The sequence below is a fragment of the Sulfitobacter sp. SH24 genome (genome assembly GCF_965641895.1).
Lineage (GTDB): Bacteria > Pseudomonadota > Alphaproteobacteria > Rhodobacterales > Rhodobacteraceae > Sulfitobacter > Sulfitobacter dubius.
The window spans coordinates 947,309-1,055,030 of the sequence record NZ_OZ282575.1; the positions used below are offsets into that span (position 1 = coordinate 947,309).

At 60.3% G+C, this 107,722-nt stretch carries 120 protein-coding genes, 2 tRNA genes, 2 pseudogenes and 1 riboswitch (1 of these 125 only partly in view); of the genes and pseudogenes, 57 read left to right on the forward strand and 67 right to left on the reverse strand.

The features are described from left to right. Positions 1-340 precede the first annotated feature (340 nt). The 3 genes from ACSQ16_RS07175 (at position 341) to ACSQ16_RS07185 (ending at position 1,651) form a co-directional block, all read left to right on the forward strand. Positions 341-607, forward strand: a complete 267-nt coding sequence (locus ACSQ16_RS07175) for a tryptophan synthase subunit beta (RefSeq protein WP_243261158.1) — start codon at positions 341-343, stop codon at positions 605-607. 40 nt (positions 608-647) lie between these two features. Further along, the gene (locus ACSQ16_RS07180; protein ID WP_093928451.1) at positions 648-914 is read left to right on the forward strand and encodes a tryptophan synthase subunit beta; all 267 of its coding nucleotides are present in this window, start codon (positions 648-650) and stop codon (positions 912-914) included. A 203-nt stretch (positions 915-1,117) separates the two neighbouring features. Then, entirely contained in the window at positions 1,118-1,651 is a 534-nt protein-coding gene (locus ACSQ16_RS07185) for a helix-turn-helix transcriptional regulator (protein WP_243261157.1), read from the forward strand. A gap of 16 nt (positions 1,652-1,667) precedes the next feature. On the opposite strand, the gene ACSQ16_RS07190 is transcribed toward ACSQ16_RS07185, so the two are convergent. The 8 genes from ACSQ16_RS07190 to trpA form a co-directional block, all read right to left on the reverse strand. Beyond that, positions 1,668-2,237 carry a DUF4893 domain-containing protein gene (locus tag ACSQ16_RS07190; RefSeq protein ID WP_243261156.1) on the reverse strand — a complete coding sequence of 190 codons (570 nt, stop codon included), beginning with the start codon at positions 2,235-2,237 and terminating at the stop codon, positions 1,668-1,670. 2 nt (positions 2,238-2,239) lie between these two features. Beyond that, complete coding sequence (locus ACSQ16_RS07195; RefSeq protein WP_243261155.1) at positions 2,240-2,623, reverse strand: DUF2237 family protein; 384 nt, start codon at positions 2,621-2,623, stop codon at positions 2,240-2,242. Between the two features lie 16 nt (positions 2,624-2,639). Next, on the reverse strand, positions 2,640-3,815 hold the full coding sequence (locus ACSQ16_RS07200; protein ID WP_435988718.1) for a serine hydrolase domain-containing protein: 1,176 nt from the start codon (positions 3,813-3,815) through the stop codon (positions 2,640-2,642). 79 nt (positions 3,816-3,894) lie between these two features. Next, the gene (gene pth / locus ACSQ16_RS07205) at positions 3,895-4,593 is read right to left on the reverse strand and encodes an aminoacyl-tRNA hydrolase (RefSeq protein ID WP_259982153.1); all 699 of its coding nucleotides are present in this window, start codon (positions 4,591-4,593) and stop codon (positions 3,895-3,897) included. A gap of 177 nt (positions 4,594-4,770) precedes the next feature. Further along, positions 4,771-5,427: a 50S ribosomal protein L25/general stress protein Ctc gene (locus tag ACSQ16_RS07210; RefSeq protein ID WP_243261152.1), complete on the reverse strand. Its 657-nt coding sequence runs from the start codon at positions 5,425-5,427 to the stop codon at positions 4,771-4,773. Positions 5,428-5,541: 114 nt separating this feature from the next. Further along, the gene (locus ACSQ16_RS07215; protein WP_243261151.1) at positions 5,542-6,162 is read right to left on the reverse strand and encodes a hypothetical protein; all 621 of its coding nucleotides are present in this window, start codon (positions 6,160-6,162) and stop codon (positions 5,542-5,544) included. Continuing rightward, a complete protein-coding gene (locus ACSQ16_RS07220; protein ID WP_243261150.1) occupies positions 6,156-7,346 on the reverse strand; it encodes an alpha-hydroxy acid oxidase in 1,191 nt (396 codons plus the stop codon). The genes ACSQ16_RS07215 and ACSQ16_RS07220 overlap by 7 nt, the downstream gene beginning before the upstream one ends. Positions 7,347-7,482: 136 nt before the next feature. Beyond that, positions 7,483-8,274: a tryptophan synthase subunit alpha gene (gene trpA / locus ACSQ16_RS07225; RefSeq protein ID WP_243261149.1), complete on the reverse strand. Its 792-nt coding sequence runs from the start codon at positions 8,272-8,274 to the stop codon at positions 7,483-7,485. A gap of 154 nt (positions 8,275-8,428) precedes the next feature. Between trpA and ACSQ16_RS07230 the strand changes: the two genes are divergently transcribed. Next, positions 8,429-8,620, forward strand: coding sequence for a hypothetical protein (locus ACSQ16_RS07230; protein ID WP_007117519.1), 192 nt, complete (start codon positions 8,429-8,431; stop codon positions 8,618-8,620). A gap of 59 nt (positions 8,621-8,679) precedes the next feature. Next, positions 8,680-9,777 (forward strand): redox-regulated ATPase YchF, encoded by a 1,098-nt coding sequence (gene ychF, locus ACSQ16_RS07235; RefSeq protein ID WP_243261148.1) that lies wholly within the window; start codon positions 8,680-8,682, stop codon positions 9,775-9,777. A gap of 102 nt (positions 9,778-9,879) precedes the next feature. Here the strand turns inward: ychF and ACSQ16_RS07240 are convergent, their stop codons facing one another. Beyond that, positions 9,880-10,176, reverse strand: a complete 297-nt coding sequence (locus ACSQ16_RS07240) for a hypothetical protein (RefSeq protein WP_243261147.1) — start codon at positions 10,174-10,176, stop codon at positions 9,880-9,882. Between the two features lie 433 nt (positions 10,177-10,609). On the opposite strand from ACSQ16_RS07240, the gene ACSQ16_RS07245 reads away from it, so the two are divergent. After that, a tRNA-Ser gene (locus ACSQ16_RS07245) sits at positions 10,610-10,699 on the forward strand. A gap of 128 nt (positions 10,700-10,827) precedes the next feature. Here ACSQ16_RS07245 and ACSQ16_RS07250 read toward each other — a convergent pair. Together ACSQ16_RS07250 and ACSQ16_RS07255 are read right to left on the reverse strand one after the other, a co-directional pair. Beyond that, positions 10,828-10,989: pseudogene (locus ACSQ16_RS07250) on the reverse strand (transposase); the annotation flags it as partial. Positions 10,990-11,153: 164 nt separating this feature from the next. Next, on the reverse strand, positions 11,154-12,365 hold the full coding sequence (locus ACSQ16_RS07255) for a glycosyltransferase (protein WP_243261145.1): 1,212 nt from the start codon (positions 12,363-12,365) through the stop codon (positions 11,154-11,156). A gap of 791 nt (positions 12,366-13,156) precedes the next feature. On the opposite strand from ACSQ16_RS07255, the gene ACSQ16_RS07260 reads away from it, so the two are divergent. Further along, positions 13,157-14,743: a gamma-glutamyltransferase family protein gene (locus ACSQ16_RS07260; RefSeq protein ID WP_243261144.1), complete on the forward strand. Its 1,587-nt coding sequence runs from the start codon at positions 13,157-13,159 to the stop codon at positions 14,741-14,743. Positions 14,744-14,810: 67 nt separating this feature from the next. Here the strand turns inward: ACSQ16_RS07260 and ACSQ16_RS07265 are convergent, their stop codons facing one another. Next, positions 14,811-15,200 (reverse strand): DoxX family protein, encoded by a 390-nt coding sequence (locus ACSQ16_RS07265; RefSeq protein WP_243261143.1) that lies wholly within the window; start codon positions 15,198-15,200, stop codon positions 14,811-14,813. 277 nt (positions 15,201-15,477) lie between these two features. Between ACSQ16_RS07265 and ACSQ16_RS07270 the strand changes: the two genes are divergently transcribed. Then, positions 15,478-15,552 (forward strand) — tRNA-Asn (locus ACSQ16_RS07270). A 134-nt stretch (positions 15,553-15,686) separates the two neighbouring features. Here ACSQ16_RS07270 and ACSQ16_RS07275 read toward each other — a convergent pair. Continuing rightward, complete coding sequence (locus ACSQ16_RS07275) at positions 15,687-16,940, reverse strand: tetratricopeptide repeat protein (RefSeq protein ID WP_435988719.1); 1,254 nt, start codon at positions 16,938-16,940, stop codon at positions 15,687-15,689. Between the two features lie 453 nt (positions 16,941-17,393). Between ACSQ16_RS07275 and ACSQ16_RS07280 the strand changes: the two are divergent. The 3 genes and pseudogenes from ACSQ16_RS07280 to ACSQ16_RS07290 all read left to right on the forward strand — a co-directional run. Then, positions 17,394-17,726 (forward strand): annotated as a pseudogene (locus tag ACSQ16_RS07280) (hypothetical protein); the annotation flags it as partial. 19 nt (positions 17,727-17,745) lie between these two features. After that, a complete protein-coding gene (locus ACSQ16_RS07285) occupies positions 17,746-18,213 on the forward strand; it encodes a DUF411 domain-containing protein (protein ID WP_243261141.1) in 468 nt (155 codons plus the stop codon). A 39-nt stretch (positions 18,214-18,252) separates the two neighbouring features. Further along, entirely contained in the window at positions 18,253-19,197 is a 945-nt protein-coding gene (locus tag ACSQ16_RS07290) for a cation diffusion facilitator family transporter (protein WP_243261140.1), read from the forward strand. A 148-nt stretch (positions 19,198-19,345) separates the two neighbouring features. On the opposite strand, the gene ACSQ16_RS07295 is transcribed toward ACSQ16_RS07290, so the two are convergent. The 5 genes from ACSQ16_RS07295 to ACSQ16_RS07315 all read right to left on the reverse strand — a co-directional run bounded on the left by ACSQ16_RS07295 (position 19,346) and on the right by ACSQ16_RS07315 (position 23,988). Further along, the gene (locus ACSQ16_RS07295; protein ID WP_243261139.1) at positions 19,346-19,861 is read right to left on the reverse strand and encodes a DedA family protein; all 516 of its coding nucleotides are present in this window, start codon (positions 19,859-19,861) and stop codon (positions 19,346-19,348) included. Positions 19,862-19,900: 39 nt separating this feature from the next. Continuing rightward, positions 19,901-20,929: a metallophosphoesterase family protein gene (locus ACSQ16_RS07300; protein WP_243261138.1), complete on the reverse strand. Its 1,029-nt coding sequence runs from the start codon at positions 20,927-20,929 to the stop codon at positions 19,901-19,903. A 160-nt stretch (positions 20,930-21,089) separates the two neighbouring features. After that, entirely contained in the window at positions 21,090-21,479 is a 390-nt protein-coding gene (locus ACSQ16_RS07305) for a GtrA family protein (RefSeq protein ID WP_243261137.1), read from the reverse strand. Then, positions 21,476-22,471 carry a glycosyltransferase family 2 protein gene (locus ACSQ16_RS07310; RefSeq protein WP_243261136.1) on the reverse strand — a complete coding sequence of 332 codons (996 nt, stop codon included), beginning with the start codon at positions 22,469-22,471 and terminating at the stop codon, positions 21,476-21,478. The genes ACSQ16_RS07305 and ACSQ16_RS07310 overlap by 4 nt, the downstream gene beginning before the upstream one ends. Then, positions 22,468-23,988, reverse strand: a complete 1,521-nt coding sequence (locus ACSQ16_RS07315) for an ArnT family glycosyltransferase (protein WP_243261135.1) — start codon at positions 23,986-23,988, stop codon at positions 22,468-22,470. The genes ACSQ16_RS07310 and ACSQ16_RS07315 overlap by 4 nt, the downstream gene beginning before the upstream one ends. 144 nt (positions 23,989-24,132) lie before the next feature. On the opposite strand from ACSQ16_RS07315, the gene ACSQ16_RS07320 reads away from it, so the two are divergent. Together ACSQ16_RS07320 and ACSQ16_RS07325 are read left to right on the forward strand one after the other, a co-directional pair. After that, on the forward strand, positions 24,133-24,804 hold the full coding sequence (locus ACSQ16_RS07320; RefSeq protein WP_093928483.1) for a response regulator transcription factor: 672 nt from the start codon (positions 24,133-24,135) through the stop codon (positions 24,802-24,804). After that, positions 24,797-26,170 (forward strand): ATP-binding protein, encoded by a 1,374-nt coding sequence (locus tag ACSQ16_RS07325; protein WP_435988720.1) that lies wholly within the window; start codon positions 24,797-24,799, stop codon positions 26,168-26,170. Before ACSQ16_RS07320 ends, ACSQ16_RS07325 begins: the two co-directional genes overlap by 8 nt. 63 nt (positions 26,171-26,233) lie before the next feature. On the opposite strand, the gene ACSQ16_RS07330 is transcribed toward ACSQ16_RS07325, so the two are convergent. Continuing rightward, the gene (locus ACSQ16_RS07330) at positions 26,234-26,554 is read right to left on the reverse strand and encodes a hypothetical protein (protein ID WP_243261133.1); all 321 of its coding nucleotides are present in this window, start codon (positions 26,552-26,554) and stop codon (positions 26,234-26,236) included. A gap of 16 nt (positions 26,555-26,570) precedes the next feature. After that, positions 26,571-27,095: a DUF305 domain-containing protein gene (locus ACSQ16_RS07335; RefSeq protein WP_243261132.1), complete on the reverse strand. Its 525-nt coding sequence runs from the start codon at positions 27,093-27,095 to the stop codon at positions 26,571-26,573. Positions 27,096-27,264: 169 nt separating this feature from the next. Here ACSQ16_RS07335 and ACSQ16_RS07340 point away from each other — a divergent pair, with 169 nt between their 5' ends. The 7 genes from ACSQ16_RS07340 (at position 27,265) to ACSQ16_RS07370 (ending at position 32,627) form a co-directional block, all read left to right on the forward strand. Then, positions 27,265-27,465 (forward strand): metal-sensitive transcriptional regulator, encoded by a 201-nt coding sequence (locus ACSQ16_RS07340; protein ID WP_276521346.1) that lies wholly within the window; start codon positions 27,265-27,267, stop codon positions 27,463-27,465. Positions 27,466-27,644: 179 nt separating this feature from the next. Next, complete coding sequence (locus tag ACSQ16_RS07345) at positions 27,645-28,022, forward strand: hypothetical protein (RefSeq protein WP_243261131.1); 378 nt, start codon at positions 27,645-27,647, stop codon at positions 28,020-28,022. A gap of 82 nt (positions 28,023-28,104) precedes the next feature. Next, positions 28,105-28,395, forward strand: coding sequence for a hypothetical protein (locus tag ACSQ16_RS07350; protein ID WP_243261130.1), 291 nt, complete (start codon positions 28,105-28,107; stop codon positions 28,393-28,395). Then, entirely contained in the window at positions 28,395-29,858 is a 1,464-nt protein-coding gene (locus tag ACSQ16_RS07355) for a TolC family protein (protein WP_243261129.1), read from the forward strand. The genes ACSQ16_RS07350 and ACSQ16_RS07355 overlap by 1 nt, the downstream gene beginning before the upstream one ends. Positions 29,859-29,875: 17 nt before the next feature. Next, positions 29,876-31,255, forward strand: coding sequence for a multicopper oxidase family protein (locus tag ACSQ16_RS07360; protein ID WP_243261128.1), 1,380 nt, complete (start codon positions 29,876-29,878; stop codon positions 31,253-31,255). 24 nt (positions 31,256-31,279) lie between these two features. Next, positions 31,280-32,014 carry a copper-binding protein gene (locus tag ACSQ16_RS07365; RefSeq protein ID WP_243261127.1) on the forward strand — a complete coding sequence of 245 codons (735 nt, stop codon included), beginning with the start codon at positions 31,280-31,282 and terminating at the stop codon, positions 32,012-32,014. Positions 32,015-32,084: 70 nt separating this feature from the next. Beyond that, the gene (locus tag ACSQ16_RS07370; protein WP_243261126.1) at positions 32,085-32,627 is read left to right on the forward strand and encodes a helix-turn-helix transcriptional regulator; all 543 of its coding nucleotides are present in this window, start codon (positions 32,085-32,087) and stop codon (positions 32,625-32,627) included. Between the two features lie 418 nt (positions 32,628-33,045). Here ACSQ16_RS07370 and ACSQ16_RS07375 read toward each other — a convergent pair whose 3' ends face one another. Continuing rightward, positions 33,046-33,165: a proline racemase family protein gene (locus ACSQ16_RS07375; protein WP_243261125.1), complete on the reverse strand. Its 120-nt coding sequence runs from the start codon at positions 33,163-33,165 to the stop codon at positions 33,046-33,048. 28 nt (positions 33,166-33,193) lie between these two features. Between ACSQ16_RS07375 and ACSQ16_RS07380 the strand changes: the two genes are divergently transcribed. Continuing rightward, positions 33,194-33,319 (forward strand): AraC family transcriptional regulator, encoded by a 126-nt coding sequence (locus ACSQ16_RS07380; RefSeq protein ID WP_394805093.1) that lies wholly within the window; start codon positions 33,194-33,196, stop codon positions 33,317-33,319. A gap of 287 nt (positions 33,320-33,606) precedes the next feature. Here ACSQ16_RS07380 and ACSQ16_RS07385 read toward each other — a convergent pair whose 3' ends face one another. Continuing rightward, on the reverse strand, positions 33,607-35,025 hold the full coding sequence (locus tag ACSQ16_RS07385; protein ID WP_243261124.1) for an amidase family protein: 1,419 nt from the start codon (positions 35,023-35,025) through the stop codon (positions 33,607-33,609). 411 nt (positions 35,026-35,436) lie between these two features. On the opposite strand from ACSQ16_RS07385, the gene ACSQ16_RS07390 reads away from it, so the two are divergent. From ACSQ16_RS07390 to ACSQ16_RS07405, 4 genes are read left to right on the forward strand one after another with little or no spacing between them, the layout of a single operon-like run. Beyond that, positions 35,437-36,498 carry an extracellular solute-binding protein gene (locus ACSQ16_RS07390; protein ID WP_243261123.1) on the forward strand — a complete coding sequence of 354 codons (1,062 nt, stop codon included), beginning with the start codon at positions 35,437-35,439 and terminating at the stop codon, positions 36,496-36,498. Positions 36,499-36,558: 60 nt separating this feature from the next. Beyond that, positions 36,559-37,644 (forward strand): ABC transporter ATP-binding protein, encoded by a 1,086-nt coding sequence (locus tag ACSQ16_RS07395; protein WP_093928499.1) that lies wholly within the window; start codon positions 36,559-36,561, stop codon positions 37,642-37,644. Then, positions 37,644-38,501 (forward strand): ABC transporter permease, encoded by an 858-nt coding sequence (locus ACSQ16_RS07400; RefSeq protein ID WP_243261122.1) that lies wholly within the window; start codon positions 37,644-37,646, stop codon positions 38,499-38,501. The genes ACSQ16_RS07395 and ACSQ16_RS07400 overlap by 1 nt, the downstream gene beginning before the upstream one ends. A gap of 4 nt (positions 38,502-38,505) precedes the next feature. Then, positions 38,506-39,357: an ABC transporter permease gene (locus tag ACSQ16_RS07405; RefSeq protein ID WP_243261121.1), complete on the forward strand. Its 852-nt coding sequence runs from the start codon at positions 38,506-38,508 to the stop codon at positions 39,355-39,357. A gap of 38 nt (positions 39,358-39,395) precedes the next feature. Here the strand turns inward: ACSQ16_RS07405 and ACSQ16_RS07410 are convergent, their stop codons facing one another. From ACSQ16_RS07410 to ACSQ16_RS07425, 4 genes are all read right to left on the reverse strand, one after another. Further along, positions 39,396-39,962, reverse strand: a complete 567-nt coding sequence (locus tag ACSQ16_RS07410) for a poly-gamma-glutamate hydrolase family protein (RefSeq protein WP_317405887.1) — start codon at positions 39,960-39,962, stop codon at positions 39,396-39,398. 29 nt (positions 39,963-39,991) lie between these two features. Then, on the reverse strand, positions 39,992-40,927 hold the full coding sequence (locus ACSQ16_RS07415) for a class II glutamine amidotransferase (RefSeq protein WP_243261119.1): 936 nt from the start codon (positions 40,925-40,927) through the stop codon (positions 39,992-39,994). A gap of 161 nt (positions 40,928-41,088) precedes the next feature. Beyond that, a complete protein-coding gene (locus tag ACSQ16_RS07420; RefSeq protein ID WP_093928503.1) occupies positions 41,089-41,376 on the reverse strand; it encodes an SH3 domain-containing protein in 288 nt (95 codons plus the stop codon). Between the two features lie 339 nt (positions 41,377-41,715). After that, positions 41,716-42,864 (reverse strand): alpha-D-ribose 1-methylphosphonate 5-triphosphate diphosphatase, encoded by a 1,149-nt coding sequence (locus ACSQ16_RS07425; RefSeq protein ID WP_243261118.1) that lies wholly within the window; start codon positions 42,862-42,864, stop codon positions 41,716-41,718. Between the two features lie 47 nt (positions 42,865-42,911). On the opposite strand from ACSQ16_RS07425, the gene ACSQ16_RS07430 reads away from it, so the two are divergent. Then, complete coding sequence (locus tag ACSQ16_RS07430; RefSeq protein WP_243261117.1) at positions 42,912-43,589, forward strand: DUF1045 domain-containing protein; 678 nt, start codon at positions 42,912-42,914, stop codon at positions 43,587-43,589. On the opposite strand, the gene phnN is transcribed toward ACSQ16_RS07430, so the two are convergent. From phnN to phnG, 7 genes are all read right to left on the reverse strand, one after another. After that, positions 43,565-44,113: a phosphonate metabolism protein/1,5-bisphosphokinase (PRPP-forming) PhnN gene (gene phnN / locus ACSQ16_RS07435; protein ID WP_243261116.1), complete on the reverse strand. Its 549-nt coding sequence runs from the start codon at positions 44,111-44,113 to the stop codon at positions 43,565-43,567. The two genes, ACSQ16_RS07430 and phnN, sit on opposite strands and share 25 nt — an antisense overlap. After that, positions 44,110-44,793 carry a phosphonate C-P lyase system protein PhnL gene (gene phnL / locus ACSQ16_RS07440; protein ID WP_243261115.1) on the reverse strand — a complete coding sequence of 228 codons (684 nt, stop codon included), beginning with the start codon at positions 44,791-44,793 and terminating at the stop codon, positions 44,110-44,112. Before phnL ends, phnN begins: the two co-directional genes overlap by 4 nt. Positions 44,794-44,864: 71 nt before the next feature. Further along, the gene (phnK, locus tag ACSQ16_RS07445) at positions 44,865-45,635 is read right to left on the reverse strand and encodes a phosphonate C-P lyase system protein PhnK (protein WP_243261114.1); all 771 of its coding nucleotides are present in this window, start codon (positions 45,633-45,635) and stop codon (positions 44,865-44,867) included. After that, positions 45,632-46,501 (reverse strand): alpha-D-ribose 1-methylphosphonate 5-phosphate C-P-lyase PhnJ, encoded by an 870-nt coding sequence (locus ACSQ16_RS07450; RefSeq protein ID WP_243263211.1) that lies wholly within the window; start codon positions 46,499-46,501, stop codon positions 45,632-45,634. Before ACSQ16_RS07450 ends, phnK begins: the two co-directional genes overlap by 4 nt. Before the next feature lie 47 nt (positions 46,502-46,548). Further along, positions 46,549-47,652 carry a carbon-phosphorus lyase complex subunit PhnI gene (locus tag ACSQ16_RS07455; protein ID WP_243261113.1) on the reverse strand — a complete coding sequence of 368 codons (1,104 nt, stop codon included), beginning with the start codon at positions 47,650-47,652 and terminating at the stop codon, positions 46,549-46,551. Further along, on the reverse strand, positions 47,652-48,212 hold the full coding sequence (phnH, locus tag ACSQ16_RS07460) for a phosphonate C-P lyase system protein PhnH (RefSeq protein ID WP_243261112.1): 561 nt from the start codon (positions 48,210-48,212) through the stop codon (positions 47,652-47,654). Before phnH ends, ACSQ16_RS07455 begins: the two co-directional genes overlap by 1 nt. Then, positions 48,212-48,670: a phosphonate C-P lyase system protein PhnG gene (phnG, locus tag ACSQ16_RS07465; protein WP_243261111.1), complete on the reverse strand. Its 459-nt coding sequence runs from the start codon at positions 48,668-48,670 to the stop codon at positions 48,212-48,214. The genes phnH and phnG overlap by 1 nt, the downstream gene beginning before the upstream one ends. A gap of 101 nt (positions 48,671-48,771) precedes the next feature. Here phnG and phnF point away from each other — a divergent pair, with 101 nt between their 5' ends. Next, on the forward strand, positions 48,772-49,485 hold the full coding sequence (phnF, locus tag ACSQ16_RS07470) for a phosphonate metabolism transcriptional regulator PhnF (RefSeq protein ID WP_243261110.1): 714 nt from the start codon (positions 48,772-48,774) through the stop codon (positions 49,483-49,485). On the opposite strand, the gene ACSQ16_RS07475 is transcribed toward phnF, so the two are convergent. From ACSQ16_RS07475 to phnC, 5 genes are all read right to left on the reverse strand, one after another. Then, positions 49,482-50,096: a chloramphenicol acetyltransferase gene (locus tag ACSQ16_RS07475; RefSeq protein ID WP_243261109.1), complete on the reverse strand. Its 615-nt coding sequence runs from the start codon at positions 50,094-50,096 to the stop codon at positions 49,482-49,484. The two genes, phnF and ACSQ16_RS07475, sit on opposite strands and share 4 nt — an antisense overlap. Beyond that, on the reverse strand, positions 50,096-51,331 hold the full coding sequence (phnE, locus tag ACSQ16_RS07480) for a phosphonate ABC transporter, permease protein PhnE (RefSeq protein WP_243263210.1): 1,236 nt from the start codon (positions 51,329-51,331) through the stop codon (positions 50,096-50,098). The genes ACSQ16_RS07475 and phnE (ACSQ16_RS07480) overlap by 1 nt, the downstream gene beginning before the upstream one ends. A 65-nt stretch (positions 51,332-51,396) precedes the next feature. Then, positions 51,397-52,275, reverse strand: a complete 879-nt coding sequence (gene phnE, locus ACSQ16_RS07485; RefSeq protein ID WP_243261108.1) for a phosphonate ABC transporter, permease protein PhnE — start codon at positions 52,273-52,275, stop codon at positions 51,397-51,399. Positions 52,276-52,348: 73 nt separating this feature from the next. Beyond that, entirely contained in the window at positions 52,349-53,257 is a 909-nt protein-coding gene (gene phnD, locus ACSQ16_RS07490; RefSeq protein WP_243261107.1) for a phosphonate ABC transporter substrate-binding protein, read from the reverse strand. 45 nt (positions 53,258-53,302) lie between these two features. Then, a complete protein-coding gene (gene phnC / locus ACSQ16_RS07495) occupies positions 53,303-54,097 on the reverse strand; it encodes a phosphonate ABC transporter ATP-binding protein (protein WP_243261106.1) in 795 nt (264 codons plus the stop codon). Positions 54,098-54,545: 448 nt separating this feature from the next. On the opposite strand from phnC, the gene ACSQ16_RS07500 reads away from it, so the two are divergent. The 6 genes from ACSQ16_RS07500 (at position 54,546) to ACSQ16_RS07525 (ending at position 57,133) form a co-directional block, all read left to right on the forward strand. After that, positions 54,546-54,800, forward strand: coding sequence for a hypothetical protein (locus ACSQ16_RS07500; RefSeq protein ID WP_093928517.1), 255 nt, complete (start codon positions 54,546-54,548; stop codon positions 54,798-54,800). A 182-nt stretch (positions 54,801-54,982) separates the two neighbouring features. Beyond that, positions 54,983-55,732, forward strand: coding sequence for a ChaN family lipoprotein (locus tag ACSQ16_RS07505; RefSeq protein ID WP_243261105.1), 750 nt, complete (start codon positions 54,983-54,985; stop codon positions 55,730-55,732). A gap of 10 nt (positions 55,733-55,742) precedes the next feature. After that, positions 55,743-56,069 carry an antibiotic biosynthesis monooxygenase family protein gene (locus tag ACSQ16_RS07510; protein WP_243261104.1) on the forward strand — a complete coding sequence of 109 codons (327 nt, stop codon included), beginning with the start codon at positions 55,743-55,745 and terminating at the stop codon, positions 56,067-56,069. Positions 56,070-56,231: 162 nt separating this feature from the next. Further along, on the forward strand, positions 56,232-56,408 hold the full coding sequence (locus ACSQ16_RS07515) for a hypothetical protein (protein WP_167360268.1): 177 nt from the start codon (positions 56,232-56,234) through the stop codon (positions 56,406-56,408). A gap of 5 nt (positions 56,409-56,413) precedes the next feature. Then, entirely contained in the window at positions 56,414-56,578 is a 165-nt protein-coding gene (locus ACSQ16_RS07520; protein ID WP_093928631.1) for a hemin uptake protein HemP, read from the forward strand. Between the two features lie 90 nt (positions 56,579-56,668). Continuing rightward, complete coding sequence (locus tag ACSQ16_RS07525; RefSeq protein WP_435988721.1) at positions 56,669-57,133, forward strand: YqaA family protein; 465 nt, start codon at positions 56,669-56,671, stop codon at positions 57,131-57,133. Positions 57,134-57,136: 3 nt separating this feature from the next. On the opposite strand, the gene ACSQ16_RS07530 is transcribed toward ACSQ16_RS07525, so the two are convergent. Further along, positions 57,137-57,658, reverse strand: a complete 522-nt coding sequence (locus ACSQ16_RS07530; RefSeq protein ID WP_243261103.1) for a cell wall hydrolase — start codon at positions 57,656-57,658, stop codon at positions 57,137-57,139. Between the two features lie 183 nt (positions 57,659-57,841). Here ACSQ16_RS07530 and ACSQ16_RS07535 point away from each other — a divergent pair, with 183 nt between their 5' ends. After that, positions 57,842-58,531 (forward strand): UTRA domain-containing protein, encoded by a 690-nt coding sequence (locus ACSQ16_RS07535; protein ID WP_243261102.1) that lies wholly within the window; start codon positions 57,842-57,844, stop codon positions 58,529-58,531. A 31-nt stretch (positions 58,532-58,562) separates the two neighbouring features. On the opposite strand, the gene hutU is transcribed toward ACSQ16_RS07535, so the two are convergent. Genes hutU through hutI form a run of 4 tightly spaced genes read right to left on the reverse strand, consistent with a single transcriptional unit; the run spans position 58,563 to position 63,782 of the window. Then, complete coding sequence (hutU, locus tag ACSQ16_RS07540) at positions 58,563-60,230, reverse strand: urocanate hydratase (RefSeq protein ID WP_243261101.1); 1,668 nt, start codon at positions 60,228-60,230, stop codon at positions 58,563-58,565. After that, complete coding sequence (gene hutG / locus ACSQ16_RS07545) at positions 60,227-61,027, reverse strand: N-formylglutamate deformylase (protein ID WP_243263206.1); 801 nt, start codon at positions 61,025-61,027, stop codon at positions 60,227-60,229. Before hutG ends, hutU begins: the two co-directional genes overlap by 4 nt. A gap of 11 nt (positions 61,028-61,038) precedes the next feature. Then, positions 61,039-62,577 carry a histidine ammonia-lyase gene (gene hutH, locus ACSQ16_RS07550; protein WP_243261100.1) on the reverse strand — a complete coding sequence of 513 codons (1,539 nt, stop codon included), beginning with the start codon at positions 62,575-62,577 and terminating at the stop codon, positions 61,039-61,041. After that, positions 62,574-63,782 (reverse strand): imidazolonepropionase, encoded by a 1,209-nt coding sequence (gene hutI, locus ACSQ16_RS07555; RefSeq protein WP_243261099.1) that lies wholly within the window; start codon positions 63,780-63,782, stop codon positions 62,574-62,576. Before hutI ends, hutH begins: the two co-directional genes overlap by 4 nt. Before the next feature lie 86 nt (positions 63,783-63,868). On the opposite strand from hutI, the gene ACSQ16_RS07560 reads away from it, so the two are divergent. The 4 genes from ACSQ16_RS07560 to ACSQ16_RS07575 all read left to right on the forward strand — a co-directional run bounded on the left by ACSQ16_RS07560 (position 63,869) and on the right by ACSQ16_RS07575 (position 67,996). After that, positions 63,869-65,227 carry a formimidoylglutamate deiminase gene (locus ACSQ16_RS07560; RefSeq protein WP_435988722.1) on the forward strand — a complete coding sequence of 453 codons (1,359 nt, stop codon included), beginning with the start codon at positions 63,869-63,871 and terminating at the stop codon, positions 65,225-65,227. 112 nt (positions 65,228-65,339) lie between these two features. Continuing rightward, positions 65,340-65,558 (forward strand): hypothetical protein, encoded by a 219-nt coding sequence (locus tag ACSQ16_RS07565; protein ID WP_093928528.1) that lies wholly within the window; start codon positions 65,340-65,342, stop codon positions 65,556-65,558. Positions 65,559-65,681: 123 nt separating this feature from the next. Further along, positions 65,682-66,671, forward strand: coding sequence for an ROK family protein (locus tag ACSQ16_RS07570; RefSeq protein WP_243261097.1), 990 nt, complete (start codon positions 65,682-65,684; stop codon positions 66,669-66,671). 47 nt (positions 66,672-66,718) lie between these two features. Continuing rightward, positions 66,719-67,996 (forward strand): glycerate kinase type-2 family protein, encoded by a 1,278-nt coding sequence (locus ACSQ16_RS07575; RefSeq protein ID WP_243261096.1) that lies wholly within the window; start codon positions 66,719-66,721, stop codon positions 67,994-67,996. A 1-nt stretch (position 67,997) separates the two neighbouring features. On the opposite strand, the gene ACSQ16_RS07580 is transcribed toward ACSQ16_RS07575, so the two are convergent. The 6 genes from ACSQ16_RS07580 to ACSQ16_RS07605 all read right to left on the reverse strand — a co-directional run bounded on the left by ACSQ16_RS07580 (position 67,998) and on the right by ACSQ16_RS07605 (position 73,963). Beyond that, entirely contained in the window at positions 67,998-69,089 is a 1,092-nt protein-coding gene (locus ACSQ16_RS07580) for a Zn-dependent alcohol dehydrogenase (protein WP_243261095.1), read from the reverse strand. A 72-nt stretch (positions 69,090-69,161) separates the two neighbouring features. After that, the gene (locus ACSQ16_RS07585; RefSeq protein WP_243261094.1) at positions 69,162-70,382 is read right to left on the reverse strand and encodes a TCR/Tet family MFS transporter; all 1,221 of its coding nucleotides are present in this window, start codon (positions 70,380-70,382) and stop codon (positions 69,162-69,164) included. Positions 70,383-70,541: 159 nt separating this feature from the next. After that, positions 70,542-71,345, reverse strand: coding sequence for a 3-oxoadipate enol-lactonase (gene pcaD / locus ACSQ16_RS07590; protein WP_243261092.1), 804 nt, complete (start codon positions 71,343-71,345; stop codon positions 70,542-70,544). A gap of 142 nt (positions 71,346-71,487) precedes the next feature. Next, complete coding sequence (locus ACSQ16_RS07595; RefSeq protein WP_243261091.1) at positions 71,488-72,459, reverse strand: threonine ammonia-lyase; 972 nt, start codon at positions 72,457-72,459, stop codon at positions 71,488-71,490. Beyond that, positions 72,456-73,277, reverse strand: a complete 822-nt coding sequence (locus tag ACSQ16_RS07600; protein WP_243261090.1) for an alpha/beta fold hydrolase — start codon at positions 73,275-73,277, stop codon at positions 72,456-72,458. Before ACSQ16_RS07600 ends, ACSQ16_RS07595 begins: the two co-directional genes overlap by 4 nt. Then, entirely contained in the window at positions 73,277-73,963 is a 687-nt protein-coding gene (locus tag ACSQ16_RS07605) for a haloacid dehalogenase type II (protein ID WP_243261089.1), read from the reverse strand. Before ACSQ16_RS07605 ends, ACSQ16_RS07600 begins: the two co-directional genes overlap by 1 nt. A 193-nt stretch (positions 73,964-74,156) precedes the next feature. Here ACSQ16_RS07605 and ACSQ16_RS07610 point away from each other — a divergent pair, with 193 nt between their 5' ends. Further along, complete coding sequence (locus ACSQ16_RS07610) at positions 74,157-74,585, forward strand: FKBP-type peptidyl-prolyl cis-trans isomerase (RefSeq protein WP_120350568.1); 429 nt, start codon at positions 74,157-74,159, stop codon at positions 74,583-74,585. Positions 74,586-74,693: 108 nt separating this feature from the next. Continuing rightward, positions 74,694-75,809, forward strand: coding sequence for a THUMP domain-containing class I SAM-dependent RNA methyltransferase (locus ACSQ16_RS07615; protein WP_243261088.1), 1,116 nt, complete (start codon positions 74,694-74,696; stop codon positions 75,807-75,809). Positions 75,810-75,996: 187 nt separating this feature from the next. Here ACSQ16_RS07615 and ACSQ16_RS07620 read toward each other — a convergent pair whose 3' ends face one another. Both ACSQ16_RS07620 and fabB read right to left on the reverse strand, forming a co-directional pair. After that, complete coding sequence (locus tag ACSQ16_RS07620; protein ID WP_243261087.1) at positions 75,997-76,788, reverse strand: enoyl-ACP reductase FabI; 792 nt, start codon at positions 76,786-76,788, stop codon at positions 75,997-75,999. Between the two features lie 9 nt (positions 76,789-76,797). Beyond that, entirely contained in the window at positions 76,798-78,027 is a 1,230-nt protein-coding gene (gene fabB / locus ACSQ16_RS07625) for a beta-ketoacyl-ACP synthase I (RefSeq protein WP_243261086.1), read from the reverse strand. A 164-nt stretch (positions 78,028-78,191) separates the two neighbouring features. Here fabB and ACSQ16_RS07630 point away from each other — a divergent pair, with 164 nt between their 5' ends. Continuing rightward, positions 78,192-79,571, forward strand: coding sequence for an NAD-dependent succinate-semialdehyde dehydrogenase (locus ACSQ16_RS07630; RefSeq protein WP_243261085.1), 1,380 nt, complete (start codon positions 78,192-78,194; stop codon positions 79,569-79,571). Positions 79,572-79,638: 67 nt separating this feature from the next. Then, a complete protein-coding gene (locus ACSQ16_RS07635; RefSeq protein WP_243261084.1) occupies positions 79,639-80,241 on the forward strand; it encodes an SDR family oxidoreductase in 603 nt (200 codons plus the stop codon). A 69-nt stretch (positions 80,242-80,310) separates the two neighbouring features. Here the strand turns inward: ACSQ16_RS07635 and fabA are convergent, their stop codons facing one another. Beyond that, a complete protein-coding gene (gene fabA / locus ACSQ16_RS07640; protein ID WP_067261401.1) occupies positions 80,311-80,820 on the reverse strand; it encodes a bifunctional 3-hydroxydecanoyl-ACP dehydratase/trans-2-decenoyl-ACP isomerase in 510 nt (169 codons plus the stop codon). A gap of 163 nt (positions 80,821-80,983) precedes the next feature. On the opposite strand from fabA, the gene irrA reads away from it, so the two are divergent. Continuing rightward, positions 80,984-81,403, forward strand: coding sequence for an iron response transcriptional regulator IrrA (irrA, locus tag ACSQ16_RS07645; protein ID WP_120350574.1), 420 nt, complete (start codon positions 80,984-80,986; stop codon positions 81,401-81,403). 35 nt (positions 81,404-81,438) lie between these two features. On the opposite strand, the gene ACSQ16_RS07650 is transcribed toward irrA, so the two are convergent. The 4 genes from ACSQ16_RS07650 to ACSQ16_RS07665 all read right to left on the reverse strand — a co-directional run bounded on the left by ACSQ16_RS07650 (position 81,439) and on the right by ACSQ16_RS07665 (position 84,534). Continuing rightward, a complete protein-coding gene (locus ACSQ16_RS07650; protein ID WP_243261083.1) occupies positions 81,439-82,056 on the reverse strand; it encodes a class I SAM-dependent methyltransferase in 618 nt (205 codons plus the stop codon). A gap of 1 nt (position 82,057) precedes the next feature. Continuing rightward, entirely contained in the window at positions 82,058-82,837 is a 780-nt protein-coding gene (gene pssA, locus ACSQ16_RS07655; RefSeq protein WP_243261082.1) for a CDP-diacylglycerol--serine O-phosphatidyltransferase, read from the reverse strand. A 9-nt stretch (positions 82,838-82,846) separates the two neighbouring features. Beyond that, a complete protein-coding gene (locus ACSQ16_RS07660) occupies positions 82,847-83,539 on the reverse strand; it encodes a phosphatidylserine decarboxylase (protein WP_243261081.1) in 693 nt (230 codons plus the stop codon). Between the two features lie 125 nt (positions 83,540-83,664). Then, positions 83,665-84,534: a hypothetical protein gene (locus tag ACSQ16_RS07665; RefSeq protein ID WP_243261080.1), complete on the reverse strand. Its 870-nt coding sequence runs from the start codon at positions 84,532-84,534 to the stop codon at positions 83,665-83,667. Between the two features lie 123 nt (positions 84,535-84,657). On the opposite strand from ACSQ16_RS07665, the gene miaB reads away from it, so the two are divergent. Next, entirely contained in the window at positions 84,658-85,962 is a 1,305-nt protein-coding gene (gene miaB, locus ACSQ16_RS07670) for a tRNA (N6-isopentenyl adenosine(37)-C2)-methylthiotransferase MiaB (protein ID WP_243261079.1), read from the forward strand. Positions 85,963-86,028: 66 nt separating this feature from the next. Here miaB and ACSQ16_RS07675 read toward each other — a convergent pair whose 3' ends face one another. Beyond that, the gene (locus ACSQ16_RS07675) at positions 86,029-86,373 is read right to left on the reverse strand and encodes a hypothetical protein (RefSeq protein WP_093928545.1); all 345 of its coding nucleotides are present in this window, start codon (positions 86,371-86,373) and stop codon (positions 86,029-86,031) included. A 418-nt stretch (positions 86,374-86,791) separates the two neighbouring features. Here ACSQ16_RS07675 and ACSQ16_RS07680 point away from each other — a divergent pair, with 418 nt between their 5' ends. From ACSQ16_RS07680 to metK, 7 genes are all read left to right on the forward strand, one after another. Further along, the gene (locus ACSQ16_RS07680; protein WP_394805070.1) at positions 86,792-87,367 is read left to right on the forward strand and encodes an OmpA family protein; all 576 of its coding nucleotides are present in this window, start codon (positions 86,792-86,794) and stop codon (positions 87,365-87,367) included. Positions 87,368-87,380: 13 nt separating this feature from the next. Next, positions 87,381-87,704 (forward strand): hypothetical protein, encoded by a 324-nt coding sequence (locus ACSQ16_RS07685; RefSeq protein WP_208604098.1) that lies wholly within the window; start codon positions 87,381-87,383, stop codon positions 87,702-87,704. 147 nt (positions 87,705-87,851) lie between these two features. Then, on the forward strand, positions 87,852-88,841 hold the full coding sequence (locus tag ACSQ16_RS07690; protein WP_243263202.1) for a PhoH family protein: 990 nt from the start codon (positions 87,852-87,854) through the stop codon (positions 88,839-88,841). Continuing rightward, positions 88,816-89,361 (forward strand): rRNA maturation RNase YbeY, encoded by a 546-nt coding sequence (gene ybeY / locus ACSQ16_RS07695; RefSeq protein WP_243261078.1) that lies wholly within the window; start codon positions 88,816-88,818, stop codon positions 89,359-89,361. The genes ACSQ16_RS07690 and ybeY overlap by 26 nt, the downstream gene beginning before the upstream one ends. A gap of 27 nt (positions 89,362-89,388) precedes the next feature. After that, positions 89,389-90,291 (forward strand): hemolysin family protein, encoded by a 903-nt coding sequence (locus tag ACSQ16_RS07700; protein WP_243261077.1) that lies wholly within the window; start codon positions 89,389-89,391, stop codon positions 90,289-90,291. Then, the gene (lnt, locus tag ACSQ16_RS07705; protein ID WP_243261076.1) at positions 90,288-91,787 is read left to right on the forward strand and encodes an apolipoprotein N-acyltransferase; all 1,500 of its coding nucleotides are present in this window, start codon (positions 90,288-90,290) and stop codon (positions 91,785-91,787) included. Before ACSQ16_RS07700 ends, lnt begins: the two co-directional genes overlap by 4 nt. A 31-nt stretch (positions 91,788-91,818) precedes the next feature. Beyond that, positions 91,819-91,867, forward strand: a riboswitch (SAM-SAH riboswitch). Between the two features lie 4 nt (positions 91,868-91,871). Then, positions 91,872-93,053 (forward strand): methionine adenosyltransferase, encoded by a 1,182-nt coding sequence (metK, locus tag ACSQ16_RS07710; protein WP_243261075.1) that lies wholly within the window; start codon positions 91,872-91,874, stop codon positions 93,051-93,053. A gap of 198 nt (positions 93,054-93,251) precedes the next feature. On the opposite strand, the gene ACSQ16_RS07715 is transcribed toward metK, so the two are convergent. From ACSQ16_RS07715 to trmB, 5 genes are all read right to left on the reverse strand, one after another. Continuing rightward, on the reverse strand, positions 93,252-93,710 hold the full coding sequence (locus ACSQ16_RS07715; protein ID WP_243261074.1) for a DUF7674 family protein: 459 nt from the start codon (positions 93,708-93,710) through the stop codon (positions 93,252-93,254). A gap of 78 nt (positions 93,711-93,788) precedes the next feature. Then, a complete protein-coding gene (locus ACSQ16_RS07720; protein WP_243261073.1) occupies positions 93,789-94,424 on the reverse strand; it encodes a (d)CMP kinase in 636 nt (211 codons plus the stop codon). Next, on the reverse strand, positions 94,421-94,924 hold the full coding sequence (locus ACSQ16_RS07725) for a hypothetical protein (RefSeq protein ID WP_243261072.1): 504 nt from the start codon (positions 94,922-94,924) through the stop codon (positions 94,421-94,423). Before ACSQ16_RS07725 ends, ACSQ16_RS07720 begins: the two co-directional genes overlap by 4 nt. Then, positions 94,921-96,273 (reverse strand): 3-phosphoshikimate 1-carboxyvinyltransferase, encoded by a 1,353-nt coding sequence (gene aroA, locus ACSQ16_RS07730; RefSeq protein ID WP_243261071.1) that lies wholly within the window; start codon positions 96,271-96,273, stop codon positions 94,921-94,923. Before aroA ends, ACSQ16_RS07725 begins: the two co-directional genes overlap by 4 nt. Before the next feature lie 106 nt (positions 96,274-96,379). Beyond that, entirely contained in the window at positions 96,380-97,081 is a 702-nt protein-coding gene (gene trmB, locus ACSQ16_RS07735; RefSeq protein ID WP_317405917.1) for a tRNA (guanosine(46)-N7)-methyltransferase TrmB, read from the reverse strand. Positions 97,082-97,209: 128 nt separating this feature from the next. Between trmB and ACSQ16_RS07740 the strand changes: the two genes are divergently transcribed. The 5 genes from ACSQ16_RS07740 (at position 97,210) to ACSQ16_RS07760 (ending at position 101,703) form a co-directional block, all read left to right on the forward strand. Continuing rightward, complete coding sequence (locus ACSQ16_RS07740; RefSeq protein ID WP_243261069.1) at positions 97,210-97,971, forward strand: response regulator; 762 nt, start codon at positions 97,210-97,212, stop codon at positions 97,969-97,971. 490 nt (positions 97,972-98,461) lie between these two features. Further along, positions 98,462-100,126, forward strand: coding sequence for a 30S ribosomal protein S1 (gene rpsA, locus ACSQ16_RS07745; protein WP_243263200.1), 1,665 nt, complete (start codon positions 98,462-98,464; stop codon positions 100,124-100,126). 285 nt (positions 100,127-100,411) lie between these two features. Then, positions 100,412-100,696: an integration host factor subunit beta gene (ihfB, locus tag ACSQ16_RS07750; RefSeq protein WP_067626061.1), complete on the forward strand. Its 285-nt coding sequence runs from the start codon at positions 100,412-100,414 to the stop codon at positions 100,694-100,696. After that, positions 100,696-101,046: a lipopolysaccharide assembly protein LapA domain-containing protein gene (locus ACSQ16_RS07755; protein ID WP_093928559.1), complete on the forward strand. Its 351-nt coding sequence runs from the start codon at positions 100,696-100,698 to the stop codon at positions 101,044-101,046. Before ihfB ends, ACSQ16_RS07755 begins: the two co-directional genes overlap by 1 nt. Before the next feature lie 9 nt (positions 101,047-101,055). Then, positions 101,056-101,703, forward strand: coding sequence for a phosphoribosylanthranilate isomerase (locus ACSQ16_RS07760; protein ID WP_243261068.1), 648 nt, complete (start codon positions 101,056-101,058; stop codon positions 101,701-101,703). 78 nt (positions 101,704-101,781) lie between these two features. On the opposite strand, the gene ACSQ16_RS07765 is transcribed toward ACSQ16_RS07760, so the two are convergent. The 5 genes from ACSQ16_RS07765 to ACSQ16_RS07785 form a co-directional block, all read right to left on the reverse strand. Next, positions 101,782-103,278, reverse strand: a complete 1,497-nt coding sequence (locus ACSQ16_RS07765) for a phosphomannomutase/phosphoglucomutase (protein WP_243261067.1) — start codon at positions 103,276-103,278, stop codon at positions 101,782-101,784. 25 nt (positions 103,279-103,303) lie between these two features. After that, positions 103,304-104,137, reverse strand: a complete 834-nt coding sequence (gene kdsA, locus ACSQ16_RS07770; RefSeq protein WP_243261066.1) for a 3-deoxy-8-phosphooctulonate synthase — start codon at positions 104,135-104,137, stop codon at positions 103,304-103,306. Next, entirely contained in the window at positions 104,134-105,858 is a 1,725-nt protein-coding gene (locus tag ACSQ16_RS07775; RefSeq protein WP_317405919.1) for a capsule biosynthesis protein, read from the reverse strand. The genes kdsA and ACSQ16_RS07775 overlap by 4 nt, the downstream gene beginning before the upstream one ends. Then, a complete protein-coding gene (locus ACSQ16_RS07780) occupies positions 105,836-106,495 on the reverse strand; it encodes an ABC transporter ATP-binding protein (protein WP_243261064.1) in 660 nt (219 codons plus the stop codon). The genes ACSQ16_RS07775 and ACSQ16_RS07780 overlap by 23 nt, the downstream gene beginning before the upstream one ends. Positions 106,496-106,716: 221 nt before the next feature. Then, positions 106,717-107,442 (reverse strand): acyl-homoserine-lactone synthase, encoded by a 726-nt coding sequence (locus ACSQ16_RS07785; protein WP_317405921.1) that lies wholly within the window; start codon positions 107,440-107,442, stop codon positions 106,717-106,719. Positions 107,443-107,720: 278 nt separating this feature from the next. Between ACSQ16_RS07785 and ACSQ16_RS07790 the strand changes: the two genes are divergently transcribed. After that, positions 107,721-107,722, forward strand: a 2-nt sliver of a protein-coding gene (locus ACSQ16_RS07790) for a sensor histidine kinase (protein WP_435988723.1). It continues 1,489 nt past the right edge of the window; only 2 of the gene's 1,491 nt are visible here; the start codon is cut by the window's right edge — 2 of its three bases fall inside, at positions 107,721-107,722; its stop codon lies off the right edge, out of view.

Sequence of the window (107,722 nt, forward strand, 5' to 3'; positions counted from 1 at the left end):
ACTTTGGGCAGGGGGCGAGCTTCCTTCAAGGAAAAACCAGAAAAAACTTTCTTATGCGGAAAAGAGCGGCTAGCTTTCGGTTGCAGCCTGCGCGTCTGCCCGCGAAACTTGGTTTCGCCCTTGTGGGCTTGACGCCGCGGCAGCTTCTCACTGTTTATCGCGCTGCTTTCGTCTCGTAAACCAAAGTTTATGACACTCTTTCATGGGTTTAGATCGGACGATTTAAACCCAAGGCAGATAGCCAATTCCCCCTCGAATGCCCTTTTCCCTGTCATCCCGACGACGCCGCGTCACTGAAGAGCGGCTCGCAATACAACCCGGGTATGAAAAGGAACACGATATGAAAACCGCATTCGCAACCGCCGCACTTATCCTTGCTACAGCAGGTTCTGCCGCTTTCGCTCAGGGCATGGAAGGCCAGCGCATTGGCTACAACGATCAAACCAATAACGGCGTTTCCTACTCCAGCCGCAGCGAAGCCGTGGATGAAAGCAAACTTGAGAACTTCAAAAGCGGCAACCTGCGCGCCGAAGACCTGTCTGATGTGACAATCACCGTCTTCCCAACCGCTCAGAGCGACGCTTCCGTGAACCGTTTCCCGCGCTAATTGCGGGCACCATTCACTTACTTCCCCAAAAGGACACGACATGAAAAAGACACTCGCAACAACCGCCCTCATCCTTGCTACAGCAGGTTCTGCCGCTTTCGCTCAGGGCATGGAAGGCCAGCGCATTGGTTACAACGATCAAACCAATGACGGCGTTTCCTACTCCAGCCGCAGCGAAGCCGTGGATGAAAGCAAACTTGAAAATTTCAAAAGCGGCAACCTGCGCGCCGAAGACCTGTCTGATGTGACAATCACCGTCTTCCCAACTGCTCAGAGCGCCGCTTCCGTGGACCGATTCCCACACTAAACCTGGCCTGCTGGCTGATAAGGCACTGCGTTACAACACTCTTTCGGCCAGAGAACTGGCCCCAGAGCTGGCTTTGAGACCCTGCACCTGCCCTTCGGGGCGGGTGCCAAATCACTAAGGGTTGATCACGGCGCATGGCCGCCATCCCTTGTACTTCGGTGGGCCGCGGTTAAATACGGCGGATACCAAGGCAAGGCTTCACCATGAATAATAAGAAAAAGATCGCTCTGTGGGTCATCGCCGCTTTGCAGTTTAACGCGACCGTCTATTTCGTTCTGGTGTTTGCGCTGGAAGGTCGGGGCGTGACGCTTTTTGGCATACCGCTTGCGGATATTGGCCCCAACAAAGGCGTTCAGGTTTTGGGACTGATCCTTGGCGTTGTGCTGGGGTGGATGGCGCTGCGCATGAGCATTCAGCGTGCCGAGCGGGCGGAAACGGCCCTGCGCCATTGTGCGGTGGAATTCGCCGATGTGCTCGAAGAACATTTTCGCGAATGGCACCTCACCCCGGCCGAACGGGATGTGGCGATCTTTCTGACCAAGGGTTTGAATACACGCGATATTGCAGAGATGCGCGGCACCTCTGAAGGCACCGTAAAGGCGCAGACCAATGCGATTTATCGCAAGGCTGGCGTCACCGGGCGAACCCAACTTTTGAGCACTTTCATCGAAGACCTGATGGACGATTCTCTGATGCCCCGGCCCAAGTCCAAGCTACAGCTTTGCCACGCGGCCTGACAGCGGCGTGGCGCCTTTAGCGCGTCAATTCCAGAATATCGAAATCGCTTTCCACAGCCGGTGACGGAAACAGCAGCCGGGCCCGTGTCGGGCTGATCCGCTGGAACACCGCGACATCGCTCTGCACCTTACCACCCGATGTGAAATCTTCGGGCAGGTCGGCATAGTCGGGCGCTGTTTCACCATTCACATAGCCCACGCCAGCATAAATCGCGCGGCCATCGCGCAGGGTAATCTCCCCGCGGGTCAGCTGCGATCCCGTCAACTTTTCAAAGGCGAAACCGCGGTCGGTCGCCGTAAAGCGGCATTTAAACGGAGAATAGGCGACAAGTGGGCTGATCCCGCCGAGCTTGATCGTTCGGCAAGACCAATCGCCCTGCAGATCGGCAGAGAAAGCGACCTGCGGTTCGCCCGACAGCGCGCGCGTCAATGCGGTTACATCCCCAGCCTCGCCCGCGGCAAGCGCCTGCATCACGGCATTTCCAAAGGCTGCATCGAGGTTATCCAGCCGCGCGCTGTCGGCAGGGCGCAGTGTTGTTTCGGCCCAAGAGGTGGCCGGGAGAAGCAGCAGGAGGCGCAGGCGCATGGTTACCCCTCGTTCTGGTCGATGGCATGGTCGCGCAGTACCTCAAGCGGCACGATATCGAGCGCGCGTAGATGTGTGGCGGCCAAGTGAACCCGTGGTGCGCAGCCCTCGTCCGCGGCCTGCAAAAACCGCGCAGCACAGAGGCACCAAGGATCGCCCGGTTTCAACCCGGCAAAGCCAAACTCGGGGCGCGGGGTGCTCAGGTCGTTGCCGACATATTTAGAATAGGCCAGAAACTCGGCCGTCATCACCGCGCAGACCGTGTGGCTGCCCTGATCCTGCGCGCAGGTGTTGCAATGTCCATCACGGAAGAACCCCGTCACCGGGTCCGTCCCGCAGATCACAAGCGGCTGGTTCAGGACGTTGATGCTGCTGTCAGGTGTCATATCTTGCCTTTCTGCCTTAGGTCCCGCCAGAGACGGAGGCCGCGATCTCGCGGAAGATCTCAATGTTCTGCTCCGCCACCCCGGCCTCACGGAATTTACGGTCGGCGGCGTTGGTGGCGATGACCACATCGCGGGCGGTGTCGACATAGATGTACTGCCCATAGATGCCGCGCGCCATATATTCCCCTTCTGCTGCGCCCACGGGGATCCACCATTGGTAGCCGTATCCGATCTGCCCCTCCGCAGTGGGGGCGGTGGGGCTGGTTGATGCTGTCACCCAGTCTGCGGGCACGACCTGCTTGCCGTTCCATTGGCCACCTTGGGCAAACATCTGGCCAAAGCGGGCATAGTCGCGTGTGGTCATGTTCAGCCCGCCCAAGACAAAGGCGGTGCCTGAACCATCAACAATGTAATAGGGCGCATGTTCCAGCCCCAAGGGCGCAATGACCTTTTCGCTCAGCAACTCCGGCACGCCGCGCCCGGTGGCTCCGCGCACCACCATGCCGATCACATGGGTATCGATCGAGACATATTGCCATTGGCTGCCGGGTTCCGCGAAAGTCTCGGTCAGTTCGGCAGTGAAGTCATCCAGCCTGCCGCCCAAGGCCACGACCCGGCCCATGCGGTTGATGTCTGAATCGTAGTCGAGATAGTCTTCGTCGAAGGTGACGCCGCTGGCCATATGCAGCACATTGCGTAGGCTTGCCCCGTCATAGGCGCTGCCCTCGAGATTGGGCGCATATTTCGTGACCGGATCGTCAAGGGATGCGATCTTGCCTTCGTCCAGCAGGATGCCCACCAAGGCGGAGAGATAGCTTTTCGCCACCGACCAGCTTATCCGGCGATCTTCGGGGCCGGTGCCGTTAAAATAATTCTCATAGACGATGGCGCCGTCTTTCAGCACCACCAGCGCGGTCACATCGCGGGCGGCGATCCAGTCATCGACCGTTTCGGGCAATTCGGTCTCGGGGCCGTAGGGCAGCTCGCTCGTCAATCCATCCCCGCGCGAGACGGGGACCGAGAGGAAGGCACCATCCATATGGCTGAAGTTGTGCACGATCTTTTCTTCCGAGAACAATGAGTTCACGGCGAGCAGGCGCGCAATCTCTTCGCGCCTCCAAAGCCCGATGACGACCGCCGCCACCAAAAGCGCCAGCAAGACCCGGCCAAGCCATTTTCCGAATGTACGCATGATGTCCCCTCAATATTGACCTGAGTGAACCACGCGGCGCGGGCGGGGACCAGCCCGACATTGCGTCAGGCGGAATTGCTCAGCGGAAGCGATCCATCAACTTTTGCAGCGGCGACTGGGGCTCGGCCTCCGGCTCGGGCTTGCTGGAGGCGGGCTTTGGCGAGGCTTCTGCGGGTTTCTGTGGGCCTTTGCTTCCGGTTCCCGAACGGGGCGGGGTCACGCGTAGGGCCACGGCATTCATAAACCGCCCCGTATCGCCTCGCGCCAGATCGGCAGCGCCGTCTGAAATCCCGCGCAGCACATCGTCCAGCCAGCCTTCGTCAGCCTTGGGAAAATCGCGTAGCACATAGCCCGCCACCGCGTCCTTATGGCCGGGGTGGCCAATGCCGAGACGCACGCGGTCATAGTCAGCGCCGATATGCGCATGGATCGAGCGCAGGCCGTTGTGGCCCGCATGGCCGCCGCCGGTCTTGCATTTGACCTTGCCGGGGGCAAGGTCGAGCTCATCGTGAAAGACGATCACATCGCCCGCGTCGATCTTGTAGAACTTCATCGCCGCCTGCACCGATTGGCCGGAGTTATTCATAAATGTCTCAGGCTTAAGCAGCACCGCCCGGTCAGAGCCAAAGCGCCCCTCGCTGACACTGCCCTGAAACTTGCCCTTCCACGGGGCAAAGCCGTGATCGTCGGCAATGCGGTCCAGCGCCATGAAGCCGATGTTGTGGCGATTTCGGGCGTATTTACCGCCCGGATTGCCAAGGCCGACGATGAGTTTCATGGGCTTTCTCCTGTGGTTCGGTGGAGTTTAACAAGAGGGGCAGGGGGATGGAATGGCCTGCTGTGTGCCGGAATTTTTTGAAAATCCCGCAGTGATTTCTTTTAAAGAGATCACTCCCAAACGCAAAACGGGGCCGCGTGATGCGACCCCGTTCCAGCATTGCCTTGCGGCTGATGCTTATTCTTCACCGTCGGGCGGACCCATTTCGGTTGTCGGTACTTCGTCCGCTGCAGTCTCGTCTTCGTCGTCATCCGACGCGGACAGACCGGCAGGAGCCGAAACCGTAGCGACAACGAAGTCGCGGTCGATCGTGGGCTTGGCACCTTCGGGCAGATCAACACGGCTGATGGTCGCGCTGTCGCCGATCTCAAGACCAGTGACGTCGACGGTCACGAACTCAGGGATGTCCGCAGCAGTCACGACCAGTTCAACTTCCGGACGGACCAGAGTGAGCACGCCACCCTTTTTCAGGCCGGGGCATTCTTCTTCGCCTTTGACTTCGACGTTGATGAACAGGTTGATCTTGGTGGTCCGCTTCAGGCGCATCAAGTCGATGTGTGTGGGCAGGTCTTTGACAACGTGGCGCTGAACGTCGCGGCAGATCACACGAACGTCGTCGTGGCCTTCAACCTTGAGGTTGAACAGAGTCGCCTTAAAGCGGCCCTGACGCAGACGGGTCAGCAGCTTGTTGAATGGGATGTTGATCGGCAGCGGCTCTTTGTCGCCACCAAATACAATACCAGGAACCATGCCGTCACGACGTGCTTGGCGAGCGGCGCCCTTGCCTGTCCCCGCGCGTACCTGGGCTTCAAGATCAGGAATCTCTCCGGCCATTTTAGTCTCCAAATTTGTTAGGGCGGGAATCCTCCAAGGCTGTATTCCCGCGTGAAGCCGCGCGTATAGACCGGTTTTGCCCGGCTGGAAAGGGCAAAAGGGCCGGGAAGCCCGCTATTCCTGTGGCGTATGCAGGTAGCCATCCGCGGCCATCAGCCGGTCATAGAGGGCGAACTCCTTGGCTCGTGCAGCGCGCAATTGGGATTCGACGTTCCCTGACAGTGGCGCGGGCAGATCAGGCGAGACGTTCTTCGGCTTCAGTTTGATCTCACGCCCCAACCGCTCGGCCAGGAAGTCGCGGAAGGCGGGCTGACGTTCGTAGGCAAAAAGGTGCTGCACCAGCAGGTCGTCCTGGTCGGATGTCAGAAAGGAAAATTGGCTGCCGATCTGCGCGCGGGGCGGGGGCGTGTCTGAGATAACCTCAAGGGCGAATTCCTCGAATGTCAGGCCCTTGGTGCTCAGCTTTTTGCCATCAAGCCGGGGCTGGCTGCGATAACGATACCAACTGCGGATTTGCTCTACAGGATCGCGCATCACGGCCAGTGGTTCGGGCGAGGCCGAGAAGGTCTCTTGCAGGAAGGGCAGCACGCGCCGCTGATAGCGCAGCGCGGTGAGATGCTTGCGGCTGCGCGAAAAGACAATCTCGGCTTCGGGTTTCAGCGCCATTTCCACGGCGGTGGTCCCGGTTTTCGGCGTGGCGAGAAAGGTCAGTTCGCGGCTGAGAAAGATCAGCATTTGGCGGGATCACGCGGCCATTCCTGCCAATCGCCGCTAAAGTTACGTGGGATCAACAGGTTATGGCGTCCAAGGTTGGCGACCTGTGTCTCGCCGCAAAGCGCCATGGTCAGGTCCAGTTCGCGGTGGATCACCTCCAACGCGCGGGTCACGCCTTGCTGGCCCATCGCGCCCAAGCCATAGATGAATGCGCGCCCGATGTAGGTGCCTTTGGCGCCCATCGCCATGGCCTTCAGCACGTCCTGACCCGACCGGATACCACCATCAAGGTGCACTTCGATCTGGTCGCCGACCGCGTCGAGGATCTCTGGCAGCATGCGGATCGAACTTAGCGCCCCGTCCAACTGTCGCCCGCCGTGGTTGGAGACGATAATCGCATCCGCCCCGACCTTCAGCGCCATCCGCGCATCCTCGGCATCCAAGATGCCCTTGAGGATCACCTTGCCGCCCCATTGCTCTTTGATCTTGGCGATCTTGTCCCAATCAAGGGAGGGGTCGAACTGTTCTGCCGTCCATGCGCCAAGGTCGGCATTGTCGGTCACCCCATGCACATGGCCGACGATATTGCCGAAATGCCGCCGCTTGGCGCCCAGCATCTCGATCCCCCAGCCCCATTTGGTGGCAAGGTTGGCGAGTGTTTTGGCCGTGAGTTTGGGCGGGGCCGACAGGCCGTTTTTCAGGTCTTTATGCCGCTGTCCGAGGATTTGCAGGTCCAGCGTGATGACAAGCGCGGAGCATTTCGCGTCTTTGGCCCGTTGGATCAGGCGGCTGACGTAGTCCTGATCGCGCATGGTATAGAGTTGAAACCAAAAGGGTTTTGTTGTCGCTTCAGCCACGTCTTCGATGGAGTTGATTGACATGGTCGACAGGGTGAAAGGCACGCCAAAGGCTTCTGCTGCCCGAGCGGTCTTGATCTCCCCATCCGCGCATTGCATGCCCGTCAGACCCACGGGGGCGAGCGCCACGGGCATGGCGACATCTTCACCGATCATCCGCGTTGCTGTGCTGCGGCCCGACATATCCACCGCCACGCGCTGGCGCAGGCGAATTTGGTCAAAGTCACTGCAATTCTCGCGAAAGGTCTGCTCCGTCCAGCTGCCCGATTCCGCATAATCGTAGAACATCCGTGGCACGCGCCGTTGGTAGATACGCTTGAGGTCGTCGATATTGGTGATGACGGGCATGGGCCACCTATGTTGCATGGGTCAACTTTGGGTAGCAAGTGGCGGGGGACTTGGCAATTGTGAAGGGCGTGGAAGCGACAAAGCCCGCGCGGCCAATAGGGCAGCGCGGGCTTTAGTTCGTCTCTTTAAAATAGGCTTACGCTGAATGCGCCCCGTCGGCGAGGGTTTTGACGAAGGCCAAAACATCCTCAGGGCTGTCGCCATTGGCGATACGGTTCACGATGGCCGAGCCGATCACCACGCCGTCTGCCACTTCGGCGATGGCGCGGGCTTTTTCAGGGGTGTTCACGCCAAAGCCCACGATCACCGGCAGGCCGCTGGCCTTTTGGATGCGCTTAACTTCAGGGGAAACATCAGCGGCATTTGCCTCTGCCGAGCCGGTGATACCGGTGATCGAGACGTAATAGACAAAGCCAGAGGTGTTTTGCACCACGCGCGGCAGGCGTTTGTCATCGGTGGTCGGCGTGGCAAGGCGGATGAAGTTCAGGCCGGCATCTTGGGCGGGCAGGCACAGTTCGATGTCTTCTTCGGGTGGCAGGTCAACCACGATCAACCCGTCGATCCCGGCATCTTTGGCTTCGGTTAAGAACTTCTCAACACCCATGGAATAGATCGGGTTGTAATAGCCCATCAGCACGATCGGTGTCGTGTCGTCATTCTCGCGAAAGGCGCGGACCATTTCGAGCGTGCGCTTCAGCGTCATGCCCCCTTCTAGGGCGCGTTGACCGGCAAGCTGGATCGTGGGGCCGTCGGCCATTGGATCGGTGAAGGGCAGGCCAAGTTCGATGATATCCACCCCGGCGGCTGGCAGGCCGCGCACGATCTCAAGGGAGCGATCGAAATCCGGGTCCCCGGCCATCACATAGGAGACAAACGCCTTTTTGCCGCGGGCGCGGAGGTCTTCGAATTTGGCGTCGATACGGGTCATGTGGCTTGCCTCATTTGGTGCTTTCCTCGGCAATGCCGAATGTGGCGGCGAAAATCAATCCACCGCGGGGCAGGGGGCGGCAAAATTCCCTGATCAAGGCCGTTTCGCGCGTTGCGCCCTTCCATTTGGCGCAAAGCCTCCTATCTCATGGCGCATGAATTATGTACTCGCCCTTTTCCTGCCGCCGCTGTCGATCCTGCTGATCGGACGGCCAATCCTGTCTATCGTGGTGTTCCTGATCTGGGTCCCTGCGATCATCTTCTCAGGCGGGCTGACCCATCCGATGTTCATCCTGCTGGCGTGGATCTTGATCTATCAGGCGCATCAGGACCGGCGCGCGCGCTGAGCCTTGCGCTTTGCCCCGGCTACCCCTAACACACGCGCAGCTTTTATAGGGGTATCGTCATGGGTTTCAAAATGGGCATCGTCGGTCTGCCGAACGTCGGCAAATCGACCCTTTTCAACGCGCTGACCCGCACCGCAGCGGCACAGGCAGCGAATTTTCCGTTCTGTACCATCGAGCCCAATGTCGGCGAAGTCGCTGTGCCCGACGCGCGGCTCGACACATTGGCGGAGATCGCGAAGTCGAAAAGCATCATCCCCACGCGCATGACCTTTGTCGATATCGCCGGTTTGGTGAAAGGCGCGTCGAAAGGCGAGGGCTTGGGCAATCAGTTTCTCGCCAACATCCGCGAAGTCGACGCTATCGCCCATGTGCTACGTTGCTTTGAAGACGGGGATGTCACCCACGTCGAAGGCCGCGTGGACCCGGTGGCCGACGCTGAAACCATCGACACCGAGCTGATGCTAGCGGATATTGAAAGCATCGAGAAACGCCTCCAGAACATCGTGCGCAAGGTGCGTGGCGGTGACAAAGAGGCAGTGCAGCAGGAACGCCTAATGCGTATGGCGCTCGAAGCGCTTGAAGCGGGCAACCCCGCGCGCGTGGTTGAGGTGGACGAAGATGACGCCAAAGCCTGGCGGATGCTGCAACTGCTGACCACGAAACCGGTGCTCTACGTCTGTAACGTGGGCGAGGCGGAAGCCGCCGAAGGCAACGCACATTCCGCGAAAGTTGCCGAAATGGCTGCTGCGCAGGGCAATTCACATGTCGTAATTTCGGCCCAAATCGAAGAAGAGATCAGCCAGCTGGAGGCCGAAGAGGCCGAGATGTTCCTCGAAGAGATGGGGCTGAAAGAGGCCGGTCTCGACCGTCTGATCCGCGCTGGCTATGAGCTTTTGCATCTTGAGACCTACTTCACCGTCGGCCCCAAGGAAGCGCGCGCTTGGACGATCAAATCCGGCACCTCTGCTCCGAAAGCCGCTGGTGTGATTCACGGCGATTTCGAAAAGGGATTCATCCGGGCCGAAACCATCGCCTATGATGATTTTGTAAGCCTTGGCGGCGAAGGCCCAGCCAAAGAGGCGGGCAAGATGCGTGCTGAAGGTAAGAGCTATATCGTCAAGGATGGCGACGTGCTGCACTTCCTTTTCAACACCTAACGATTGATCTGCAGCGTGGCTTGATCGCGCCGTTCAGTTGACTGGAAAACAAAAAACCCGACAGCTTGCGCTGCCGGGTTTTTCAATTGGAACGTCTTCAGCTTATTTGCTGTCGTTGCCCGGACCGAACCCGCCATAGGGGTAGCCTTCGCCGGGGCTGCTCATTGCATTACGGCTGCTCATAACGGTGTCACCGTTTTTCGCGTTGTCGGCGGTGTTCAGCATGATGTCGTTTGCTTTGGTCGACTCGTCTGCATCTTGCATGCGGTCGCTGTTGCCATACACTTCGCCCGCGTCATTTGAGGTGTTCAGAAAGATGTCGTTGTAGCGAGTGGAGTTATCCGCAACGGCTGCGGTGGAGATCAAAGCGGCGGCGGCTGTTGTTAAGATAAGTTTCATAATGTGTTCCTTCGGGTTTCTCTAAGATCGCGTCATTGCGATGTCATTGTTTGTGGTGAAGTAACGGCACAGGGAGCGAGAAAGTTTCGGCACTGCGGCAAGGATGCCGACGTTCGAGGGAAATTGCTGCGGGTGAACGGTAGGGGGTATCGGATTTATCGTTTTATAACAGTGCTTTATTGTCGAGCTCTCATGGTTTCACAAGTCATTCACGCTCCCGTGTGAGATGCTACAGAGGGTGCTAAGAAGGAGAATAAACGGTGATTTGATGGAGGGACAATCGCGTTCCCTCTTTGGTGCAACGCTCGAGTTTCTAGGGATAGGCGTTCGAAAGCCACGACCCACTGGCCAGATGAAATTAGATGCAGAAAATGCAAATTTTCTGGCCAATTTCGCCTTGTCACTCGGACGGGACCTGTCTAAACGGGTCGACGGAGACGTGGCCGAGTGGTCGAAGGCGCTCCCCTGCTAAGGGAGTAGGCCCGGAAGGGTCTCGAGGGTTCGAATCCCTTCGTCTCCGCCACTGCGCCTTGCTTTTTTAATAAAATTTAGAATAGTTACGCGCTTTATCCGCCCAAAAAGCCCGCAAACCGTGTGATGGTGATTGTCTGCGTTAGATTGAGCCTCATGGCGATGACACCCATTCACCAGCTTCGCATCCGACACCGTCATGCCGCCGAATTTGGCCTTCCAGTTGTAGAAGGCGGCTTCCCACATACCATGCTTGCGGCACAGGTCAGCGCACTTCGCGCTTGCCTCGTGCTCCGTCAGAATGCCGATGATCTGTTCGTAAGTAAATCTTGCTCGCTTCATTGTCCGTCCTCAAATTGGGGCGGACTCTAATCGGCGGTGGAGCAAAAATCCCGTGGCGGGTCATCCGGGGTGTTGCAGCTTTCCCATCCCTTTAAAGGTCAAGAATGCTTTTCAGCAAAGTGTATCGCATCCTTAGATCATTGTTACCACGGCTTCTCTACAACTCATAGATACCGACGAATAAGCTCACAGCGGTGCTCAAAAACCGTTTCTTCGTCATAGGTTGATCCAGCCACCGCCGCTTCTCGGGCCAACTGGGCTAGTTTCTGTCGATCATTATCAAGGGTCATTATATTCCGGGCTAACTCCGCTGTATCCCCCATGCCAGACAACAAGCCACCGCCCTCTGCTGAGATAAGATCGCGTGCAAAAGCTCCCTCATAGCCGACAATTGGCGCGGCTGAGGCGAGTGCCTCGATCAAGCTGCGGGGTGATTCAGGAGTTTTGTGGCAGAACATAACGATATGAGCATCTCGTAAGCATTTTAGCACTTCGGAACGATCGTCTGTGAAGCCGGGCAGTTTGACGCGATCCTGCAAGCCCGCTTCGGTCACCTGAGCACGCATCTCTTGCAGATCGGGGCCATCACCAAGCCAGCTTGCCTGAAAATCCATGTCCGCAGCGGCGAGGTTTTTTATGACTGTGATCCAGTCCAGCGACCCTTTCATGGCATCGGCCCGGCCGACATAAGCGATCTTGAGAGGGCCTTTCACTAAAGATGCGAGCTTTTCATCTAGTGCTTGGGCATCAATGTGATCAGATTTTGGTATATGAATGTCGTGAACAATCTGCGGGTTGCGGCAATAGGGCGCATAGGTGTCATAGGTCTCCTTGCCATGGAACAGCCCTAACGAAGATCGCCTAATCAGATGTTTTTCCAAGGCGAACATCGGACGGTGGGTTGCGCGCGCACGCAACCGCTGGCGCCAGTTTCCAACATGAGCCGTGCGGCGGACAACTTCCGATTCCACCCGGTCCGTCCAGATGGCATATGGCTTGCCCATCTTATGGGCGAGGTGACATGACACCGATCCCCAATCCCCGAATAGCCCCCCGATGGAGAATGAAAGATAATCTGCCTTTTTGATCTGCTCTTGGATAAGGCGCGCCGTGGATGGAAGATGTTGGAAAAACCTATCGGGTCGATAGGCGGTGGGTAGGGGAATAACGTTAATACGCTCTAAACTCGGACCAACCGTGCTTATAGGGCGCCAACTGGGGGGGGGCATCCCGGTTAGCACGGGCATCATGACCGATACGGTCTCAAAATTTTCGGCCCATAATCGCAGGCCGTTACAAGCTTGATTTTCCTGAAGGAAACCTTGGGAGGAGGCGTAGAGGGGAACCGGTGCATAAATAAGCAGGTTCTCTGGCATAGGCTGCTTTTATCCTTTGTCGTTAAATAGGGTCGTGGAAGGGCGGGCCTTAAAAAGCCTGATGACCTAAAAATGTGGGGGCGAAAAGAGCTCCGATATTTTTGCATCATCGACTAACGCTGTCGAGAGAGCACAGCATTGTTTGGTGTCAGCCAAATGGCAAGCTCTTGCCTTGGAGATAACCTTTTCTGTGCTTGCCATGAAGAATCTGTCGGCGCTGCCAGACAGCCGAGGTCGTTTACCCACCGTACGGTCGTATCGCAAAGATTACACAAACGCGCGGCATGGTTTTGGTCATCCTCCGCTGTATTCTCGGCAGAATTTTTGACGAGGACCAACCCATTCGGGGGGCAAATCCTGGCAGTAGGGGCATGTGAATGCCCGACGCCATGCGAAAGGGAGGTTCTGAATGTTGGTTAACGTTAGAGATTGGTCTCGTATCCTTCATAACTGCATCTTTTCGGATGCCGATCAGTCGCTTTGTGCAAGGGCATGGCAGTACAGAGAGGAAAGCCGCCTCTGGGCTATCTGGGTGATGGTTTTCACCCCCTCTCATTGCGAGCATAGCTTTCGTCATCATCGAACCATGTTGCGTCTGAAGATGCGCCATCATGGCGAAAATCCCGGGTAGAGCGGCACATCATATCGTTCACAGAAATCCAATTACCAACTGCTTGGGAATTAGCGCTGCAGAGCAGTTGCATGCAGCTGCATTCGGGTTCAGTTTGCCGGCAACGCCGCAGGCGGCCGGAATAACCGTGCCGCTGGCCTTACCTTAGCAAAGGACAGCTATGCTTCGTCACGATCCAATCTACCCGTCCCACCGTTCCCCCGTGGTTGCCGATAATGTTGTCGCGACCTCACAACCGCTGGCCACGCAGGCTGGGCTTTTGATGATGCAGCAGGGGGGGAATGCGGTGGATGCGGCGATCGCAACTGCCGCGGCGCTAACGGTGGTGGAACCGACGGGCAACGGGCTGGGTTCCGACGCTTTTTGCATTCTGTGGGATGGAAAGAAGCTGCACGGGCTTAACGCTTCGGGCCGCGCTCCGGCGGCTTGGTCACCCGAGCGGTTCCCCGATGGCATGATTGAGCATGGTTGGGACAGTGTCACCGTTCCCGGTGCGGTCAGCGCTTGGGTCGAACTGATGGAGAAATTCGGCAAGCTTGATCTGGCGACGGTGTTGGCCCCGGCGATCCGCTACGCTGAGGAAGGCTTCCTCGTTTCGCCCACGATTGCCACGCTCTGGGCGCGCGGGGCCGAGGTTCTGGGCAAGCAGCCGGGCTTTGCTGAGACGTTCCTGCCCGAAGGTCGCGCCCCGCGTGCGGGTGAGCGGTTCCGTAACCCCGGTGCCGCGCGTACCCTGCGCCTGATTGCTGAAACGAACGGCCGCGCCTTTTACGAAGGGGAAATCGCCGAGGAAATCGTCGCCCATGCCAAAGCCAACGGCGGCGCGATGACCATGGAGGACTTGGCCGCCAATGCGCCCGAATGGTGTGGGACAATCAGCCAGAGCTTCGACGACGTGGAACTGCATGAAATCCCGCCAAACGGGCAGGGGATCGCCGCGCTTATGGCTTTGGGCATTCTAGAGCATAGCGAAATTCGCGACCACGGTCCCGACGATCTCATGTCGGTGCACCTTCAGATCGAGGCGTGCAAGCTCGCCTATAGTGACCTGCATGCCTATGTCGCCGATCGTCCGGCGATGACCGAGGTGGATGAAAAGGCGCTGCTCGACCCCGCTTACTTGAAATCCCGTGCGGCCCTGATTTCGACCCAAAAAGCGCAGGATTTCGGGGCAGGGGCGCCGAAAAAGGGCGGTACGGTCTTGATGAGCACGGCCGATGCTTCTGGCATGATGGTCAGCTTTATCCAGTCAAACTATGCGGGCTTCGGATCAGGCGTGGTGGTGCCGGGAACGGGCGTGTCGATGCAAAACCGCGGCTTTGGGTTCACCACCGAGGCCGGGCACCAGAACATCGTGGCAGGCGGCAAGCGCCCCTTCCATACGATCATCCCCGGGTTTGCCATGAAGAACGGCCAGCCGCTGATGGCTTACGGCATTATGGGCGGCCCGATCCAGGCTCAAGGGCATATGCAATTGCTGCTGCGCACCCAGCTTTGGGGCCAAGACGTACAGGTTGCAGCCGACGCGCCACGCTGGCGGATGCTGTCTGGGCTAGAGGTCGCTTGCGAACCGGCGATGAAGCCGGAATTGCTGCAAGGGTTGCGTGATCTGGGCCATGTGATCCATGTCGAAGCGCCCGACAATGCCTTTGGATTCGGCGGCGCGCAACTGGTGCAGCGCTTGCCAGAAGGGGGCTATTCCGCCGGTTCCGATCCGCGCAAGGATGGACAGGCTGCAGGGTTCTAACCGCGCTATAACCTGTAGTAACGTCAGGCATGGCCCCAGACGGGCCATGCCTTTTTCATATCCGGCCTCAGCCGTGGTCACGCATCGCGTCGACCGACCAAGGCCCCGGGCCTGCGGCCGCGAGGTAGAGAAAAGCAAAGCTGTAAAGCGCCACCAGTTCTCCGCCGTTCAGCATCGGGTAGAACCCCTGCGGCATATGCGCGATGAAATAGGCCGCTGCGGTTAAGCCGCTGAGGATAAAGGCCGACAATCTTGAGAAAAGGCCAACCACCAGCAAAACGCCAAAAACCAGCTCAATGACGCCCGCGATGCCGCCCATCGACGTGATTGAAACGCCGCTCATCTGGCTGGCTGGAAAGCCGAGGATTTTCGTTGTGCCATGCTGCAGCACCAAAAGCCCCGACATGATGCGGAGTAGCGACAAGATTTGCAGCCGGTAGGGGGTGAGGAAGGTCATGATTTTTCCTTTGTAGTGCTAGGAGTTGCGCAAACTGAGCAAATATCAATCGCAGTTGGCGTAAGCCGTCCAGCCTGAAGCGCGGGGAAGGGGGGATTGTCACACATCTGTGATTGAAGATGTCTGTCGCCATCCGTCAAACAGAGCATTTTCGCCGTGGCGGCAAGATTTGCGAAAAAAATTCGATATTCGTGCCCAATTCCCCTTGCGCACCCCGGACCGCCCAAGTTAAAGAGCCGCTGTCCGGTAGAGTTACTCACCAGACAGACATAGGCATTCCGGCGTAGCTCAGCGGTAGAGCAGTTGACTGTTAATCAATTGGTCGTAGGTTCGATCCCTACCGCCGGAGCCAATCTCTCCTAGATCACTGAAAAGATTGGCGCTTATGCGATTGCGGTCGCAGCGCATTCTATTTCGCGCGTCTTGGTTTCACCCACAGACGCATGCACCCCGTCAGCCCGCTGGCAGGGTACTTGCGTTTGTTCGTCATCCGGCACGAAGACCGGGCATACCAACTGACCAATTTGCGGCCAGCGCAAGCGCTTTCTCCGCTTCGGCATCGTTCAGCTTTTGCCGAAACTCATGCCATGCAGCGCCGTCGGTAGCTTCACCAAAGTCATGAGCTAACTGCTCATAGGCCAGCGCGAGGACGGAATTCAGCGGCACACCGCGCCCCTCGTCATATAGCGTCGCCATCCAGCGCATGGCCCGCGGCTCGCCACATTCCGCAGCCTTGAAAAGCCATAGTGCGGCGTCAATATCGCTTTGCTCAATACCATCCCAATTCAGATACATAAGACCAATATTTAGATAGGCTACAGGCTCCCCGCCGTTTGCCGCGCGTTGATACCATGCAAGCGCTTCATCCATATCTTTGGCAACGCCCCATCCCATTTGATATTGTTTGCCCATATTGATCTCAGCGGCGGGCACTTCCATTTCGGCGGCTCTGTGGTACCATTCTGTTGCCTTTTGGTGATCCTGTGAGCCCCCGATCCCTTCATTGTACAAGTTGCCCAGATTGATCTGGGCAGCAGGATGATCCTGATTGGCAGCGGCAAGGTAATAGGTCCTTGCTTTGGCATGATTAACGGGTATGCCCATGCCCTCATCATACACAAGGCCTAGGGTGTATTGTGCATCCGCCAAACCTTGGTCCGCAGCAATTTGCAAAAGACCAACGGCACGGTCGGGGTCCGGATCAGACCCTTGCAGAACCAATACGCCTGCACGGTAAGCTGCAAGCGCGAAGCTCCCATCGGCCTTCAGACACTTTTCGTACCAGCTCAGCGCTTGGTCGGGGTCATGTGCCAGTTCCCCTCCTAGATCGTGCATATTGCCCAAGTTGAACATGGCTTTGACGGACCCTTGTTCCGCCGCGCGAAGAAAGTAGGACATCGCCACATCAAGATCAGCGTCGACAGCCAGCCCATTCCGGTAGCACACACCGACAGAGTTAAGCCCGCCTGCATGGTTCTGATCAGCGGCCTTCCGCGCCCATTCGAGAGATGTCACGAAATTCTGCGACACGCCCAACCCGTCAAAGTACAGGCGGCCCAACTCACATTGAGCTTCAGCATTTCCCTCTTTGGCTAAAGCGCCGAAAATTTCATGCGCTCGATCGTACTGACCTTCCTCCCGCGCTATCATTCCACTTTCTATGTCAATAGAGCCCGCGCCCGTCGTTTGAAATGGTCTCAATATACGGCCGAAAAGTGAGCCTTTGTTGCGAGTTTGCATTTTGAAGTATCCTCTATTGCCATGCCCCGCTGCCTCAAGAACACACGCCTTTTATGGAGAGGTATGGACCTGATAGTGACCTAGCGTTGCTGGTAGTGGATCACTACATGCTTTGCCGATTTTCCGCGAACAGGCTGAATTTCAGCAAAGAATTGCTGAACTACTGGTCCACCACGCATTTGACAATTTCCAAATATGGATGGCTGTTTCTCCACCCGCGGCATTGGTTTTGGCATTTCGACGAAGGGAGCGAAGACAGAGAGGCCCACGGGCGGTTTTATCCTACCGGACGATGCGCTGATCAGTTGGGCAGGGGCCGCTCCTCGAGACTCTGCGCCTAAAGATACATTGGACCCGGTTTGGCATCAAACTGCGAAAGGTTGCTTGGTGCTCGGCAGCGGCGCCTTGTTTGCAGCGGCGTGGGCATCCCGGCTTGTCCGGCCTGCTGAAAGTCCCGGCTCCGATGTGGCTCTTGAAACCGCCGATGCCGCGATCCTGCGCGAGCGGGTGACGGATGTGGCAGGCCAAATCCGCCTTGCACGTGCCATGATCGGGAGTATCCGACAGAAAATCGCCATCGACCTTGAGCTGAAGGCCGGGTTCCTTGTCGCCACGGTGCTTGGCGTCACCGGCCTCTGGATCGCGATTTTGGCGCACACTGGGGTGGCTGTTTTGGTTAGGCTCAACGCCCTGCGGTTGCTACCTTTCCGCCCAACTTTCGCTGAGCGGTTGGCCGAACCCGGCCGCTGCCCTACAACCCATGCAACAGATGAAACGACAGCCTGAACCTCTGGAAGGATTCTACATGACCCTCACACGACGCAGCTTGCTGGCCTGTTCCGCGAGTTTTGCCGCCGCCGCACCCCTCGCGGCCTTGGCTGAAGCAAAGCCCGCGATCCATGTAATGAAAGATCCTAATTGCGGTTGCTGTTCGGCGTGGATCGAGATTTTGGAGAACGAGGGTTTTGCCGTGACCACGGAACGCAGCTTGGGGACGCTCTTGATTAAATACAAGCAAGACAACGGTATTCCGCAGAATATGGCCTCTTGCCACACCGGAAAGATCGAGGGCTATATGATCGAAGGCCACGTCCCGCCCGGCGACATCCGCAAACTGCTGGCAGAGCGCCCGGATGCTATCGGCCTCGCCGTGCCGGGAATGCCCTATGGCTCGCCGGGGATGGGACCGGAGAGTGAGCGCGACGCATATGACGTCTATCTGATTGCCCGTGATGGCAACAGCGAAGTTTTCACACGCTACGAGGCTGCATAAAACGCAACGGTTCTGGCCCTAAACCGGTAGGAAGCACATATGGCACATGATCACGCCCATATTGACCCCGAAAGCGGAGACCGCAGAGTATCACTGGCAATCTGGGCGAATGCGCTTTTGACGGTGGCACAGATCGTGGGCGGTGTCTTTGCGGGGTCGCTCGCTCTTATCGCGGACGCGCTGCACAATTTTTCGGACATGGCCTCATTGGTCATCGCTTTTGTCGCCCGCAAAATCGCACGGCGTCCGGCAGATGCGCGGATGACCTTTGGCTATGGTCGAATTGAAATCGTTGCCGCCCTGATCAACAACACCACGCTCATTCTGGTCGGGATCTATTTGATCTACGAAGGCGGGATGCGCATGATTGATCCGCCTGAGGTGGCAGGTTGGACAGTGGTCATTCTGGGCGCTGTTGCGCTGGTGGTCGATACACTGACGGCGCTGCTGACCTATTCGATGCAGAAGGACAGCGTGAATATCAGGGCTTTGTTCTTGCATAATCTGTCAGACGCGCTGGCCTCGGTCGCAGTGATTATCGGTGGCACGCTCATTATCCTTTACGACCTTCGGTGGGTCGATCCCGCGATTACCATCGGTATCGCGCTTTATATCCTCTATCTGGCCCTTACTGAAATCGGCGGTCCGATCCGTATGCTGATGCTGGGCAGTCCGCCCGACCTGGATGCAGGCGCAGTGGTCGAGGCGATGAACAATGTCGATGGCGTCCGGGATGTGCATCACGTTCACCTTTGGCAGATGCAGGAGCATGAGGTGGCTCTTGATTGCCATGTGGTGTTGGTGGGGCGAGATTGGTCGGATCTCGAGGTCGTAAAACAGGAGGTTAAGAAAAAGCTCGCCAACGACTTCGGCATCACCCACTCCAGCCTTGAATTTGAAACCTCTGCGAATGCCCATAGGGGAGCGTCCTTGTTTGGCCATAAAGACGACGCAAAAAGCACCGGCGAAGAGCCTGGTGAATAAGAATCCTAAAATGCTGCAAACGGCCGATGATTGAGACTGTCTGAACTGCGCCTTTCCACCGGCGTCATCTTTGTGCCTGAGGGCGAAGCAACCGCCAGACATAAAGACCGAGAAGGCCCAAGAGCAGAACATTTGTCACCGGATTGATCTACATCTCGACTTTGGCAAACGGCGCCTCCAGCAGATAGCCTGAAATGGTGAGCGCAGCCGTCCAGAGGAGGCTGCCCGACCCTGTGTGGAGAAGAAATGGCAGTAGCGGCATCCCCGTCATGCCGGCTGGGATGGATACCAGCGTGCGGACACCCGGCACAATCCGGCCCAGAAACACCGCTTTGCCACCATTGCGCCGAAACCACGCAAGGGAACGGTCGAGGTCTTGCTCTGAGATGGTCAGCCACCTGCCGTGTCGCGCGATGAGTCTGCGCAACCGTGCTTCAGATACCGCTGACCCGATCCAATACCACAGAAAGGCTCCTGCAACTGAACCGATCGTGCCGGCGATCACTACACTCACAAAGGAGAGGTCACCGTTCGCCGCGAGATAGCCGGCGAAGGGCATGATGACTTCCGAAGGGATCGGCGGGAAGACGTTCTCAACCAACATCAGGGCGGCGACGCCGAGGCTCCCCGTTGAAGCCAGCAGCGAGGTGATAAAGTCAAACATGCTCGGGCCTATGCGGTAGGTTGGGCAGCATTGCCCGTTTCAGCACGGGATCAAGCCGCTGTCAGTTTCCTCCGATCCGGGGGCGGTGAGGTAGGTCCAGATGGCCGCCTCATCTGTGAAGGTCAGCTTCAGCACGCCTGTTGTCCCGGCAATCAGCCGCTCAGAGAAGGCCGCAGGCTCAATATTGCCCTGTGTCGACTTGCCGCCGGCCCCTACCACGAAGGCGATCGTGCCGCCCTCTGTTGGCTTTCCCTCGGCATCCAGCGGCGCGGTGCGTTCATAGAAGTGATTATGACCATGCAAGACGAAGCGGACACCTGCCTCAGCGACAAGCCGGAACAGCGCCCGTGCATCGTTCGATCCGCTGCGCACCACGCTCGAATAGGCGGGTTTATGAAAATATGCGGCAGTGCAGCTGTCGGGATGCGCTGCGAGCACTTCTTTTGCCCATTTCGCCTGTGCAGACCCTTCGGACGCATCGATCTCGCTGTTGAGTGACAGGATCAACCAGTTCCCGGCTTGCAGAGCGTAATAGCCGCTTCGGTCTGGCCCTGCGCGATCTTGCCAGTAGTCAAAGTATGCATATGCAAGAGGGGAGTGGTATTCGTGGTTTCCAGGGGTCGGCCATGTGCGCTCCCAAGCAGCCCCCCAATAGGGGTCGTAGCAATCTTCAAAGCCCACGGCTTCTCCGCGTTTATAAACCAGGTCCCCCAAGGCAAGCACTGCCGTTTCGGGGTGTTGTTCCAAGATGCTGGTGGTGTCTATCATGCCCTCGTTCGGTGTGGCTTCTGCCCGGGGAAGACCAACCGCATAGCGCAGGTTTCTGTCGGTTCTACCCAAGTAGCCTCCGTTTGCGCAGGAGGCGATGTCACCTGCCGCCAGAACAGAAAACGGCAGCGTCACATCCAGTTTGTGGACCCGGTTTGTGTCGAACATGTCTGATTGCAGAGGGCTCGCCAATGACCGTATGCCAGAAGCCGCGACGGAGAATACCTGGCCTTCGGTCCCGGCAACAAGAATAAGGGCCACTGTTGTTGCCAATAGGGTTCGAAAGGCGGTTTTCTTCATCTGGTTCTCCTTAAACGAAGCAGTAGAGTTTGCCGACTGATCGGACCATTGCCGCAATATTACCAATTGGTAAGGTGTTGATCCGGCCATGGATGCGGGCTTGCAGGGCTGCACATTTCAACCAGAGCCATCACAGCCATTGCGACAGCACCGACGGCAGTCAGCGGGGCTGCGCAGGACCGCGAAACGCCCAAAATTTGCTGAGCGCAAAAGTCAAAAATGCAATGCACCCGGTTGAGGTCCACAGGCTCATGACTTCAGTCTGATTACCGACCGATAACAAAACAATCAGCAGCACTTCGTTGCCGGCAAAACCGATCAGGGCGACAAGCGCGAATTTCCAGAGCGCGTTTGATAGGCTGACCTCTTGGTCTGCAAAGGAAAAGCCGAGATGGCCGATGAAGCTGACCACGAAAGCGATTGTGAAGGCGAGCAGGTTCGCCATCACTGGCTGCCAGTTTGCCTGGATCAGTAGAAAGCCGATCATCATATGAACGATGGTCGCAAACAGGCCGACCATCCCGAAACGCAAAAATTGGCGCCACATCATAGATGCTCCCGATCAGCAGAAAAGTCTTCCGCAATGATAAAGCCGGGACGGCCTTTGACCTCCGTAAAGACCCGCGAGAGGTATTCGCCCAACACACCGATGGAGATAAGTTGCACCCCGCCCAGCAACATGACGGCCACCACAAGTGTCGACCACCCCGGCACCTCGATGCCGAAGACGAGGGTGCGGATGGCAATCCAGAGGGCGTAGAGAATTGAACAGGCGGCAATGGTCATACCTATCCCCGTCCAAACCCTTAGCGGCCATGCGGTGAAGGATGTAAGGCCGGTCAAACCTAACTTAAACAATCCAGCAAAGCCGAATTTAGAGGCTCCGGTCGCCCGCGGGGCCAACTCAATCGCCACAGCCTTGGTGCGAAAGCCGACCCAGCCATACAGCCCCTTCATAAAGCGATTGCGCTCAGGCAAGGCACAGAGCGCATCGACAACCCGTCGATCCATGAGCCTGAAATCGCGCGCATTGGCTGGTATCGCGGTGTCGCCGCCGATATTCAGCAGGGCATAGAACGCCCGGGTGAAAACCCGTTTGCGCCATGTCTCGTCCCGGCGTTGCGCGCGGACGGCATAGACCATCTCATACCCCTCGGCGCGATGTTTCAGCATGGTTTCGAGATGAAAAAGGGGTTCTTGAAGATCGGCATCAAGGATGACCACCGCCGCTCCCACTGTACTCTCCAGACCGGCCATGATCGCATGTTCCTTGCCGAAGTTCCGCGACAGCCGCAGCACACGAAGCGGATATTGGGCACAGAGTGCTCGACTTTCCTCAAAAGTGGAATCGAGGCTGCCATCATCCACGATGATGATCTCGAAACTACTCACCAGCCTGCGGGCATGCGCATCCACCTTGGCCACCGTTCTGGTGATATTGCCCGCCTCATTGAAAGCGGGGATCACAAACGAAAGATCGGGAATAGGTTGTGGAGAAGGAACGAGCTTAGGCTTAACATAGCTTTCGGGGCGACGGTTCATCGTGTTACCTCCCGATCCAGATTTTCGACGAACAAGATGCGATGCCCAAACTGTCCGGCAGGATCGAACCGCGAACCCAGCAAAGGAACCAGTTCCGAGGCGATAGATGCCGGGATGGCCATCGCGTCGCGCAAGCCATTGTCTGCAAGGCTATCGAATGTCGCGGTTCGCTCGGTGAACTGAACTCTGCCTCGCGTATAGAACTCGGCAGAAAAGCTGCGACCGCCCCAATAGGTAATCTGCACATCAGGATCGTAACTTTGCGCCGCGGTTACTAATCCGCGCTCTGACCGATAGGTGATTGATCCGGGCTGGTAACGCGCCAGAATGGTCAGAGATAGAAATGCCAGCCCCACAAAAACAATGGCCATGAAGACCGCGTTCCGCGCCCACCACCCCGGTCGACCTCTGACCTGAGCCCAAAGCGAGACCAGAAGAGCCGCCGCTGCGGGAAGCCCGGGCAGGGCATAGGCTGGCAAGATGTTTGCGGCGGGGGTGAAGAGGATCAGTGGCGCGACGACCCAAAGCGCGAGATAGCTGTGCCAGCCTCGATCACTCCCTGTCATTTCCTTGACGTAAGAGGCGGCTCGGGGAAGCAGGGGCAGGGCAAACAGGCTCCATGGCAGAAACGTTGCGCCGGCATAAAGCCAGATCAGGCCCTTGGGCTGCTCATGGCCGGAGCCGTAAAGATCACCCTGCCAACCCGGCACGACAAAGCGTTGGAAATGCTCTCCGATAAGGAAGTAGCGCAGGAACCCCGGGGTCTTGATCTCGGCCAAGCTATACCAAGGAAGGGTCAGCGCTGCGGCGATCAACAGCCCTGACAGCCAGGGAAACCCGTGTAATTCCCGCCAGCGTCCAGTCAGCGCCAACCATGGTACAAGCGCGATCACCGTTAGGACAAGCGCGACCGGCCCCTTCGCCAAAAGGCCGATTGCGATGCCGACGAAGAACCACCGTCCCCATGTGCTGCGAGAGGGGCCGTCCTCCATATAGTTGTAGAAGCCGATCATGCTCAGGGTCGTGCCGAGCACCATGACCATGTCCGTCATCACAAAGGCCGACGCGCCAAAAAACATTAAAGATGAAGCGAGAACCGCCGTCACGAGCAGAGCCTGATCCGGGTCCCGGTGCCGACGCATCCAGGCGAAAAGAAGGCTTAGCACCCCCAATGACGCAGCAAAGATGAATACCCGCGCACCAAAAGCCCCAACACCAAAGAGCTTCATCCCCAAGGCAGACAGCCAAGTATGTAAGGGAGGTTTGCCCCAAAATGGCACGCCGTAGTCAAACTGGGGTGTGATCCAGTCCCCTGTCTCGACCATCTTACGCGCGATCTCGGCATAGCGAGCTTCTGTAGAATCCGTGAAAGGCCACCAGAACATGGCAAGCAGGCGCACGGCGAATAATGCACCGAGTGCAAACAGCAGGAACCGTTGGTCACTGCGCGTTAAGCCAAAGCGCCCCGCATGCTCTTGCCGCACGGCTGTATCGAATTTGGGATCAATTGCGACCATGATGTCCTGTCCTTTTTCTAAGGGCATAGGACGGCAGAGATCTGCAAAAGGTGGTCGGCACTATACCGATCCGTAACATTACGAAGATGGCTTAAAGCTGCAAAGCAGGTTATTTTCTCGATACCTTACGGAGCTTGGGCGCAAATGCGGGTGCTTGTTGTAGAAGATGATAGCGAAACGGCTGAGTATATCTGCACCAGCCTAAAGGCGCTTGGTCATGTGACGAAGCATGCGTCGGATGGCAAACAAGGATTCCTTGATGCCTTGGACAATGACTTTGACGTGATCGTTGTCGACCGGATGCTGCCCGGCTTGGATGGGATGACACTCGTCAGATCAGTGCGCGGTGCGAATGTTAATACGCCGATCCTATTCCTGAGCGCGCTCGGCGGTTTGAACGACCGGGTGAACGGATTGGAAGCCGGGGCGGACGACTACCTTGTGAAACCTTTTGCTTTTTCAGAGCTATCTGCGCGCCTTACTGCACTTGCGCGTCGTCCCCCGATGCAGACAGAAGAAACGCGACTTCAGGTTGTCGATCTGGAGATTGACCTGATCCGCCATACTGTGTGCAGATCCGGCCAAGAGATCGCCGTGCAGCCGCGTGAGTTCCGCCTTCTATCCTACCTAATGAAGAACGCCGAGCGGGTGGTGACACGCACCATGTTGCTGGAGGCAGTGTGGGACTTTCACTTTGATCCGAACACGAATGTCGTTGAGACGCATATCAGCCGCCTCCGCAACAAAATCGACAAACCTTTCGACCAGCCGTTGATCCATACGGTTCGGGGCGCTGGATACAGCCTCCATGGATAAGCACGCGCGCAAAGGTCCATCCGCGTTGAGGACATCCATAAGGCTGTCTTTGCAATACTCGTTCCTCTATTCGGTGCTCTCTGCACTGGTCTTCGCCTTGGCCTATTGGTTCACGCAATACGAGGTTCAAGACTGGGTCCTCGACCAAATGCGCAGCGATGCGGGCACGCTGGTTGAAATCTTTGAGTTGGGCGGCGATGAGATGCTGGTCGACCGCGTAGATGCCCTCGCCGAAGTCAGCTTTCAGAATGCCCGGGTTTACCAGCTTCTAAACTCAGATGGCGCGATTGTTTCCGGCAACCTGTCCTCGACATTTGCAAGCCCTTTGCCAGACTACCTTCCGGCAAAGGATTTGCCACTTGCAGGAGAAATCCACGACGAGGTCACCGGCTATTGGCTGCGCGCAGATGATGTTGGCCCCTATCTCCTGATCCAAGGGACAGGAGACCATATCGTCTTGGAGATACTGGAAGCGCTCGGCATGGCTTTGGTGGTAGGCTATTTGGCGGTTGTGATCCTCGGCCTTATCGTCGGTATCCGAATAGGCCGCATCACCGAGCGACGGATTGCGGCGATATCAAATACCCTCGCGGAGGTTTCCGCTGGCAACCTCGCTTCCCGTATTTCAACGACCCCAAAGGCTCGTGATGATCTTTCGCGGGTATCAACCGAGATCAATAGTATGCTCGGTCAGATCAAACGCCTGCTGGAAAGCCAAGAGCAAATCTCGAATGATATCGCCCATGATATGCGCACACCGCTTCAGCATCTTCGGCAGCGGCTGGAGAAACTACGAGACAGTCCGACGATCCGCCCGGACGATATTTCGGCCAGTCTCGATCAAACTGAAGAAATCATAGCGACCTTCAACGCCCTTTTGCGTATCGCCCAGATTGAGGGGAGTGACCGTCGCGAAAGGTTTGGGCTGTACGATCTTTCTGAGATCATAGCCAATGTTACGGAGGTCTTTGAGCCTGCGGCCGAGGATGCTGGCATTGAGTTGACCACTAAGGTGCCGGGCGAACAGCTTGAGGTTGTTGGCGATAGAAATCTTCTGACGCAACTACTGTCGAACCTTGTCGAGAACGCAATCAAACATTGTCCCGCTGGTTCTAAGGTTCTGGTCTTGGCGGAGAGCACACTTGCCGGCCCGACCTTGCGCATCACTGACAACGGTCCGGGGATCGCACGCGAGGATCGAGAGCGTATTTTTCGACGGTTTTTTCGGGGCGAAAAAAGTCGGAACAGTCCTGGGAATGGCCTTGGCCTAGCATTAGCAAAAGCAATCTGTGATCTGCATGGCGCCGAAATAACCGTGTCGGAGAATGATCCAGGAACAACTTTCGAGATCAATTTTCTGCGGTAAATGCGGTTCGGCTCTGAACATAGGTTGGTTTTGCCGAATTCGAGTAATGCAGTTTAAGTTCTCTCATATCAGACATTGATTGAGTGAGCGGGCGATGTCGGCCTTGGGCGGCGGGCTCAACAGGTGGATGCAATACACTGTGCGAACTTCTCCGCTGGCGTCTGATATTGCAGGGCTTTGCTTGGCCTTTCGTGACGGCCCAGTTGTCAGAGCAGATTGCTGCTGTTCGCTACAGGGTGCGCCCTCCAAAAGCCATCGCGCCTTCTGCCCCGCCGGGCACAGGTGGTTTGGCAGGGCCATGCGGTACAGAACGGCGGTGTTTCCGGTTGCTGCGGTCGCCGGGTCAGATGTCAGGTCGGCCACATCACGGGTGTCTCTGGGCACGATATGCTCCTTCATCTTAGGGTTCGGCGCGGGGCGTGCCGGGCGCTGCATCCCCGTTGGCTTCGATGTCTTCGATATAGAGCTTCATCTCTTCGATCTCGCTGCGCTGCGCCTCAATGATCGCGTTGGCCAGTTCGCGTACGCGCGGATCGGACAGGTTTGCACGTTCGCTGGTCAAGATCGCAATGGAATGGTGCGGGATCATGGCTTTCATCCAAGCCGTATCGCCTACCGTGTCTTGCGAACGGACCAAGTATAGGCCAGTTGCAAAGGCGATGGCGGCCCCAGTAAAGATCGCAAGGTTCATTTTTCGATTGGAGTACATGCCGAGCATGAAGGCGAGCATAATAATTGCCATCACCCCGCCCATATAAAGCGCCATCCACATCCGTGTCTGCGAAAAGAAGACATGATCGAGGGCATAGGTGTTCAAGTACATCAGGCCGTACATCACAACCGTTGAGGTGCCGATCATCGCGAAGAACCGACCATAGCCGCTGCCTGTGCCTTCGCTATCGTCGTGCTTATTCTTTGAAACCATTGTATTGTCCTCCTAAATTGCCAATGTGTGCCTTCGTTTTATACCCATATGAGGTATATTTTCCGGTTGGCAACAAATCCCAAACGGAGCGCCGCCTCATGAAGGCTAACAAGGAAAAGACGCTGGACTGCCTAGCGCGGCTCGAAGGACAGGTACGCGGCATCGCGAAATGGTTGAGGCCGACCGCTATTGCATGGACATCTTAGCGCAGACTGCGGCGATCCGATCCGCCGTTCTGGGGGTCGAAAAGCTTGTGCTGGAGAACCACGCCCAGCATTGCGTTGAAGCTGCGATTGCCAGCGGCGACCCAGAAGAACAACGCGCCAAGTTTGACGAGTTGATCGGTCTTTTGCAAAAGGCGTCGAAGTAGGCGTTTCCGGCCTATTGCCTAACGCGTTCTGGCTCCGAGGTTAGCGCCACGGGCCTCCATCTTGGCCGAAACGTCGAGCCGCCGCGCCGTAGGTTTGGCAGATTTCCGCCAGAAAACCGCAAACCTTCCTGCGCTGGACGCGTTGACAGGTCGTGCGGCTTGCGACACTGCTGACCCCTATGCGTGCTCTGGCAAACATATCAAACCTCTGCCGCGCCCTGCTTGGCGTGGTCTTGGCTTGTAGCCTATTGCTGCTCCCGCCCTCGTCGGTTCACGCGCAAAGCGGGATGCATGACAGCGCGCAGGCGGCGCATCACGTGGGCCATCAAATGACCGCAGCGTCTGAGCCGCAGCAAGAAGCAGCAGTGCCCGACCACGCCGATGTACGCGAAGATATCGAAGGCGAGCCTTGCTGTGGTGGTATTTGCCTGACGGCGGCGCTGACCACCTCGCAAGACGTTAAAATGACGGCTGTGCGATCCGTTGAATACACCAGCGTGTCCCATTCCGTCGCCTCTGGCCAACCCGCTGGCCAATTGCGCCCACCTCGAGCCTGAGTTGATCCCGGCCGACTAACGGCCTTTGCATCCGCGGCGTCTGGCTGCGGGTAAGATCACCTCATTCTCAGGCAAAATACCAATGAAATTACCACTGATTGCAGGGGCGATGTCCCTGACCCTTGGGGCTTGCGCAACCGCGCTCCCGCCCCTTCCTGATGTCACTGGCGCCTATGTGCAGCAGCCCACGCCTCTGCCCCAAGTCGCCGCGATGACCGCCGCCGACAACAGCGCACGTGGCAGTGCTGCCACCGCCGAGGAACAGCCCTTCTCAGGCTACCGCCGTCGCGGTGTCGTCGAACCGCTCGATTGGCGGCGGCTGAATGCGGAACAGGCCCCCAAGCCGGGCGCAATGCAAGGGATGAACCACTGATGCGTTGGAAACTGAAAACCGCCGCCGTCATTACGCCTCTGATCTTGGGCGCCTGCACGGCCCCGGTGCTGCCGGTAAATTACTCGGCCCGCGATGCTGGTTTTGCCGCCGTTGAGGCGCGCACCTCCAAAGCCATCGGCAAGCGCACCGTCTGGGCGCAGTCGCAGGCAGAGACCGTCGCGGCCTCTAAACAGGTCCGCGCCATGGTGTACGGCAAGACGATCAATGCCGAAACCGCGGTGCAGGTTGCGCTTTTGAACAACCAAGGGCTTCAGGCATCCTATGCGCAGATTGGTCTATCCGCAGCGGAAGCATGGCAACAATCCACTCCAGAAAACCCCGTCGTCTCCATCGGCTTGCTGGGCATCGGCGCGCCTGAAGTTGGTCTTTACCGCGCCTTGGAAAGCATGATCGCCGTGAACCTGCTGGATGCCCGCACCCGCAAACAGCGCATCGCCGCTGCCGAGGCGGAGTTCCAGCACGCGCAGATGCAAGCGGTGAGCGAGACGTTGGCGCTGGCCAATGAGACGCGCGAGGCTTGGGTCAACGCGGTCGCGGCCTTTGAAACGGTCAGCTATCTGAAACGCGCGGCCGTCACCACCGATGCGGCGGCGGAACTGGCGCAGCAGCTGGGCAAGACCGGCGCGCTTAACAAAGCCGCGCAAGCCCGAGAGCAGGCGTTCAACGCCGAAATGGCGGGCCAATTGGCACAGGCGCGGCTGGATGCGCAGTTGGCCAAGGAACAGCTGACCCGGCTTATGGGGCTCTGGGGTCAGGACGTGGCCTATTACGTGCCCGATGCCCTACCGCGTGTGCCGAACACGGTCAGCAGCCACAGGGGCATTGAACGGCTGGCGCTGGCCAATCGCGTTGATTTGGAAGTCGCCCGGCTGGGGTTGGAGGCCACGGCCAAAGCCTACGGCCTGACCGATGCCACCCGCACCCTGACGGACCTCGAAGTTATCGCCGGGGCCGAGATCGAGCGTGAAGAAAAGGACGGAGAGACCGAGACCAGCGTGTCACCGCAGGTCGAGTTCGAGTTCGTGATCCCGATCTTCGACAGCGGCAAGGCGCGGCTGCGCAAGGCCGAGCTGAGCTATCTTCAGGCGGCCAATGTGCTGGCCGAGCAGGCTGTGAACGTCCGCTCCGAAGCGCGGGCGGCAGCCACGGCCTACCGATCCAGCCATCAGATCGCGCGGCATTACTCAGACATCGTGCTGCCCCTGCGCCGCACAATCGACGAGGAAGCGCTGCTCAGCAACAACGGCATGATCACCAGCACTTTCGACCTGCTGAACGACGCCCGCGAGAAGATCGCGAGCCAGCTCGAAGCAGCCAGCGCCAAGCGTGAATTCTGGCTGGCCTCGGCTGGTCTGACAGCCGCGATCTACGGCGGTGGCAGCGGCGGCGGTGGCGCCGGCGGAGAGGCACAGATTGCCGCCGGTGGCGGCGCAGGACATTGAGACAAGGAAGCAATCAGATGATTAACAGACGTCAACTGCTGGGGGCCGGTGCTGCGGGAGCGACGCTCGTGTCCTCCAAAGCATGGGGCCAGACCATGAATATGGGCCTGCCCGAAGCCGCCGTCATGGACAGCGCGCTGACCCAATCGCCAACCCGCCCCACCAGCGGGCCGGATTACAATCCCGTGGTCACGCTCAACGGCTGGACCCTGCCGCATCGGATGAACAACGGGGTGAAGGAATTCCACCTCGTTGCCGAACCGGTGGAGCGCGAACTGGCTGACGGGATGGTCGCGCGCCTCTGGGGCTATAACGGCCAGTCAACCGGTCCCACCATCGAGGCGGTGGAGGGCGACCGGGTGCGCATCTATGTCACCAACCGCCTGCCCGAACATACCACCGTGCATTGGCACGGGCTGATCCTGCCCTCTGGCATGGACGGTGTCGGCGGGCTCAGCCACCCCGGCATCCCGCCGGGCAAGACCTTTATCTACGAGTTCGATCTGACCAAATCCGGCACCTTCATGTATCACCCGCATGGGGATGAGATGGTACAGATGGCGATGGGGATGATGGGCATGTTCGTGGTCCACCCCAAAGATCCGTACTTCATGCGCGTGGATCGGGACTTCCTGATCATGCTGAACGCCTTCGACATTGATCCCGGCACCTACATCCCGCGCATCATGACGATGACGGATTTCAACCTGTGGACCTGGAACAGCCGGATTTTCCCGGACATTGACCCGCTTGTGGTCAACCAAGGGGATAAGGTGCGGGTGCGCGTTGGCAACCTCACGATGACCAACCACCCGATCCACATGCATGGCTATGACTTCAAGGTCACCTGCACCGATGGCGGCTGGGTGCCGGAATCAGCACAGTGGCCCGAGGTCTCCATCGACATCCCCGTGGGCGCCATGCGGGCCTATGAGTTCGTGGCCGACCATCTGGGCGACTGGGCGATCCATTGTCACAAGTCGCACCACACGATGAACGCCATGGGCCACGACGTGCCGACGCTGATCGGCACCAACAGTTCCAACATGACACGTCAGGTCCGCCGCGTGCAGCCCGAGTTCATGCCCATGGGCACGGCGGGTATGGCGGATATGGGCGAAATGTCGATGCCGCTGCCCGACAACACCGTGCCGATGATGGCCGGTTGGGGGCCGCATGGCCCGCTGGAAATGGGCGGCATGTTCTCGGTCGTGAAGGTGCGCGAGGGCATCGACGCGGACGATTACGAAGATCCCGGCTGGTACGAAAACCCTCCGGGCACCGAGGCGTACGAATGGACGGGCGAGCTGCCAGAGTTCGCGCAGAACCACAGCCCCAAAACCAAGATCACGCCGAAACCAACCTCCGAGAGCCAAGCGGCCCTCGGACCACAATGACAACCAACCCATACAGGAAATACCATGAACAAACTTCTTCTTTCGACCGCCCTCAGCCTTCTCATTACCGCCCCGGCCTTTGCCGCAGGCACCCATGGCGGCGGCCACGGCGATGACGGCCACGGCGACATGCACAAAGAGATGGCCATCGGCATGCCCGGCAAGGCCGAGGCGGTCGATCGCACCATCGACGTGACCATGCTCGAAACCGACGATGGCGAGATGATTTTCGAGCCCGCTGCGTTCGACATCAAGGAAGGCGAGACCATCCGCTTTGCCGTCACCAACAAGGGCGAGATCGAACATGAGTTCGTCATCGACACGATGGAGGGCAATGCCGAGCACAAGGAAGCCATGGCCAAGATGGACATGGAGCATGACGACCCGAATTCGGTCCGTCTCGACTCCGGCATGGAGGGCGAGGTGATCTGGACCTTCGCCAACGAAGGCACGTTTGAATTCGCCTGCCTGATCCCCGGCCACTACGAATCCGGCATGCATGGCCCGATCACCGTGGCGCAGTCTGATGAGGCGCCCGAAGCTCCGGCTGTCTATTCAACCGGCAAGATCAAGAAGGTCGACGCGAAGGGTAAGAAAGTGACCATCATTCACGGCCCGCTTGAAAACCTCGACATGCCGTCGATGACCATGGTGTTCAAAGCTGATGAGACGCTGATCGCCAATATGAAGGAAGGCCAGAACATCGAATTCGTGGCCGACCGCGTGAAAGGCAAGCTCACCGTCACAGCGATGAAGTAAGCGCCTATCGCAGGGCCGGTTGACCGGGCTGGCCCTGCGCTTTCCACCAAAAAATAAGGCAGTTCGAGCTATGAAATCGCGTGGAACCATCGCCCTTTGGGCCATCGCTGCACTACAGGCAATTGTGGCGATCTTCTTTACTGTTTGCTTCCTACTGGACGTCATAGGAATGGAGCCCGATTTTCTGATCTGGCAAAGCCATGAGTATCAGCAAACGATCTTGGCAATCGGGTTGAATCTGGGGGTCGCCTTGGGTTGGATTGCCTTGAGAATGAGTCTTCATCGTGCCCGGCTTGCCGAAGAAAAGATGCGCAAATGCACGTCGGAGTTTTCGCAATTGATAGCCGAGCATTTTCATAAATGGAGACTGACGTCCGCAGAGAAAGACGTCGCGCTTTTCTTGACGAAAGGACTAAGTACCCGGGATATTGCAGGGCTGCGAGGCACCTCCGAAGGCACGATTAAAGCGCAAACAAATGCAATCTATCGCAAGGCGGGGGTCGCGGGCCGAACTCAGTTGCTCTGCACCTTCATTGAGGACCTGATGGATGACGTCTTGATCCCCGCAGAGCTGCGCGATGATACGAGGGTTCATCTGGACGACGCAGCTTGATTGTCTCCCATCTTGACCAAAGGATGGCTGTCTGGACAGAGCGGCAGGGTGGACCCGTGCGCTTAAGAACGGATAACTTTCCCGTGCCGCCGCATGATGCAACGGGCCATACTTGGCATCACGGTAACGCGCTGCTGTTGGACTATACCAAACTTGGGGGCAAGGCTGCACCGGCAGCCCCGGGGCGTGAAGAGGTTTAATAGTGGGAAGCCCGCCTTCAGTGAGGTGATCTCGAATGACCTCGACCTGTCTGATCCCAAGCCCGACACCAAATGGGCGCAGGGGCCAAGGCCGAATGTGTTGCGCAACTATCTGCGAAGTGACGTAAAACCTGTGGCGGGCATGGAGACTTTCCCACCCGCTATGAAACAGTCGGCCGCCACGTAAGCTGCGGCGGCCGACCGTCACGACTGTGTTTTTAGGTGATGGTAAAACCGCGGCCAACAGGGTCGGTTTCATCGATCAACCATTTGGCATAGCCGATAACTTTGGCGGTGCCTTTAACCGTAGGGATCACAGCGCGCTGGTTCCCCAGCATGGTTTCACCCAAAAGCTGAATCGCTGAGATTGCAGCTGACGCAGGGTTTTCAGATTCTGCGCATTTTCATCGTGAGTTTCGTAAGTCCTATGGCACGTCTCCAAGCCTATACCGTCGATCATCGAATACTCTCTACTCGGTGAAGGAATCCTAGTAGTAAGTCAGCTTTCCGGGGGGGAGCGCTCTTTCATCTTGGTGTTATGAGATTGCCTAAAGAGGTTAAATGCTCTCTTCGGTTACTTGCAATGCACCTTTTGAGTGGAAGGCATTCCCACCAATTTAATCGGAGGTTCCGCGATTGACGGGTTTCTTAAGAGCTTCCAAAAACTGACCTTGGCTGCGTACTAAATGAATCGCGATTCCGGGCCGTTGCCGACGATACCTTGGCCCAAACCAGCGCGCGACCGCCCCTACACGCTCGCACGCTTATCCTAAGAACCCTTACCTATCCCACAAAGCCCCACAAACCGGCGGAATTTCTTTCTCGATCGCCTGCATCGCGTCGACGATCAGATCTTCGCGCCAGCGACGGCCGGCGATTTGCACCCCGATGGGCTGGGGGCCGCTGGCCAAGCGCGCGATATGCGTTGGAATGTTGCCAGCAGGCAGCCCGGTAAAGTTCATGATGAACGACCAATGCGCCTTGCCCAATACCTCACGCACACCTTCTGGACCCTCCGTATCGCGGCCAGCCGTGAAGAACGGAGCCAGCAGGAATGGGGTCAGGATCAAGGGGTAATCCTCAAGAAACAGCGACCATTCGCGGGCGTAATGCGTGCGTTTGGCAATCATTTCCAGCTGCTGAGTACCTTCGAAAGGCGGGAATTCCGCATAGTAGGCATCGAAGATCGCATTCACTTCGTCAGATCCGTGGGCGCGAATATCCGGGCCCATGAGGGCTTGAACTTCGCCCAACAACGCACGGTATCCAACTTCGCCGGTCTCGCGCGCAAGGGGCGGGTCGACCTCTTCGACGGCGTAGCCTGCATTTGACAGGGCGGATGCCGCATTATCAAGCGCCGTGGCCACATCACCGTGCAGGCCAAACCCAAAATCTTCGCGTGTTACGGCGACACGGATCGGGCCGTCTATCGCTGCGCCACGCCAAGGAAGCGGCACATGGAACGGGTCGCGCGCGTCTGGCGTGATCAGGGAGGGCATCGAGAGGTGCAGATCAGATGCAGTTCTTGCGATAAGCCCTTGAACTGACATGGATTGTGCCAAAAATCCCCGCTCAGCCTTTTGGCTGGGGTTCCACGCAGGCACCCGTCCCAATCCGGGTTTCACCGTGACCGCGCCATTTGCCGAAGCCGGAAAACGCAGCGAACCGCCAATGTCGTTGCCATGGGCAAGTGCGCCAATCCCGGCCATCACGGCCGATCCGGCACCGCCCGAAGAGCCGCCCGCCGACAGATGCCGGCCCCAAGGGTTGTAGGTGCGCCCATAAAGTGGGTTGTCCGTGTCCGCACGAAAGGAAAACTCAGGCGTGTTGGTGCGGCCTATGATGATCGCGCCTGCGTCTTTCAGGTTGCGAACCAACGGCGCATCCTCGGGCGCAATTATGTCTTTGAACGCTGGAACACCGTTGCTGGTGGCATGGCCCTTTTGGTCAACGTTTATTTTGATGGTGACCGGAACGCCGTGGAGCGCCCCCTTGGGCGCGCTGCTGGCGTCCAAAGCGCTGGCCTCTGCCCGTGCTTCGTCAGCAAGGTTTTCGACAACCGCGTTCAGGTCTGGATTGACCTCATTCATACGTGCGATCGCCGCCTCGGTGGCGTCACTGGCCGAGATTGTGCCTGCCCGGGTGGCCGCTGAGATTTCGCTGGCGCTCCATTGCCAAAGCGGTTTGCTGTCGGTCATTCCGGTTCCTTCCGTTCTATTTTATGCCCAACCAAGGCGGGGCCTTAGGTCGTGATGCGGCGACCTTCACAGGAAAAAACATAGCAAGGCAAGTAGTTTCGCCATGCGACGCTCCATAGGACAAATACGCATTGTCAGCCTGCCGCGCTGGCGGTTTGGCGTGCTAAAACTGCAAAGACAAGTCCGCCCAGCGTGATCCTATCGCACGGGGATGCGCATGCCGATTGATCTGCCAATTTCTAAGTCGCGGTGATGCCAACCCTGCCAAAACAAAAGGCAATTGCCATCACTGTCACAAAAGTTTTGCATTCTAAGGCGACAAGGAGGCATGCTGCGCCGAAGTATAAATTGACCAAATGGTCTAACGCGCGCATTCTGCCGACAATGAGTACACTAGAAAGAGGATTTCCCATGACACGAACCATTCTGCTGGCCGGCACCATGCTGGCGGGGCTCGCCTCCGTGGCCCAAGCCGACACGCTGCGCCTTTTGACATGGGGCGGCTACGCACCTGAGGACGTGGTCGCGAAATTCGAAGAAGAGACCGGCCATACCGTCGAAGTCACGAAATCCAACAACGAAGAGATGATCGCCAAGCTGCGCGCCACAGGCGGCGGTGGTTTTGACCTTGCCCAGCCGTCGCAAGACCGCATCATGGGCCCGCAGATGGAATTCGGCATCTACAAGCCGATCGACGTCTCCAAGCTGAAGAAAGAGCTTTTCATTCCCTCCATGCTTGATGCGACGATGGGCAACACCACCGTGAACGGCGACGTTTATGGCGTGCCGCATGTCTGGGGCACCTCCGGTCTGGTGATGAACACCGCCGAAGCGGGTGACACGGTCAAGGACTACACCGACCTCTGTGCGCCGGAAGTGGCGGGTAAGGTTTCCTACCGCCTCAAGCGTCCGACCCTGATCGGTTTCGCCTTCGCGATGGGCGAAGACCCCTTTGCCGCCTATGGCGACGAAGCCAAATACGCCGAGATCATGGGCAAGGTCGAAGCCAAGCTGATCGAATGCAAAGAAAACGTCAAAACCTATTGGGGCGGCGGTGATGAGCTGATGAACCTGCTGCGCTCGGGCGAAGTGACCGCGTCGATGGCATGGGACACCGGCGGCTGGAAGCTGAACGACGACAACGCTGATCTGACCTTCGTGGCCCCGGCCTCGGGCGCTCTGGGCTGGATCGACACCTTCGTTCTGCCCGCCAAAGGGCAGGCCGATGATGTGGCCTATGAATGGATCAACTTTGTCATGCAGCCCGAAGTCGCGGCGATGATTACCGCAGCGGCGGGCAACTTCACCGCCTCCGCAGGCGCGGATGAGTTTGCCGAAGACAGCCTGAAAGCCAAGTACCAGGCCAGCTTCCCCCAAGAAGCCATCGACAACATCAAATGGTATCCGCCGGTGCCCGCCGGTCTGGAAACCATCGAAGGCGAAGTGCTGGACCGCGTCCAAGCTGCCAACTGATAACTGACCTACGAGCGGCACCCTCACGCTGAGGGTGTCGCTTCTTTATACGGAATTCACATGACCCCAGATCTGGAATGCGTCGACCTCGTTAAGCGGTTCGGCGATACCACCGCTGTTAACAACGTCTCCTTCACGGTGCCGCCCGGCAGTTTCTTCTCCATCCTCGGGCCTTCGGGCTGCGGCAAAACGACGATCATGCGGATGATCGCGGGGTTTCTCGACCCCACCTCCGGTGACATTCGGATCAAGGGCGGATCGGTGCTCGACACGCCGCCGAACAAACGCCCGGTGAATATGGTGTTCCAACATCTGGCGCTTTTCCCGATGATGACGATTGCCGAGAATATCGGCTATGGCCTGCGCCGCCGTGGCATGCCCAAGGCTGAGATTGCGCGTAAAGTCGACGAGGCGCTCGACCGGATCGGCCTGCCGGGGATCGGCGCGCGCAAGACGGATGAGCTTTCGGGCGGGCAGAAACAACGTGTCGCCATCGCGCGCTGCATGGTGTTGGAGCCTGACGTGCTGCTGCTGGATGAGCCGCTGGGGGCGCTGGACCTCAAGCTGCGCGAACATATGAAGGTTGAGCTGAAGGCCCTGCAAGCCGCCTTTGACACGACATTCGTCTATATCACCCACGACCAATCCGAAGCGCTGGTGATGTCCGATCAGATCGCAGTGATGAGCAATGGCCAGTTCGAGCAGGTGGGCCGGGGGCAAGACCTCTACTACCGCCCCGAGACGCCCTTCGTCGCCGGTTTCATCGGCGAATCGAACCGCTGGAAGGGCCGGATTGAGCGGGTGGAGGGCGACGCCCTGCAACTGCGCACCGACAGCGGGCTTGCAATGCGCGCCACCGGCGCGGGCCTTGTCCAAGGGGCGCGGGCCGAGATCTTCGTGCGACCTGAATCCATCCGGCTGGCCGCCAGTGCCGATGCGCTGTCGGGCTTTGACAATCAACTGACGGGCACGGTGACCAGCCTGCTGTTCAACGGCGCGGCTTCGCGCGTGTTGGTACAGGACGATGTTGGCGAAACGCTCGAAGTCACGCTGCCGCAATCAGGTGAATTCTCAAGCCTGCAACGCGGCGATGCGGTGCATATCGGCTGGGGTGCGGGGCAGGCGACCTGCTTTGGGGCCGCCTGATGCGCAGTCAATCCCGCATTACATTCTACCTGCTGCTGACGCCTTTGGTGCTTTGGCTGGGTCTGCTCATCATCATCCCGCATATCGACATGCTGCTGATCTCTCTGCGCGAGCGGATCAGCTTTGGCGTCTATGAAACCAGTCTGGCGCAATATGAAAAGGCGTTGACCGAACCACTTTACCTACGCACCTTTTGGCGCACGGCGGTGATGTCGGTGCTGGCAACCGCGCTCACGCTGCTGATCGCCTTTCCGGTGGCCTATTACATCGCCAAAATGGCGAAGGGGCGCTTGCAGCAGGTGCTTTTCCTGCTCTGTCTGATCCCGTTTTACGTCTCCGAACTGGTGCGCACCTTCGGCTGGATGATCCTGCTGCGCGAGACCGGTCTCGTCTCGAACCTGTTGCAATGGGTGGGGCTGGCGGACCGTCCGGTGGAGTTGCTTTACACCGATGCTACGATGATGGTCGGGCTGGTCTATACTTCCATGCTCTTCATGGTGGTGCCGCTTGTCACCACGCTGGAGAGCCTCGACGACAGCGTGATCGAGGCGGGTTATGATCTGGGCGGCAGCGGGCTTTCCGTCCTGCGTGAGATCATCATCCCCCATGCCATGCCCGGCATCGTGTCGGGCTGTATCGTGGTTTTCATGCTGAGCTTGGGCAACTACCTGACGCCGACGATGCTGGGCGGCAAGGACAGCCTGTGGTTCACCGAAATGATCTATAACCAGTTCATCGTGCGCTCCAATTGGGAGCTGGGCGCCGCCTTTGGCTTTATGCTTTTGGTGCTGTCTTCGGTGATCGTCTGGGGGATGCTCTGGCTCACGGGCCGGACCCTCAAGGAAACGATGGGGTGATCCAATGATCCCGACAATCCCGCAATCGCGCAGCTTTCGCATCCTCTATGGTGGCTATGTGGCGCTGTTCTTTCTCTATCTGGCCCTGCCGCTGACCGTGGTGGCGGTATTCGCCTTCAACGACAGCCAGTTCCCGTCTCTTCCGTGGGAGGGATTCACGTGGAATTGGTTCTTCGGCGCGGAGCGCCCTCAGATCGGCGTCTTTCATGAACGTGGCATCCTGCGGTCGGTGGGCACATCGGCATTCGTGGCGCTTTGCGTGGCGATCATGTCGGTTTGCGTTGGCACGACGAACGCCTTTTTGTTCAACCGCTATGAGTTTCGCGGCAAGGGGTTTCTCTATGTGCTGATGCTGCTGCCGCTGGTGATACCCGGCATCGTGCTGGGCATCTCGGTTCTGGTGTTTTCCTCCACGCTGGCCAATGGCGTCTGGGACATGGCGCAGATCGACATTCAGGCGCTGCGCCCCGGTCTGCTTTTGGTGATCTTGGGGCAGTTTAGCTTTATCACCACCATCGCCACGCTGGTGATCTCGGCCCGCTTGCAGAAGTTTGACCGCACGCTGGAAGAGGCGGCGCTGAACCTTGGCGCGGACCGGCTGACGGCGGTGCGCACGATCACTCTGCCGTTCCTTGCGCCTGCGATGATTGGGGCGATCGTGGTGGCGTTTCTCATGAGCTTTGAGAACTTCAACACAACGCTGATGCTCGTGGGTTCTGACGCGCCGCTGACCATCGCCATGTTCGACCGGTTGAAAGAAGGCTCGACCCCGCTGCTGAACGCCGTGTCGCTGTTATTGATGCTGAGCTCATCGCTTTTGGCGCTGATGCTGATCCTGTTTCAAAAGCGCGGATGATAATAGGGCAGGCCCGCGCTGGGCCTGCCGCTCCCTGGTCACAGCGTCTGCCGTACCGCTTGACTGAATCTCTCTAACAGGTCTGGGTCTTCGGCAAGCGTGCGCCGCAGCGACCGGGGCAGTTCTAGCTGAACGCCTTCGCCTGTGCGGGTTCGGTTGCAGATGTTCGTCTCATGCACACCGGGCAGCGTGGTGTTGGGCGCCGCGTCAAACCCCGCCTCACGCAGGGCCGCGCCGATTGCATCGCGTAGGGCTTCGGCCCGCCCGCCAAGCCAAACCGTCTCGGTGCCATCATCCTTGCGGCCATGGATCGCCACGGCAACCTGCGCGCTTGCCACAAGTTCCAACGCCTGCGGCTCATCAAAGCGGTGCGAGGTGATGTGGAAATCCCCATGCGCCCCGGCTTTCAGTGCCTCGAACAGATAGTAGGAATAGTCGCTTCCCGCGATGGCCTCGGCGATCAGCGAAGTCTCCGGCTCAATCGTACCGCCGTGGGGCGCGAGGATGATCACCGCGCCGCCCCGATCCTCCGCGCGTATCTGGTAATCATCATCGCGCAGCATCTCTGCTGAGAGGTCGGCATAGTTCTGGAAACGATCCGTCATCAAATGGCTCCTATCGACTGGGCGAACGATCAAACGTCGAGCTTGCGCACCGTTTTGGCAATGCGCCCGTCTTTACGCTCAAGAAACACGATCTCTCCGAAATTGATGCTTTGCCACTCGTCCCCGTCTTCGGTCAGCGGCTCAGAGGCAAAGATCGCCGATGTGGCTTCTCCTTCGGGGCAGGCGTCTACCTTGTAGGAATTGGCGTAATCCTGAAAGTTTGTCCCTGTTAGCACATAGACCGGCTCAAGCAGCATAGAGAGATGCAAGTCTTCGTCGCGCAACTTCTTCCAATCGCCCTTCACATCAGTCTCGCCTTCATGGCCGCAGCCATAGTTCACGCCAATGATCCGATCCGAACTGACCAGCGCAATCTTGAGCTTGGTCAGCGACGCGAGATCAAGTTTTCGCGCCGCTTCGCAGATCACCTTGAGCAGTTTCTCAAACCCGCGCTGCACATGGTCGTCGCTGTCGCCCTCCAGCAATGACAGCAGCAACACATACAGAAATTCAGTATCCGTCGTGCCGCGCATTTGGGTGAGGTATTGATCTTTGCAATAGGGCAGAAGCTCGCGCTGCAACTGCCGCCAATGGGGCAGGGCGCCGTTCTGGGCAATGATCCACGGGGTGTGCTCAAAGGAAAACGGATGACAATTCTCATCGGCCTGTACAACGCTAGCATCATAAGACGCCGCGCGGATATGCGAGAGCATCGTATGCGCCTGCAGGCTGGGGATTAGGGTCTTGGCGTTGTCGTCGTGAAAGGCCGCCTTGGGCCGATGGTACAGCAGCGGCGCATCGGGTTTCAGCAGATGTTCGCTCCATGCGGCAAAACCCCATCCTGCCAGCTGCAGACTTGGGTGAAGTTCCGGATCAAGGCTTTGGTTCAGCAGACTGTTTTCAGGAGCAAGGAGCAGCGACTCGATTGGCAGTTCAGGTCCGATATAGGCGAGGAAGCGGCACATATTTGTCCTTACTCTAGAGAGGTTTCACTTAGCGTCACAACGGGTGTGAAGCCCTCAGGTAGAGTGATGTGCCGGTAAATCTAGCCACACGTCGGGCCGTGGCGCTGAAGCGCCGTTTGAAAAAAGAGGGGGGCGCGTGCCGCCCCGCTCCGGCTTTCGTCTCAGATATCCGAGATATAATCAGCCGAGACATAGCCCCGTACCTCTGGCGCATCGGCCAAGGAAACTCGGCACCAAAGCTGGCCAATCTCAGTCACGCAATCGCGGCGGTTGAGAATGGTGCCATCGGGCAGGCCCATGATGACCCCAAAGTCGAGCCCGGGGCCGCTGCGCAGCTTCAAAAGCTCGTCCGGCCCGGTGCGGTGCACCATCACCTGATCGGCGGCGATGCCCGCACAGCCTGCGACGAACATAAGGGTGGAAACGGTTGCGAATGTGATCCTGCGCATGATCTGCCTCTCTTTGATTTTCGTCCGTCATAGATCGAAAACCGGCCTGATCCTAGCCGCCTTATACCGCGCTTTCCCCACATCGTGCGAGCGCGCGTTCCGCAGAATGCTCATCATAAGGTTTCATCAAGCTGACAAAGCGCGTCACGTCTGCGTCACCTTCGGCGTATTCTTGCGGACTGGCGCTTGAGGTGATGATGATCGCGATCTCTAGTTCCAACTGCCTGACCTGCTGCACCACAATGTCGCGCGGGGCAGCGTTCGGCGGCGGTGATACCGAACGGCCTGTCGGCACCCGCCGAAATCGGCGGGTGCATGTTGCGTAGAAATTCTGTTTGCTTAGGCCACCCGCTTGCCCATCGCATAGACCGAGCGGAGGATCGGCGCGTCTTTCATCACCTCAAATTCGATCAGATCGGCCCGCATCCCAAGGGCAATCTCCCCCCGGTCGGTCAGGCCTACGTGATGCGCGGGCGTGCGGGTGACGGTCGCCAGCCCCCGTGCCATATCACCCCAAAGCTCACCCAGTTGCACCGCGCCCAATAGCAGCGCGGCAGGCACGTAATCCGATGATAGGATGTCCAGCAGGTCCAACTCGGCCAATTCCTTTGCCGCCACATTGCCCGAATGCGAGCCGCCGCGCACGAGGTTGGGCGCACCCATGATCGTGGCGATCTCTTGGGCATGGCAGGCCTCTGCCGCCTCGCGGGTGGTGGGGAATTCAGCCAGCCGCACGCCATGGCCGTGGCTGGTGGCCACCTGTTCTGCCGTGGTGTCATCATGGCTGGCCAGCGCCGCGCCGTAATGCGCGGCTGCTGCCACCGCTGCCGCCTCATGTTTCGCGCCCAGCCGTTCTTGCAGCCCGTGCAGGAAGGTGACGTAATCGCCGAAATCCTCACGCGGCAGACCGTTTTTGCCGCAGACGTAATCCTCGAACTTTTGCACATCGCGGAACTGGCGCTGGCCCGGCGTATGGTCCATCAGGCTGACGATGCCGACCTTGTCGTCGGGGCCAAACTCGGCCAGTTCCTCTTCCAGCGTTTCCGAACAGATCTCGGCCCGCAGGTGGATATGGTGGCTGATCGCCAGCGCCCCACTGTCGCGCATCATCAGGATTTCATCGGCCATGTCGCGGGCATATTTGCCATAGCGTTTGCGCCCGTCGTCCGAGACGATCGACCCCACCCGGATCGCGTCAAACACGGTGGTGATCCCGGTGCCCGCCAATTCGCGATCATGTGCGATGATCGCCGCGCGGTGCGGCCAGTCAACCTTTGGGCGCGGCTTCATGTGGCGTTCAAGATTGTCGGTGTGCAGTTCCACCAGACCGGGGGCGAGGGTGCGTCCCTCGCAATCGATCGCCCCCTTGGGCAGAGCGGTGCCTTCGGCGATATCGGCAATCACCCCGTCGCGCAGCACCACGCTGCCGGGGATCACCACATCGGGCAGGATGATTTTGGCATTGGCGAGAATGGTTTCTTTTGTCATGTGAACGTCACGCTTGTTGCGCATCCATGGATGCAGGGAGAAGATGAATGAAGTTCGACCGCTACGCGATCTATTACACGCCCAAGGGCGCATTGGCCGAGGCTGGGGCCGCTTGGCTGGGCTGGGATGTGGCGCGGGGCTGCGCCGTGGCGCATCCAGCGGTCGCCGGGCTGGACGTGGACGCCCTGACCCAGACGCCGCGCAAATACGGTTTGCATGCGACCATTAAACCGCCCTTTGTGTTGGCCGAAAGCACCACGGCTGACGGGTTGCTGGCCGAGTTCGAGGCGCTTTGCACGCGGCTTTCGCCGGTCACGCTCGACGGGCTTGCGCTCACCCCGCTGGGCCGCTTTCTGGCGCTGACGCCCGAGGGGGACACCGCCGCGCTGAACGCTATGGCCGCCGAAGTGGTGCGCGGCCTCGACACGTTCCGCGCGCCCCCTTCCGAAGCCGATCTGGCCCGCCGCCGCCAAGCCAACTTGACGCCTGCACAAGAGGCGAACCTCACCAAATGGGGCTATCCTTACGTGATGGAGGCGTTCCGCTTTCACATCACCCTGACCGGCAAGCTGCCCAAAGCCGACCTGCCGCAGGTCACCGCAGCGCTTGATCCCTACATCACGCCGCATCTGCCACAGCCCTTTGTGCTGAGCAGCCTGACGCTTGTAGGGCAAGCTGAAGACGGTATGTTCCACGAAGTTCACCGCGCCGCCCTCTCGGGGTAAAGTGCCGCCAGCGCCTGCGCCACGGTCTGCTCCAAGGGGCCGGAGTTGTCGATCTCCATCGCCGTAATATGATCGGGCAGGGCGCGCTCGGCCCGTGCCAGACGGGCGGTGATCTCCTTCTCCGTCTCGCGCCCACGGCCCCGCAACCGCGCGGCCAAGACTTGAGGGGAGGCGGTGAGCGACAGCACCTCGAACCGCGCAAACCGCAGTTTGGCCTCGGTCAGCACCCCGCGTGAGAGGTTGGCGAGCACATCGCGCCCCTCAGCCAGCGCCATTTCAACCGCGATGGGAATGCCATAATGCAGCCCATGCGCGGCCCAGCTCAGGGCAAAGGCGCCCTCCGCTTCGAGCCGCAGAAACGCCGCCTCGCTGATCCCGTCGAAATCCTCGCCCCCGGCCTCACCGGGCCGGGTGATGGCGCGGCGGGCGAGGAAAAGGTCGGGCAGGGTTTCGGCCAGTCCTTCCATCACGCTGTCCTTGCCCACACCCGACGGGCCGACCACCGCGATAAAGCGCCCGCTCATGCGGCCAATCCGGGGGTGAAACGGGTCACGTCCACTTCGCGGTCGCAGATTTGGTCGCGGGCGTCCTCATCATGGAAGATGCCCAAGATCGCCGTGCCGCGGGCCTTGGCCTCTTCGATCAGCGCCAGCACGGTGGCGCGGTTGGTGGCATCAAGGCTCGCCGTCGGCTCATCCAGCAGCAGGACGGGATAGGGATGCGCAAAGCCGCGCGCGATGTTCACCCGCTGCTGCTCCCCGCCTGAAAAGGTCGTCGGGCTGAGCTGCCAGAGGCGTTCGGGGATGTTGAGCTGCGCCAGCAATTCTCCGGCCCGCGCCCGTGCCTCGGCTTCGTTGCTGCCCACCGCCCGGAGCGGTTCGGCCACCACATCCAGCGTCGCCACCCGTGGCACGACGCGCAGGAACTGGCTGACATAGCCCAGCACATGGCGGCGCAACGCCAGTATCTCGCGCGGGGCGGCTTGGGCGACATCCAGATCGCCCACCATGACCCGGCCCGAGGCGGTCAGGTAGTTGCCATAGATCATCCGCATCAGCGTCGATTTCCCGGCCCCCGAGGCCCCGGTCAGCGCCACGCATTCGCCCCGCCCCACGGTCAATTCACCGCCACGCATCACCGGGATCACCGCCGCACCTTGGTTGTGCAGGGTGAAGGATTTGCTCACATTTTCCACGCGTATCATGGGTTCAGCCTTGTTTAACCTATTGTTAACGTTTGTCATTTGTTTCGCGTGCGAAACATTTCCCTGCACCGTCAAACCTGTAGCACGCTAGAGACCAAAAGCTGCGTATAGCCGTGCTGCGGGTCGTCCAAGACTTGGTCCGTCAGCCCGGTTTCCACCACATGACCGTCCTTCATCACCATCAGCCGATCTGCCAGCAGCCGCACCACCGCCAGATCATGGGTCACGATGATGGCGCTCAGTCCCATCTCGCGCACCAAGCCGCGCAAGAGGTCGAGCAGCCGCGCCTGCACGCTCACATCCAGCCCGCCGGTGGGTTCGTCCATGAAGACCAACCTTGGCCCGGTCACGAGGTTGCGGGCAATCTGCAAACGCTGCTGCATCCCGCCTGAGAAGGCCGAAGGCCGGTCGTCGATCCGATCTTCGTTGATCTCGACCCGGCCCAACCAATCGGTGGCGCTGGCGCGGATGTCACCGTAATGTCGCGCGCCCACGGCCATCAGCCGCTCGCCCACATTGCCGCCTGCGCTGACGTTCATGCGCAGCCCGTCGCGGGCGTGTTGGTGCACAAAGGCCCAATCTGTGCGCGACAGCATCCGGCGCTCCGGCTCGCTCATGGTCACCGTGTCGCGCAGGCCATCAGCGCGGGTGTCGAAACGCACCGCCCCGCGATCCGGTGTCAGATGTCCGGCCAGCGTGTTGAGCAGCGTCGATTTGCCCGAGCCGCTTTCGCCGACGATGCCCATCACCTCACCAGGGTAGAGATCAAAGCTGACATTCGTGCAGCCGATCCGCGCGCCATAGAATTTCGCGATGTTTTCAACTTGCAACAAGGGGGTCATGCCATGCCCTCCAAGATGGGGGCCGCATCCGCGCCGCGATGCCCGGCGGCCTGACGGGCCGCGCAATAGTCGGTGTCGGAACACATGAACAAACGCCCCCCTGCATCATCGACGATCAACTCATCCAGATAGCTGTCCTCGGCCCCGCAGAGGCCGCAGGGGTGATCGGCTTTGCTGGCCTCAAAGGGGTAGTCCTCAAAATCCAGCGACACGACCTGCGTATAGGGCGGCAGCGCATAGATCCGCTGCTCGCGCCCCGCGCCGAAGAGCTGGATCGCCGCCATTTCCAGTTTGGGATTGTCGAATTTCGGGATCGGCGACGGGTCCATGACATAGCGCCCCTCGACCTTGACCGGATAGGCGTAGGCCGTGGCAATCGCGCCATGCTGGGCGATGTCTTCGTAGAGTTTCACATGCATCAGCCCGTATTCCTCCAGCTCGTGCATTTTGCGGGTCTCGACCTCTGAAGGCTCAAGAAAGCGCAGCGGTTCGGGGATCGGCACCTGATAGACCAACACCTGATCCTCGCGCAGCGCGGCTTCGGGGATGCGGTGGCGGGTTTGGATGACGCTGGCCTTGGTCGTGGCCTCGGTCACCGCAACGCCAGCCGTCTTTTGAAAAAAGCGTCGGATCGAGACGGCATTGGTCGTGTCATCGGCCCCTTGGTCGATCACCTTGAAGGTATCCTCGGGCGTCAGCACCGCGGCGGAGACCTGCACCCCGCCGGTGCCCCAGCCGTAAGGCATCGGCATTTCGCGGCTGGCAAAGGGCACCTGATAGCCGGGGATCGCCAACCCTTTCAGGATCGCGCGGCGGATCATCCGTTTGGTCTGCTCATCCAGATAGGCAAAGTTGTAGTCGTTCATGCCCCGGTCCTCATGCCTGTCTTGGTCACTCTGTGTCATGGCGGGGCTCATTCCGCGGCCTCCCGTGCTACGTCTTGGGCCGCGGCTGTCGCCTCGCGGCGCAGTTTGCGGATCAGTTCGAGTTCGGATTGGAAATCAACGTAATGGGGCAGTTTGATATGCTCCAAAAACCCCGTCGCTTGGATGTTGTCGGCGTGATAGAGCACGAATTCCGCGTCCTGCGCAGGCGCGCCGAGGTTGTCTTCGCCCAACTCCTCCCAACGCAATGCCCGGTCCACCAGCGCCATGGAGATCGCCTTGCGCTCGGACATGCCGAACACCAATCCATAGCCGCGGGTGAACTGAGGCGGCTCGGTCTTGGAGCCCGCAAATTGGTTCACCGTCTCGCATTCGGTGAGCTCGACCTCGCCGATCTCAATGGCAAAACCCAGTTCGGGAATGTCCATTTCCACCGCCACTTTGCCGATGCGTAGTTCCGCAACGAAGGCGTGGTTGCGCGCATAGCCGCGCTGCGTGGAATAGGCCATGCCGAGGACAAAGCCCTCGTCGCCGCGGGTCAGCGCTTGCAGCCGCAGGTCGCGGGTGGCGGGGAGTTCCAGCGGCTCGCGGGTTAGATCGCGCGGCGGGGTCTTGCTGTCTGTGTCGCGCTGCATCAGCCCTTCGCGGTCGAGGAATTCCATGATGTGCGGCGTGTCTTTAGAGGGCTTGGCATCGGCCACCTCGGGCGCGGGCGACACCTCACCATCGGCGGCCAGTTTGAAGTCCAGCAGCCGGTGGGTGTAGTCGAAGGTCGGCCCCAAAACCTGACCGCCAGGCGCATCCTTGAAGGTGGCCGAGACGCGGCGGTCGCAGGCCATGGTGCCAGTGTCCATCGGGCGCGAGGCGCCAAACCGGGGCAGGGTGGTGCGATAGGCGCGGATCAGGAACACCGCTTCGATCAGATCGCCCCGGGCCTGTTTGATCGCCAACGCGGCGAGGTCGGGGTCGTAGAGCGAGCCTTCGGCCATCACCCGGTTCACCGCCAGCGTCATCTGCTCGCGAATTTGCGCAACGCTGAGTTCCGGCACGCTTGCGTCACCGCGCCGCTCTTCGGCAAGCCAAGCGTGGGCGTTGTCAATCGCCCGCTCGCCGCCTTTTACCGCTACATACATCAGGACACCTTTGTGCTTCGGGGTAGCGCCGCCAAACGGTCGCTGCAGGTGAAAATGAAATCCAATCCACGCGGAAAGAGCGCCGCGTTTTGCTGGAAGGCCGTGCGGTCGGGCAGCGACAGCGCGGCACTGTCTTTGATGCCGGGGCCGGTGAGGGTCGCGCCATCGCTGCGCAGATCATCCACCTCAACGATCAGCGTGGCAGAGCGGTCGGGGTAGGCGGCGGTCCCGAGGGGGAAGTCGCCGCGCGGCAGATCGTCCCAAGCGCCTAAGGCGAAGTGCGCCGCATTGGCTGGGGCGAAGGGCGCGCCGGTGTGGAAGGTGATCCAGTCGCGCAATTCGGGCCGGTCGAAGCCGGGGGCGAGGTAGAGCGGTGTTTCGGGGTCGCAGAGCGTCAGCAGGACGACCCCGGCGGCGATGGAGAGGCCCGCGGGCGGTTCGGCCCCGGTCACGCTGTTGATCTCACCCGGTTTGGCCATGGCGTTCATCACCGCGCGAAAGGCGAAAGCGGCGTCTTTGGGCGCGTCGCGAAACCCGCCTGTCAGCGATAGGGTCTCCATCAGTCTTCTCCTCTGACCATGGTGAAAAAGTCGACCTTGGTGGCGGCGGCCTTGGCGGCACGGCTGGCGCGGCGCTGACTTTCGATTTCGGCCAGCGGGTCGAGCAGTTTGTTGCGGACCTCATCCGCCGCATTGCCTTGCATCAGCGCGTCCGTAAGGGCCGCTTGCAGCGCCTTGTCGCGGCTGCGGCCTTGCACATAGGCGTGGCCGTCTGGCCCATCCGCCAGCCGCACGGAACAGCGCGTAACGGACATTTCACCCATGTTGAAGGCGTCGCCCACAGCGCCCATCCGGCCCCGCAACATGACGCCACCGATCTCGGGCGCGCGGAGCATCTCATGGGCGGGCAGGGGGCCGAAGCCCTCCCAAAGCCGGGCGAGATCGCGGGCCTCGGCCCGTGCGAGCAGGCCCATCCAAGCCTGCCTGTCGCGGGTCTTTTCCTTGGTTTCAACGGTCATCTAGACACCTTGTGCATTTGTCTAATTTACTATACAACTAGACAAGTATTAGCCGCTGGCCTCCTGCTGGCGCAAGCTTGGATATGTGAAACTTCTGCGACATGGTCCGTACTGCGATTTGGAAAACCATCACCGCCACGCTGACCCACGATATCGCCACGGGGAAATACGGCTCCGGCGATCGGCTTCCGACTGAGGCGCAATTGGCGGCGCGCTTCGGGGTCAACCGCCATACGGTGCGCCGCGCGATCAGTGACATGAACGAGAGTGGGCTGACCTACAGCCGCCGGGGGGCGGGGGTCTTCGTGGCGCAGCGGCCTACGGATTATCCCATCGGCAAGCGGGTGCGCTTTCACCAGAACCTCGCGGCGGCAGGGCGGGTGCCGGCCAAGGAGATTTTGACCTTGGAGACGCGCGCCGCCTCGGCCCATGAGGCCGCGCAGCTGGGGCTGGATGGGGAGGCGCTGGTGCATGTCTATGAAGGGCTTTCGCTGGCCGATGAGCAGCCCATCGCGATCTTTCGCAGCATCTTTCGCGCCGCGCGGTTCCCCGACCTGTTGGAGGCGCTTGAGGCCAGCCGCTCGGTCACCACGGCCTTGGCGCAGGGCGGGGTGGCGGATTACACCCGCGCCTCGACCCGGCTGACGGCGAAGCTTGCCACTGCCACGCAGGCGCTGCATTTGCGGCTGACCGAAGGCGCGCCGATCCTGCGCTCTGCCGGGATCAACGTCGACCCCGAGGGCGTGCCGGTGGAATACGGGGTGACGTGGTTCGCGGGTGATCGGGTGACGCTGACCCTCAACCCCGGCGACTAACTGTATTTCTCCAAAAACGCTTCGGCGGGCAGGGTCTGGAAATCCTTGAGCGATGCTTGCAGCCGGTCATGGGGCCAATCCCACCACGCCAATTCCTCCATCCGCGCGGCGATGCTTTCGGAAAAGCGGCGGCGCAGCGGTTTGGCGGGGATGCCTGCGACGATCATATAGGGGGCGACATCGCGGGTGACGATGGCCCCGCCCGCCACCACCGCGCCGTGGCCGATGGTCACCTCGGGCCGGACCTGCGCACCGTGGCCCAGCCATGTGTCATGACCGATTACCGTGCGGCGGCTGCGGCGGAGGGCGAACCAATCGGCGTCATCCTCGGCCCCGTCGAAGTAGTCTCCGGCGCGGTAGTGGAAGTGGTGCAGGCTGGCCTTCTCCATCGGGTGATCGGTGGCCCCGATGCGCACGCTGGCGGCGATATTGCTGAACTTGCCGACTTGCGTGTTGGCGATGTCGCACCAGCGGTCGCAGTATGAGTAATCCCCGATCTCTGAGTGGGCGAGGCGCGTGGCGCGCCCGATCTCGACATAGCGCCCGAACTGCGTGTCAGTGACCTCGCAGTCCGGGTGGAGGAAGGGCGCGTCGGGTTTAAGACGCGCCATCAGTGGCCCGCCTCATTGCCCGCGATCAGCTTGCGGCGCAGCCAGCCCGAGAAGCTGTCCATCGCCACGACCATCAGGATGATGAGCACGATGTAATAGCTGACCTCCTCCCAATCCTTTTGGGTGATGATCGCTTGGGTCAGCAGCAGGCCAATACCGCCCCCGGTGATCGCGCCGATGATGGTGGCCGAACGGGTGTTCGATTCCAGATAGTAGAGGACTTGGCTCAGCAGAACCGGGGTGATCTGCGGGATCACGCCAAAGCGGTAGCGCTGCACGGGGGTGGCCCCGGTGGAGGCGATGCCCTCGATCTGCTTGTCGTCCACATTCTCCAGCGCCTCGGAGAAGATTTTGCCGAAGGTGCCGGTGTCTGTCAGCAGGATCGCCAGCGACCCGGTCAGCGGGCCGGGGCCAAAGGCACGGGAGAGGACGATGGTCCAGATCAGCCCGTCGACCCCGCGCAGGAAGTCGAAGAGCCGCCGTGCCGCGAAGCGCAGACCGCCCAGGGGCGAGAAGTTCTTGGCGGCCAGAAAGCCCAACGGCAGGGCGATCATCGCCGCGCCAAAGGTGCCGAGAAAGGCCATCAGGACCGTCTCGACCAGCGCCCATGCCACATCGCCATGACGCCACATCTTGTTGGTCCAGAAGTCCTGCCAGATCGCGCCGTATTCACCGCTGCGCAGCAGCTCTAGCGGGGACATGCCGTGATAGGGGCTGTCGAGCGTGAAGAAGAACAGCTCCCACCCGTTGAAATAGCGGAAGACCTCGGCGCGGTTGCGAGTGATCGTCAGGCGGCCTGCCTCCGTGGTCACGGCAAGGCGGTTTTTCGAGGCGTTGATCCACTCGGGCACGGGGCCGTCGGGAAGGGTAGCATTGACGCCGCTGCTGCCCGGTGTGGCGGTGATCAGCCCGTAGCCCGGCACGTCATAGCGCACCTCTGGCCCCAGTTCGACGGTATGGCCGTTGCCAAGCTCGACGCGGGTCGTCTCGCCCAAGGTGACCCAATCGGGGGCGGTGCCGGGGGCATAGCGGCCCTTGCGCTCGCCCTCGATGGCGATCTCCATCTCGCCATTGCGGTTGTCGCGGGCGACATGGGTTTTGTAGCTGTAACTGTCGGCGACCAGCGTCTTCATGTTCGACACATTGATGCGATCGCCCAGCCCCGCCACGTCGAAGGCAAAGAAGACGTAGGTGAGATACACGAGGATCAGCACCGGCGCGGCAAGGCTCGCCATGCGTTTGCGGCGGAAGCTGCGGCTGGCGACCTGCTGAGCGGGGAGGGTGGAAGCGGTAAGGTCGGTCACAGGATGGCTCCCTTGTCCTTATAGGCGCGGCCATGGGTCAGCCGGTTGCGGAAATGGCTTGAGACTTGGTCGACGATGATGATGGTGCCGAAGAGCAGCAGAAAGATCGCGGCTGCCTCGTCAAATTTGCCCTGACCCCAAGACATCGTGTTGCGCAGGTCATAGCCGATGCCGCCTGCGCCGACGAAGCCGAGGATGGCCGATGCGCGGATGTTCACCTCGAACCGCAGCAGCGTGTAAGAGAGGTAGTTGGGCGCGACCTGGGGCACGACGCCCAAAATCATGCGTTGCAGCCAGCCCGCCCCGACGGAGGCAAGGCCGTCGACAGGTTTGAGGGAGGCGTTCTCGTTCACCTCAGAGAAAAGTTTGCCAAGCGCGCCCACGGTATGCAGCGCGATGGCGATCATCGCAGGCACCGGGCCACCACCGAGCAAAAAGATCAGCACAAGGGCGACGACAATTTCAGGCACGGCGCGCAGCACGTCTAGCAGGCGGCGCAGGGGGCCGACGAGCCATGGCGCGGGGGCAAGGCCACGGGTGGCCAGAAGGGCGGCGAAGAACGCGAAAAGTGCGCCGATCAGTGTGGCGGCCCCGGCGATGTTCACCGTCTCGATGAGAGAGGGGAGGTATTTCACGAAATAGCCGGGCAGCAGATGGGCGCGCTCCCAAGCCTCGCTCAGCACATCGGCGGGGAAGTCAAAGACATTGGGCAGCCCGTTCCAGAACCCGCCCGCGTTGCGGGCGTTGGCGGTGCTAAAACCGCCGATCAGCAGGGCCACGAAAACGACCAGCAGGATCATATTCATCACCCGCTTCTGTCGGGTATGGGCAAGGTAATCCGCCGTGATCTGCGGCGCGGTGTTGGTCTGGTGCATCTGTCGTCCCCCTATGACGACAGGCCCCGACAATCGTTGCCGGGACCTGCCAGATGTCTGTCGTTCTGTCGGATCAGTTGGATTTCGCCTTGCGCGCTTCGACGATCGAGACATAGGCGTCATGCGCAATCGGATCGAAGCCAAGGCTCTCACCAGCGGCCACGCCATAGGCGCAGTCGGCGTCCATTTCGTGCAGCTCATCCACCAGTTGGGTCATGGTTGTTTTGACCTCTTCGGGCAGGTCTTTGCGCAGCACGACCGGGCCTTCGGGGATCGGCTTGGAGCGCCAGATTTCGACCAGATCATTCATGTCGACGAGGCCCGCGTCCACCGCTTTGCGCAGCGCACCGGAGTTGTATCCGTCTTCCCAGTTGCCCTGACCGTCGGCCCATGTCACGCCGCCCGCCACGTCGCCGTTGTTGACCGCGACGATGGTCTGCTCATGGCCGCCGGTGAATTTCACTTCGCCGAAGTAGTCGCCGGATTCCATGGTGGCACCGGTCGTCTGTGGGATTTCGATGGAGGGGATCAGGTAGCCGGAAGTGGAGTTTGGATCGCCAAAGCCAAAGACCTTGCCCTGCATGTCTTCCAGCGTGTTGATGCCCGCATCTTTGCGGGCGAAGCCGATGGAGTGGTAGCCATAGGAGCCATCAAGGTTGATCTTGACCAGTACTGGCTCAACCGCTTCGGGGTCTTGCAGGTAAACGGCGGCATAGGCCGAGGCACCCAGCCACGCCATGTCGAGCGTGCCGCCCAGCAGACCTTGGATCACACCGTTATAGTCGGCAGGGGCAAAGAGCTTGGCCGGAACGCCAAGGCGTTCTTCGGTGTAGCCGCGCAGACATTCGTAGGAGTTCATCCGGTCCTGCGCGTTTTCCCCGCCGAGGATGCCGATGCGGAATTCGGTGACATCGGCGGATTGAGCCAGTGCAGCGCCGGTCAGGGCAGTGGAAGCCAGTGCGGCGGCGATGAGCTTCTTCATTTTGTCGTCTCCAGTTTGAAAATATGCCCCTTGGGGCGGGTCGTGTCAGGCTGGCACCTTGTCCAGCGTTTCGATCTCGGTTGAGGTGGCGGCTTCGGAGAAGCTGCTGTCTGCACCGTAGATTTCGCGGGCCATGCTGGTGGTCAGTTGCTCGGGCGTGCCGTCAAAGACGATCTTGCCGTCGCGCATCCCCACCACGCGGTCGCAGTAGCGGCGCGCGGTATCCAGCGTGTGAAGGTTGGCGATGACCATGCGGCCATCTTCCTCGTGAATGCGGCGCAGCGATTGCATCACCACCTGCGCGTTCATCGGGTCGAGGCTGGCGATGGGTTCATCGGCCAGAATGATCTGCGGGTCTTGCATCAGGGCGCGGGCGATGGCGACGCGCTGTTGCTGCCCGCCTGACAGGGCCTCGGCCCGTTTGGGCGCGTGCTGCGCGATGCCCAGCCGGTCGAGGATTTCGATGGCGCGGGTGATGTCGGCATCGGGGTAGAGGTTGAAGATGCTGCTCAGCGTCGAGCGACGGTTGAGCGTGCCGTGCAGCACGTTCGACACCACATCCATCCGCGGGACGAGGTTGAACTGCTGAAAGATCATCGCGCATTCTGCCTGCCAGCCGCGCCGGGCCGCGCCGCGCAGGGCAGTCACGTCGCGCCCTTGGAACAGGATTTGCCCCGAAGAGGAATCGGTCAGTCGGTTTAACATCCGCAGCAGCGTGGACTTCCCCGCGCCGGAGCGGCCGATGATCCCGATCATCTGCGGTTTGTCGACCTGCATATTAGCGCGGGCCACCGCTGTGTTTGCGCCGAATGTTTTGGTCAGTTCAGAAATGACGAGCATAAGTCCCCCGGGGTTTGCGGGGCGAGCTATCGCAGTGGTGAATGTCACGAATGTTTAAGTTTGACGAAGCTTTTGTAACGCGCGGTTTTTTCAGGAACCGGGGCGCAGGGCTGCGCGTTTGCCGCCATTTATTGGGCGCATTGGCCGTCTAGAGCATGGTTTGAAGCAGTTGGTGCCGCGTGACTTGTGGGAGGTTTTTGTAGGTGAAAGCAGCGTTCGTAACGCTGCGCGGATCCAGTCATGGCCAGAAAAATAAGGGGCTAGGGAACAAAATGCCGCGTTTAATGCTTTCACCTACAAGGCGGTTCAGATAGGGCCGCATCTGGTCCAGCCGCGCGATGCTGCGCGACAGACATTATATCTCAGGCGAGTTCACTGGCCGCGCAGTGCCAAATGCAGGCGCCCGCCGGTGATACGGCCCCCGACAAATAGGTTAAGGAGCGCGCTTATGGACGCCCAAATTGTTGCATTTCTGATTCTGTTGCCGATCACTCTGGTTTTTGTCTACGCCGGCATTCACGAGTTTCAGCGCTATAAAAGCGAAGGCAAGGCGAACTATGGTTTGGTGTTCGACGAAGAAAGCGGCACCACACATGTGAGTGGTATTGCCGAGCATGAAGATCCCTTTGACCCCGAGGATTTCGATCCGAACAACTATAACGATCCTGATTTGAAGACCGATGCCGACGAGGTAAAGTCCTAAGCTGAAGTCGGCTGGTTGGACAGTGAAGCGCATAATACCATGGCCCTTTGGCCTGCTGCTCGAGGCAATGTTTCTTAAGAACGTTAGCGTGCCGATGGATGCGCGCTAGATGTTTCGGCATGATTACCCACGGGGGGTGCTCTCAACTTTCGGGCATTCTGTTTCTGCCAAAGAGGACGCCCATGCGCCTAACCGCTTTTCTGCTTTGCTTTGCAATGTCTGCCGGGGCTGATCCATCCGCCGATATCGTGATCTTGGGCGAGGTGCATGACAATTCGCACGCCCATTTAGAACAAGCTGCCGCGGTGGAGGCGTTGCGCCCTACGGCTGTTGTGTTCGAGATGCTAACCGCCGAAGAAGCCGCCAAAGCCGATGCTGACCGCAGCCAGATTGCACAGGCGTGGCGCGCGAGCGGTTGGCAAGACTTCAAAATCTATGCACCAATCTTTGACGCTTTGGGCGCGGCGCGTATCATCGGTGCTGCAGCCCCGCGCGAGGCGGTGCGCAGCGTTTTTAATGATGGGCCAGCTGCGCTTTTTGGGCCTGAGGCGGTGCGCTTTGGCCTTGATCAGCCGCTGCCTGAAGATCAGCAAGCCGCGCGGGTTGAAGGGCAGTTTGCAGCGCATTGCAATGCCATGCCGCGTGAGATGATGGGGGGAATGGTTGCCGTGCAGCGCTACCGCGACGCCACATTCGCCCGCGCGGCACTGGACGCGTTAGCGACCTACGGCGCACCCGTGGCCGTCATCGTGGGCAATGGTCACGCGCGCACCGATTGGGGGATTCCGGCCCTCATCGCCCAAGCCGCGCCCGAGGTGACGACCCACGCCATCGGCTTTGTCGAAGCAGCAGGCGATACGCCTTTCGATGAGACACATCTCATCCCGCCTGTCGCACGGGAAGACCCCTGTAAATCCCTGACCAAAAGCTAAAGGATATCCCATGTATCTTGCCATGAACCGTTTCACCGTCTTGCTGGAAAACGCTGCCGCTTTCGAAGACCTTTGGCTAAACCGCGAGAGCCGTTTGAAAGATACCGAAGGGTTCGTCTCTTTCCACATGCTCAAAGGGCCGGAGGAGGAGGGGGAGATCCTCTATGCCTCGCATACTGTATGGGAGAGCGAGGCGCATTTCCGCGCTTGGACCACAAGCGGCGCTTTTCGTGCGGCGCATTCTCGTGCGGGGCAAACGCGCAAACTGCATGAGGGATCGCCGCGTTTCGAAGGGTTTCAAGCCATCCAAAAGATTGAGGCGCCCCATTCAGCATGAGCGTTGAAAGGGCGCGGTTTCTATACTTGACTAAAATAATCGGATTAAGTAGCGTTCACATGTGCCCGGTTGTTTTGCCGGAAAGTTAAGCAATTTACGCCGCAACCGTCCAAGCCACCGCCTGTTCGGCAGCCCGGATGTCAATGGAAAGGAGCCCGCCCCGTGAGGACACCCGTGACCACGCCCGAGCCAATGGCCCATGCCCGGCTACGCACCCCGCCCAGCAACAGCTGGCGCGATATCGCGCTGAACAATGTTGACCACGGCCCCTGTGATGGGATCGCGCTTGAGCACCTTATTGATTTGCAACGTACGCACCAAATCGGAGAAGAACGATGAGCCTGATGCAAAAGCTGCCCGATCCATCGCCTGCGAGCCAACCAGTTGAGGCGGCCGTTCACGACGCCCGCGCGCTGGTCCCTAACGGCACCACAGCCAATATCGTTCTTGATGGTCAGACCTATACGCTGCGCATCACACGGGCGGGGAAATTGATCCTGACCAAGTGATCTGCCCGTCTTGGGCAGCTCATAGGGCGCTGCGGTGCAAACTTTGCTGGCTTGCTCTGGCGTGAGGCGGCCTTTACGAACCCGCCATGCTTGGCCCGCGATCTTTTCACCCGTTTGACCGCTGACATGTTGGCGCTGTCGAGCCTGTTTTTTGCGGCGTTGCTGGCGGCGACGTTAATCCCCGCACAATCCGAAGCGTTACTGTTGGGGCTGATGTGGTCCGGCGGGCATGCGACCGCGCTGCTGTGGCTGGTGGCGACGCTGGGCAATGTTCTGGGGTCGGTGATGAACTGGCTGCTGGGGCGCTACCTCATCCATTTTGCCGATCACCGCTGGTTTCCCTTTTCGGCCAAGCAGATGGCGCGGGCCTCTGGCTGGTATCGACGCTGGGGCTATTGGAGCCTGCTGGCCAGTTGGGTGCCGATTATCGGTGACCCGCTGACCTTGGCCGCAGGCATGCTGCGCGAACCGATTTGGCGATTTCTGGTGATCGTCACCTTTGCCAAAGGGGGGCGCTACCTAGTGCTGATCTTGGTCGCAGGTGGCTATATGTAAGCGTCAATGCGGCGTGATGCCTTCGAGCGGCGGCAGCGGGTTGGGGGTGGTCACCAGTTCGGGGCGACGCTTTTCATAAAAGGCGTTACCGCCCGCCGTCACCACATAATGCATGTTGTTGTAATTCGCTTTGTACCACGCAGCGTGGAAGAATTTGGCGCGGGTGACCTTGGGGTGCCGTTCGCCCTGAAGGACCGCCAATGCAGACGCGCGGGCCAGCGGCGCAGAACGGTCGTTCATCGGTTTGGTCATAACGCCGGGGGCGAATTGTTTGGGCTGGCCCACCACCCCGCACACCGTGTTTGGGAACGCCTCTGAGTGGACCCGGTTCATCACCACATTGCCCACGGCGATCATCCCATCACGGCTTGACCGGTTGGATTCGAAATACATCGCGCGGGCCATACATTCGAGCTCGTCCCCCGGCACTGCGACCAACTCCGTCTTTTTGCCACCGCAGGCGGCAAGCAGGCCAAAGCCCAGCAACAAAGCGGCGGTGCGGAAGTTCAAGGGCTGAGCGCGCATGGGTGGCCTTTCGGGATCAGGAGACTGCGTGGCCAGCAACTTTTCAGCAAACGCCGGGCGAGGCAAGAGCCATGGCGCCGCCCCCGGCGATTTCCCCCCGGCGGCGCCTTTGTGACGCTTGGGCTATGCTTTGACCTAGTGTAATGTTCGATAATACAGTCATGAACCCAGCAGGGCCGCCCTATGAAAGTCACCTACCGGGATGTCAAAAGCGACATCCTGTCAAAGATCACCAAGGGTGAGTGGCCTCTGGGCAGTCTTGTGCCCAATGAGGTCGATCTGGCCGAGACCTATGGCTGCGCCCGCGCGACGGTCAACCGCGCCATGCGCGAATTGGTTGATGAGGGGTTTATCGAGCGCCGCCGCAAGGCCGGGACACGGGTGCGGATGGCCCCGGTACGGCAGGCGCGCTTCGACATTCCGCTGGTTCGGGCCGAGATCGAAGAGAAGGGCGCCGACTACCGCTATTCGCTGGTCAGCCACGCGGTTGAGCCTGCGCCGGACTGGCTGCGCGCGCGGCTGAAACTGGACGCGGGTGGTGAGGTGTTGCATCTGGTCTGTATGCATTACGCCGACGGCGATCCCTATCAATATGAAGACCGCTGGATCAACCTTGCGACCTTGCCGCAGGCGCGAGAAGAGGATTTCGCAGAGGTGGGGCCAAACGAATGGCTGATCTCGGCGATACCCTTTTCGGATGTTGAGATAAGCCTCTCTGCTGGACTGGCCGATCAGCGGCTGAGCGAGTATCTCGGCTGCGCCACGGGCGATCCGGTTTTCACGGTCGAGCGTTCGACGTGGTGGGAGGGGCAGGCGGTGACCTATGTGCGCCTGTCGCATCGCCCCGGTCACCGACTGACGACCCGCTATTGATGCGCCGCCACGCTAAGGCGGCGCGTGGGGTTCAAAGGATGCCCGGCAGGTTCAGCCCGTGTTCGCAGGCGCAATCAAGCGCTTCGTCATAGCCCGCATCCGCATGGCGCATCACGCCCGTCGCCGGGTCGTTCCACAGCACCCTTTCGATGCGACGGTCGGCGTCTTCGGACCCGTCACAGCAGATCACCATGCCTGAATGCTGCGAGAAGCCCATGCCGACCCCGCCGCCGTGGTGCAGCGACACCCATGTGGCGCCCGAGGCAGTGTTCAAAAGCGCGTTCAGCAGCGGCCAATCCGACACGGCGTCAGAGCCGTCTTTCATCGCCTCCGTCTCGCGGTTGGGCGAGGCGACGGAGCCGCTGTCGAGGTGATCGCGGCCGATCACGACCGGCGCGCTCAGCTCGCCTGTGCGGACCATCTCGTTGAAGGCAAGACCGAGGCGGTGGCGCACGCCGAGACCCACCCAGCAGATCCGTGCGGGCAGACCTTGGAAGGAAATACGCTCGCGGGCCATGTCGAGCCAGTTGTGCAGATGGGTATCCTCGGCCAAGATTTCCTTCACCTTGGCATCGGTCTTGTAAATATCCTCCGGATCGCCCGAGAGTGCCGCCCAGCGGAACGGCCCCACGCCCCGGCAGAACAGCGGGCGAATGTAGGCGGGGACAAAGCCGGGGAAGTCGAAGGCGTTCTGCAACCCTTCCTCCAGCGCCATCTGACGGATGTTATTGCCGTAGTCGACCGTGGGGATGCCCGCGGCGTGGAAATCGACCATCGCCTGCACCTGCACCTTCATCGAGGCGCGGGCGGCCTTTTCGACCGCTTTGGGGTCGCTCTCGCGTTTTTCGCGCCATTCGGCCATGCTCCAACCCTGTGGCAGGTAGCCGTTCACCGGGTCATGGGCCGAGGTCTGGTCGGTGACGATATCGGGGCGGACCCCGCGTTTCACCAGTTCGGGGAAGACATCGGCGGCATTGCCCAAGAGGGCCACGGACTTCGCCTCTCCGGCTGCGGTCCAGCGGTCGATCATCGCCAGCGCCTCATCAAGGCTGTCGGTCTTTTCGTCGACGTAGCGGGTGCGCAGGCGGAAATCGATGCTGTCGGGATTGCACTCCACCGCCAGACAGCAGGCCCCGGCCATGACAGCCGCCAAGGGCTGCGCACCGCCCATGCCGCCCAAGCCTCCGGTGAGGATCCATTTGCCTTTGAGGTCGCCGCCATAATGCTGGCGGCCCGCCTCGACAAATGTCTCATAGGTGCCTTGCACGATGCCCTGAGAGCCGATGTAGATCCACGACCCTGCAGTCATCTGGCCATACATCGCCAGACCCTTCTTATCGAGTTCGTTGAAGTGATCCCAATTCGCCCAATGCGGCACAAGGTTGGAGTTGGCGATCAACACGCGGGGCGCGTCTTTATGGGTTTGGAAGACGCCCACGGGTTTGCCCGATTGCACGAGCAGCGTTTGGTCGTCTTCGAGCGCGCGGAGCGAGGCGACGATCTGGTCATAGTCCTTCCACGTCCGCGCGGCGCGCCCGATGCCACCGTAGACGACCAGCTCATGCGGGTTCTCAGCCACGTCGGGGTGCAGGTTGTTCATCAGCATCCGCAGCGGCGCCTCGGTCAGCCAGCTTTTCGCCGAAAGCTCGGTGCCGGTGGCGGGATAGATGTCACGGGTGTTCTTGCGCGGATCGCTCATGCTGTGCCTTTCAGGGTAGGGGCCAGGGCGGCCAGAGTTGTCAGGATGTCGGTCAGGTGGTCGCGCAGTCGCGCGGCCTTGTCAGGGTCATAGGACCAAGGTGGGGCTTCTGTGCCGAGGTAGGTACTTTGCGACAGTTCCATCTGGATCGCGTGGATCCCTTCGGCGGGGCGGCCATAGTGGCGCGTGGTCCAGCCGCCTTTGAAGCGTCCGTTGCTGACGGAAGTGTAGCCGGGTGCTGCGGTGCAGATCTCTTCAACAGCCGCTTCGATTTCAGGCGCGCAGGTAGTGCCGAGGTTCGTCCCGATGTTGAAATCCGGCAGCGGGCCATCAAAGAGGAACGGGATCAGCGAGCGGATGGAGTGGCAGTCATAGAGGATCGCGACCCCATGTAGGTCGCGGACGCGGGCCAGTTCCGCCTCAAGCGCCGCGTGATAGGGTGCATGATAGGCAGCACGGCGGGTCTCAATCTCGGCGTCATCGGGCGGGGTCGTCCAAATGTCCTGCCCGTCGAAATCCGTCAGCGGCACCAGCCCGGTGGTGTTCTGACCGGGATAGAGCGATGCGCCCGAAGGGTCGCGGTTGGCGTCGATTACATAGCGGTGGAAGGTCGCGCGCACGGTGGTCGCGCCGGGCAGTAACCCTTCGTAAAGGTGATGGATATGCCAATCGGTATCCGCCAGTTCGCGCCCACGCGGGTTGAGATCGCGGCGCACAATATCGGGCAGATCGGTGCCGGTATGCGGCAGGCCAAGCACGATGGGGCTGTCGCCTCGGGTGATCTCGACAGGTGTGATCTCAGCAGAGGTCATGTGGAAAGCTCCGGCATGTCGAGGGAGGCCGTGCGGGTGATCTCGCCTTCGGCCACCATCTGTGCCGCGCGTTCCAGATCGGGGGCGAGGTAGCGGTCCTCATCCAGCGTCGCGACATCCTTGCGCACCCGTGTCACCACACGCTGCAACGTCTCGCTGGTGGCCAGCGGCGCGCGGAAGTCGATGCCCTGCGCCGCGCAGAGCAGTTCCACCCCGAGGATGCGGTTGAGGTTCTCGATCATCTGCCCCAACCGCCGCGCGCCGTGGGCGGCCATGCTAACGTGGTCCTCTTGGTTGGCCGAAGTCGGCGTGCTGTCGGTGACGCAAGGATTGGCGAGGTGTTTGTTCTCGCTCATCAGCGCGGCGGTGGTGACCTCGGCGATCATATAGCCGCTGTTGAGGCCGGGGTTCGGCGTCAGGAAGGGCGGCAGGTTGAAGCTGAGCACCGGGTCGACGATCAGCGCCACGCGGCGCTGCGCGATGGCGCCGATCTCGGCCACGGCGAGCGCGATCATATCGGCGGCAAAGCCCACCGGTTCGGCATGGAAATTCCCGCCTGAAACAATCAGGTCTGCGCCGACCAGCACCAGCGGGTTGTCGGTGGCGGCATTGGCTTCGACCTCAAGCGTGCGGGCGGCCATGCGCAGCACGTCCATTGCGGCCCCGGTCACCTGTGGCTGGCAACGGATGCAATAGGGGTCTTGCACGCGGGCGTCATTCGCCACGTGGCTCTCGCGGATATCCGAGCCGTTGAGCAGGGCACGCATCGTCTCGCCCGCCTCGATCTGGCCGCGATGGCCGCGCAGGGCGTGGATCTCGGGTTGAAGCGGCGCGGTGGAGCCCATGATCGCATCGGTCGACAGGGCCGAGATCACTAGCGCCGAACTTGCGGCCCGCCATGCGTCAAACAACCCCGCCAGCGCGAAGGCGGTCGAAAATTGCGTGCCATTGATCAGCGCCAGCCCTTCCTTGGGGCCGAACTCAAGCGGGGTGAGACCCGCGGCGGCCAGCGCCTCGCCGCCGGGCATGACGCGGCCCTCAAATTCCGCCTCGCCGTGGCCCATCATCGCGGCGGCCATATGGGCCAAGGGGGCCAGATCGCCCGAGGCACCAACAGAGCCTTGCGCCGGGATCACCGGGGTCACGCCCCGCTCCAGCATGGCTTCGATCAGGTCCACGACCTCAAGCCGCACGCCCGAGGCACCGCGCCCGAGGCTCAGTAGTTTGAGCGCCATCAAGAGCCGCGCATGGCCGCGCGGGATCGCGGGGCCAACGCCGCAGCAATGTGACAGGATCAGGTTGCGTTGCAGGGTGGCCGTGTCTTCCGAGGCGATTTTGACCGAGGCGAGCTTGCCGAAACCGGTGTTCACGCCGTAGACGGCATCCTCTCCCGCCACCGCTTTGGCGATGCGCGCATGGGCCAGCTCAATCGCCGGGCGGCAGGCGGGGTCGAGCCTCACCGATGCCTCTTCGCGGTAGATGCGGGCCAGATCGTCCAAAGTGGCCGCGCCGGGGGTGAGGGTCAGGGTGGTCACGATTGGCCTCCGAAAATGCGAGAATGAAGCGGGTTGAAGCCGATGCGATAGGCAAGCTCGGCAGGGTGTTTAATGTCCCAGACCGCGAGGTCGGCGCGCAGGCCGGGGCGGATCATGGCGCAATCGTCCAGCCCAAGCGCGCGGGCGGCATGTTGCGTGGCGCCGCGCAGCGCCTCTTCGGGCGTCATGCGGAACAGGGTGCAGCCCATGTTAAGCGTCAGGAGGAGGGAGTTGAGCGGCGAAGACCCGGGGTTGATATCCGTCGCCAGCGCCATCGGCACGCCGTGTTTGCGCAGCAGATCAATCGGGGGCGCTTGGGTTTCGCGTAGGGTATAAAACGCACCGGGCAGGATGACCGCGACAGTGCCGGCCTCGGCCATCGCTTTCACGCCGTCCGCGTCAAGGTACTCGATATGATCCGCCGACAGCGCGCCATAGGAGGCCGCGAGTTTCGCGCCGCCGAGGTTAGACAGTTGTTCGGCGTGGAGTTTGACCGGCAGGCCCAATTCCCGCGCCACATCGAACACGCGCGCGATCTGGGCGGGCTGAAAGGCGATGCCCTCGCAGAACCCATCAACTGCATCGACCAGCCCTTCGGCATGGGCGGCGCGCAGGGCGGGGATGCAGACCTCGTCGATATAGGCGTCGTCACGCCCTGCGTATTCGGTAGGCGTGGCATGGGCGCCGAGGAAGGTGGTGCGCACTCGGATGGGGTGCTGCTGGCCCACGGCGCGGGCGCTGCGGAGCATGCGCAGCTCGGTGTCGATATCCAGACCGTAACCGGATTTGATCTCGATCCCCGTGACGCCTTCGGCGATCAGCACATCGACGCGGCGCAGGGCATCGGCCAGCAGGTCGGCCTCACTGGCGGCGCGGGTGGCGGTGACGGTTGAGACGATGCCGCCCCCGGCGCGGGCGATTTCCTCATAGCTGGCCCCTTCCAGCCGCATCTCGAATTCACGCGCGCGGTCGCCGCCGTGGACGATATGGGTGTGGCAGTCGATCAGACCGGGGGTGACGAGGCGGTTGCCCAGCGATTCTGTCGGCTGGTCGCGAAAGGCACGCGGCAGATCAGCGCGTGGGCCAACCCATGCGATCTTGCTACCGGCAATCGCAATCGCCGCGTCCTCAACCAATCCATAGGGTTCTGCGCCCTCTAACGTCGCTGCGGTGAGGTCGATCAAGACCCGGTCATGCTCTGTCATCTCTATCGCCTCCTCCTAAGGTTTCACTTTTCTAACGCGTTTTTAATTGTTATATGTCTATACATAAAAAACCGAAAGGCCGTCAAATGATTTTCGCTAAACACGCAAAACTGCCGCAGGGCTGGGCCCGTGACGTTCGGATAACGGTTGCCGAGGGGCGGATCGCTCAGGTTGAAACGGCGCAGTCGCCGCGTCCTGATGACACGCGCGTCGATACCCTGCTGCCTGCGCTCGCCAACCTGCACAGCCACAGCTTTCAACGCGCCATGGCCGGGATGACCGAAGCGCGCATGGCGGGCAAAGACAGCTTTTGGACGTGGCGCGACCTGATGTACCGCTTTACCGCCCATCTTACGCCCGCGCATATTGAGGCCATCGCCGCCTTTGTTTTCCTTGAGATGCAAGAAGCGGGTTTTGCCAGCGTGGGCGAGTTTCATTACCTGCACCACCAGCCTGACGGCACGCCCTATGACAATTTAGGGGAGCTTTCGGCCCGGATCGCAGCAGCGGCGGCGCAAACCGGGATCGGCCTGACCCATCTGCCAGTGCTCTATACCTATGGCGGCGCGGGGCAGGTGCCATTGCAGCCGGGGCAGGCGCGTTTTGGCAACGGAGTGGACCGGTTCAACGCGCTGGTTGAGCGGGCGCAGCATGCGGTGGGCAACCTGCCCAACGACTGCCGCGTGGGCATCGCGCCGCATTCGCTGCGGGCCACGGCCCCGGCGGAACTGGTAGACGTGGTTCAGGCACATCCCGATGTGCCGACCCATATCCACATCGCCGAACAGCCTAAAGAGGTTGCCGACGTTTCCGACTGGCTCGGCGCGCGTCCGGTGGAATGGTTGCTGGCGAACGCTGAGGTGACCGAGAACTGGTGCCTGATCCATGCGACCCACATGACCGAAGCAGAGACGGCGGCCTTGGCCCGTTCCGGCGCGGTCGCGGGGTTGTGCCCGGTGACGGAGGCGAATTTGGGCGATGGGCCGTTCAACGGGCCGGGCTACCTCTCTGCCGGGGGGCGGTTTGGCATCGGGTCGGATTCCAACGTGCTGATCTCATTGACCGAAGAGTTGCGCACCTTGGAGTATTCCCAACGCCAGCGCGATCTGGCGCGCAACGTGATGGTGCCGGGCGAAGGCTCGGTCGGCGAGGCGCTGTATACCGGGGCCGCGCGCGGTGGTGCGCAGGCGCTTGGCCGAGGCCGGGGCGAGATTTCAGTGGGCGCATGGGCCGACCTGATGGCGATCGACAGCCAAGACCCGGCACTTTGTGCGCTGCGGGCAGATCAATTTCTTGATGGGCTGGTCTTTGCGGCGAAGGACCGGGTGGTCACTGATGTCTGGTCAGCGGGGCGTCATACGGTATCAGGCGGGCGGCATCGGCAACGCGATGATATTGTAGCGGGTTACCGCCGTGCGATGGCAGAATTGACGGCGCTATTGTGAAACCTTCCGGCCTTAGGGAACTTTGGCACGGGCCATTGGGTTTGTTCTGTAACAAGGGTCGCGCTGGGCGCGTTGCACATCACTGACCGGGGTAAGCGAAAGGGAGCGGATCATGAGTCCACCAGACACAAATCTGAAGAAGCAAGAAAACCGTCACAAATGGCCGTTGATCGGCATGGCGATCGTTGTGCTCTTTGGCATCGGGATCATCGTATTCTGGACCGGTGAGGAGGTCGCGACGGCCCCCGGCACCGAAGACGAAGTAATCGTCGACGATGGCACCGGGATTGAGGGCGACGACACGGCCACCGTGCCTGTTGCACCCGACTAAGACATAAGCGCCCCGCATGGGGTCAAGGCCCGGAAGCAGATTGCTTTCGGGCCTTTTGCCGTTTGACCTTTACTGTTTGCGCGGGTCATCTAGCGACAGCATTAAAGGCATCAGGGCAAACATATGTGGTATCTCGTGGGGGACATCGGCGGCACCAATCTGCGGCTGGCGGCGGTTGATATGGCAGGCAACTTGCAAGCCCGAAGCGCGCATCCCACCGATGGTCTAACCGCGCTGCCCGAGGTTTGTGCCGCGTTGTGTGCTAAGATGGGCAGTGCGCCGGAAGGGGTTGCCGTGGCGGTGGCCGGGGTGGTTGTCGACGGGCAGGTGCGGATGACAAACGCCGACCGCAGTATTTCGCGCGATGATCTGGCGGCGGCGTGTAAGGTCGCGCCGTCAGAGGTGTTGCTGCTGAATGATTTCGAGGCGGCGGCATGGTCACTGGCCACGCTTGACCCGGCGAAAGTGACCTATCTTCAGGGCGGCCCAGAGGCGCAGCCGGGCCCACGGGTGATTATTGGGCCGGGAACGGGCTTGGGCGTTGGTGCTTTGGTTTGGCACGGCAATCGACCTACGGCAGTGCCGGGCGAAGGCGGTCATGTGCGCCTGACCCCGCATAGCGCCGAGGAAATTGATTATTTCAGGGCGTTGGTCACCTTATGGCCAGAGGTCCAGTTGGGCGACCAATTGGCGGTCGAGGCCGAAGCGATCCTGTCCGGCACTGGAATGCCATATTGGTACCGCGCCATCGCAGAGGCACGGGGCGAGGCGGTAGACCTAGAGGGTGCCGCGGCGATCTTTGCAGCGGCTAAGGCCAAAAGCGACGCCAACGCCTGCCGCGCGGTGGAGTTGATGGTGCGCTATCTGGGTGGTGTCGCGGGTGATTTGGGGTTGGTCATGGGCGCGCGTGGCGGGGTTTTTGTGACCGGCGGTGTCGCGCAGCAGAATGAGTGGATCTTCGACGATGCCTTTCTGGCGGCATTTAATGCGGGCGGGCGGCATAGCACATGGCGCAAAGAACTGCCGTTGGGCCTTTGCCAAGACCCGGATTTCGGCTTGCTGGGGGCGCGGAACTCTTTGTTTGTGCATCGGGATCAACCTCTGCCGGATTGACAGTACGCCCCGCGCGGCCATGATCACCGCAGCAGCCGGAGTGCCCAATGATCCAATTTGATAACCCGAAACGCCAGTTCCTCGCGGATCTTTTTGACACTGCCGTCGCCGCCGCCGACCCGCGTCGCATCTTGCCCGATATGCTGCCGCCCCCGGCCAAGGGGCGCACGGTGGTAATCGGGGCGGGCAAGGGGGCCGCGCAACTGGCGCAGGCCTTCGAGGCACTTTGGCCGCATCCATATGAAGGTGTCGTGGTGACGCGCTATGGCTATGGCGCGTCTTGTCATCGCATCAAAGTGTTGGAAGCCGCCCATCCCGTGCCCGACCAAGCCGGGGTAGAGGCCACACGGGCCTTGCAAGATGCGGTGCAGGGCTTAGGGCCAGAGGATCAGGTGATTGCATTGATCTGCGGCGGAGGGTCATCGCTGTTGCCCGCGCCGCCCGAGGGGCTGACGTTGGCAGATTTGCAGGAATTGAACTCTGCGCTCTTGGCGTCCGGCGCGCCGATCTCGGTCATGAATGACATCCGCAAGCAGTTCAGCACGGTCAATGGCGGGCGTTTGGCAGAACTGGCGTATCCGGCTCAGGTGATTAGCCTTATTGTTTCGGATGTGCCTGGGGATGATCCGGGGGCTGTCGCCTCTGGCCCTACCGTGCCGGGACGGCGGTCTGCGGAAGAGGTGCTGGAGGAGGTTGCGGCGCGTGGGCTGGAGTTGCCGTCTCGTTGTATGGCGTATCTAAAAGAAGCCGCGCAGCAGCCTGCGCAAGACGCACCCAGTAACACAACTACGCATATCATTGCCTCTGCGGGCCTATCGCTCGCCGCCGCTGCCGAGGCTGCCCGCGGGCGTGGCGTGAACGCTTGGGTTCTCTCTGACGCGGTTGAGGGCGAGGCGCGGGAGGTGGCGCTGGTGCATGCCGCCCTTGCCCGGCAAGCGGCGCAGAGCGGCTTTCCCCATCCCGCGCCACTGGTGCTGCTCTCGGGCGGAGAGACGACGGTGACCCTGCGTCACAAGGGCCGGGGCGGGCGCAACAGTGAGTTTGCCCTGTCGCTGGCCCTTGCGATGGAGGGGCAGGCGGGGATCGCGGCGCTGGCCGCAGACACCGACGGCATCGACGGATCAGAGGACAATGCCGGGGCCTTTGTCGATGGAAGGACAGGAGCCGCGATGCGCGCAGCAGGCGTGGATCCGCGCGGTGCGTTGCAGCGCAACGATGCCTTCGGGGCGTTTGAGGCGATTGACGCGCTGTTTCACACCGGCCCCACCGGGACCAATGTGAATGATTTCCGCGCGATCTTGATAGGCGATCTGCCGGAGGGCTAAATCACTCAGGTTGATTGAACAGGATCACATTGCGCCGCGCGGCACCGGTTTTGGTGTCGGCAATCGCTTCGTTGATCTGATCCAACCGCCAGCGCCCTGAGATCAGGCTGTCGAGTTGCAGACGGCCCTGAAGATAGAGGTCAACCATCCACGGGATATCCCGCTGGATCACCACATCGCCCATTTTCGAGCCGACCATGCCTTGCCCCAGGGCCGCAAGGACCACCGGTTCATAGCTGGCGCTTGCACCGCTATGGGGCATGCCGACCATGATCACCCGGCCCCCGGCGGCAAGGTAGCGCGGCGCGGTTTGATAGGCGGGGATCGCGCCCACGGTGACGATCACGGCATCCGCCCCACGCCCCATGGCTTTGAGTGCCGCGCGCCATGGCTTGGCCTCGGTCGCCAGCACCGTGTCGGTCGCGCCGAATTCGCGGGCGATGGCAAGTTTGTCTTCGGTCATATCGACCGCCACAATCCGTCGTGCGCCAGCGATGCGCGCGCCTTGGATAGCGTTCAACCCGACGCCGCCTGCGCCGATCACCACCACATCTTGGCCTGCGCGCAGCCCCGCTGCATTGACCACAGCGCCGACACCGGTGATCACACCACAGGCAATCAAGCAAGCGGCCTCTTTGGGGATGTCATGCGAGATTTTCACGACCTGCGAGCGGTCCACGACCACCTTTTCGGCAAATCCGCCGGTGTTCATGGCTTGGTAAAGCGGTTTTCCGTCGGCGGTTTGTAACGGACCTTCGGGCGCTTGCGGTGTTTCGCAGATGACCGGCTGGCCAGAGGCGCAACTGGGGCAACTGCCGCAAGCCCGGATCAGGGTGACCACCACGCTGTCGCCAACCCCAAGCCCTTGGACGTTTTCGCCAACCGCGCTCACGCGGCCTGCGGCCTCATGACCATAGACGGCAGGCAGGGTGCCGCCCCATCCGCCATCGGCAAAAGAGATATCAGAGTGGCAGATCGCCACGGCGTCCAAGGTGACTTCGACCTCGCCAGATTGCGGTGCGCGCAGGCGTATGTCTTCGACGCTTAGTGGGCTGTCAAACGCATGGCAGACGGCGGCTTTGATGGTTTGCAATGGCCTGTCCTTTTTTCTCGGTTTTCGCCAGCCTGACGCGGATGGGCCTATGGTGCAAGCAGGGGAATAGGCTCAATCGAGTTTAGGCTTGCTTTGTGACGTAGGGGTAGGGCGGCTGGCAAAGATGACCAGCCCGCCGCACGTCAGCAGCAGCGCCAGCAAAAAGGGCGCGCCGGGCAGATAAAGCGCGGCACCGGGCGCGGTGAAATAGGCAAAGACCGCTGTCATCGTCAGAGGGGAGATGATCATCGCCAGCGCGGTCGAGGAACTGAGCGCGCCGTGCAATTCGCCTTGGGCATCGGCGCTGACGCGGGCCGACATGATGCCTTGGAGCGCCGGGGGAATCACGCCCGCAAGCGCGGCAAGCGGGATCATGATCAACGCCCAAGTGCCCGAGCTTAGCAAGGTCAGCGCCGCAAAGGCCGCGAGGGCAAAGACATGGCCGATGATTACCGTGCCCCGCGCGCCAAGGCGGCGCAGCACTGGGCCGATCAGCGCACCTTGGACGAGTGCCATCTGTATGCCGAACAGACCCAGGGACAGGCCGATCATTGTCGGGGACCAGCCAAACCGTTCGACCCCGAAATAGGCCCAGACCGCCGGATAGGCGGCAAAGCCCACATGATAGATGAAATAGACCAAGAGCATCCGACCGATGCCCGGCAGACGGCCAAGGGCATGCAGCGCGCCCAGCGGGTTGGCGCGACGCCAGTCAAATCTGCGGCGTTGCGTCTGGGGCAGGGTCTCGCGCAGGACGCGCCATCCGAGGGCGGCATTGCCTGCCGCCAGCACCGCCGCCGCCCAGAAAGGTGAGCGGGTGCCGTATTCGCCCAAGATACCGCCCATCAGCGGCCCCAGGACAAAGCCCGCGCCAAAGGCCGCGCCAATCAGCCCAAACCGCGCCGCGCGATCCTGCGCGGGAGAGATATCAGCCATATAGGCCGATGCCGTCGCATGGGTCGCTGCCGTGATGCCACCCACCAGCCGCCCGATCAGCAGCAGCCAGATGCTGCCGGCTAGTGCCATGACGCCGTAGTCTACCGTCATCACCACCAGCGCGAGCAGCAAGACCGGACGGCGGCCAAAACGATCAGACAGTCCGCCCAGAACGGGTCCGAAAAGGAATTGCATCGCGGCAAAACCAGTCGCCAGAACGCCGCCCCAAAGGGCGGCATCGCTCAGCCCGCCACCGCGCACTTCGCGGATCAGGTCGGGCATCACCGGCAGGATCAGACCAACGCCCATGGCATCAATCATCACCGTCAAAAGGATAAAAATCAGCGGCAGCGGCATCCGGTTAGAGGTGGTCCGCGTAAGGGGCAAAGGCAAGGGCGCCCGGTGCAAGGCGACGCAGCTGCGCATCGGTCCGGGTGCGGTCGGGGCCAGTCGGCTGGGCGCGATTGGCCTGCCCGTCGCGGAGCGCAAGGGTGTCGTGATCGCATGGCACCATGCTCAGCCCTGCGCCTTAGGAATATGCCCGACGTTGGCGAGGAATTCGTTCAGCAATTCGGCGTATTCTTGCGGCTGCTCGACACAAGGCAGATGCCCCGCGCGGCGGATCAGCTTGAACTTGGAGGCCGGGATCAGGTCCATCAGCTCGCGCACCAGATCAGGCGGGGTGGAGCCATCCTCGGTCCCTGCGATGCCAAGCGCGGGCAGGCGCAGGCCGGATGTCGGGGTCATGAAGTCACTGTGCGAGATCGCCGCCGAACAGCCCGCATAGCCCGCGTCGGGCTGGCGGGTGAGCATGTTGCGCCACAGCGCCAGCTCCGGCGTCGCGCGGAATTGGGGGGAGAACCAGCGCTCCATCACCGCGTCGGCAAGGCTTTCGATGCCGCCCTGTTCCACCGCCGCGATCCGCTCAGCCCAGATGTCACGGTTGCCGATCTTGGTGGCGGTGTTGCTCAGCACCAGCGCGCGGATCATGTCGAGCCGTTTGACAGCCAGTCCCTGCGCGATCATGCCGCCAATCGACAGGCCGACGAAAATGCAGTCGCGGACGTTGAGGTGGTCAAGCAACCGCTCGGTGTCGGTAATCAGCGATCCCATCGAATAGGGCGCGGGCGGGCAGGACGACAGACCGTGGCCGCGTTTGTCAAAGCGAATGATGCGCAAGCCGGGTGCGAGCAGCGGCAGGATCGGATCCCACAGGCGCATGTCAGTGCCGAGCGAATTGGCAAAGACCACAGGTGCGCCATCTTCCGGCCCATCAACGCGGTAGTGGAGTTGCACCTCGCCGGTGTCGAAAATGCGCATGGGTCGTCTCCTGTGAACGGCTTGAAGGGGCAGCATATCGCGCGATGGTCGGAGGGCAAAGAGCGAACAGCACTGCCGGGTCGTGGCAGGCCACGGGATGGGCGCGCCGACCCGGACCCTTAAGCCAAGGCTGCGCTTGTCTTTACCCTCGCGTCTGCAACGCGCGCTCGAACATTTCTGCATCTACGTTCCCGCCAGAGATCGTGACGATCACGTCGTCCCCCTCAATCTCATCCCCACGGAACAACGCTGCTGCCAATGCCACCGCGCCGCCCGGCTCGGCCACCAGTTTCAGCCGATTGAAGGCCTGCGCCATCGCCTGCAAAGCCTCATCGTCACTCACCACCAATCCGGGGCCGGCGAGCCGCTGCATGATCGGATAGGTAAGATCACCCGGCTGAGGCGTCACGATGGCATCGCAGATCGATCCAAGCGGGCGAGCGTTGCCCACGATTTTACCTTGCGCCAGCGACCGGGCCGCATCGTCAAAGCCTTCCGGCTCCGCCGGGCGCACGCGAAAGCTGGGGGCCTCGGCCTCCAACGCGAGCGCGATGCCGGAGGTCAGACCGCCGCCGCCGCAGCAGACAATCACATCAGCGTTCTCGATCCCGGCCTCGGCTGCCTGCTGCGCAATTTCCAGCCCCGTGGTGCCTTGGCCCGCGATCACCTGCGGCTCGTCATAGGGTTTGATCAGTGTCAGGCCGCGCTCCTCCGCCAGTTTCGCGCCAATCTCTTCGCGGCTTTCCCCCGCGCGGTCATAGAGTACGACCTCGGCCCCATAGGCTCGGGTGTTGGCGATCTTCAGGCGCGGGCTGTCTTTGGGCATGATAATTACGGCGGGTGCACCGTGCATTTTCGACGCCAGCGCCACGCCCTGCGCGTGGTTGCCGCTGGAATAGGCGATGACACCCTTGGCACGCGCCTCTGGGTTCAGCGATGACAGCGCCGACCATGCACCGCGAAACTTGAAGCTGCCGGTATGTTGCAGGCACTCCGGTTTGATCCAGACGCGACGGCCTGCGATCTCATCCAAAAAATGCGAGTTCAGCAGGGGCGTGCGCCGCACATGGCCCTCTGCGCGGGCGGCAGAGGCGCGGATCATGTCGATGTTCATTGCAATTGTCCTATCCATTCGTGCAGCGCGGCCAGCGCCTCGGGTTCGTCGAGAAACGGCACGTGACCGCGATCCGGTACTTCGGCAGTGATCATATCAGGCCGCCGCGCCTGCATTTGCATCAGCGTTTCGCGGCTTAGTAAGGTCGAATTCGCGCCCCGGATTGCAGCCAGTGGCATGCCTTGAAGCGCGTCGAAAAACGGCCAGAGGTCGGGCGTCGGCTGCCCCGCTGTGGCGATGGCATCGCGCAGGTGCGGGTCGTAGGTGATCTTTAACCCGTCTTCGGTCGCCGTGTAATGACGTTGCACCTCTTCCAGCCAGCGGCTTTCTGGTACGCCGCGAAACTCGGGGAAGGCACGGGCCATCGCGGCGGCGGCCTCTTCATAGGTCTTGGCGGCGGGGTTGCGGCCCAGATAGCCCATGATGAACTCAATGCCCTTGGCGTCAAGCTCGGGCCCGACGTCATTCAGCGCCACGCCCAGCAGGTGGTCATGGGCGACCATCGCCAGCCCCATCGCGTTAAGCCCGCCGCGCGAGGTGCCGATGATGGCGACCTTGTCCAACCCCAGATGCGCCAGCAGTTCCAGCACATCGCGGCATTCCACCGGCAGCGTGTAGTTCTGCCAATTCTTGTCGAAATCCGAACGCCCTCGGCCCCGGTAGTCCATGCGGATCAGGCGATGATCCGACAGATGTGGGGCGAGGTAGTCGAAATCCGCGCCGGTGCGGGTGAGGCCCGCAAGGCAGAGGATCGGCAGGCCGGAACCTTCGTCCGTGTAGTGAAGCGACAGCCCGTCGGAGGTGATGAACCGCGCCATCAGAGGCCCGCCAGTGCAGGGATGCCGCTGAGCTCACGCAACTGATGCGCCGGTTTCCATGGCAGCCTGTCCACCGGATCGCCACCCCGGTTCACCCATGCGGTCGTGAAGCCATAGCCCGTCGCCGCTGCTGCATCCCAGCCGTTGGAGGAGACGAACAGCACCTCGTCTTTGGCGCAGCCGTAGTGCTGCCCGACAAGGTCATAGACCGATGCATGGGGTTTGAAGACCCCAACACTTTCGACCGAGAGCGACACATCCAAAAGGTCACTGATTCCCGCAGATTGCACCGCCCCCTCCAGCATCGCGGGCGAGCCGTTGGATAAGATCGCGGTGTTCAGGCCGCCGTCTTTCAGCGCACGCAGCATGGCGGGGACTTCGGCAAAGGCCTGAAGCTCCCAATAAAGCGCGAACAGGCGCTCGCGAAGGGCAGGGTCGTCAGCGACGCCCATCTTCTCCAACGACCAGTCGAGTGCCTCCTGGGTGACCTGCCAGAAATCGTCATGCGCCCCGGTCACGGCGCGCAGCCATGAATACTGCAACTGCTTGAGGCGCCAGTGTTCTGCCAGCTGCGGCCAAGTCTCGGCGATGGCGGCAAAGGCAGGCTCTTTGGCCGCCTCACGCGCCGCGGCGGCCACGTCGAACAGGGTTCCATAGGCGTCGAAAACGCAGGTGGTGATAGGCATCTGACAGGCTCTCCCTTTCCGTATCGCGGCAGAGTGGCACGCGGGCGCAGCGGCGGAAAGGGGCGAATTCCCCAATCGGCCGGGACTGGGGGTTTACTCTCAGGCACACAATCTTCATGCTGTCGCGGAATTTGGAGCACCCGTGCAGATACGCGGCCTCCTTCCCTTTTCCCCCGACAAATTGGAGACAACAATGGCTGAGGTCAAATCCGGCGACACAGTACAGATTCACTATACCGGCACGCTGCAGGACGGCACCACTTTCGATAGCTCTGAGGGCCGTGACCCGTTGGAATTCGTTGTGGGTTCGGGTCAGATCATCCCCGGCCTCGACAGCGCGCTGCCCGGCATGACCGAAGGCGACAAGAAGGTCGTTCAGGTGCCCAGCGAAGAAGCCTACGGCCCGGTGAACCCTGAGATGCGCCAGTCGGTGCCGCGCGAAGGCATCCCGGCGGACATCCCGCTTGATCCCGGCACGCAGTTGCAGATGCAGACGCCCGAAGGTCAGGCGCTGCCCGTGACCGTGGTGGAAGTAGACGAGACCACCGTGACCCTCGACGCCAACCACCCGCTGGCAGGCAAAGACCTGCAGTTCGACATCGAACTGGTCAAAATCGCCTAAGCGATCTGACATTGCCTGCCGGGGGGATGTCTCTCCGGCGGGCCTGCAAGGCGCGATGCGCGTCTTTTTCCCCTCGCACCGCGCCGCGCAGGCGCTTATGCAGGGGCCATGGATACCCCAGATACATTCGAGATCTTCCTTGTCTGCCCGCCCGGGCTTGAGGATTTGCTCTGCGCCGAGGCGCAGGAAAAAGGCTTTGCCGAGGCGCAGGCGCAGCCCGGCGGCGTGACCGTTCAAGGCGGTTGGCCCGAGGTCTGGCGCGCGAACCTAGAGCTGCGCGGCGCGGGCCGGGTGCTGGCGCGGATCGGCGGGTTTATGGCCTTCCATCTGGCGCAGTTGGACAAGCGCTGCCGCAAGTTTCCCTTTGGTGACGTGCTGCGCGCCGATGTGCCGGTGAAGGTGCAGGTGACGTGCAAGGCGTCGAAGATTTACCATGCCGGGGCGGCGCAGCAGCGGGTTGAGACGGCGCTGCGCGAAAACCATGGGATTACGGTGGATGCCGAGGCAGCGCTGGTGTTGAAGGTACGTATTCACGACAACGCGGTGCAATTCAGCCTCGATACCTCTGGCGAGGCGCTGCACAAGCGCGGGCATAAAGAGGCTGTGGGCAAGGCGCCGATGCGCGAGAATATGGCGGCGCTGATGCTGCGGTCTTGCGGCTACACGCCCGGCGAGCCGGTGGTTGATCCGATGTGTGGTTCGGGGACGTTTTTGATTGAGGCGGCGGAGATTGCGGCGGGGTTGAAGCCGGGGCGCAGTCGGAGCTTTGCCTTTGAGGACTTGGCGAGTTTCGATGCCGGGGTTTGGGAGGAGATGCGCAGCGGTGGGGCGGTGGCCGAACCTGCAGCGCGGTTCTACGGCTCGGATCGGGACGCAGGCGCAATCCGGATGAGCACGGCCAACGCCGAGCGTGCGGGTGTGGGTGCGTGGTGCCATTTCGCCTGCCACGGGGCAGGGGAGGTGCAGCCGCCTGAAGGCCCGCCGGGGTTGGTGATCGTGAACCCGCCTTATGGCGGGCGCATCGGGAATAAGAAGCTGCTTTATCCACTATATGGGACGCTGGGCGAGACACTGAAGGCGCGGTTCCGCGGCTGGCGTGTGGGGCTGGTGACGTCAGAGCCGCCTTTGGCGCGGGCGACAGGGCTGCCGTGGAAGCCGCAGGGGCCAGCGATTGCGCATGGGGGGATGAAGATCTGGCTCTGGCAGACGGAGGTGCTGCGGTAGAGCCTACCACCTGAGCCTGGAATCAAGCCGCAGGCGCCGGGCCATCGCCTGCCCGTCCCGGCGGGCTGGCGATTTGGTGAGGCTGGGCGGGAGCCTTCGAAGTCGTCCAAAGGCTGCACCATAAAGTGGCACAAAGCCACGTTGCCATCGCCACCCCACGGGCAGGCGATGGCCCTTAGTTCTAGACTTACAGGTTCTCCGCCTGCGGCATCCCCAGCACGTGGAACCCGCCATCGACGCGGATGATCTCGCCCGTTGTGCAAGCCCCCGCATCAGACGCCAGATAGACCGCCGTGCCACCAACCGCCTCCAGCGTCGCATTGGACCGCAGTGGCGCGTTCTGATCCGTGTGCTTATACGTCTTGCGCGCGCCACCAATCGCAGCCCCCGCCAGCGTTTTCATCGGCCCCGGCGAAATCGCGTTCACGCGGATGCCTTCCGGCCCCAGATCATTCGCCAGATAGCGCGTGGCGCTTTCCAACGCCGCCTTGGCCACACCCATTACATTGTAGTTCGGCGTCACGCGGTTTGACCCCATGTAGGTCAGCGTCATCAACGTGCCGCCATTCTCAACCATCAGCGGATGCGCGCGGCGCGCCACGTCGATGAATGAATAGGCCGAGATATCCATCGAGTTCTTAAAGTTTGCCCGGCTGGTGTTCAGGAACCGCCCCGTCAACTCGGATTTGTCCGAGAAAGCAATGGCATGCACGACAAAATCAATCGTCGGCCAGCGCGCGCCCAATTCCTCGAAGGCGCAGTCGAGCGAGGCGTCATCGGTCACATCGACATCGACCATGAAGTCAGACCCGACGCTCTGCGCCAGCGGCTCGAGCCGTTTGCCAAAGGCTTCGCCCTGATAGGTGAAAGCCAGTTCGGCCCCGGCCTCTGCCATCGCCTTAGCGATGCCCCAAGCGATGGAGCGTTCGTTGGCCACACCCATGATAAGGCCGCGTTTTCCTGCAAGCATTCCTGACATATCGCGCCCTCAGCCCTTATACTTTGACAGGATCATCGACCCGTTGGTGCCACCAAACCCGAAGGAGTTGGTCATCACGGAATCGAGCCCCGCATTGTCCACCCGCTCAAGCGCGATTTCCGACGGATCAAGCGCGGGGTCGAGGTTTTGCACGTTGATCGACCGGGCGATGAAATCGTTGTCGAGCATCAGCAGGCTGAAGATCGCCTCCAACGCACCGGCAGCGCCCTGCGCGTGGCCGGTCATCGACTTGGTGGAGCTTACCGGTGGCGTGCTGCCCTTGCCGAAGACCCGGCGCACCGCTTCGATCTCGCCCACGTCGCCGACGGGGGTCGAGGTGCCGTGCGCGTTGATATAGCCGACCTTGCGGCCTTCGGGCAGGGTGTCGAGCGCCAGACGCATTGCGCGCTCGCCGCCTTCACCGGAGGGTGCTACCATGTCGTGGCCGTCGCTGGTGGCGGCATAGCCGGTCACTTCGGCATAGATTTTCGCACCGCGCGCCAGCGCGTGGTCGAGGTCTTCCAGCACCAGCATACCGCCGCCGCCGGAGATCACAAAACCGTCGCGGTCAGCGTCGAAGGCGCGGCTCGCCGTTTCGGGCGCGTCGTTGTATTTGGACGACATCGCACCCATCGCGTCAAAGAGGCAGCTGAGCGTCCAGTCCAACTCCTCACCACCACCGGCAAACATGAGGTCTTGTTTGCCCAGCATGATCTGCTCGGCCGCGTTGCCGATGCAATGCAGCGAGGTGGAGCAGGCGGAGGTGATGGAATAGTTAATGCCCTTGATCTTGAACGCGGTCGAGAGGTTCGCGCTGACGGTCGAGGACATACATTTCGGGACTGCAAACGGCCCGATGCGCTTGGTGGCCCCGGTGTCTTTGACGATGTTATGCGCGGTGAACATGGCGCTGGTCGACGGCCCGCCAGAGCCTGCCACCAGACCTGTGCGCGGGTTGCTGATCTGGCTCTCATCCAGACCCGCATCCGCAATCGCTTGGGACATGGCGACATAGGCATAACCCGCGCCCGGACCCATGAAACGCAGGGTGCGCTTGTCGATGTGGTCGGACAGATTGATCTTGAGCGTCCCGGCCACGCGGCTGCGGAACCCGTGTTCGGCCATCTCCGGGCTTGCTTCGATCCCGGAGGTGCCGTCTTTCAGCGCGGCTAGCACTTCTTCGGCGTTATTTCCGATGGATGAGACAATTCCCAACCCTGTGACGACGACGCGGCGCATGGGCAGCACTCCTTTGTTTTATCAGCCCCGGTGTATGACAGCACGGCGGCACGGCGCAAGCGGTTTGCCGAAAGCCAGCGGGCGGAAGTTGCCGGTCAAGGTTCTGTGATGGAACGCCCGGCGGGCAGGCGGTGTTAGCCCAGGGAGATATAAAGGAGAACAGAATGCCCGAGATCAAGACGGTAAACCCCGCCACCGAAGAGGTACTGAACACCTACACCGTGATGTCCGAAGCCGAGGCGACCCAAGCAGTCGAGGCCACGCATGAAGCTTTCAAAGAATGGCGCAAACTCTCCCATGCTGAGCGCGCCCCATACCTAAAAAAGATCGCGGAAAAGCTGCGCGAGAATAAAGAGAACTTGTCAGAGTTAATGACCCGTGAGGTCGGCAAGCTGTACAAGGACGGTCTGACAGAGGTCGAGCTTTGCGCGCAGATCTTTGAATACACCGCCGAAAACGGTCCAGAAATGCTGGAAGACGAAGAGCGCAAACACGCAGGCGGCAAGAAGCGCGGCGTGGTGACCTATCAGCCCATTGGCGTGATTTATCAAATTCAGCCTTGGAATTTCCCATTGTACCAGCCCGTGCGCGTGTTGGCCGCCAATTTAATGACGGGCAATGGCTGCGTGCTGAAACACGCGGAAATCTGCACTGGCAGCGGTCTGCGTCTGAAAGAAATCTGCGAAGAAGCCGGGCTGCCTAAGGATTTGTTCAATGTGATCATCATTGACCACGACACATCTGACAAGCTGATCGCCCACAAACTTGTGCGCGGTGTGACCATGACCGGTTCTGATAAGGCGGGTAGCCATATCGGTGCGGAGGCGGCGAAAAACCTCAAAAAATCCGTGCTCGAATTGGGTTCGAACGACGCCTATCTGGTGCTGGAAGATGCGGACATCGAAACGGCTGTTAAATTCTCGACCATGGGGCGGCTTTATAACAATGGTCAAACCTGTGTTTCGGCCAAGCGCTTTATCGTGACCGAGAAGAATTACGACGCCTTTGTTAGCGCCTATGTCGACGCGATGAAGGAAATCCCGATGGGCGATCCGATGGACGAAGATACCAAGCTTGGACCGCTTTCCAGCCAAGGCCAGTTTGAAACGGTGCGCGATCAGGTAAAAGAGAGCGTCGAAAAGGGTGCCAAGATCCTATGCGGCGGGGAAGTGCCGGACCGAACAGGCGCCTACTATCCTGCGACCGTTTTGTCGGAAGTGACGCCCGGGATGCCAGCCTATGACGATGAAATCTTTGGCCCTGTGGCGGCGGTGATCCGCGCCAAGGATGACGAAGACGCCATGCGCATCGCCAATGACAGCCGATATGGCTTGGGCGGTGGCATCTTCTGCACCGACGAAGAGCACGCGCTCAAGCTGGCGCGAGATGAGTTCGATACCGGTATGGTGCGGATCAACAACTTTGGTGCAGCCGATCCGAATATGCCGTTCGGCGGGGTGAAAAACTCTGGTTACGGGCGTGAGCACGGCGGCTTTGGCATGAAGGAATTCGTCAACGCCAAATCGATTTTCCTGTCGTCCTGAACGGCAATTGGCGGGCGGCATCATATGCTGTTCGCCCTGATATCTGCAAAATTTTAAGGGGTTCTACATGACTATGAAGATACTTGTTGCCGGTGCGACCGGCAAAACGGGGCGTTTGCTTGTGAGCGAATTGAAAGACCGAGGGGCCGAGCCGATCGCATTGGTGCGTGATGGCTCTGACACCTCCGTTCTGCCAGAAGGCACCGAACAGCGGCAGGGGGATTTGACCAACCTGCAAACGGGCGTATGCGACGGTGTCGATGTAGTGATCTTTGCCGCAGGGTCGGGCGGCAGCACAGGGCCAGAAATGACCGAGAAGGTCGACAGAGAAGGCGCCCAGCGTCTGGTGGATTTCGCCCGAGAGGCCAAGGTTGGTCGCTTTGTAATGCTAAGCTCGGTCGGGGCAGACAACCCGCCCGAGGACCATGAGATGACCCATTACTTAAAGGCGAAACAAGCCGCTGACAAGCATTTGCAGGCCTCTGGGTTGACCTATTCGATCCTGCGGCCCGTGGCGCTGACGGATGATCCTAAGACTGACGCCGTGAAACTGGGCAATGACGTGGATCAAGGCGCGCAGGCACGCCGTGCGGATGTGGCGGCGGTCTTGGCCGAAGCGGCGGTCACGGGCCGTCATGATGGCAAGGTGCAAGAGATGCAAACCATCTAAATCGAATGACACTACTCACGCAAAAAAGGGGGCCATCCGGCCCCCTTTTTAAGTCGTTGGACGCGATGTTCAGCTTTCGCTCAGCGCCACTTTCATGTCTTTCACCTGATAGATCACCTCGCCATCGGCTTCGACGATGCCATCGGCCACGCCCATGGTCAGGCGGCGGGTCTGGATCGCCTTGGTGAAATCAATTTTGTAGGTCAGCATCTTGCGGTCCGGGCGTACCATGCCGGTAAGCTTCACCTCGCCCACGCCAAGCGCATAACCGCGCCCCTGCCAGCCGCGCCAGCCGAGGTTGAAGCCCGTGAGCTGCCACAGACCATCAAGGCCAAGGCAGCCGGGCATGATCGGATTGCCGGGGAAGTGGCATTCAAAGAACCACAGGTCCGGAGTGATGTCGAATTCGGCGGTGATATGGCCTTTTCCATGGGCACCACCGTCGGCCGAGACATCGGTGATCCGGTCCATCATGAGCATCGGCGGGGCGGGAAGCTGTGCGTTGCCGGGGCCGAAAAGCTCACCGCGGGCGCATTTCAGCAGATCTTCCTTGTCGAAACTCGTGGGGTAGTCGGCCATCCTGCGGCTCTCCTGCTGCTCTGTTATAACACCGGCCCCGTTTAGCACCGCGTCACTGCGTGCTGCAAGGGCCGCGCAAGGGCGGCTGCGACGATTGGCGCGAGGTTTTCAATTGAAAACCGGGGATTTCATCCTTTATATGGCTCTGAAAGGCAGGAAACTGATGTCCGAACAGGAACAAGAGGTCGGGACGCGCTGGCTGGCGCAGGCCGGACTACGCCCCACACGCCAACGTGTCACGCTGGCAAGCCTGCTGGTGGGCGATGGTCAAGACCGTCACGTCACCGCTGAAAGCCTGTTTGAGGCGGCCAAGGGGCAGGGCGAAGCCGTGTCGCTGGCGACGGTCTACAACACGCTGCGCGCTTTCTGTGATGCGGGGCTGTTGCAGGAAGTGACCGTTGATGGCTCCAAAAGCTATTTCGACACCAACACCCACGACCACCCGCATTTCTTTTGGGAAGACGACAGCAAGCTCACCGACGCGCCGTCAGAGCAATTGGTGATCGCGCAGCTTCCCGATGCGCCCGATGGGGCCGAGATTGCCTCGGTCGATGTGGTGATCCGCCTGCGCCGGAAGTCTTAGGCGGCGGGGCATTGCACCCCACCGCAGGGCGCGGCTTAGCCGCGTTTGCGCAGCACCAGAAATGTCATCATGCCCATCGGTGGCAAGGCGCGTTCGTCTTCAAGCTGCAGCGCATCTTGCTGCAACACGGTTTCCATCTCAAAATCCGAATGCCAGCCGAGCGTATTGGCAAAAGGGGCGGAGACCTTCTCTAGGAAACCGAGCACACCTGTGGTGCGCATGAAGTGGTTTGCGATCACCACCTGACCGCCTGGCTTTAACACGCGGGCAATCTCTTCCATGACACGTTCCGGTTCGGGCACGACCGAAAGGACATGCATGGCGGCGATGGTGTCAAAGCTGGCGTCGGGGAAATCGAGGTTGCGGGCATCCATCTGGCGCAGGTCGGTTACATGCTTTAGCCTCTCGCGAGTGACCCGCTGACGGGCTTTGGCGAGCATCTCGTCACTGAAATCAATGCCGGTGACCGACAGATGCGGCGCGTAATGGGGCAGGGACAGGCCAGTGCCGACGCCCACTTCAAGGACCGATCCGCCGCCCTTGTTGATATGGGCAACGACATGACGGCGACCGCCGCTGGTCAGCGCGCCGAAGGTCTTGTCGTAGATTGGCGCCCAGCGGGCATAGGATGTCTCAACCGCCTTGATATCCATCTTAAATCCTTTTGGTTTTAGTCGTTTTCCTTGCCCGCAGCAGGCCCCAGACCACCATGCCGATATAGGCTACACAAAGGGCGACCAGCGTGGTCCAAGCATAGGTCGCCAGCGCTGCGGCAAAAATCGCCACACCCACCAGCAGGTACTTCACATGGCGGCGCGAGACTTTGGTGGTCTTGAACGACCACGTGGGAATCCGGCTGATCATCAGAAAGCCGATGAGCACCATATGCAGGCAAATTAACCAATCCGGCACGATGGGCCGGTTATGAAAGGCAAAAGAGGCGGTCATCGGCAGCAGCACCAACAACGCACCGGCGGGCGAGGGGATGCCGGTGAAGAAAGACCCGCTCTCGCCCACCGCGTCGCCATTCTTGGCCTTCTCGGCCTCGGCCTTGTCGTTCACGTTGAAGCGCGCAAGCCGCACCACGCAGCAGACCGCATAGATCAGCACGGAAATCCACGCCGCGCTGCGCATGTCTTGCAACGCCCAGAAATAGAGGATCAGCGGCGGGGCCACGCCAAAATTCAGAAAATCGGCCAGTGAGTCCAACTCAGCGCCCATCGGGCTGGAAGAGCGCAACAACCGCGCCAGCCGCCCGTCCAACCCATCCAGCACGCAGGCCAGAAGGATCAGTTGCACGGCCAGCACATAGTTGCCCTGCACCCCAAACCGGATCGCTGATAGCCCTGCGCAAATCGCGGTGATCGTCAGCGCGTTGGGCAGGAGCTGGATCAGCGCAAGGTCTGCGCCGGACTTTTCAGAAGAGGGGCGCATGCAGCAATCCTAGACGGGGGTGGTCTGGGCCACCGGCGGTTTCAACTCGGCCAGCACGGTTTCCCCGGCGACCATGGTTTGCCCGATGCTGACCATTGGGTCGACGCCCTCGGGCAGGTAGACATCTAGCCGGGAGCCAAAGCGGATCAAGCCAAAGCGTTCGCCGGTTTCCAGCGCGTCACCGGATTTTACGAAACAGACGATGCGACGTGCGACGAGGCCGGCGATCTGCACCACGGCCAGATCGCGTCCATCGTCCATACGGATGCACAGGCTGTTACGCTCATTGTCGGCGCTGGCCTTGTCGAGCGAGGCGTTAAAGAATTTGCCCGGACGGTAAGCGACGGCCTGCACCTTGCCCGCGACGGGGGCGCGGTTGATGTGGCAGTTAAACACGCTCATGAAGACGCTGACGCGGGTCAGCGGCACATCGGGCATGCCCAATTCGGCAGGCGGCACGGCAGGCTCGATGAGCGAGACGATGCCATCGGCGGGGCTGACGATGAGGTCGGGACGGTCGGGGGTCACACGCTCAGGATCGCGGAAGAAATAGTAGCACCAAACGGTCAACCCGACGCCGATCCAGCCCAGCACTTCTTCGATGGCGAAGAGCACCAGCGTGATGGCGGCAAAGATCGCCACGAATTTGACGCCCTCGCGGTGCATTGGTTTGATGAATGTGTCGAGCATGTTGACGGACATCGGACCCTCCCGTTCTGGCTGTCTTCCGTCATAGGTGCATAAAGCGCGAGTGCAAGGAGGTTTTAGGAAAGCGGCGGGTTTGGGCAGGAGGGAACACGGTCAACGCCGAGGCTACCGGGTTTTCTTCAAAACCACTGACCCGGCTCCATTAGGCCCAGATCCATCAACTGCCTAGAATGCCACTCAAACGGCTCTGAGTTATGCCATTGAAACGTCGGTATATCATAGCGGCTGCCGGGATTGCTTTTCAGCGCCTTTGCCGTGCGGAACGAGCAGACGGCTATGGTGATATTGTGGTGCCACTTACAGGCGTAGGTATTGTATTCTTCATCATTAAAGGTGTGATCGCTGCGCAGCTTCAAACCCGGCTTGGCGCGAAACAGCGGGATCCGATCAATTTTGCGGCTCAGCTTCGGCACGTGTTCTTCAAACCGCCAACGCAGGCCACCGAAGAAGTCTAACTGCCGCTCCTTGGGGTGTCCATCGCGCGCTGCGTCTTTACGCGCCAGCGCGTAATAGCCTGACCGGTCCAGATGCGCCTGTTCCAGAGAGACGGCATTGGGATGGCGTTTGAGATCAAGCGCGTAGAGGTCAACCACATAGCCAAGCAGCGCATCGCGCCGCTCTTCACTGTGAAACGCCAGCAGTTCCTTGATGTTGCGCGTCTCGCTGAAGGGGTGGAACAGATATTCGGCGTTGTAACAGTAATAAAGCCACTGCCCCGGCACCGCCGGGATCATCCGGTTTACCGCCTGCTCTAACGCGCCTTCGGCGGTGGTGTCGTAGTCCACACGCAGCACGCTTTCCTGCAAGTCGCGGGGCAGATCAAAGGCGGCGGGCATCAGCGCCAACACAGTGTCAAAGCCCGCTTGCTGGTGGTGGCGCAGGGTGGTGTCGATCTCCACCTCATCCTCGACCACGATCATGGCGATGGGGCCCGCCTTGAGCGCCGCCTGCGCCTCTTTGATAAGATGATCGAGATCGCTATACCGCATAGGCCCCCGCTGGTATTTCCGTGGCGCAAAGTCGGTCAATTCCGGATGCATTGCAAGACGCGGCTGCCGCTGCTAGACGACGCCATCTGCCTATATACTGCCAAAGCCAGTTGGATCTCCGCCATGACACAACCGAAAAAGCTGTTCATCAAGACCTATGGTTGCCAGATGAACGTCTATGACAGCGAACGCATGGCCGAAAGCCTTGGCGGTCAGGGCTATGTCACGACCGACCGCGCGGATGACGCGGATATGATCCTGCTCAACACCTGCCACATCCGCGAAAAGGCCGCAGAGAAGGTTTATTCCGAGTTGGGCCGCCTGAAACCGTTGAAAGACGCGCGGCCCGATCTGAAGATCGGTGTGGCGGGCTGCGTGGCGCAGGCCGAAGGCGAAGAGATCATGCGCCGTCAGCCCGCCGTCGATCTGGTGGTCGGCCCGCAAAGCTATCACCGTCTGCCAGAAATGGAAGCGAAGGTGCGCAGCGGGCAAAGCGCGCTGGACACCGATTTCCCGGCGGAAGACAAATTCGACCACCTCAAGAGCCGTCCCAAAGCGAAACGCGCCCCCGCGGCTTTCCTGACCGTGCAAGAGGGCTGCGACAAGTTCTGCGCCTTCTGCGTTGTGCCCTATACCCGCGGGGCCGAAGTTTCCCGCCCCGCCGAAAAGGTGTTGGAGGAGGCCCGCGATCTGGTCGAGCGCGGCGTGCGCGAAGTCACTTTGCTGGGCCAGAACGTGAACGCCTACCACGGTGGCATGACGCTGGCCGGTCTGATCCGCGCGCTCGCCAAGATCGACGGGCTGGAACGTATTCGCTACACCACCAGCCACCCTAACGACATGGGTGACGATCTGATCGCGGCGCATGGTGAGGTGCCCGAACTGATGCCTTACCTGCACTTGCCGGTGCAGTCCGGCAGCGATCATATCCTGAAACGGATGAACCGCAGCCATACCGCCGAAAGCTATCTTAAACTGCTGGAACGCATCCGCGAAGCGCGGCCTGACATCGTGCTATCCGGCGATTTTATCGTCGGCTTCCCCGAGGAAAGCGATGCCGATTTTGAGGCCACGATGGAGCTCGTCCGGCAGGTGCGCTACGGCTATGCCTATTCGTTCAAATACTCCACCCGCCCCGGCACGCCTGCGGCAGAGCGTCCGCTGGTCGATCCAGTCGTGGCTGACGACCGCCTGCAACGTTTGCAGGGGCTCATCACTCAGCACCAGCGCGAAATCCAGCAGTCGATGGTTGGGCGCGAGGTGTCGGTTCTGGTTGAGAAGAAAGGCCGCTTGCCCGGTCAGATGCTCGGTAAGTCAGAGTATCTGCATGCGGTGCATATTGAGAACTGCACGGCGGCGATTGGTGATATCCAGCGCGTGCGGGTGACTGAGGCCAAAACGAACTCTTTGGCCGCTGTTCAGATCTAAATCCTTTTCTATCTTGGTGGCCAGCAGGGCCGCAGTGGGTGCGCGTCGCCGCGCACCCCAAGCGTATCAGTAGTTGTGTTTCCGGTGAGAAGAGGCATCCGCAAAGATCCGCTCCATCGCCGCTTTCATGCCCGCAGGGTTGCCAACCAGCTTGTCATCACGACAAATGCGCTCGGCCACGGCATGGGCAGTCGAGAAGTCGTATCCAACGGCGACGAGGCTATCCACAAAAACGGAATTGGGGCGGTCCCAGATCACGTCATTCCATGGGCCACGGTAGCAGCTGACGTGGATCACATTGCCTGTTGGATGCGCCTTGCCTTGATTGTGGTAGGCGTATTTCACACCTCCGGCAAAGGCGGGCAGGGCAAGCAGGCCGGTGACGGCGGTGGCGAGTATTGTTTTCATCATGAGTTGGTCCCCCAGTTATCGTTGCAGCGTCAGTCAAGATCGGCAAAGCCGCGCGAAAGTCCCACCCTCGCGATCTGATGCATAGAGGCTTAGACCCAATCGTGCGTATTTCAAGAAGATTCGATGGCACTGTCAGAGAGGTGCGAACAATCTCAAAGGCCTGCGGGTGATTGTCGCCGACCTATGGGTTAATAGGACATTTTTGTCGGCGGGCTGGTGGCCTGTAGGCCGGGTGGGGATGGTCATTCCTGCCCCAGCGGCGCGACAGATTCGTTGTAACCCGAAGTGCCCGAGCCACAAAATGTTGATTTCGCAGCTTCACAGCAGGCCCGTTTTTACTTAACCTAGCCGTATATTACGTGGACGCGGGTCCGGGGAGGGGCCGCATTTGCCAGAATTTAAAATAAGGACAAACGCTGTGGGACCCACTATTTCCAATGCGCTGCGCGCCATGGCCAGCCTGACGATGGCAGCCGTGCTTACCGTGGCCAGCACGTCGGCAGACGCGCAGACACCCTCGCAACAGGGCCGCGACAAGGGCGTCTACACGCCGACCATTTGGGTTGATCCCGACGGCTGTGAGCACTGGGTCATGGATGACGGGGCCGAGGGCTATATGACCCCGCACACCACGCGTCAGGGCATTCCGGTCTGCCGCCGGGGCAATGTCTGCGGCGTGATGGAGGCGGATCAGTTCTTTGCCACCGACAAATACAGTATCTCCGCTCAGGGCCGTGCGCGTTTGGCGAACTTCTTCCAATCGACCGGGGCAGTATCTTACATCATCACTGGCCACACCGACAGCCGCGCCTCGGACGCCTATAACATGCGTCTTTCTTACAACCGCGCCAATGCCGTGGCGCATGTCGCCAATCAGGTTGGTGCGCGTATCGCTGATGTGCGGGGCTACGGTGAACGGATGCCCGCCGTGCCGAACAATTCCGCTGCGAACATGGCCAAAAACCGCCGTGTCGAAATTATCTGCATTCGCTGAAGGGACCAAAAAAGTGATTAAGACGAAACTTCTCATGGTCACCGCCTGTGCCGTCGGCCTGTCAGCCTGTACCGACTTCGAAGGTGGTCTGGGCCGGGGCTATCCTTCGGACAAGACATTTGACCGGGGCATCGATAAAAAGCACCTAAGCAACCTTCAGGCCGGCATCTGGGTCGATCCCAACGGCTGCGACCACTGGATCATCGACGATGGGGTTGAGGGCTATCTTTCGGCACGGCTTGATAAATTCGGCAAGCCGGTCTGTTCGGGCGTGGCCCCTCCAACCCATACGGTCGGAGACTTCAAGGGCGGCTCCAACATCAAAGACCCGAACTGACCTTGGCGGGCCATAACAGACACCTCGGGCCGGAGCGCATTGCGCTTCGGCCCTTTTTGTCGCTACGGGTTGGTAAACCCTGCCCGCCTGACTATCTCACCATTGAGTGCTTCACAAAGGATACGCGCATTGCCTTCAACTGATCTGATGACACCGGAAACCGCGGCCGAACGGGTGGTGGAATTTCCCGATAACCGCCTTTTGATCGACCTCTGCGGCGCCTATGACGCGCATCTGGCTGCCATTGAGAAATCGCTCGAGGTGCAGATCATCCGGCGCGGCAATCACCTGCAGATTTTGGGTGAAGGCGAGGCCGTGGAGAAAGCCGAAAGCCTGCTGAACGCGCTTTATGTGCGGCTGGAAAGCGGGCGCTCGGTTGAGCCTGCGGATGTGGACGGCATGTTGCGCATGGGCAATTCCGGCGCTGGCACCGGCGTGCGTCAGGGCGACCAGTTGGAAATGCCGATCTCGGACGCGATTGAAATCCAGACCCGCAAGAAACGGGTGGAGCCGCGCACTGACGCGCAGAAGGCTTATGTGCAATCGCTGTTTGACAATGAACTGGCCTTTGGCATCGGCCCTGCCGGCACCGGCAAGACCTATCTGGCGGTGGCGGTGGGCGTGTCGATGTTCATCGGCGGGCATGTGGACCGGATCATTCTTTCGCGCCCCGCGGTCGAGGCGGGGGAGAAGCTGGGTTATCTGCCCGGTGACATGAAGGACAAGGTCGACCCCTACATGCAGCCGCTCTATGACGCGCTGAATGATTTCCTGCCGGGCAAGCAATTGGCGAAGCTGCTAGAAGAAAAGCGCATCGAGATCGCGCCGCTGGCCTTTATGCGGGGGCGGACGCTGTCGAATGCCTTCGTCGTGCTGGATGAGGCGCAGAACGCCACGTCGATGCAGATGAAGATGTTCCTGACGCGGCTAGGGCAGAACTCCCGCATGGTGATCACCGGCGACCGGACCCAGATCGACCTGCCGCGTGGGGTGCAATCGGGGCTTCAGGATGCTGAACGGCTGCTCAAGACAATCCCGAGCATCAGCTTCAATTACTTCACCTCTAAAGACGTGGTGCGCCACCCGCTCGTGGCCGCGATTATTGAGGCCTATGAGGCAGATAGCGGTGCCGCTTGATGTGATGCTAGAAGATTTCGACATCGTGATTGAGGACGACCGCTGGAACGCGGTCGACCTTGAACCGCTCGCTCATGCGGCGGCACGCGCCACTCTGGGGCATCTCGGCCTCAACGCCGAGGCGGCAGAGATGACCCTGCTGGCCTGCGATGACGCCCGCATTGCTGTACTGAACGAAGACTTTCGCGGCAAAGCGCGCGCCACTAATGTGCTGAGCTGGCCCGCAGTGGAACGGGGTGCCGCCACACCGGGCGGCGATCCGCTGCCCGCCAGCCCCGGCATTGACGGAATGCTCGAACTGGGCGACATCGCTTTGGCCTATGAGACTTGCGCCGCCGAAGCCGAAGCGGCGGGCAAGCCACTGGCCGCGCATGTAACCCATCTTATCGTGCATGGGCTGTTGCATCTTCTGGGCTATGACCATGAAAATGACCCCGACGCGACGTTGATGGAAGGGTTAGAGCGCGAAATACTTGGCAAAATGGGTTATGATGACCCATATAAGGAAAATGGGCCTTAAGGGGCTTTGCAACACAGACGGGACCCAATGGGCGATACAGACGGATCATCTGACGCGGCGCAGAGCGCGCTTGCGGATGAAGATAGACATGAGCTGCCGGACGATAGCGCAATGCGCACCGGCAATTTCTTTTCTCGGGTGTTCGAGGCGTTGAGCCCATCGGACAGCGAGGATGACACCCCCGAGGCATCGGCAGAAGCCGAGCGGCCTACCGGCCACGGCATGATCAACCTGCGTCGGATGCGGGTCGATGACGTGGCCGTGCCCAAGGCGGATATTACCGCCGTGCCGGTTAGCGCCACGCTGGATGAGCTGGTGGCGGTATTCAAGGAAAGCGGCATGACTCGGCTGCCCGTCTATGACGGCACGCTGGATACGCCAGTGGGCATGGTCCATTTGAAAGACCTCGCGCTAAATCACGGGTTTAATGGCAAAAACACCAAGTTCGATCTGCGCGCCATGCTGCGTCCCTTGGTTTACGTGCCCCCGTCCATGACCATTGGGGTGCTGCTGACCAAGATGCAGGCCGAGCGGCGGCATATGGCATTGGTGATTGACGAATATGGCGGCGTTGATGGGCTGGTCACCATCGAAGACCTGATCGAACAGGTCATAGGCGAGATCGAAGACGAACATGACGTTGACGAGGGCACCTACTGGACGGTCGAAAAGCCTGGCACCTATCTGGCGCTCGCCAAGACCCCGCTGGGCGATTTTGAAGCTGAGATTGGCCATTCGTTGACCGACCATGAGACGGTGGATGAAGAGGAGATCGACACGCTTGGCGGGCTGGTCTTCATGCTGTCGGGCCGCGTGCCCGCGCGGGGCGAGGTGGTCTTGCACCCCGATGGGCCGGAGTTCGAGGTGATCGACGCCGATCCGCGCCGCATTAAACGCTTACGGGTCCGCACCCAAGGGGCTGGGGGATGATGCAACGGCTGGCGATGCGGGGCCGGGTGTTGCTGGCTCCGATCGCCGGCGCCATCGCAGCCTTCGGGCAAGCGCCCTATGAACTGCCGCTTATGCTCTTTGCAGGGCTGGTGGCGGCCTTCTGGCTTTACCGTGCGCAATCTGGCCGCCCGTTTCGCGCGGCGCTGTTGGGTTGGGGCTTTGGCTTTGGCTATTTCCTTCACGCCCTGCAATGGATCGTGTCGCCCTTCTTGGTCGATGTGGAGCGTCACGGCTGGATGGCGCCCTTTGCGCTGATCTTGCTGGCGGCGGGCATGGCGCTGTTTTGGGGGCTGGCCTTTGGTCTGGCCCGCTGGGTTGCGCCACGGCGCGGGCTGGCACTGGCGCTGGCTTGGGCGGCGGTGGAACTGCTGCGCGCCTATATTTTCACCGGTTTCCCATGGGCCATGCCCGCGCAGGCGCTGGTCGGCGTGATGGCGGGGCAGGGCTTGGCTTGGGTCGGCCCCTATGCGCTGAACCTCTGGCTCTTTGCCATCGCCGCGATCATGCTGCTGCGCGGCCCTTTGGCGCTGCGATTGGGGCAGGGGACGCTGGCGCTGTCGACCGTTCTGCTCTTGCTGCTGCCACCACAAGCGCCGCCAGCGGTATTGACCGATCAGGTGGTGCGCCTGGTCCAGCCCAATGCGACCCAGCGGGAAAAGTGGAACGCGGACAAATTCGAATTCTTTTTCACACGGCAACTCGACTACACCGCCGCCGCGCCAAAAGACGAGAGCCTAGCGCCTGATCTGGTAATCTGGCCCGAAACTGCGATCCCTTGGGCGCTGGATATGGCGGGCAGCGCGCTGGCCGAGATTGGTGCCGTCTCTGACGTGCCGGTGGTTCTGGGCGTGCAGCGCCGGTCGAACATGCGCTATTACAATTCGCTGGTGGTGCTGGATGCCGCTGGAGCGGTCGGACAGGTCTATGACAAACACCACCTTGTGCCCTTTGGCGAATATATGCCGCTGGGCGATCTGATGGCGCGTTTCGGGATCCACGGGCTCGCCGCGCAGGAGGGCAACGGCTTTTCCAGCGGGCCGGGCGCGCAGCTATTGGATATGGGGACGCTCGGCGCGGCATTGCCGCTGATCTGCTATGAGGCCGTCTTTGCCCATGACGTGAACGCCGCACCGGCGCGGCCCGCGTTTTTGATGCAGGTCACCAACGATGCGTGGTTCGGCAAGGCCGCAGGCCCGCGCCAGCACCTTGCCCAAGCGCGGATGCGGGCAATTGAGCAGGGGCTGCCGATGGCCCGTGCGGCCAACACTGGCATCTCGGCGATGATCGACCCGCAGGGGCGTGTGACCGCGTCGCTGGCGCTGAACACCGAAGGGTTCATCGACGCGCCGCTGCCCGCGCCCTTGCCGCCGACACTCTATAGCCGCAGCGGAGATTTGCCGCTTTCTGTGCTCTTGGCGCTGTGCCTTGCGGGGCTTGCTGTGGCCCGCCGCCGCAGGCCCGGGAATGCCGATTGACCATCCACCAGCGGTTGTCTAAGCCATTGGCAGAGCACCACAACGGCTTCCTGACGTGGTGCGTAATTTTTATTGGAGCACTACATGTCCCGTCAGAACTACACTTTCACTTCGGAATCCGTTTCCGAGGGGCACCCGGATAAGGTCTGCGACCGGATTTCCGATGCGATCCTCGACGCTTTCATCAGCGAGGAACCCGAAGCACGGGTCGCCGCCGAGACCTTTGCCACCACCAACCGCGTCGTGATCGGCGGGGAAGTCGGTCTGGCCAACAAGACCAAGCTTGACGAGTATCTTAGCAAGGTCGAAGACATCGCCCGCGCCTGCATCAAAGACATCGGTTATGAGCAGGAAGAGTTCCACCACGCGACGTGTGAGATCACCAATCTGCTGCACCCGCAGTCGGCGCATATCGCCCAAGGTGTCGACGCGGCTGACGGCAAGGAAGAGGGCGCAGGCGACCAAGGGATCATGTTTGGTTTTGCTACCGACGAGACGCCTGAGCTGATGCCCGCACCGATCCACTACGCCCATGCGATCCTGCGCCGTCTGGCCGAAGTGCGCAAAGACGGGACCGAGCCGACCCTGCGGCCCGACGCCAAGAGCCAGCTTTCGGTGCGTTATGAAAACGGCAAACCCGTAGGCGTAAGCTCCATCGTGCTCTCGACCCAGCATGAGAGCGAACGCCAGACCAGCGCCGATATCCGCGATATCGTGGAGCCTTACATCCGCGAAGTGCTGCCCGAGGGCTGGATCGACGCTGACACCGTTTGGCATGTGAACCCCACCGGTGTTTTCGTCATTGGCGGGCCGGATGGCGACGCGGGCCTCACGGGCCGTAAGATCATCGTCGACACATATGGCGGTGCGGCCCCGCATGGCGGTGGTGCGTTCTCGGGCAAGGATCCGACCAAGGTGGACCGCTCAGCCGCTTATGTCGCGCGCTATTTGGCCAAGAACGTTGTGGCGGCGGGGATGGCCAAGAAATGCACCATCCAGCTTAGCTATGCGATTGGGGTGAGCGAGCCGCTGTCGATCTATTGCGACACCCATGGCACCGGCGACGTGCATGACGCGGCGATTGAAAAGGCGATCCGCCAGATCATCGACCTGACCCCGCGCGGCATCCGCGAGCATCTGCAGTTGAACAAGCCGATCTACCAGCGCACAGCGGCCTACGGCCACTTTGGCCGCGCGCCCGACGCGGATGGCGGCTTTAGCTGGGAGCGCCGTGATCTGGCCGATCAGTTGAAGGCTGCAGTATAACGATACTTGGGGGCGGTTGCGCCCCAGGCCTTTGGGGTGCGTGGTGCATGCAGCCCTTGGCCGGTCTTATCACAGGCATGGTTTTATGCCAGATGGAGCGCCCGAAGATATCTTCGGGCGCTTCTTGCGTTAGCGATCAACCTGGTGGAGCAGAACCGGCTTTCGCCTCAGTTCACCTCAACGCTGATCAAACCTGGGCTATTCTTGCGTTGGGGGCCGACCATGGAAGTTGAGATAGAGCCGTTGCATAGACTTGGGTAGTTGCGGCCAAACACTGGTTGCAAAACTTGGTTTCACTTCCCAAAAGAGGTTCTCAATAAAACTAACTTCAATGCAGTTCTCAACTTCATGGCTACCCGCACGAAGTTGTCCTTGGAAGTATGTGAAAACCGACGCGATATCGGTGCGCTGTTTTTCATCCCCCATCTGATCGTTGATCGCAGCAGCCAAACTTTCGAACCAGACATACGCCGTGTCATCATCGACACTGCCCCAGATTTGGAGGTGCTTGGCGTCTGTTGCACGGGTGAGTTTGGGAAATTGCTTTCGAAAGTCGTGGTACATTTCCAAAACACTCACAACCGACCTCATCAGCAATCTGTGTACAGTTACACCGCTGACCTTGGTCCGACCCGAAGCATCGGTCAAGTTACGCACGTCAGGGTTCTGAAACATCCAACGACATCACGGAATGCAAAGGCTGGCGTTACACCACCCGTATAACCGTGGCCCAGCTTACCCCCGGTCGGCCAGCTTGGCCTCAACCAAAGCCACCGCGGCGGCGACCGCATCTTCAATAGCCATTTCAGTCGTGTCGATCTGCTTGGCATCATCAGCGGGCTTCAGCGGCGCTTGGTCGCGGCTCATGTCGCGCATGTCGCGCTGTTTGACGTCGTCCAGAACGGTTTCATAAGTAATCTCAATCCCCTTGCCCGAAAGCTCGGCAAAGCGGCGCTGCGCGCGCACTTCGGGGCTGGCGGTGATGAAAAGTTTCACCGGCGCATCGGGGCAGATCACCGTGCCGATGTCGCGCCCGTCCAGTACGGCACCGCCTGCGCGGGCGGCAAAGCTGCGTTGGAAACGCACGAGGGCGGCCCGCACCGCGGGGATCACCGCCACTTTGCTGGCCTCTTGCGCCACGTCCGGGTTGCGCAGGCTGGGGTCTTCGAGATCGACAGGGGCGAGGGTTTGCGCGGCCTCTTCGGCGTCCATCCCCTTGAGGGTTTTCGCGGCCACCGCGCGGTACAAAAGCCCGGTGTCGAGATGCGCAAAGCCGAAATGCGCAGCGACAGCCTTAGCGACCGTGCCTTTGCCCGCCGCTGCGGGGCCGTCGATGGCAACGGTCATGCCGCCGTTTACATTCTTTGTCATTGCACATTCCTTTCGTTGCGCGCCCTAAGGCCAAGCAGCAGGGCTGCTCCGAAACAGGCGGCCAGTATTGTCCATTTTACCTGCGTAAACAGGCTGGCGGTCGCGACCGCTTGTTCCGTCAGCCGTGCTGGCCCCAGTTCAACCAGCCGCGCGATCAGCATATTCTCGGTGTAATCCGCCCCGAGGTAGAGTGCGACAGCTAGCGTCAGCGCCAGCCGAAGCCCGCCCGCCGACCAACGCCGAAACCACAGTAACAGCGCCAGCGCCAAAAGCGCGGGGAAGGCGGTGTCAGCCAGCCGAAACTGACCGAGGTAAAGTACGGTCTGCTCCGGGCTGAGAGCGGCGAGATAGGCGCGTGCATCGGCCAGATCATAGCCCCAAAGCCGCCCATCCAAGACCCCCATGCCCTCCGCGCGCAGGTAGACTTCGGAGAAGCCCGCGAGCGCGGCAAAGGCCAATGTGGCGCAGAGGCTGAGCCAGATGAGCCGGTCGCCTATCACGCAGGTAGCCGTTCGACCTGCGCCCCCAAGGACGCCATCAACGGTTCGAAAATCGGGAAGGATGTGGCGATCGGCCCGCCGTCATCCACCTGCACCGGCTGTTGCGCGACCATGCCGAGGATTAGGAAAGACATGGCGATACGGTGGTCGAGATGGCTCTGACAGGTCGCGCCTCCGGGGATGTTGCCGTGGCCCAACCCTTTGACGATCCACCAATCCGGCCCGTCTTCGACTTCGATACCATTGGCGCGCAGCCCGCTGGCCATGGCCTCAATCCGGTCGCTTTCCTTGACGCGCAATTCCTTGACGCCGCGCATCACGGTTTCGCCCGTCGCACAGGCCGCCACGACCGACAGCACGGGGTATTCGTCGATCATGCTTGCAGCCCGTTCGGGCGGCACTTCGATGCCTTTGAGGTTTGGTGAGAACTTCGCGCGCAGGTCGGCTACAGGCTCGCCGCCCTCGGTACGTTCGTTTTCATAAGTCAGGTCCGCGCCCATCTCGCGCAGGGTGGTGAACAGGCCCGCACGCGTGGGGTTCAGCCCGATGCCCGGCACCAGCACGTCAGAGCCCGGCACGATCAGCGCGGCGCAAACGGGGAAGGCGGCGGAGGAGGGGTCGCGCGGCACGTCGATGTGCTGCGGCTTCAACTCCGGCTGGCCGGTCAGGGTGATGACGCGGCCCTCATCGGTATCCTCAACTGTGATCTCGGCGCCGAAGCCTGCCAGCATCCGCTCGGTATGGTCACGGGTGGCTTCGGCCTCGATCACCACGGTCTTGCCGGGGGCATTCAGCCCGGCCAGCAGCACGGCGGATTTAACCTGTGCGGAAGGGACCGGGACAGTATAGCGCACCGGCACAGGCTCAGCCGCGCCCACCAGCGTCATCGGCAGACGGCCCCCGGCGCGGCCCACGGATTGCGTGCCGAACAGCGCCAGCGGATCGGTCACCCGCGCCATCGGGCGGCTGTTAAGGCTGGCGTCACCGGTGAAGGTGACAGAGATCGGAGAGGTTGCCATGGCCCCCATCAACAGCCGCACGCCGGTGCCAGAGTTGCCGCAGTCGATCACATTGTCAGGCTCAGCAAAGCCGCCGACGCCGACGCCATGCACGGAGTAAGAGCCGCCGCCGTGATCAATCACCTCGGCTCCGAAAGCCCGCATGGCTTTGGCGGTGTCGAGCACGTCTTGGCCTTCCAAAAGCCCGGTGATCGTGGTCTCGCCCACGGCCATGGCGCCAAGGATCAAGCTGCGGTGCGAGATGGATTTATCGCCGGGCACCTCAGCAGTGCCGCTAAGCGGCCCGCAAGCGCGTGATGACATGGGAATGGGGCTGCCGTGACTGGACATGAGGTACCTCTGATCTGCTTGAGGCCCCTATTATCGCAGGCGAACGGCAGCGTCCATCGCCGCGCGTGCAATGGATTGTGAATGGGGTGGATTCAGGCGCTTGGGCTTAGCGTTTGCGGAAGGTCAGGTAATGCGGGGTGCGCCCTTCGCGCAGCGCCTTCTGCTCGTAGCGGGTCGAGATCCAATCGTGCCAAGGCGCGCGCCAGTCCTCCGGCCCTTGGGCCAGCCAATCAAACCCGTGCTGCGGCACCTGTTCAAGGGTCTGGCGGACGTAGTCTTCAATATCGGTCGCCACGCGGAAGATCGCACCGGGTTTCAACACGCGGGCCAGAGGCTCCAGATGCTCGGGCGTGACAAAGCGGCGGCGGTGGTGGCGGGTTTTCGGCCAAGGATCGGGGTAGAGCAGGAACGCCCGGTCAATAGAGGCTTCAGGCAGCACGTCGAACATATCGCGCACGTCACCGGGATGGATGGCAAGGTTATCGACGCCCGCCCGCCGGATTTTGCCCAGCAACATGGCAACACCGTTGATGTAAGGCTCGCAGCCGATGATGCCCACATCCGGGTTTTGCCCCGCCTGATGCACCAGATGCTCACCGCCGCCAAAGCCGATTTCCAACCAGACCTTGCGCCCGTCAAAGAGCGTGTCGAGGTCCAACGGTGTGCGGTCGGGATTGGCGTCCCAATCGACAGCCCCCGGCGACAATGCGTCGAGATCCTCGTCGATATAGGTCTTTTGCGACTTCTTCAGGGATTTGCCTTTGAGGCGGCCATAGAAGTTGCGGCGGGGGCGTTCTGTGTCACTCATGGCGGCTCATGTAGCGGCCCCGCTGGCCCTTCGCAACAATCCTCTGCATCGGAGCGATGATTATGGAGCTTAATCAGTTGTTAGCCTTCGTGCGTATAAATCAGGGAGACATAGCAGGGAGGCGTCAGATGAGCGTGGTCAGAAGTGAAGCGGGTAGCGGCGGAACAGCGGACGGCATGGCTGCGTCAGGCGATGTCGCGCGTATCCTGATCGTGGATGACGACCGGTTCGACCGGATGCGGATCAAACGGCTCTGCGGCGGGCTTGATTTTTCGACCCTTCTGACAGAGGCAGAGAGCCTTGCCGCCCTTTCCCAACAGTTGGATGAGGGTGAGTTTGATTTGATCGTGCTCGACTATAACCTGCCAGACGGGGATGGGTTGCGCGGGCTGGAGCTCATAAAAGCGCATCCACAAAACGGCAGTGTCGCGACGGTGATGGTCACCGGAACAGATCAGGGTGACGTGGCAATCGAAGCGCTGCGTGGCGGCTGTAGTGACTATATCGCCAAAGACGAGCTTTCGCAAAACACCCTGCGGCGCTCTGCTTTTAACGCTTTGCAGAAAACGGCACTGCGCTTTGGCATTGCCACCCAAGAACAAAAAAGAACTGAGGTTCAAAGTGTCCTGCGGCGTTTTACCGAAGAATGCGCGCAAGAGATCAAGCCGATGGTCAGTGAGATGATGCGCGATCTGCGCAGGCTTGATCGATCCAACCCAGTGTTAATGGAAGAAGAATTGGCTAAAGTTGACTACACATTCCTGCAGCTGTGGGAGTTTGTGGAAGATTTGGCCAGCTACCAAGGCGGCGAACTGGCCGAAAGTGATCTTACCGATCTGCCGAAACCGACGCCGGGGTTGGGCGCCGGATGGGGTGGTGCGGTTGGATGAAAGCCGGATTTAAGAGGCTCGCTGCTCTGCGCATCCTTGGGTCATCGGTTCATTAGCTCGGGCCGGATGCCGTGCAGGCGGGGCCCAGCGACGCAGGCGGCCGCGCGCTGTCCATCCTTGGGACTGATTTAAAGCGTCATGCGCCCCCCTTGCTTCGACGGCCCAACGTCTTCAATCTTCAGGCAGAAGCCCGCATGCCCCCGCCATGAGCGTGCTTGGCCCTTGCAGGAGCGTCAAATTTGCCCTATACGCGCCCTGTCTAAGGGGCGGTTACAGCTTCGGGCGCGATATAACGGGCAGGGTCGGTACCAACCGGCCCTCTTTTGTTTGCGTTCGGCTGCGGGTTCACCGCTGTGCCTTTGCTTCGGAGTTTCTCCGGCGTAATTTGCACGGTGCCACCACGACGACCAATTGCAACTCCAGACCGGCGGAGACAACCGCGCGGCCAGAAACATTTGATAAGGATACGAAAAGCTACATGACTAAAGCAATGGACGAATTCGAAGCGCTTCTGAACGAAAGCTTCGAAATGGACACGCCCCAAGAGGGCACAGTCGTCAAAGGCAAGGTGATCGCTGTCGAAGCGGGCCAAGCCATCATCGACGTCGGCTACAAAATGGAAGGCCGCGTTGAGCTTAAAGAATTTGCTGATCCCGGCGAATCCCCCAAAATCGAAGTTGGCGACGAAGTCGAAGTTTTCCTTCGCCAAGTCGAAAACGCGCGTGGCGAGGCTGTCATCAGCCGCGAAATGGCCCGCCGTGAGGAAGCCTGGGATCGTCTGGAAAAAGCCTATGCCGCAGAAGAGCGTGTCGAAGGCGCGATCTTTGGCCGTGTCAAAGGTGGCTTCACCGTCGACCTCGGCGGCGCAGTTGCGTTCCTGCCCGGCAGCCAAGTCGACGTCCGCCCCGTGCGCGACGCGGGCCCGCTCATGGGTCTCAAGCAGCCGTTCCAAATCCTCAAGATGGACCGCCGTCGTGGCAACATCGTTGTATCGCGTCGTGCGATCCTCGAAGAGTCCCGTGCCGAACAGCGTGCCGAAGTCATTGGCAACCTGACCGAAGGTCAGACCGTCGATGGTGTGGTCAAGAACATCACCGAATACGGTGCGTTTGTTGATCTGGGCGGCGTTGACGGCCTGCTGCACGTCACCGACATGGCATGGCGCCGGGTCAACCACCCGTCCGAGATCCTGGCGATTGGCGAGACCATCAAGGTTCAGGTCATCAAGATCAACAAAGAGACCCACCGCATCAGCCTCGGCATGAAGCAGTTGCAAGAAGATCCGTGGGATCTGGTTGGCGCGAAATACCCGCTGTCCTCCGTGCACAGCGGTCGTGTGACCAACATCACCGATTACGGCGCATTTGTTGAGCTGGAGCCGGGCGTTGAAGGTCTGGTTCACGTGTCCGAAATGTCTTGGACCAAGAAGAACGTGCACCCCGGCAAGATCGTCTCGACTTCCCAAGAAGTCGAAGTCATGGTTCTGGAAATCGACAGCGCCAAGCGTCGTGTATCCCTTGGTCTCAAGCAGACCATGCGCAACCCATGGGAAGTGTTCGCTGAAACACACCCCGAGGGCACCGAAGTCGAGGGCGAAGTCAAGAACATCACCGAATTCGGTCTGTTCGTTGGCCTGCCCGGCGATATCGACGGCATGGTTCACCTTTCCGACCTTAGCTGGGACCAGCGCGGCGAAGAAGCGATCCAAGACTACCGCAAAGGTGACGTGGTTCAGGCCGTTGTCTCCGAAGTCGACGTTGAGAAAGAGCGCATCTCGCTCTCGATCAAGAACGTTGGCGGTGACAAATTCGCCGAAGCCGTTGGCGGCGTGAAGCGCGGCTCGATCGTAACCGTGAACGTGACCTCCATCGAAGAAGGTGGCATCGAAGTCGAATACGAAGGCATGAAGAGCTTCATCCGTCGTTCCGACCTCAGCCGTGACCGTGCCGAACAGCGCCCTGAGCGTTTCTCGGTCGGTGACAAGGTTGACGTGCGCATCACCAACGTCGATGCCAAGGCACACCGTCTGGGCGTCTCGATCAAGGCGCGTGAGATCGCAGAAGAGAAAGAGGCGGTACAGCAGTACGGTTCCTCCGACTCCGGCGCGAGCTTGGGCGACATCCTTGGTGCGGCGCTGAAGGGCGACGACGAGTAAACACATTCCACGTTGAATGTGTGTAGTTAGCGAAGGCCCCGCATGGCGATATGCGGGGCCTTTTCCTGTTCTACCGGGCCTCTCGAATCGGGGCTGCTTTGAGGGGAGGGGGCACCACGCTGTCGCCTCTTTAGGTGCTGCTCAGCAAGAAGCGGCGGAAAAGAGCCGAGAAAACAGAGGTTTCGCCCAGAAAAATCTGCTGCGGTATGGGTGGAACACCTTCCCGAGTGAAGCGTTATTTCCTATAGTCGATTAAGACATCTACAAATTCTCGGGGGACGTGCCATGATCCGGTCGGAACTGATCCAGAAGATCGCTGACGACAATCCGCATCTTTATCAACGCGATGTGGAGCGGATCGTAAATACCGTTTTCGATGAGATCACCGGCGCGATGTCGCGTGGGGATCGGGTTGAGTTGCGCGGCTTTGGCGCCTTTTCGGTGAAAAAGCGTGACGCACGCGTTGGCCGTAACCCCCGTACAGGGGAGACGGTGAACGTTGAGGAAAAGCACGTGCCTTTCTTTAAGACTGGCAAGCTGCTGCGCGACCGGCTGAACGGGAAAAGCTAATGCGTTACATTCGTTATGCCTGCATCGCGCTTTTTGCGGTGGCGCTGATCTCTGTTGCTTTGGCAAACCGCAACATCGTTACTTTGCAGGTTCTGCCGACCGAAATTTCCGGCTGGTTTGCCGTTAACCCGTCGGTGCAGCTGCCATTGTTTATCGTGATCCTTGGCGGGATCATCGTAGGTCTGTTGGTCGGTTTCGTCTGGGAGTGGATTCGGGAGCACGGCCAGCGTGCGGAGGCGGCCCGTTTGGCCCGCGAACGTCGTCGGTTGGAGCGTGAAGTAATCCGCCTCAAAGCTGAGAAGCATGAGGGCAAGGATGAAGTTCTGGCACTTCTCGACGAAGCGGGCTAAACGCTCTCCATGCCTGAGAATATCAACGTAAAAATCTGCGGTCTGACCGATCCTGCTGATGTGCCTGCCGCCCTTTTGGCAGGCGCGCGCACGCTCGGCTTTGTCTTTTTCGAGAAATCGCCGCGCCACCTGTCGTTAGAAGCGGCCGCGCATATGGCAGAGGCTGTACCAGACGGCATCTGCAAAGTTGCTTTGACGGTGAATGCCGATGACGCTGCGCTGGATGCGCTGCTGGCCGCCGTACCCTTTTTGGACATGTTGCAGCTTCACGGCAACGAAAGTCCCGCGCGGGTGGCTGAGGTCAAGGCGCGCTATGGCTTGCCGGTGATGAAGGCCGTGGGCGTGGCGGATCGTGATGATCTGGCGGCCTTGAATGACTATGTGAGCGTCGCCGACCAGCTTTTGGTTGATGCGAAGCCGCCCAAAGATGCGGTGCTGCCCGGCGGGAATGGGCTGGCCTTTGACTGGCGGCTTATTGCAGGACGCCGTTGGCCAAAGCCGTGGATGCTGGCAGGTGGCCTGAATGCAGCGAATGTGGGGGAGGCAATTGCCCTCACCGGTGCGCGGCAGGTGGATGTATCTTCTGGCGTCGAAAGCGCACCCGGTGTGAAGGATGCTGAGCTTATCCGCGCTTTCTGCGACGCGGCACTGAAGTAAGAACGGTTACCTACAACAGTAAAAAGGCCCGGCGGCATTGCCCCGGGCCTTTGTCGTTCGATGCGAATGTGTAGAGAATCAGATCGACTGGTCGTAGTCACCCACGCCCGGCTCTGTCCGGATCACGGCGTCGATATCGGCGAAGATCGCCCGCATTTCGGCCTCTGACTCGGGGCTTTCGCAGACCACCACAAGGTTCGGCGTGTTGGACGACGCCCGCACCAGACCCCAACCGCCGTTGTCGAGCATGACCCGTGCGCCATTTACAGTGATGGCTTCGGAAATCGCGCGACCGCCGATTTTTTCGCCAGCTTCGGCTTTGGCGACGAGTTTCTGCACCAGACGGTCGAGGATGTCATACTTCTCGGTGTCCGAGGCATAGGGCGACATGGTGGGCGTGGCCCAAGTCTGGGGCAGGGCGCGGCGCAGGTCGGACATAGATTTGTCCGGATTACGGTCCATCAGCTTGCAGATTTCCACGGCGACGCGCATGCCGCAGTCATAGCCCCGGCCAATCGGCTCGGCGAGGAAGTAGTGGCCGGATTTTTCAAAGCCCGCCAGCGCGCCCAGTTCTTTGACCCGGCGTTTCATGTGGCTGTGGCCTGTTTTCCAGTAGTCGGCTTTGGCCCCGTGCTTTTGCAGTTCGGGATCTGATGCGAAGAGGCCAGTGGATTTCACGTCGGCGACAAAGGTGCTGTTGGGGTGCAATTTGGCCAGATCGCGGGCCATAATAACGCCCATCTTGTCGGCAAAGATCTCTTCGCCTTCGTCATCAACCACGCCGCAGCGGTCACCGTCTCCGTCAAAACCAAGCGCGAAATCGGCGCCAGAGGCACGCACGCTGTCGGCCATGTCGTGTAGCATTTCCATCGCTTCGGGGTTCGGATTGTAATGCGGGAATGTGTAATCTAGCTGATTATGGCTATCGACCACTTCGACACCCAGGCGGCGGAACAGCTCAGGCGCGAAGGCCGAGGCGGTGCCGTTACCGGTGGCACAAACGACCTTAAGCTTGCGGGTCATTTTGAAGTCACCCACAAGGTCGTCAAGATAGGCTTCGCGCACACCTTCGATGAACTCATAAGCGCCGCCTGGACGCCGCTCTCCCCGGCCATTCAGAACGATGTCGCGCAACTCGGCCATCTCATCCGGGCCGTGGGTCAGCGGGCGTTCAAAGCCCATTTTGACGCCGGTCCAACCGTTGGGGTTATGGCTGGCGGTGACCATCGCAACGGCGGGCGCATTGAGGTGGAATTGCGCGAAATAGGCCATGGGCGACAACGCCGGGCCGATGTCTTTGACCGTGATCCCGGCCTGCATCAGGCCGAGCATCAGCGCGTTTTTGATCGACAGGGAGTAATCGCGGTAGTCATTGCCAACGGCGATGACCGGCTCAATCCCGCGTGCGTGCATCTGGGTGCCGAGCCCAAGACCAAGCGCGGTGATGCCGGGCAGGTTGATGTCATCGGGGTATTTCCAGCGCGCGTCATACTCCCGGAAACCTGTCGGGGTGATCATCGCATCGCGCAAAAATTCCCAAGTGTTCGGGGTCACGGTGGAGGCCGGTTTGGTCACTGTAAATACTCGCTTTTGTTTAAATTCAGAATGTCAGCGGGTGGCTTTTGGCCAGCGCGTCGAATTGCATCAGCAGGTTGATCAGCCCCGGCATCTGGTCGAGGTAGATCATGTTTGGCCCATCGCTGGGCGCGGTGTCAGGGTCTTCATGCGTTTCCATAAAGATCGCGGCGACGCCGATGGAAGCTGCCGCGCGGGCCATAACTGGGGCAAACTCGCGCTGACCGCCCGAGGAGCCGCCCTTGCCGCCCGGCTGCGCGACCGAATGGGTCGCGTCCATCACCACCGGATAGCCGGTTTGGGCCATCTGGGGCAGGCTGCGCATGTCGGCAACCAGCGTGTTGTAGCCGAAGGTCGTGCCGCGTTCGGTCAGCAGGATGTTCTTGTTGCCGGTACTTTCGATCTTGTCGACGATGTTCTGCATTTCCCAAGGGGCGAGGAATTGGCCCTTCTTGACGTTCACAGCCTTGCCCGTCTCGCCGGCTGCCAGCAGGATGTCGGTCTGGCGGCAGAGGAAGGCGGGGATTTGCAGCACGTCGACCACTTCGCCAGCTTGCGCGCATTGTGCTTCGTTATGCACATCCGTCAGTACGGGCACGTCGTTGGCGCGGGCTACGGATTGCAGTACCTGAAGACCCTTTTCGATGCCCAATCCGCGCTTGCCCGAAAGGGAAGTGCGGTTGGCTTTGTCGTAGCTTGCTTTGAAGATGAACTGCGCGCCTGCCGCGTTGCAGGCTTCCTTCAGAACGCCCGCGATCATCTGCGCGTGATCTTCGCTCTCTAGCTGGCAGGGGCCAGCGATCACGGTGAGAGGGCGGTCGTTGCCGACTGTCAGATTTCCGATGCGCAGCTGGGTCATGAAGTTACCTGTTCTCTTAGAATGGACGCCGTCAGGGACAGCATCAGGTAGATGCCTGCAAAGATAAGGAAAGCCAATATCGTGTTTTCAAACTTGCGGGGGTAGGTGGCCTCATCCGGGGCTACGGGATTGACCGCCACGGTGAGGTAGCGGACCTGCCGCCCAGCCTCTGTTCGGGCTTGATCCATTGCGGTTTGCGCACTTTGTAGCACCATGTCAGCGGCGGCCAGATCGGCCTGTGCAAGCTGTGCCGCGACGGCCTGTTGGGCAAGCGAGTTTTCGCCTTCATTGGCGGCGGTCATCCGCTCGCGCAGCTTGGTTAACTGTTCGCGCAGGCGGCGCACATCGCCGCGCGCGCCATCGACCTTGGCTTGGTTCGGGCGCTGATTGTCGAGCAGGGCCGCCAGTTCGAGCTCTTTCTCGATCAACAGAGTCTCATAGCTGGTGATTTGGGTGCGGATCGAAGCGATCATCGCCTCGGGATCGACGTTGTTGTCGATCTGCAATGTAATCAACGCCTCTTGGGCATCACGGCGATTTTGAAGCGCAGTTTCATAACCTTCACGTGCATCGCGCATTCCGTCTTCGCGTTTTTGTTTGCTTAGATCGTTAACCCGTTCCTCGGCATAGGTGAGCAGACGTTTTGAAAACTCTTCCGACAACTGGGGGTCGGCGGCGATAACCTCCATCCGAATAACGCCTTCAGTCGGGTCGTAGCCGATTTTTACGTTCTTCTTATAGGTTTTATACGCTTCTTCGTTGGTCGGGTCTTCGGTTAGGCGCTGGATGGGGTCAATCTCGGGATTCGCGAAATGGGCGCGGAAATCGGCATCTTCGTCCAGTCGCAGCATGGCGTCTTTAGATTGCAGGTAGGCCTGTGTGGCGATGCTGTCGGCACTGTTGGCGAATTGCGTGGGCAGCAGGCCGCCAAAGGGGCTTGTGCCTCCACCGCCCTCGTTCTGGATGATCAGGAACTGGCTGTCGGTCGCATACATCGGCGTTGCGATCTTATAAAAGTAATAGCCCGCCGCGAATGTCGGTAGCATGACGAAAAAGGCGAGCCGCACCAGCAGCATCGCCCCCTTGCGGCGGCGGCGGCGGGTGATGTCGCGCTGGATGTCAGAGATCTCGCGCTGGCGGCGCTCTGCCGGGCTGACATTGGTAGAGGGAAGGCCGCGACCACCCGCAGGCGTGGTTTGAGGCAGTTGTACGCGCGCCGCACCCGGCGGACTATGAGTGGCAGGCAGGCCTGCCCCGTCTTGATCACCGGATTGCGGCACCACCAGTTCCAGCATGTTGGAGCGTTGGAAAGGGTCAATTCCCTTGGCGCGCAGCAGGCGCACAGCATCAAAATCCGAAGTGGGTGCCAGCCCGTGTTTCTGCGCCACCCGGCGGGCCATGCGCAGTTGTCGGCCTGTCAGCCCTTCGCGGCGGATCGCGTCGATATCTTGCTCGGCTGACACCTCCCCGGCTGAGGAGACCTCTCCTTCACGGCTGGTTTCTGGCGGGTTGGCTTTGCCGCTTCTTGCGGCATGTTCCAACGCTTCTTTACTGTGGGATGGTTTCACATCCGTAGCATCTGCCACGGCGCGCAGCTTGGCGGCTCTTTCTGCGCGTGCGGCATCGGACTGCGAAGTCTCGGCCTTTACGGCAGGGCTGGACGCCGCAGATGGCGTCACTTTGCGGATGCGGAATTTTCTAGCCTTGGGTTTCGTAGTCATAGAGCTGTTTCGCTTCTTCCAAGGTGTCGAACATATGCAGTTTACCATCCAAAAGGACAGCGGCGGAGCGGGCGAACTTTTCAAGCGTATGGGCTTGATGCGAAACGATGATAATCGTCGTGGTCCGCAGCCGTTCTTTCAGAATGTCACCCGCTTTGCGGTTGAATTCCACGTCTGTGGTGCCCGGCATACCTTCGTCAATCAGATAGATATCAAAATCTAGCGCCAACATCAGCGCAAAAGAGAACCGCGCCCGCATCCCCGCAGAATAAGTGCCAATCGGTTGATCGAAATATTCCCCCAAGCCGCAAAGCCAGCGGCAAAAACTCTCGACGTAATCGGGATCGAGCCCATAAAGCCGCGCGATATAGCGGGCGTTTTCCATCGCAGAGACTTTGTTGACCACGCCGCCCATAAAACCCAATGGAAACGAGATGTTACAGCTGCGCCTGATCTCACCATCATCCGGCTTTTCAAGCCCGGCCATCATGTTGATGAGGGTGGTTTTGCCGGTGCCGTTGGGGGCCAGAATGCCCAATGACTTGCCAAGTTCCACACGAAAAGACACCCGGTCAAGAATGACCTTGTGCTGGGAGCCCGTCCAAAAGGACTTGGACACATTTTCAAATTCCAGCATTCCCTGCTCCGGTTGGTGCTGAGCGCGGCCACTTGGCGCCTCTTTTATCAGAGGTATCTTAACCGTCTATTCACTGAATTTGACCACAATATGTCGAAATGCAGGCGATGGTCGCTGCAAAGCTTCTTAAGGGCAGGCTGCGCGCGACCGAAGTGCGCTTCCCGCGCGGCTAGAAAAGGAACTGCGAAGGACATGAACGCCCCGCGAAAAAGCGTAGGAGGTCAGTGCAGCGTGTGGGTGCTTTCGGTCGGGGCGGTGTCTCCGATATAACTGACGTTCATCAGGGCGGCCTGAGTGCGATCGCCGTCAATGTTCTGCACCGGGCCGACGGGCACGGCGCTCATTAGGCCAAGACGTGTCATCCAACGGCTAAAAGTGGCGGGCACAATCCCCAATACATGGCTTGCACCCATGGCATAGGCGGCACCGGCCATTTGGTTCATCAGCATACGCTGTACGGCAATGCGGCGGTGCGCGGGGACGGCGTTGGTCAGGAACAGACGGGTGGCTTCCCAAATGTCATCGCGCACGGGCGCTTTGAAAAACAGCACATCTTGGGGAATGTCAGGTAGCATGCCCAACTGTGCATCACGTAGCATATAGCTGTATTGCGCACACGTTGAAGTGGTGGGCATCAAGCGGACGCCCCCCATGACTTCGCCATATTCATGCAGCACAATCCAGCGGGCACGGGGCGTATCGTATTGGTCAAACTCCATCCCGTCAACCTGAGGTAGATTCCATTGCTTGTCATCAATGAAGATGCGCCGGCGGGCACGCAGGAAATTTACGAATAATTCACCGTGCTGATGCATGTTCAAAAACGACAAAGTCGTGGCGCGCATATACGGGTTGGCTTGGGCGAGGGCCTCTGGACTATAGGGATCGGGTTCGGCAGCCTTAGCGCCAAGCAGCCTGCGCGGGAAACGATTATTTTTAACTTCCAACGCCTTAGCGTCTTGTGGCGTCAATTCGGGAAGAACATCTTGCCAAGATTTACCACTAAATTTCCGTCCTTGCAGACTCATATCGGGCCTCAAAACTGCGGTGTAAAAATGCCTCTTATCAAGAGGGTAACCTCTAGTTGCACGAAATGGCCATACTTATGTCCCAATTCCGTGTGTAGAAGGGGGAAAGATCGCTTCTAACATGTGCTTCGATGCCGAAATGCAACATGTTCAGAGCCTTTAAAAACGGCAGAATGCCGGGTCCGAGCAGCCGACCGAT

What these genes read in the sequence shown, in the direction of transcription:
- ACSQ16_RS07175 (WP_243261158.1), top strand. Translation starts at nt 341, where the DNA reads ATGAAAACCGCATTCGCAACCGCCGCACTTATCCTTGCTACAGCAGGT.
- ACSQ16_RS07180 (WP_093928451.1), top strand. Translation starts at nt 648, where the DNA reads ATGAAAAAGACACTCGCAACAACCGCCCTCATCCTTGCTACAGCAGGT.
- ACSQ16_RS07185 (WP_243261157.1), top strand. Translation starts at nt 1,118, where the DNA reads ATGAATAATAAGAAAAAGATCGCTCTGTGGGTCATCGCCGCTTTGCAG.
- ACSQ16_RS07190 (WP_243261156.1), bottom strand. Translation starts at nt 2,237, where the DNA reads ATGCGCCTGCGCCTCCTGCTGCTTCTCCCGGCCACCTCTTGGGCCGAA.
- ACSQ16_RS07195 (WP_243261155.1), bottom strand. Translation starts at nt 2,623, where the DNA reads ATGACACCTGACAGCAGCATCAACGTCCTGAACCAGCCGCTTGTGATC.
- ACSQ16_RS07200 (WP_435988718.1), bottom strand. Translation starts at nt 3,815, where the DNA reads ATGCGTACATTCGGAAAATGGCTTGGCCGGGTCTTGCTGGCGCTTTTG.
- pth (WP_259982153.1), bottom strand. Translation starts at nt 4,593, where the DNA reads ATGAAACTCATCGTCGGCCTTGGCAATCCGGGCGGTAAATACGCCCGA.
- ACSQ16_RS07210 (WP_243261152.1), bottom strand. Translation starts at nt 5,427, where the DNA reads ATGGCCGGAGAGATTCCTGATCTTGAAGCCCAGGTACGCGCGGGGACA.
- ACSQ16_RS07215 (WP_243261151.1), bottom strand. Translation starts at nt 6,162, where the DNA reads ATGCTGATCTTTCTCAGCCGCGAACTGACCTTTCTCGCCACGCCGAAA.
- ACSQ16_RS07220 (WP_243261150.1), bottom strand. Translation starts at nt 7,346, where the DNA reads ATGCCCGTCATCACCAATATCGACGACCTCAAGCGTATCTACCAACGG.
- trpA (WP_243261149.1), bottom strand. Translation starts at nt 8,274, where the DNA reads ATGACCCGTATCGACGCCAAATTCGAAGACCTCCGCGCCCGCGGCAAA.
- ACSQ16_RS07230 (WP_007117519.1), top strand. Translation starts at nt 8,429, where the DNA reads ATGAATTATGTACTCGCCCTTTTCCTGCCGCCGCTGTCGATCCTGCTG.
- ychF (WP_243261148.1), top strand. Translation starts at nt 8,680, where the DNA reads ATGGGTTTCAAAATGGGCATCGTCGGTCTGCCGAACGTCGGCAAATCG.
- ACSQ16_RS07240 (WP_243261147.1), bottom strand. Translation starts at nt 10,176, where the DNA reads ATGAAACTTATCTTAACAACAGCCGCCGCCGCTTTGATCTCCACCGCA.
- ACSQ16_RS07255 (WP_243261145.1), bottom strand. Translation starts at nt 12,365, where the DNA reads ATGCCAGAGAACCTGCTTATTTATGCACCGGTTCCCCTCTACGCCTCC.
- ACSQ16_RS07260 (WP_243261144.1), top strand. Translation starts at nt 13,157, where the DNA reads ATGCTTCGTCACGATCCAATCTACCCGTCCCACCGTTCCCCCGTGGTT.
- ACSQ16_RS07265 (WP_243261143.1), bottom strand. Translation starts at nt 15,200, where the DNA reads ATGACCTTCCTCACCCCCTACCGGCTGCAAATCTTGTCGCTACTCCGC.
- ACSQ16_RS07275 (WP_435988719.1), bottom strand. Translation starts at nt 16,940, where the DNA reads ATGCAAACTCGCAACAAAGGCTCACTTTTCGGCCGTATATTGAGACCA.
- ACSQ16_RS07285 (WP_243261141.1), top strand. Translation starts at nt 17,746, where the DNA reads ATGACCCTCACACGACGCAGCTTGCTGGCCTGTTCCGCGAGTTTTGCC.
- ACSQ16_RS07290 (WP_243261140.1), top strand. Translation starts at nt 18,253, where the DNA reads ATGGCACATGATCACGCCCATATTGACCCCGAAAGCGGAGACCGCAGA.
- ACSQ16_RS07295 (WP_243261139.1), bottom strand. Translation starts at nt 19,861, where the DNA reads ATGTTTGACTTTATCACCTCGCTGCTGGCTTCAACGGGGAGCCTCGGC.
- ACSQ16_RS07300 (WP_243261138.1), bottom strand. Translation starts at nt 20,929, where the DNA reads ATGAAGAAAACCGCCTTTCGAACCCTATTGGCAACAACAGTGGCCCTT.
- ACSQ16_RS07305 (WP_243261137.1), bottom strand. Translation starts at nt 21,479, where the DNA reads ATGATGTGGCGCCAATTTTTGCGTTTCGGGATGGTCGGCCTGTTTGCG.
- ACSQ16_RS07310 (WP_243261136.1), bottom strand. Translation starts at nt 22,471, where the DNA reads ATGAACCGTCGCCCCGAAAGCTATGTTAAGCCTAAGCTCGTTCCTTCT.
- ACSQ16_RS07315 (WP_243261135.1), bottom strand. Translation starts at nt 23,988, where the DNA reads ATGGTCGCAATTGATCCCAAATTCGATACAGCCGTGCGGCAAGAGCAT.
- ACSQ16_RS07320 (WP_093928483.1), top strand. Translation starts at nt 24,133, where the DNA reads ATGCGGGTGCTTGTTGTAGAAGATGATAGCGAAACGGCTGAGTATATC.
- ACSQ16_RS07325 (WP_435988720.1), top strand. Translation starts at nt 24,797, where the DNA reads ATGGATAAGCACGCGCGCAAAGGTCCATCCGCGTTGAGGACATCCATA.
- ACSQ16_RS07335 (WP_243261132.1), bottom strand. Translation starts at nt 27,095, where the DNA reads ATGGTTTCAAAGAATAAGCACGACGATAGCGAAGGCACAGGCAGCGGC.
- ACSQ16_RS07340 (WP_276521346.1), top strand. Translation starts at nt 27,265, where the DNA reads ATGGTTGAGGCCGACCGCTATTGCATGGACATCTTAGCGCAGACTGCG.
- ACSQ16_RS07345 (WP_243261131.1), top strand. Translation starts at nt 27,645, where the DNA reads ATGCGTGCTCTGGCAAACATATCAAACCTCTGCCGCGCCCTGCTTGGC.
- ACSQ16_RS07350 (WP_243261130.1), top strand. Translation starts at nt 28,105, where the DNA reads ATGAAATTACCACTGATTGCAGGGGCGATGTCCCTGACCCTTGGGGCT.
- ACSQ16_RS07355 (WP_243261129.1), top strand. Translation starts at nt 28,395, where the DNA reads ATGCGTTGGAAACTGAAAACCGCCGCCGTCATTACGCCTCTGATCTTG.
- ACSQ16_RS07360 (WP_243261128.1), top strand. Translation starts at nt 29,876, where the DNA reads ATGATTAACAGACGTCAACTGCTGGGGGCCGGTGCTGCGGGAGCGACG.
- ACSQ16_RS07365 (WP_243261127.1), top strand. Translation starts at nt 31,280, where the DNA reads ATGAACAAACTTCTTCTTTCGACCGCCCTCAGCCTTCTCATTACCGCC.
- ACSQ16_RS07370 (WP_243261126.1), top strand. Translation starts at nt 32,085, where the DNA reads ATGAAATCGCGTGGAACCATCGCCCTTTGGGCCATCGCTGCACTACAG.
- ACSQ16_RS07375 (WP_243261125.1), bottom strand. Translation starts at nt 33,165, where the DNA reads ATGCTGGGGAACCAGCGCGCTGTGATCCCTACGGTTAAAGGCACCGCC.
- ACSQ16_RS07385 (WP_243261124.1), bottom strand. Translation starts at nt 35,025, where the DNA reads ATGACCGACAGCAAACCGCTTTGGCAATGGAGCGCCAGCGAAATCTCA.
- ACSQ16_RS07390 (WP_243261123.1), top strand. Translation starts at nt 35,437, where the DNA reads ATGACACGAACCATTCTGCTGGCCGGCACCATGCTGGCGGGGCTCGCC.
- ACSQ16_RS07395 (WP_093928499.1), top strand. Translation starts at nt 36,559, where the DNA reads ATGACCCCAGATCTGGAATGCGTCGACCTCGTTAAGCGGTTCGGCGAT.
- ACSQ16_RS07400 (WP_243261122.1), top strand. Translation starts at nt 37,644, where the DNA reads ATGCGCAGTCAATCCCGCATTACATTCTACCTGCTGCTGACGCCTTTG.
- ACSQ16_RS07405 (WP_243261121.1), top strand. Translation starts at nt 38,506, where the DNA reads ATGATCCCGACAATCCCGCAATCGCGCAGCTTTCGCATCCTCTATGGT.
- ACSQ16_RS07410 (WP_317405887.1), bottom strand. Translation starts at nt 39,962, where the DNA reads ATGACGGATCGTTTCCAGAACTATGCCGACCTCTCAGCAGAGATGCTG.
- ACSQ16_RS07415 (WP_243261119.1), bottom strand. Translation starts at nt 40,927, where the DNA reads ATGTGCCGCTTCCTCGCCTATATCGGACCTGAACTGCCAATCGAGTCG.
- ACSQ16_RS07420 (WP_093928503.1), bottom strand. Translation starts at nt 41,376, where the DNA reads ATGCGCAGGATCACATTCGCAACCGTTTCCACCCTTATGTTCGTCGCA.
- ACSQ16_RS07425 (WP_243261118.1), bottom strand. Translation starts at nt 42,864, where the DNA reads ATGACAAAAGAAACCATTCTCGCCAATGCCAAAATCATCCTGCCCGAT.
- ACSQ16_RS07430 (WP_243261117.1), top strand. Translation starts at nt 42,912, where the DNA reads ATGAAGTTCGACCGCTACGCGATCTATTACACGCCCAAGGGCGCATTG.
- phnN (WP_243261116.1), bottom strand. Translation starts at nt 44,113, where the DNA reads ATGAGCGGGCGCTTTATCGCGGTGGTCGGCCCGTCGGGTGTGGGCAAG.
- phnL (WP_243261115.1), bottom strand. Translation starts at nt 44,793, where the DNA reads ATGATACGCGTGGAAAATGTGAGCAAATCCTTCACCCTGCACAACCAA.
- phnK (WP_243261114.1), bottom strand. Translation starts at nt 45,635, where the DNA reads ATGACCCCCTTGTTGCAAGTTGAAAACATCGCGAAATTCTATGGCGCG.
- ACSQ16_RS07450 (WP_243263211.1), bottom strand. Translation starts at nt 46,501, where the DNA reads ATGAACGACTACAACTTTGCCTATCTGGATGAGCAGACCAAACGGATG.
- ACSQ16_RS07455 (WP_243261113.1), bottom strand. Translation starts at nt 47,652, where the DNA reads ATGTATGTAGCGGTAAAAGGCGGCGAGCGGGCGATTGACAACGCCCAC.
- phnH (WP_243261112.1), bottom strand. Translation starts at nt 48,212, where the DNA reads ATGGAGACCCTATCGCTGACAGGCGGGTTTCGCGACGCGCCCAAAGAC.
- phnG (WP_243261111.1), bottom strand. Translation starts at nt 48,670, where the DNA reads ATGACCGTTGAAACCAAGGAAAAGACCCGCGACAGGCAGGCTTGGATG.
- phnF (WP_243261110.1), top strand. Translation starts at nt 48,772, where the DNA reads ATGGTCCGTACTGCGATTTGGAAAACCATCACCGCCACGCTGACCCAC.
- ACSQ16_RS07475 (WP_243261109.1), bottom strand. Translation starts at nt 50,096, where the DNA reads ATGGCGCGTCTTAAACCCGACGCGCCCTTCCTCCACCCGGACTGCGAG.
- phnE (WP_243263210.1), bottom strand. Translation starts at nt 51,331, where the DNA reads ATGGCGAGCCTTGCCGCGCCGGTGCTGATCCTCGTGTATCTCACCTAC.
- phnE (WP_243261108.1), bottom strand. Translation starts at nt 52,275, where the DNA reads ATGCACCAGACCAACACCGCGCCGCAGATCACGGCGGATTACCTTGCC.
- phnD (WP_243261107.1), bottom strand. Translation starts at nt 53,257, where the DNA reads ATGAAGAAGCTCATCGCCGCCGCACTGGCTTCCACTGCCCTGACCGGC.
- phnC (WP_243261106.1), bottom strand. Translation starts at nt 54,097, where the DNA reads ATGCTCGTCATTTCTGAACTGACCAAAACATTCGGCGCAAACACAGCG.
- ACSQ16_RS07500 (WP_093928517.1), top strand. Translation starts at nt 54,546, where the DNA reads ATGGACGCCCAAATTGTTGCATTTCTGATTCTGTTGCCGATCACTCTG.
- ACSQ16_RS07505 (WP_243261105.1), top strand. Translation starts at nt 54,983, where the DNA reads ATGCGCCTAACCGCTTTTCTGCTTTGCTTTGCAATGTCTGCCGGGGCT.
- ACSQ16_RS07510 (WP_243261104.1), top strand. Translation starts at nt 55,743, where the DNA reads ATGTATCTTGCCATGAACCGTTTCACCGTCTTGCTGGAAAACGCTGCC.
- ACSQ16_RS07520 (WP_093928631.1), top strand. Translation starts at nt 56,414, where the DNA reads ATGCAAAAGCTGCCCGATCCATCGCCTGCGAGCCAACCAGTTGAGGCG.
- ACSQ16_RS07530 (WP_243261103.1), bottom strand. Translation starts at nt 57,658, where the DNA reads ATGCGCGCTCAGCCCTTGAACTTCCGCACCGCCGCTTTGTTGCTGGGC.
- ACSQ16_RS07535 (WP_243261102.1), top strand. Translation starts at nt 57,842, where the DNA reads ATGAAAGTCACCTACCGGGATGTCAAAAGCGACATCCTGTCAAAGATC.
- hutU (WP_243261101.1), bottom strand. Translation starts at nt 60,230, where the DNA reads ATGAGCGATCCGCGCAAGAACACCCGTGACATCTATCCCGCCACCGGC.
- hutI (WP_243261099.1), bottom strand. Translation starts at nt 63,782, where the DNA reads ATGACAGAGCATGACCGGGTCTTGATCGACCTCACCGCAGCGACGTTA.
- ACSQ16_RS07560 (WP_435988722.1), top strand. Translation starts at nt 63,869, where the DNA reads ATGATTTTCGCTAAACACGCAAAACTGCCGCAGGGCTGGGCCCGTGAC.
- ACSQ16_RS07565 (WP_093928528.1), top strand. Translation starts at nt 65,340, where the DNA reads ATGAGTCCACCAGACACAAATCTGAAGAAGCAAGAAAACCGTCACAAA.
- ACSQ16_RS07570 (WP_243261097.1), top strand. Translation starts at nt 65,682, where the DNA reads ATGTGGTATCTCGTGGGGGACATCGGCGGCACCAATCTGCGGCTGGCG.
- ACSQ16_RS07575 (WP_243261096.1), top strand. Translation starts at nt 66,719, where the DNA reads ATGATCCAATTTGATAACCCGAAACGCCAGTTCCTCGCGGATCTTTTT.
- ACSQ16_RS07585 (WP_243261094.1), bottom strand. Translation starts at nt 70,382, where the DNA reads ATGCCGCTGCCGCTGATTTTTATCCTTTTGACGGTGATGATTGATGCC.
- pcaD (WP_243261092.1), bottom strand. Translation starts at nt 71,345, where the DNA reads ATGCGCATTTTCGACACCGGCGAGGTGCAACTCCACTACCGCGTTGAT.
- ACSQ16_RS07595 (WP_243261091.1), bottom strand. Translation starts at nt 72,459, where the DNA reads ATGAACATCGACATGATCCGCGCCTCTGCCGCCCGCGCAGAGGGCCAT.
- ACSQ16_RS07600 (WP_243261090.1), bottom strand. Translation starts at nt 73,277, where the DNA reads ATGGCGCGGTTCATCACCTCCGACGGGCTGTCGCTTCACTACACGGAC.
- ACSQ16_RS07605 (WP_243261089.1), bottom strand. Translation starts at nt 73,963, where the DNA reads ATGCCTATCACCACCTGCGTTTTCGACGCCTATGGAACCCTGTTCGAC.
- ACSQ16_RS07610 (WP_120350568.1), top strand. Translation starts at nt 74,157, where the DNA reads ATGGCTGAGGTCAAATCCGGCGACACAGTACAGATTCACTATACCGGC.
- ACSQ16_RS07615 (WP_243261088.1), top strand. Translation starts at nt 74,694, where the DNA reads ATGGATACCCCAGATACATTCGAGATCTTCCTTGTCTGCCCGCCCGGG.
- ACSQ16_RS07620 (WP_243261087.1), bottom strand. Translation starts at nt 76,788, where the DNA reads ATGTCAGGAATGCTTGCAGGAAAACGCGGCCTTATCATGGGTGTGGCC.
- fabB (WP_243261086.1), bottom strand. Translation starts at nt 78,027, where the DNA reads ATGCGCCGCGTCGTCGTCACAGGGTTGGGAATTGTCTCATCCATCGGA.
- ACSQ16_RS07630 (WP_243261085.1), top strand. Translation starts at nt 78,192, where the DNA reads ATGCCCGAGATCAAGACGGTAAACCCCGCCACCGAAGAGGTACTGAAC.
- ACSQ16_RS07635 (WP_243261084.1), top strand. Translation starts at nt 79,639, where the DNA reads ATGACTATGAAGATACTTGTTGCCGGTGCGACCGGCAAAACGGGGCGT.
- fabA (WP_067261401.1), bottom strand. Translation starts at nt 80,820, where the DNA reads ATGGCCGACTACCCCACGAGTTTCGACAAGGAAGATCTGCTGAAATGC.
- irrA (WP_120350574.1), top strand. Translation starts at nt 80,984, where the DNA reads ATGTCCGAACAGGAACAAGAGGTCGGGACGCGCTGGCTGGCGCAGGCC.
- ACSQ16_RS07650 (WP_243261083.1), bottom strand. Translation starts at nt 82,056, where the DNA reads ATGGATATCAAGGCGGTTGAGACATCCTATGCCCGCTGGGCGCCAATC.
- pssA (WP_243261082.1), bottom strand. Translation starts at nt 82,837, where the DNA reads ATGCGCCCCTCTTCTGAAAAGTCCGGCGCAGACCTTGCGCTGATCCAG.
- ACSQ16_RS07660 (WP_243261081.1), bottom strand. Translation starts at nt 83,539, where the DNA reads ATGTCCGTCAACATGCTCGACACATTCATCAAACCAATGCACCGCGAG.
- ACSQ16_RS07665 (WP_243261080.1), bottom strand. Translation starts at nt 84,534, where the DNA reads ATGCGGTATAGCGATCTCGATCATCTTATCAAAGAGGCGCAGGCGGCG.
- miaB (WP_243261079.1), top strand. Translation starts at nt 84,658, where the DNA reads ATGACACAACCGAAAAAGCTGTTCATCAAGACCTATGGTTGCCAGATG.
- ACSQ16_RS07675 (WP_093928545.1), bottom strand. Translation starts at nt 86,373, where the DNA reads ATGATGAAAACAATACTCGCCACCGCCGTCACCGGCCTGCTTGCCCTG.
- ACSQ16_RS07690 (WP_243263202.1), top strand. Translation starts at nt 87,852, where the DNA reads ATGACACCGGAAACCGCGGCCGAACGGGTGGTGGAATTTCCCGATAAC.
- ybeY (WP_243261078.1), top strand. Translation starts at nt 88,816, where the DNA reads ATGAGGCAGATAGCGGTGCCGCTTGATGTGATGCTAGAAGATTTCGAC.
- ACSQ16_RS07700 (WP_243261077.1), top strand. Translation starts at nt 89,389, where the DNA reads ATGGGCGATACAGACGGATCATCTGACGCGGCGCAGAGCGCGCTTGCG.
- lnt (WP_243261076.1), top strand. Translation starts at nt 90,288, where the DNA reads ATGATGCAACGGCTGGCGATGCGGGGCCGGGTGTTGCTGGCTCCGATC.
- metK (WP_243261075.1), top strand. Translation starts at nt 91,872, where the DNA reads ATGTCCCGTCAGAACTACACTTTCACTTCGGAATCCGTTTCCGAGGGG.
- ACSQ16_RS07720 (WP_243261073.1), bottom strand. Translation starts at nt 94,424, where the DNA reads ATGACAAAGAATGTAAACGGCGGCATGACCGTTGCCATCGACGGCCCC.
- aroA (WP_243261071.1), bottom strand. Translation starts at nt 96,273, where the DNA reads ATGTCCAGTCACGGCAGCCCCATTCCCATGTCATCACGCGCTTGCGGG.
- trmB (WP_317405917.1), bottom strand. Translation starts at nt 97,081, where the DNA reads ATGAGTGACACAGAACGCCCCCGCCGCAACTTCTATGGCCGCCTCAAA.
- ACSQ16_RS07740 (WP_243261069.1), top strand. Translation starts at nt 97,210, where the DNA reads ATGAGCGTGGTCAGAAGTGAAGCGGGTAGCGGCGGAACAGCGGACGGC.
- rpsA (WP_243263200.1), top strand. Translation starts at nt 98,462, where the DNA reads ATGGACGAATTCGAAGCGCTTCTGAACGAAAGCTTCGAAATGGACACG.
- ihfB (WP_067626061.1), top strand. Translation starts at nt 100,412, where the DNA reads ATGATCCGGTCGGAACTGATCCAGAAGATCGCTGACGACAATCCGCAT.
- ACSQ16_RS07755 (WP_093928559.1), top strand. Translation starts at nt 100,696, where the DNA reads ATGCGTTACATTCGTTATGCCTGCATCGCGCTTTTTGCGGTGGCGCTG.
- ACSQ16_RS07760 (WP_243261068.1), top strand. Translation starts at nt 101,056, where the DNA reads ATGCCTGAGAATATCAACGTAAAAATCTGCGGTCTGACCGATCCTGCT.
- kdsA (WP_243261066.1), bottom strand. Translation starts at nt 104,137, where the DNA reads ATGACCCAGCTGCGCATCGGAAATCTGACAGTCGGCAACGACCGCCCT.
- ACSQ16_RS07775 (WP_317405919.1), bottom strand. Translation starts at nt 105,858, where the DNA reads ATGACTACGAAACCCAAGGCTAGAAAATTCCGCATCCGCAAAGTGACG.
- ACSQ16_RS07780 (WP_243261064.1), bottom strand. Translation starts at nt 106,495, where the DNA reads ATGCTGGAATTTGAAAATGTGTCCAAGTCCTTTTGGACGGGCTCCCAG.